This window comes from Bradyrhizobium sp. LTSP857 (genome assembly GCF_000938285.1).
Lineage (GTDB): Bacteria > Pseudomonadota > Alphaproteobacteria > Rhizobiales > Xanthobacteraceae > Bradyrhizobium.
Genome location: NZ_JYMS01000049.1, coordinates 899,119 through 993,329 on the forward strand (window position 1 = coordinate 899,119; position 94,211 = coordinate 993,329).

79 protein-coding genes are annotated in these 94,211 nt (G+C 64.2%); 32 read left to right on the top strand and 47 right to left on the bottom strand.

Annotation, left to right across the window (positions count from 1 at the left end; translation table 11 throughout):
• A partial coding sequence (locus UP06_RS42360) for a DUF1522 domain-containing protein (protein ID WP_045008684.1) occupies positions 1-759 on the bottom strand: 759 nt, incomplete at its 3' end.
• Positions 760-1,079: 320 nt separating this feature from the next.
• On the opposite strand from UP06_RS42360, the gene flbT reads away from it, so the two are divergent.
• Positions 1,080-1,505 (top strand): flagellar biosynthesis repressor FlbT, encoded by a 426-nt coding sequence (gene flbT, locus UP06_RS37735; protein WP_045008685.1) that lies wholly within the window; start codon positions 1,080-1,082, stop codon positions 1,503-1,505.
• A gap of 85 nt (positions 1,506-1,590) precedes the next feature.
• On the opposite strand, the gene UP06_RS37740 is transcribed toward flbT, so the two are convergent.
• From UP06_RS37740 to UP06_RS37780, 9 genes are all read right to left on the bottom strand, one after another.
• Positions 1,591-3,090, bottom strand: coding sequence for a pyridoxal phosphate-dependent decarboxylase family protein (locus UP06_RS37740; RefSeq protein ID WP_045008686.1), 1,500 nt, complete (start codon positions 3,088-3,090; stop codon positions 1,591-1,593).
• Positions 3,087-4,340, bottom strand: coding sequence for an ATP-grasp domain-containing protein (locus tag UP06_RS37745; RefSeq protein ID WP_045008687.1), 1,254 nt, complete (start codon positions 4,338-4,340; stop codon positions 3,087-3,089). The genes UP06_RS37740 and UP06_RS37745 overlap by 4 nt, the downstream gene beginning before the upstream one ends.
• 1 nt (position 4,341) lies before the next feature.
• Entirely contained in the window at positions 4,342-5,991 is a 1,650-nt protein-coding gene (locus UP06_RS37750) for a hypothetical protein (RefSeq protein WP_045008688.1), read from the bottom strand.
• Positions 5,981-6,763: a hypothetical protein gene (locus UP06_RS37755; RefSeq protein ID WP_045008689.1), complete on the bottom strand. Its 783-nt coding sequence runs from the start codon at positions 6,761-6,763 to the stop codon at positions 5,981-5,983. The genes UP06_RS37750 and UP06_RS37755 overlap by 11 nt, the downstream gene beginning before the upstream one ends.
• A gap of 71 nt (positions 6,764-6,834) precedes the next feature.
• Positions 6,835-8,727 (bottom strand): flagellar protein, encoded by a 1,893-nt coding sequence (locus tag UP06_RS37760; protein WP_045008690.1) that lies wholly within the window; start codon positions 8,725-8,727, stop codon positions 6,835-6,837.
• Positions 8,728-8,747: 20 nt separating this feature from the next.
• Positions 8,748-10,628 (bottom strand): flagellar hook-associated protein FlgK, encoded by a 1,881-nt coding sequence (gene flgK, locus UP06_RS37765; protein ID WP_045008691.1) that lies wholly within the window; start codon positions 10,626-10,628, stop codon positions 8,748-8,750.
• A 35-nt stretch (positions 10,629-10,663) separates the two neighbouring features.
• Positions 10,664-12,916: a flagellar hook-basal body complex protein gene (locus UP06_RS37770; RefSeq protein WP_045008692.1), complete on the bottom strand. Its 2,253-nt coding sequence runs from the start codon at positions 12,914-12,916 to the stop codon at positions 10,664-10,666.
• Between the two features lie 178 nt (positions 12,917-13,094).
• Positions 13,095-13,607: a peptide-methionine (R)-S-oxide reductase MsrB gene (gene msrB, locus UP06_RS37775; protein WP_045008869.1), complete on the bottom strand. Its 513-nt coding sequence runs from the start codon at positions 13,605-13,607 to the stop codon at positions 13,095-13,097.
• Between the two features lie 86 nt (positions 13,608-13,693).
• Positions 13,694-15,151 (bottom strand): NAD(P)/FAD-dependent oxidoreductase, encoded by a 1,458-nt coding sequence (locus UP06_RS37780; protein ID WP_045008693.1) that lies wholly within the window; start codon positions 15,149-15,151, stop codon positions 13,694-13,696.
• A 93-nt stretch (positions 15,152-15,244) separates the two neighbouring features.
• Between UP06_RS37780 and UP06_RS37785 the strand changes: the two genes are divergently transcribed.
• The 3 genes from UP06_RS37785 to UP06_RS37795 all read left to right on the top strand — a co-directional run bounded on the left by UP06_RS37785 (position 15,245) and on the right by UP06_RS37795 (position 16,885).
• Complete coding sequence (locus tag UP06_RS37785; RefSeq protein WP_045008694.1) at positions 15,245-15,781, top strand: SixA phosphatase family protein; 537 nt, start codon at positions 15,245-15,247, stop codon at positions 15,779-15,781.
• 71 nt (positions 15,782-15,852) lie between these two features.
• Positions 15,853-16,278, top strand: coding sequence for a universal stress protein (locus UP06_RS37790; RefSeq protein WP_045008695.1), 426 nt, complete (start codon positions 15,853-15,855; stop codon positions 16,276-16,278).
• 145 nt (positions 16,279-16,423) lie between these two features.
• The gene (locus tag UP06_RS37795; protein ID WP_045008696.1) at positions 16,424-16,885 is read left to right on the top strand and encodes a hypothetical protein; all 462 of its coding nucleotides are present in this window, start codon (positions 16,424-16,426) and stop codon (positions 16,883-16,885) included.
• Positions 16,886-16,907: 22 nt separating this feature from the next.
• Here the strand turns inward: UP06_RS37795 and UP06_RS37800 are convergent, their stop codons facing one another.
• The 8 genes from UP06_RS37800 to UP06_RS37840 form a co-directional block, all read right to left on the bottom strand.
• Positions 16,908-17,669 carry a bestrophin-like domain gene (locus UP06_RS37800; RefSeq protein WP_045008697.1) on the bottom strand — a complete coding sequence of 254 codons (762 nt, stop codon included), beginning with the start codon at positions 17,667-17,669 and terminating at the stop codon, positions 16,908-16,910.
• 85 nt (positions 17,670-17,754) lie between these two features.
• Positions 17,755-18,795, bottom strand: a complete 1,041-nt coding sequence (locus UP06_RS37805) for a SphA family protein (RefSeq protein WP_045008870.1) — start codon at positions 18,793-18,795, stop codon at positions 17,755-17,757.
• 29 nt (positions 18,796-18,824) lie between these two features.
• Positions 18,825-20,144, bottom strand: coding sequence for a TAXI family TRAP transporter solute-binding subunit (locus UP06_RS37810; protein WP_045008698.1), 1,320 nt, complete (start codon positions 20,142-20,144; stop codon positions 18,825-18,827).
• 101 nt (positions 20,145-20,245) lie between these two features.
• Complete coding sequence (locus UP06_RS37815; protein ID WP_045008699.1) at positions 20,246-21,250, bottom strand: HAD family hydrolase; 1,005 nt, start codon at positions 21,248-21,250, stop codon at positions 20,246-20,248.
• Between the two features lie 54 nt (positions 21,251-21,304).
• The gene (locus tag UP06_RS37820; RefSeq protein ID WP_502691640.1) at positions 21,305-23,020 is read right to left on the bottom strand and encodes an arylsulfatase; all 1,716 of its coding nucleotides are present in this window, start codon (positions 23,018-23,020) and stop codon (positions 21,305-21,307) included.
• Between the two features lie 51 nt (positions 23,021-23,071).
• Positions 23,072-24,046, bottom strand: coding sequence for a formylglycine-generating enzyme family protein (locus UP06_RS37825; RefSeq protein WP_045008700.1), 975 nt, complete (start codon positions 24,044-24,046; stop codon positions 23,072-23,074).
• A 340-nt stretch (positions 24,047-24,386) separates the two neighbouring features.
• Positions 24,387-24,734 (bottom strand): hypothetical protein, encoded by a 348-nt coding sequence (locus tag UP06_RS37830; protein WP_045008701.1) that lies wholly within the window; start codon positions 24,732-24,734, stop codon positions 24,387-24,389.
• 1,043 nt (positions 24,735-25,777) lie between these two features.
• Positions 25,778-26,014 carry a DUF1127 domain-containing protein gene (locus UP06_RS37840; RefSeq protein ID WP_045008702.1) on the bottom strand — a complete coding sequence of 79 codons (237 nt, stop codon included), beginning with the start codon at positions 26,012-26,014 and terminating at the stop codon, positions 25,778-25,780.
• A 185-nt stretch (positions 26,015-26,199) separates the two neighbouring features.
• On the opposite strand from UP06_RS37840, the gene UP06_RS37845 reads away from it, so the two are divergent.
• Positions 26,200-27,543, top strand: coding sequence for an aminotransferase-like domain-containing protein (locus UP06_RS37845; protein WP_045008703.1), 1,344 nt, complete (start codon positions 26,200-26,202; stop codon positions 27,541-27,543).
• A gap of 8 nt (positions 27,544-27,551) precedes the next feature.
• Here UP06_RS37845 and UP06_RS37850 read toward each other — a convergent pair whose 3' ends face one another.
• Both UP06_RS37850 and UP06_RS37855 read right to left on the bottom strand, forming a co-directional pair.
• Entirely contained in the window at positions 27,552-28,151 is a 600-nt protein-coding gene (locus tag UP06_RS37850; RefSeq protein WP_045008704.1) for a YdcF family protein, read from the bottom strand.
• A gap of 62 nt (positions 28,152-28,213) precedes the next feature.
• Positions 28,214-28,801: a hypothetical protein gene (locus UP06_RS37855; protein WP_045008873.1), complete on the bottom strand. Its 588-nt coding sequence runs from the start codon at positions 28,799-28,801 to the stop codon at positions 28,214-28,216.
• 65 nt (positions 28,802-28,866) lie between these two features.
• On the opposite strand from UP06_RS37855, the gene UP06_RS37860 reads away from it, so the two are divergent.
• Positions 28,867-29,301, top strand: coding sequence for a hypothetical protein (locus UP06_RS37860; protein ID WP_045008705.1), 435 nt, complete (start codon positions 28,867-28,869; stop codon positions 29,299-29,301).
• An 8-nt stretch (positions 29,302-29,309) separates the two neighbouring features.
• Here UP06_RS37860 and UP06_RS37865 read toward each other — a convergent pair whose 3' ends face one another.
• The 3 genes from UP06_RS37865 to UP06_RS37875 form a co-directional block, all read right to left on the bottom strand.
• Complete coding sequence (locus UP06_RS37865) at positions 29,310-31,709, bottom strand: bifunctional diguanylate cyclase/phosphodiesterase (protein ID WP_045008706.1); 2,400 nt, start codon at positions 31,707-31,709, stop codon at positions 29,310-29,312.
• Between the two features lie 125 nt (positions 31,710-31,834).
• Positions 31,835-33,241 (bottom strand): MFS transporter, encoded by a 1,407-nt coding sequence (locus UP06_RS37870; RefSeq protein ID WP_045008707.1) that lies wholly within the window; start codon positions 33,239-33,241, stop codon positions 31,835-31,837.
• Between the two features lie 143 nt (positions 33,242-33,384).
• Positions 33,385-33,891 carry a YciE/YciF ferroxidase family protein gene (locus UP06_RS37875; protein WP_045008874.1) on the bottom strand — a complete coding sequence of 169 codons (507 nt, stop codon included), beginning with the start codon at positions 33,889-33,891 and terminating at the stop codon, positions 33,385-33,387.
• A 445-nt stretch (positions 33,892-34,336) separates the two neighbouring features.
• Here UP06_RS37875 and UP06_RS37880 point away from each other — a divergent pair, with 445 nt between their 5' ends.
• From UP06_RS37880 to UP06_RS37935, 12 genes are all read left to right on the top strand, one after another.
• Positions 34,337-35,419 carry a lysylphosphatidylglycerol synthase transmembrane domain-containing protein gene (locus tag UP06_RS37880; protein WP_045008708.1) on the top strand — a complete coding sequence of 361 codons (1,083 nt, stop codon included), beginning with the start codon at positions 34,337-34,339 and terminating at the stop codon, positions 35,417-35,419.
• A 91-nt stretch (positions 35,420-35,510) separates the two neighbouring features.
• A complete protein-coding gene (locus UP06_RS37885; protein WP_045008875.1) occupies positions 35,511-37,463 on the top strand; it encodes an SGNH/GDSL hydrolase family protein in 1,953 nt (650 codons plus the stop codon).
• Between the two features lie 157 nt (positions 37,464-37,620).
• The gene (locus UP06_RS37890) at positions 37,621-39,168 is read left to right on the top strand and encodes a DUF1800 domain-containing protein (RefSeq protein ID WP_502691641.1); all 1,548 of its coding nucleotides are present in this window, start codon (positions 37,621-37,623) and stop codon (positions 39,166-39,168) included.
• 17 nt (positions 39,169-39,185) lie between these two features.
• Complete coding sequence (locus UP06_RS37895; protein WP_045008710.1) at positions 39,186-40,379, top strand: DUF1501 domain-containing protein; 1,194 nt, start codon at positions 39,186-39,188, stop codon at positions 40,377-40,379.
• Positions 40,380-40,526: 147 nt separating this feature from the next.
• Entirely contained in the window at positions 40,527-41,879 is a 1,353-nt protein-coding gene (locus tag UP06_RS37900) for an MFS transporter (RefSeq protein ID WP_045008711.1), read from the top strand.
• 126 nt (positions 41,880-42,005) lie between these two features.
• Positions 42,006-42,911, top strand: coding sequence for a LysR family transcriptional regulator (locus UP06_RS37905; RefSeq protein WP_045008712.1), 906 nt, complete (start codon positions 42,006-42,008; stop codon positions 42,909-42,911).
• A gap of 126 nt (positions 42,912-43,037) precedes the next feature.
• Positions 43,038-43,982, top strand: a complete 945-nt coding sequence (gene kdgD / locus UP06_RS37910) for a 5-dehydro-4-deoxyglucarate dehydratase (protein WP_045008713.1) — start codon at positions 43,038-43,040, stop codon at positions 43,980-43,982.
• 26 nt (positions 43,983-44,008) lie between these two features.
• Positions 44,009-45,352, top strand: a complete 1,344-nt coding sequence (gene gudD, locus UP06_RS37915) for a glucarate dehydratase (protein WP_045008714.1) — start codon at positions 44,009-44,011, stop codon at positions 45,350-45,352.
• An 80-nt stretch (positions 45,353-45,432) separates the two neighbouring features.
• Complete coding sequence (locus tag UP06_RS37920) at positions 45,433-46,881, top strand: aldehyde dehydrogenase family protein (protein WP_045008876.1); 1,449 nt, start codon at positions 45,433-45,435, stop codon at positions 46,879-46,881.
• Between the two features lie 131 nt (positions 46,882-47,012).
• Positions 47,013-48,554 (top strand): galactarate dehydratase, encoded by a 1,542-nt coding sequence (gene garD, locus UP06_RS37925; RefSeq protein WP_045008715.1) that lies wholly within the window; start codon positions 47,013-47,015, stop codon positions 48,552-48,554.
• A 39-nt stretch (positions 48,555-48,593) separates the two neighbouring features.
• On the top strand, positions 48,594-49,799 hold the full coding sequence (locus UP06_RS37930; protein WP_045008716.1) for a mandelate racemase/muconate lactonizing enzyme family protein: 1,206 nt from the start codon (positions 48,594-48,596) through the stop codon (positions 49,797-49,799).
• 237 nt (positions 49,800-50,036) lie between these two features.
• On the top strand, positions 50,037-52,280 hold the full coding sequence (locus tag UP06_RS37935; RefSeq protein ID WP_050032623.1) for a TonB-dependent siderophore receptor: 2,244 nt from the start codon (positions 50,037-50,039) through the stop codon (positions 52,278-52,280).
• 9 nt (positions 52,281-52,289) lie between these two features.
• Here the strand turns inward: UP06_RS37935 and UP06_RS37940 are convergent, their stop codons facing one another.
• The 3 genes from UP06_RS37940 to UP06_RS37950 form a co-directional block, all read right to left on the bottom strand.
• Positions 52,290-52,646, bottom strand: coding sequence for a hypothetical protein (locus UP06_RS37940; RefSeq protein ID WP_045008717.1), 357 nt, complete (start codon positions 52,644-52,646; stop codon positions 52,290-52,292).
• A 313-nt stretch (positions 52,647-52,959) separates the two neighbouring features.
• Positions 52,960-53,574 carry a DUF2147 domain-containing protein gene (locus UP06_RS37945; protein WP_045008718.1) on the bottom strand — a complete coding sequence of 205 codons (615 nt, stop codon included), beginning with the start codon at positions 53,572-53,574 and terminating at the stop codon, positions 52,960-52,962.
• Positions 53,575-53,682: 108 nt separating this feature from the next.
• Positions 53,683-54,711 carry an NAD(P)/FAD-dependent oxidoreductase gene (locus UP06_RS37950; RefSeq protein ID WP_045008719.1) on the bottom strand — a complete coding sequence of 343 codons (1,029 nt, stop codon included), beginning with the start codon at positions 54,709-54,711 and terminating at the stop codon, positions 53,683-53,685.
• Positions 54,712-54,893: 182 nt separating this feature from the next.
• Here UP06_RS37950 and UP06_RS37955 point away from each other — a divergent pair, with 182 nt between their 5' ends.
• On the top strand, positions 54,894-55,361 hold the full coding sequence (locus tag UP06_RS37955; RefSeq protein WP_045008720.1) for an acyl-CoA thioesterase: 468 nt from the start codon (positions 54,894-54,896) through the stop codon (positions 55,359-55,361).
• Positions 55,362-55,425: 64 nt separating this feature from the next.
• Here UP06_RS37955 and UP06_RS37960 read toward each other — a convergent pair whose 3' ends face one another.
• Both UP06_RS37960 and UP06_RS37965 read right to left on the bottom strand, forming a co-directional pair.
• Positions 55,426-55,746 carry a 2Fe-2S iron-sulfur cluster-binding protein gene (locus UP06_RS37960; RefSeq protein ID WP_045008721.1) on the bottom strand — a complete coding sequence of 107 codons (321 nt, stop codon included), beginning with the start codon at positions 55,744-55,746 and terminating at the stop codon, positions 55,426-55,428.
• 173 nt (positions 55,747-55,919) lie between these two features.
• Entirely contained in the window at positions 55,920-56,294 is a 375-nt protein-coding gene (locus UP06_RS37965) for an Hpt domain-containing protein (protein ID WP_156163467.1), read from the bottom strand.
• Between the two features lie 397 nt (positions 56,295-56,691).
• Here UP06_RS37965 and UP06_RS37970 point away from each other — a divergent pair, with 397 nt between their 5' ends.
• Complete coding sequence (locus UP06_RS37970; RefSeq protein ID WP_045008722.1) at positions 56,692-62,379, top strand: apolipoprotein A-IV repeat region-like domain-containing protein; 5,688 nt, start codon at positions 56,692-56,694, stop codon at positions 62,377-62,379.
• 504 nt (positions 62,380-62,883) lie between these two features.
• Here UP06_RS37970 and UP06_RS37975 read toward each other — a convergent pair.
• Genes UP06_RS37975 through UP06_RS37990 form a run of 4 tightly spaced genes read right to left on the bottom strand, consistent with a single transcriptional unit; the run spans position 62,884 to position 66,004 of the window.
• On the bottom strand, positions 62,884-63,111 hold the full coding sequence (locus UP06_RS37975; RefSeq protein WP_045008723.1) for a hypothetical protein: 228 nt from the start codon (positions 63,109-63,111) through the stop codon (positions 62,884-62,886).
• Between the two features lie 58 nt (positions 63,112-63,169).
• The gene (locus UP06_RS37980; protein ID WP_045008724.1) at positions 63,170-64,057 is read right to left on the bottom strand and encodes an MlaD family protein; all 888 of its coding nucleotides are present in this window, start codon (positions 64,055-64,057) and stop codon (positions 63,170-63,172) included.
• Between the two features lie 16 nt (positions 64,058-64,073).
• Positions 64,074-64,868 (bottom strand): ABC transporter ATP-binding protein, encoded by a 795-nt coding sequence (locus UP06_RS37985; protein ID WP_045008725.1) that lies wholly within the window; start codon positions 64,866-64,868, stop codon positions 64,074-64,076.
• Between the two features lie 2 nt (positions 64,869-64,870).
• A complete protein-coding gene (locus tag UP06_RS37990) occupies positions 64,871-66,004 on the bottom strand; it encodes an MlaE family ABC transporter permease (RefSeq protein WP_045008726.1) in 1,134 nt (377 codons plus the stop codon).
• 134 nt (positions 66,005-66,138) lie between these two features.
• Between UP06_RS37990 and dgcA the strand changes: the two genes are divergently transcribed.
• The gene (gene dgcA / locus UP06_RS37995) at positions 66,139-67,134 is read left to right on the top strand and encodes an N-acetyl-D-Glu racemase DgcA (RefSeq protein WP_045008727.1); all 996 of its coding nucleotides are present in this window, start codon (positions 66,139-66,141) and stop codon (positions 67,132-67,134) included.
• On the opposite strand, the gene UP06_RS38000 is transcribed toward dgcA, so the two are convergent.
• Positions 67,104-68,300 (bottom strand): MFS transporter, encoded by a 1,197-nt coding sequence (locus tag UP06_RS38000; protein WP_045008728.1) that lies wholly within the window; start codon positions 68,298-68,300, stop codon positions 67,104-67,106. The genes dgcA and UP06_RS38000 overlap by 31 nt on opposite strands.
• Before the next feature lie 75 nt (positions 68,301-68,375).
• On the opposite strand from UP06_RS38000, the gene UP06_RS38005 reads away from it, so the two are divergent.
• Both UP06_RS38005 and UP06_RS38010 read left to right on the top strand, forming a co-directional pair.
• On the top strand, positions 68,376-69,752 hold the full coding sequence (locus tag UP06_RS38005; protein WP_045008729.1) for a hypothetical protein: 1,377 nt from the start codon (positions 68,376-68,378) through the stop codon (positions 69,750-69,752).
• Between the two features lie 23 nt (positions 69,753-69,775).
• Positions 69,776-70,132 carry a hypothetical protein gene (locus UP06_RS38010; protein ID WP_045008730.1) on the top strand — a complete coding sequence of 119 codons (357 nt, stop codon included), beginning with the start codon at positions 69,776-69,778 and terminating at the stop codon, positions 70,130-70,132.
• Here UP06_RS38010 and UP06_RS38015 read toward each other — a convergent pair.
• Complete coding sequence (locus UP06_RS38015; RefSeq protein ID WP_045008731.1) at positions 70,125-70,568, bottom strand: RbsD/FucU family protein; 444 nt, start codon at positions 70,566-70,568, stop codon at positions 70,125-70,127. The genes UP06_RS38010 and UP06_RS38015 overlap by 8 nt on opposite strands.
• Before the next feature lie 188 nt (positions 70,569-70,756).
• Between UP06_RS38015 and UP06_RS38020 the strand changes: the two genes are divergently transcribed.
• Positions 70,757-72,499, top strand: a complete 1,743-nt coding sequence (locus tag UP06_RS38020; protein ID WP_045008732.1) for a caspase family protein — start codon at positions 70,757-70,759, stop codon at positions 72,497-72,499.
• Between the two features lie 67 nt (positions 72,500-72,566).
• Here the strand turns inward: UP06_RS38020 and UP06_RS38025 are convergent, their stop codons facing one another.
• The 4 genes from UP06_RS38025 to thiD all read right to left on the bottom strand — a co-directional run bounded on the left by UP06_RS38025 (position 72,567) and on the right by thiD (position 76,500).
• Positions 72,567-73,550, bottom strand: a complete 984-nt coding sequence (locus tag UP06_RS38025) for a threonine/serine dehydratase family protein (protein WP_045008733.1) — start codon at positions 73,548-73,550, stop codon at positions 72,567-72,569.
• 63 nt (positions 73,551-73,613) lie between these two features.
• Positions 73,614-74,657: a glycosyltransferase family 4 protein gene (locus UP06_RS38030; protein ID WP_045008734.1), complete on the bottom strand. Its 1,044-nt coding sequence runs from the start codon at positions 74,655-74,657 to the stop codon at positions 73,614-73,616.
• A complete protein-coding gene (locus UP06_RS38035) occupies positions 74,657-75,469 on the bottom strand; it encodes a UDP-2,3-diacylglucosamine diphosphatase (RefSeq protein WP_045008735.1) in 813 nt (270 codons plus the stop codon). The genes UP06_RS38030 and UP06_RS38035 overlap by 1 nt, the downstream gene beginning before the upstream one ends.
• A gap of 230 nt (positions 75,470-75,699) precedes the next feature.
• Entirely contained in the window at positions 75,700-76,500 is an 801-nt protein-coding gene (gene thiD, locus UP06_RS38040) for a bifunctional hydroxymethylpyrimidine kinase/phosphomethylpyrimidine kinase (RefSeq protein ID WP_045008736.1), read from the bottom strand.
• Positions 76,501-76,763: 263 nt separating this feature from the next.
• Between thiD and UP06_RS38045 the strand changes: the two genes are divergently transcribed.
• The 5 genes from UP06_RS38045 (at position 76,764) to UP06_RS38065 (ending at position 81,360) form a co-directional block, all read left to right on the top strand.
• Positions 76,764-78,743: a hybrid sensor histidine kinase/response regulator gene (locus tag UP06_RS38045; protein WP_245305648.1), complete on the top strand. Its 1,980-nt coding sequence runs from the start codon at positions 76,764-76,766 to the stop codon at positions 78,741-78,743.
• 132 nt (positions 78,744-78,875) lie between these two features.
• Complete coding sequence (locus UP06_RS38050; RefSeq protein ID WP_045008738.1) at positions 78,876-79,121, top strand: Lrp/AsnC ligand binding domain-containing protein; 246 nt, start codon at positions 78,876-78,878, stop codon at positions 79,119-79,121.
• A 109-nt stretch (positions 79,122-79,230) separates the two neighbouring features.
• The gene (locus tag UP06_RS38055; RefSeq protein WP_045008739.1) at positions 79,231-79,659 is read left to right on the top strand and encodes a PqqD family protein; all 429 of its coding nucleotides are present in this window, start codon (positions 79,231-79,233) and stop codon (positions 79,657-79,659) included.
• Complete coding sequence (locus UP06_RS38060; protein WP_045008740.1) at positions 79,660-80,667, top strand: hypothetical protein; 1,008 nt, start codon at positions 79,660-79,662, stop codon at positions 80,665-80,667.
• 12 nt (positions 80,668-80,679) lie between these two features.
• On the top strand, positions 80,680-81,360 hold the full coding sequence (locus UP06_RS38065; RefSeq protein WP_045008741.1) for a glycosyltransferase family 2 protein: 681 nt from the start codon (positions 80,680-80,682) through the stop codon (positions 81,358-81,360).
• Here UP06_RS38065 and UP06_RS38070 read toward each other — a convergent pair.
• Positions 81,335-82,924: a nucleotidyltransferase family protein gene (locus UP06_RS38070; RefSeq protein WP_045008742.1), complete on the bottom strand. Its 1,590-nt coding sequence runs from the start codon at positions 82,922-82,924 to the stop codon at positions 81,335-81,337. The two genes, UP06_RS38065 and UP06_RS38070, sit on opposite strands and share 26 nt — an antisense overlap.
• A gap of 171 nt (positions 82,925-83,095) precedes the next feature.
• On the bottom strand, positions 83,096-84,022 hold the full coding sequence (locus UP06_RS38075) for a c-type cytochrome (RefSeq protein WP_045008743.1): 927 nt from the start codon (positions 84,020-84,022) through the stop codon (positions 83,096-83,098).
• A 153-nt stretch (positions 84,023-84,175) separates the two neighbouring features.
• Between UP06_RS38075 and UP06_RS38080 the strand changes: the two genes are divergently transcribed.
• Positions 84,176-84,595, top strand: a complete 420-nt coding sequence (locus tag UP06_RS38080; RefSeq protein WP_045008744.1) for a CHRD domain-containing protein — start codon at positions 84,176-84,178, stop codon at positions 84,593-84,595.
• 170 nt (positions 84,596-84,765) lie between these two features.
• Here the strand turns inward: UP06_RS38080 and UP06_RS38085 are convergent, their stop codons facing one another.
• Positions 84,766-85,389 carry a class I SAM-dependent methyltransferase gene (locus tag UP06_RS38085; RefSeq protein ID WP_045008745.1) on the bottom strand — a complete coding sequence of 208 codons (624 nt, stop codon included), beginning with the start codon at positions 85,387-85,389 and terminating at the stop codon, positions 84,766-84,768.
• 90 nt (positions 85,390-85,479) lie between these two features.
• Between UP06_RS38085 and UP06_RS38090 the strand changes: the two genes are divergently transcribed.
• The gene (locus tag UP06_RS38090) at positions 85,480-85,869 is read left to right on the top strand and encodes a VF_A0006 family four-cysteine protein (protein WP_245305649.1); all 390 of its coding nucleotides are present in this window, start codon (positions 85,480-85,482) and stop codon (positions 85,867-85,869) included.
• A 7-nt stretch (positions 85,870-85,876) separates the two neighbouring features.
• On the opposite strand, the gene UP06_RS38095 is transcribed toward UP06_RS38090, so the two are convergent.
• The 3 genes from UP06_RS38095 to UP06_RS38105 form a co-directional block, all read right to left on the bottom strand.
• Positions 85,877-87,160 carry a cystathionine gamma-synthase family protein gene (locus UP06_RS38095; protein ID WP_045008746.1) on the bottom strand — a complete coding sequence of 428 codons (1,284 nt, stop codon included), beginning with the start codon at positions 87,158-87,160 and terminating at the stop codon, positions 85,877-85,879.
• Between the two features lie 193 nt (positions 87,161-87,353).
• Positions 87,354-87,803 carry a c-type cytochrome gene (locus UP06_RS38100; RefSeq protein ID WP_045008747.1) on the bottom strand — a complete coding sequence of 150 codons (450 nt, stop codon included), beginning with the start codon at positions 87,801-87,803 and terminating at the stop codon, positions 87,354-87,356.
• A gap of 95 nt (positions 87,804-87,898) precedes the next feature.
• Positions 87,899-90,208, bottom strand: coding sequence for a xanthine dehydrogenase family protein molybdopterin-binding subunit (locus UP06_RS38105; RefSeq protein WP_045008748.1), 2,310 nt, complete (start codon positions 90,206-90,208; stop codon positions 87,899-87,901).
• 264 nt (positions 90,209-90,472) lie between these two features.
• Between UP06_RS38105 and UP06_RS40480 the strand changes: the two genes are divergently transcribed.
• Positions 90,473-90,640: a DUF2934 domain-containing protein gene (locus UP06_RS40480; RefSeq protein WP_082078670.1), complete on the top strand. Its 168-nt coding sequence runs from the start codon at positions 90,473-90,475 to the stop codon at positions 90,638-90,640.
• Positions 90,641-90,749: 109 nt separating this feature from the next.
• Here UP06_RS40480 and UP06_RS38110 read toward each other — a convergent pair whose 3' ends face one another.
• From UP06_RS38110 to UP06_RS38120, 3 genes are all read right to left on the bottom strand, one after another.
• Complete coding sequence (locus UP06_RS38110) at positions 90,750-91,130, bottom strand: DUF1127 domain-containing protein (RefSeq protein ID WP_045008749.1); 381 nt, start codon at positions 91,128-91,130, stop codon at positions 90,750-90,752.
• 308 nt (positions 91,131-91,438) lie between these two features.
• A complete protein-coding gene (murJ, locus tag UP06_RS38115; RefSeq protein WP_045008750.1) occupies positions 91,439-92,965 on the bottom strand; it encodes a murein biosynthesis integral membrane protein MurJ in 1,527 nt (508 codons plus the stop codon).
• A 195-nt stretch (positions 92,966-93,160) separates the two neighbouring features.
• Entirely contained in the window at positions 93,161-94,159 is a 999-nt protein-coding gene (locus UP06_RS38120; RefSeq protein ID WP_044999899.1) for an IS5 family transposase, read from the bottom strand.
• Positions 94,160-94,211: the final 52 nt, after the last annotated feature.

The following is a 94,211-nucleotide window of genomic DNA, read 5'->3' on the forward strand; positions in this document are numbered from 1 at the left end:
CGTACCCGAGGTGCCGAGATAGACGGTGGTGTTGCCGCTGCCGTCGGTGACGAGGTTGCCGCTGACGCCCGAGCCGGACGCAACCGCAGTGCTCGCCGGGGCAGCGCCCGCGCGGAAGGTGATGGTCTTGCCGTTGACGGTGAGCGTGTCGCCGTCGGCGGGCTGGGCGTTGCCGATCAGGCCGGTCGCGCTGGTGCCCGAGGCGGCGATCAGGGTGAGCGTCCCGGACAGCGCTGCGGTGCCGTCACCGGCCGTTCCCGCCGTACCCGTCAGGACGCCGATGGTGGCGCCGAGCGTCGTGGTGCCGCTGGCTGCCGTGGTGCCGCCCGCCGCGCCGTCAAACAGCACGTTGCTGCTTGCAGTCGCGCTGGCAAAGGAGGTGGTGCCACGCAGGTCGGCCGCCGTCGCACCCGCGATCGTGGTGGAGACGTTGGACTTGGTGGAGTAGCCGACGGTGGTCTGGAGCGCCTGGTTGGCGATCGACTTCGCGGAGTCGATCAGCTTCTGCAGCGAGGTGATGCCGGTGTTGGCGGCCTGGAGCACCTGCACGCCGTTGGCGATACCATCGAGCAGATTGTTGATGTCGCTGGCGCGGTTGTCGAGCGACTGTGCCGTGAAGAAGTTGGTCGGGCTGTCCAGGGCCGAGTTGACGCTCTTGCCGGTCGACAGACGGTTCTGCGTGGTGGCGAGAAGATCAGCGGTGGACTGGAGGGAGAGGAGGTTCTGACGAACCGATGAGGAGAGAACGATACCGGACATGTTGTGTTACCTTTCTGGTAAACGACGCTTACTGTTACGCGTCTGCTTGGATCTTGATTGATCCAGCGACCGGCGGACCGTGGCGCCGAGAATCTAACGAAGCATGAAATGAAATCGGCGCTTTCTCTGAGTCGGCGCGCGATTCGGCCGATCTGCCGATCGGCGACGCTGCCGCGCCAAGCGATTTCGACATTGATATAATTGAGCTTTTCCGCGGCAATGGCCGGGATTCACAACTCATTAACTAATGTTGATGGAGTATTGCGCCTTGATCCGCCGCAACACACGCTCGGTTACGAAAGCGTTGATGGAGAACAGGCATGGCCCTCAAGGTCGAGCTCAGGCCGCACGAACGCATCATTGTCGGTAACTGCGTAATAACCAACACCGACCAGCGCGCCCGCCTTCTGATCGACGGCGAGAACGTCCCGATCCTGCGCGAGCGTGACATCCTCACGCCCGAGACCGCCGATACGCCGGCCAAGCTCGTCTATCTGGCGGTCCAGCTGATGTACATCTCGCCGGATCCGCAGACCCAGCACGGCACCTATTTCAACCTGGTGCGCGACATCGTCACTGCGGTGCCGAGCTCCTGGCCGATCATCGAGGGCATCAACAACAACATCCTGAACGGCGACCTCTACCGGGCGCTGAAGGATGCCCGCAAGCTGATCGCCTATGAAGAGAAGCTGCGGGACCAATACAACGCCGCGCATCCCGAGGGCGAGGTCAGCTCGGCCGCCTGAATCGCAAGGCCTGATCTCAAGACCCGCGCAAACGACAACGGCCCCGGATCATCTCCGGGGCCGTTGTCGTTTCAGCCGGCTATGGTCACTGCGCCGCGAGCGGCGGCGACTCGGTCTCGATCAGGCCTTCGCCAGTTCGCCGCGCACCGAACTCCAGCACCGCCGCCACCAGCGCGTCGACATCGGTCTGGTCGGTGCGATGATTGACGATCGCTGCGCGGATCGCGAACTTGCCGTCCAGCGTCGTGCTCGACGGCGCCGCGATTCCGGATTCCTGGACATCCGCGACAATCTCGCGATTGACCGCATCGTCGGCGCGGTACCGGAAGCAGACGATGTTGAGATTGACCGGCGCGAGCAATTCCAGCCGCGGCTCTGCGAGCACACGCGCTTCGAGATATTTTGCGAGCGCGCAGGTTCGCGTAATCACCGCGCCCAGCCGGTCGGTGCCGAACGTCTTCAGCGTGAACCAGGTCTTCAGCGCGCGGAAGCCGCGCGACAAATCGGGACCAAGATCGCAGGGCCATACGGCGCCGGCCGCAAGCCCCCTCGCCTCGCGGCTCAGATAGGCCGCCGGCTGCGCAAAGGCCTGCCGATGCAGTTCGCTGTCGCGCACCAGCAGGAATCCGGCATCATAGGGCACCTGTCCCCATTTGTGGAAATCGAGCGCGATCGAATCCGCAAGCTCGATGCCGGCGAGCAGCGGCGCGAGCTCGGGCGCCAGGATTGCCAGCGCACCGAAGGCGCCGTCGACGTGAAACCAGATTCCCTCCTCGCGGCACAGTGCCGCGATTGCCCTGAGATCGTCGATCGCGCCGATGTCGACGGTACCGGCAGAAGCCGTGACCAGGAACGGCTTGAAGCCGACCTCACGATCGATCGCGATCTGCGCACGCAGCGCGGCGACATCGATGCGATGATCGGCATCGGTATCGATCTTGCGCAGCGCGTCGGTGCCGAACCCCGCAATGTCCATCGCCCTGGAGATGCAGCCATGCGCCGCCTTCGACGCATAGGCCGTGAGCAGCGCGCCATCGTTGCCGATGCCGTGCTGTCGCGCCAGCGCGCCGAGCGCACTGGTGCGTGCGACCAGCACCGCCATCAGGTTGGCCATTGACGTGCCCGTGACGAAGATGCCGCTCGCTCCTTGCGGAAAGCCGAACAGGCCGCGCATCCACTCGACGATCTGGCGCTCGACCTCGATCGGCATGTGATCGCGTCCGCCGAGATTGGCATTGAGACCTGCCGCGAGCATCTCCGCGAGCATACCAACCGCGGTGCCGCCGCCATGCACCCAGCCCATGAAGCCAGGATGGACGTTACCGGTCGCGTAAGGCGCAACGTGCTCGGAGAATTCGCGATAGACCTCGGCCAGGTCGGTGGCCTCGCGCGGCACGTCGGTTCGGACCGCCGCGCGGACCTCATCGGGGATCGGCTGCCAGACTGGACGCGCGCGGACATTGGCGATGCCGTCGATCGCCTCATCCAGCATGCGATGGGCGAGTGCGCGAAACTCGCTCCAGTCCTGCGGATCGAGCGATCCATTCGTGACGGCCGCCTGCGTGTTGCGGATGATCTCGTTCATGCTGCGCTCCCCTCGCCCGCCTTTGCGTGGCGCGACAGCATCGCGGTGAAAGCGGCAAAGATCTTGCGCATCTGCGGCGGCTTGTACGGAAACACTATTGGCGAATCCATGTTGTGCACCACCGCGGTGTTGTCGGCCTCGAAGATCAGAAGCTCGCCGCTCTGGTTCTCGGCGCAATCGACGATGAAATAATCGAGACCGACGCGCCGGCTCATTTCGTCGATCGCATTCTTGTGGCGTGCTGCGAAGGCGTGATCGAAATCGAGCATGAAGACGGCTTCTTCAGCGCGCTTCTCCTCGCTGAACGCCATGTAGGCGTTGAGATACCAGATGTCCCAGCGATCGGCGATCGCCATGTGGCAGGCATAAGGTTTGCCATCGACCATGGTGATTCGAATTTTGCGATAGAGGCCGTCGGGGCTCGCATAATTGACGAAACGCGCAACGAAGAAGTCCTGTTCATCGCGCTCGGCGAGATAGGCCGCGAGCGCCGACGCATCATCGAGCTTCGCCAGCCCGACGCCGGCATGCGTGCCGCGCGGCCGCGTGATGATCGGAAAGTGCAGTTCGCTTGCGATGCCCTCGCAAGCGATCTGCCCCTTGGAGAGATCCGCGAGCTGCGCGCGCGTCGCATGGATGGTTGCGGGAATGTCGAGACCTGCAATGCCCATCAGCAACCGATACAACTTGTCGCGATCGAGGTTACCGATGCGATCAGGGCGATTGAGCAGTGGCCGCGGCCAGTGCGGCGCCGCCTTTTCGATGAGTGCGAGCGCCTGCCGGCATTCCTCGGAATCGGATGCAACAACGATGGCGACGTCGTGATCCGGCAGTTGCTCGGGCAGACCGACGCCGTCGACCACATAGAGCGTCAACAGCTCGATATCGGACTCCTCGAGCAGAAACTCGATTGGCGTGTTACCGCCCATGTCGATCGCGGCCGCAAGCGCGAGCACGCGCAAGCGCGGCTTCTCGGCCGCGCAAGGCGAGCGAAACAACCGATGAAAGGTGAGCACTTCCGCCTGGATGGCAAGTCCCGCCTGCTTGTCACCGAGAAGCTGGACAATCAGCGACAGATCAAGCCCCTCGCCCGCGTGCCCCGCGCCTTCGGAGATCTTGGTGATGAGCTGGTCGCGCAACGGGTGCAGATCCACGCCCTCGAAAGCCTGGCGCGTCAACTGCGCGAAGCCGATCCGCTCGGCATACGGGGCCTCAATGGTGGAGATCGGCGATCGAGCTGGATGTTGCATTTCAAATCCCGAGGACAGGCATATCCGGCGATACCGCGCCGGCGGCGCGGTCGAGCAGCAGTTCGATCTTCACCACGACATGGGCGATTTGATCGAGTACATGCTGAAGATTGCGTCGCGCTTGCGCCTCGTCCGCAGACCAGGCTTCCGTCACGAGCCGCGCGCCGACGCACAGCCGCAGCACGGCCTGCGGTGCATGATCTGGCCGCTCCAGCCGGACCGGTTGGCCGACAAGGCAACGTTGCGCTGCGATCTGCCGGGCGGCCGCGCTATCGTTGATGTCATCGTTCATGTCGCGCGCCAGCGCGCGATGGACGGCGCTGGTGTCGGCGATGGAGACGGGCTCGCCGTCGCGCAGCAGCGCGAACGGAAAGATCGTGGTGTGGGCGAATTCCTCGTCATCCACGCCGGCCTTGTCGCACGCGGTCGGAACGGCCCGAAGCGACGGCGACAACGCGATCATGTTGTTGATACCGGCCGCAAGCTCGGCCACAGCCTTGGCGCGGAACACTCCGGGCACCGCATAATAGCTGCCGATCTCCGCGAGCGCCGCCTCCCAGCGCAGCCATTGACCAAAATTCGGCCGGCGCTCAAAGCGCGAGCGCAGCGTCGTCCACGCCGTCGGCCAGTCGCTGCGGCCGGCATAGTCGAAGAAGCCGGGCGCGATCTCGCCAACATGGACGAGCGACCGCGACAGACCTTTCGGCACCAGCAGCGCGCCGCTGAAGGCAGGGCCGCCGAAAAACTTCGAGCCGGTGATCAGCACCATGTAGCCGCGGTCGAGATAGGACCGCAGCCGCCGGCGCCCAAGCCGCGCCTGGCAGGCATCGACGACGATTTGGACCTTGCCGGGCCTGCGCCGCGCGATCTCGTCGAGGCAGGCCGCGCTCGGCGCGCGCCAGCCGAGTTTTGACGAATCCATGATCTGGAGCAGCACGGGCGCCCCCTGTGCGATCGCGGTCTCGACAGCGCGCAGCACCGCAGCATCCGCATCCGGACGCATCGCAATGTCGGACGCGGGGTCGAGCAGCGGCACCGCGATGCTTTCGCCGGCGAGGCCCGCGACCGCACCGTCCTTGCGTACCACGAAGCCGCTCGCCGTCATCGCGCTGAAATGGCGGCCGCGCGCGGTCAGCGCAGTCCCGCTTCCGGTCTGGTCGGCACCGACCACGATCGTCACCGGCAACGCGCCGAGTGCGGCGCGCGCCAGGAACAGCGCGTGAAGCTGCGAATCGGTGCCGGACGGCGAGAACACGATGTCGACGCGCGGCGGCAGCTGGAGGTGGCCGCGCAATTCGTGGCGCATGTCCTCGCAGCGCCTGTCGAAGGCAATTTCGACCTCGTCGAACAGCGATTTGTGGACCAATTCCTCGCGCGCAAGCGCAGCGCGATCATAAGCGGCCTGCGAGATCGACGATGCGGTCGATGAGGCGAAATTCCAGACATCCGGCGCGGGCGACGGCGCGCAGCCATAGGCGTTGACCCGGTCTTTCGGATCGAGCGCGAGCCGCTGATCGCCGCCGGAGACAAGCAGTGTATCCAACGGTGTGAAGAGATCGCGCAGGCGGTAGCGCGAGCCGCCGTCGGACGCTCGCTCGGTATCTGACAGACGGGATGCGCCGGCGCTCATCCCGAAGGGCTCACGCCGCATCGGCCGCGGCCGCAGGGGCCGGCGCGAATTGCGAGGCGATGTCGCCGTGGAACACCGAAGGCCCGACGTGGTCGAGCGAGCTCTGGATATCGGCCCAGATCTCGCCGCCGATATCGGTCCAGCGCTTGCAGAAGGCGAAGTCTTCCGAGAGGTACGTGCCGGTCGCCGGATCGATCATGCACTCGAACAGCGCGAACCGGTTCTGGCTCGCCGCCAGCGTGTCGTGCGAATGCTCGCGGAAGAACTGCAAATTCGCATAGTTCGGATGGCGGCACATCGCCTCCAGCGCCTGACGACGGATCATCAGGAAGCCGGTGCCGGCGTAGCGCACGCGGGTGAAGCCGTTGACCACCACGATGCGGTCGGGGTCCTCGATCTCGAGCACGTAATCGAGCGAGGCCGCCGGCACATCGGCCCGGCCGGACTGGATCGCCCGCTTGGCCTTGTCCCAGTTGACCCGCTTGATCGGATAGCACCCGGCGACGACATCAGCTCCAGATTCGATCAGCCGGAACACCTGCTCCGGCTTGAAGCCGATATCGGCATCGATAAACAGGAAATGCGTCGCCTTGGGATCGTCCAGAAACAGTGTGACCAGGTTGGCCCTTGCGCGCGTGATCAGCGCGTCGCCGTCCCGCAAATGCACCTTGAGCTCGAGATTGGACATGCCGTGCACGGCGCGCTGGAGCGCGAAGATCGAACTTGCATAAATGGTCGACACCTGCCCGCCGAAGCACGGCGTGGCCACCACCAGTTGCATCCTGTCCGACATCGACGGCTCCGCCCCGCTCAAATCCTCACCAAGAGGTAAACAGGCATGGTTAACGGCGCCTTAATGCGCCCTTACAGGTACTTGACGAGCGAGAGCTGCGCGAGGTTCGCGGTAGTCTGGTAGGACGCCTGGAGCGCATTCTGGAGCGACAGGATTTCGCTCGCGACCTGGTCCGGCGAAGCCGATTCCGCCTGGTCGACGATGTTCTGAAGCTGCGCCTTGGCCTGGGTCTGGCGCGTGGTCGCGTCCTTCATCGTGTTCTGGGCCATCGCGATGTCGGTCTGGATGTCCTCGATTTTCTGCTGCCCGGCCTGCGGCGTCAGTGCCTGCGTCGTGCGCAGGCTCAGCGCCGCGACTTGCGCGCCGGAATATTGCCCGGTCGGCGAGGTCGAGAACGTGCCGTACACGGCAACCGCCTGCAACTGCTTGCGGATCGCGTCCTCGTCGGCCTGCGCGCCATATTGCACCGTGACGGAATCGTCGACCCGTGCCACCGCGGTCGAGCGCGGCGAGCCGGGCCCGTCATTGCCGGTGTACCATTTCACGGTATTGGCCGAGCCGTTCACCAGCGTCGTCGCCGAGCTCGCCGGCGTTGAGCCGACGCGCAGAGGCGGCTGGGTAGCGGTGATCGGTGACGAACTGAAGCCCAGCGCGCCCAGCGCGGCGGTCGCACCCGGGGTCGAGCCCGAGATGCTCAGGCTCGCCGCATCGTCGGTGTTGATGGTGATCGAACCGCCATGGATGGTCGACGGCTTCGCGGTCCCCGTGATGGAGTCGATCTTGCTCATCAAGGTCTGGATGCTGTCGGTAACGTTGAGCTGGTTGCCGGTCGCGCCGGAGGCGACGAAGCTGAGCGTGGTGCCGTTGACGGTGATGCTGTCGCCGGCAGCGAAGCCCGGCGCAATCGAGTTCGAGGGCGCCGTGCCGGACAACGCGGTCGTCCCGCTGATCGGTGCCGCTGGAGTGGCCTGGTTGGTCTTGGCGGTGCCGATCGCCGAGCTGTCCGTGTTGAAGAAATTGTCGCCGGCCGTCACGGCGGATGCCGCCACCAGCGAGGTGTTGGCGAGCTTCGTGATCGCGGTATTCAGCGCGTTGTTGAGGTTCGTCGCCGTGTTGGTTGGATTGACGGGGGTGCTTGCATCGATCGCAAAGCTCCCGACCGGCGTCGGCGTCGTGCTGGACGCTGTGAGGTCGATCTGCTCGGTCGAGCCGTCCGGCAGCGTGAACTGCACGCTGAGCTTGTCGCCGTTGTTCGGATTGACGCCGTTGAGATCGACCGAGAACGACACCGGCGAACCGCTCGGGCCGGTGACCGTCGCGCCCGTCAGCGTCGAGGACACCGCGGCGATCTTCAACCCGAACGGCGATCCCGCGACGTCCTCGGACACGTTCACCGAGCTCGGCGTCGGCTGGGTCTGCACCAGCCGCCCCATGCCGTTGGCGCCGAGGTCGGCGGCTTGCCGCTCGGCCATGACGGTCTTCAAGCCGGCCTGCGTCGTGGTGCCGTTGATGATGTCGCCGGCGTTGGCGACCGACTGCGTGTTGTAGGCGGTCCCCGAGAACAGATAGCGGTTACCCGACTGCGTGTTGAGGACGCCGACCATCGAGCCGAACTGGGCGGCGGCGGTGTTCTGCGCGACGGTCTGGCCGTTGACGTTGAGATCCTGCGAGCTCGTGGCGGAGCCCGTCTGCACCGTGTTGCGGATCGTCGTCATCGACTGCAGCGCAGTGTTGGCGAGGTTGATATTGACGTTGACGTTGGTCATCGTGTCGGTATAGGCGGCGATGTTCGAAAGCTGCGAGCGCGAGGCTATCGCGAAGCCTTCGTTGGTCCCCATCCCGGAATAGTTCTGCGACAGCTTGCCGGTCGAGAGCTGCGTCGACAGGTCGGTGAGCTGCTGATTGATGTTGCGGATCTGCGCGCCGAGGACCGACGAACCGTAGTTGATACTGCTGATCGACATGTTTCAGAGCCCTGTACTAATTACGTTTGAGCCTGGAGCAACGTGGTCATCATGCTCTGCACCACCGACATGACGTGCGCGTTGGCGGCATAGGCATTCTGGAGCTGGATCAAGTTCGACATCTCCGAGTCCAGATTGACGCTGGAGGTCGAGTTGAATTTGGCCTGAAGCGTCGAGACCACGACGCTCTGGCCCTGCTGTAGCGCGGTCGCCTGGGTCGAGGCGTTGCCCTGAACGCTCAGAAACTGCTGGAGGTAGTTCGAGACGCTGCCGGTGAACGGCTGGCTCGCCGAGCCGAGACCGGTCTGCGGCGAATAGGAGAACACCGTATTGGTGAGCTGCGAGTAGAGATAGTCCGAGCGCGTGGTGTCGCCGGTGGGCGTCACCGGTGAGGTGCTGTAGACCGACAGCCGGGTCGGGTCGGTGGTGAGCTGTGTGTTTACGGCGATGCGGCCGGCAAGGCCGGTCATCTGCGAGCCCGACGCCGTAATCGCGCCGGTGTAGAGCGCCTGGCCGCCGTCGGTGAACAACGGCAGCTGCGGACTGCCCGAAGTCAGCGACGAGATCGTCTTGGTGCTCGACGCCGAATTGACCTTGGCGAGGCCGGAATTGTCGTCGGTGACGCGCAGCGTCGTCGCGGTGGCCGGCGACGGCGCCGCGGAGAAGGTCAGATGCGAGCTCGGCAGCGCGGTGTTGAGGGCCGCGGCAATCGCGCCCATGCCACCGGAGAAATTGACGCCGATCTGCATCGGGTTGGCGTTGGTGGCGTTCTGGAGCGGCAGCGCCGCCGGATCGGTCACGTTCACCAGCGTGATCTGGCGCTGCGTGTTGGTAGAGTCGGTATAGGTAATGTTGACGGTGTTGCCCGGCTGCGCGCCGGCGAGATCGATGTCGAAGCCTGCGGGCGGACCGGAGACCGTGCTGCCGGCCGTGGTCTTGTCCGACAGTGCGCTCGACATCGTCGCGGCGAGCTGATCCACCTGGGTCTGCGCCTGCACCAGCGTCTGGTCGCGCAGCTTCAGATCGGCTGCGATCTGGCCGGAGGAGACCACGCTGTTGCCGGCGACGTCGATTGACGAGCCGTTCGGCAGCTTGATCGTGAGCGCACCGACGCCGGACTTGGCCGGATCGGTGTTGTAGAGCGAGGTCGCCGACAGCGCGCCGACTGAAGCGAAAGAGAATTGCGAAGCAAGCCCCGCGCCGACGAGCTGGATGCCGGTGGTGGTGTAGATGTTGGCCTGGTTCGATCCGTCGGTGGTGACGCGGACGTCGACATATTTCGATAGCGAGTTGATGGCCTGGTCGCGCTGGTCCATCAGCGTTGCCGCGGACGGATCAGTCGAAGCCAGGCCCTGGAGCTTGGTGTTGATGTCGGCGATCTGGTTCATCGCCGCGTTGGCCTGCTGCGCCGAGGTGCCAAGATCCTGCTCGACATTGGAGCGCAGCGACTGGATGCCCTTGGTGGTGACGTTGAGCTGCGTCGCCAGCGCCTGCGCCGCGCCGAGCGCCACCGTCTGCGCCGACGACGAGCCCGCGCTCGTGGACAATGCCTGCAACGAGCTGGTGAAATTGTTCAGCGCGGTTTCGAGCGTGCCGCTGCCGCCGGGATTGCCATAGACATTCTGAAGCTGATTGAGAATGTTGGCCGTCTGATCAGCATAGCCGCTGCCACCGGTCTCGATGCGCAGCTGGTTCTGCACATAGCTGTCGATGTCCCGGCTGACGCCGGTCGTCTTCGCTGTCGAGCCGAAGTCGCCGGTGGTGACCTCGATCTGGGTCGCCGTCTGGGCGACGTAACCCGGCGTCTGCGAATTCGCGACGTTCGACGAGACGATCGACAGCGCAGCCTGGTTGGCGCGCAGACCGCTCATCGCACTGGCAAGGGCTGAACTCAAACCCATGGTTACTTGCCGCCTTTGGTTACGTTACGCGTCGATCAGCGCAACACGTTCAAGAGGTCCTGCACCATCGAATTCGCCGTCGTGATCACCTTGGTGTTGGCCGAGTAGGCCTGCTGGGTCACGATCAGCTTGGTGAATTCGTCGGCGATGTCGGTGTTGGATCCCTCCAGCGACGAACCGCTGATGGTGCCGGAGGCGCCGGCGATGGCCGGACCCGACTGGTCGGTCACGGCATAGGCACCGCCGTCCATCGCCTTCAGGTAATTGGTGCCGTTGAAGTGCGACAGTGTCACCGAGGCGAGATCGAGATTCTGGCCGTTGGAGAAGGTGCCGACCACGAGACCGTTGTTGTTGACGGCGACCGAGCGGAGCTGACCGGCGGCGTAGCCGTTCTGCGTGATGGTGTTGATGGTCACCGCGCCGCTGGTGCTCGCATATTGCGTCAGCCCGCCGGAGGAGATGTTGAATGCCACCGAGCCAAGCGACTGGCCGCTGACAGTGACATTGTTGATGGTAATGCCCGAGCCGCTCGGCGAGGTGAGCGAACCGTCGCTAGCGAAGGTGAAGGCCTGCCCCGTGTTCATCCAGCCGACCGTCGTGCCGGTCGCATTCGGGTCGGTCTGGTAGAACAAGTTCCAGGTGTCGGAATGACCCGAGCCCAGCGAGGCGCTGTCGGTCTTGGCCCAACGCAGCTGGAGGTTCACCGGCGTGCCCGCCGCGTTGTAGGCGGTCACAGCGCCGCCGCTGATCGATTCCTTGGTGAAGGTGGAGATGTCGTTGCCGATCACGGTGCCGGTGCCGGCAGTGCCGCCACCGTCGCGATTCTTGGTGATGGTCGACGTGAAGCCGAGCGCGGCAAAGGCGGAGCTGTTGGAGCTGGCGACCGACAGGTCGGATACTGTGCCGGTGTTCAGCGTGATCACGCCGCCGCTGCTGACCGAGGATCCTGAGGCGCCGGAGAGAGCATCGATCTTGCCGAGCAAGGTCGTGATGTTATCGGTGATATTGATCTGGTTCGCACCCGAGGCGCTGGAGGCCATGAAGGTCAGCGTCTGACCGTCGACCGTGATAGTGTCGCCGGCGGCGAAGCCCGACGAGAGTGTTTGTGCGCCGCCTGGCGCCGCGCTGCCACTCAGCACCGTCGCGCCCGAAATCGCGGGCGTGGACAGCACGTTGCCGCCACGTGTCACGGTGCTGATGCCGAGCGCCGTTGCTGCCGTGCCGCTGCCGATCGAGACGTCGGTCGTAGCGCCGCTGGCGATCTGGATGTTGCCGCTGGCGGTCAGCGTTGCGGTGACCCCAGTGCCGCCAGCCGTTTGGATCGCGGTCAAGATGCTGGCAACCGTGGCGGTCGTACCAGATCCCAGACCGATCGTGGTGTTGCTGCCGCTCGGCGTAACGGTCGTGCTCGTGTCGAAGGTGATCGTGTGGCCGTTGATTGTCAGCGTTTGGCCGCTCAATCCAGCAAGGATGCTCGACGCGAGATGCACGCCTGCGGCGCCATCGAGGGACGTGGTTGTCGATGCCGCAGCCGAGGAGTTGTTCTGGAGCGCAGTCGTGCCAATTGCAGTCGTCGAAGAATAGGCGGTCCGGATGTTGCCGGTGGCGGCCGCGCCGGCGGCCACTGCATTGGTGTAGGGCGCGGGTGGCGTGCCCACCGGCAGCGGGTTCGCGGAATAATCCGACGGATTGAGTCCACCAGCGGCCAGCAGCGTGCCGCTCGTCGCGGTCGAGCTCGCCACTGTGTTCGGCTGGGTCGGCAGGTTCGCCGCGTACTGAATCGAGGTCGTCGCCTGCGCCGGGACGAAGTTGTTCTGGAATTGCAGCACCGTCGGCACGCTGCCGGTCGGATTGCCGGTCTTCGGGTCAACGGTCACGCCCATCAAATAGTAGCCGGCGCCGTTGACGAGATTGCCGTTGGCATTGACCTGGAAGTCGCCACGGCGGCTGTAATAGTTGACGCCGTCGAACACCGGCACATTGTCGATGACGCCGCTCGCCTTCTGCACCGAGAAGAAGCCGTCACCGGTGATCGCCATGTTGGTGGCGACGCTGGAGGCCGAGATCGTGCCTTGGGTGGTGATGGTCGCCTGCGCATGCGCCGTGACGCCGCCGGCGACTTGCTTGCTCGGCACCGAGGAGTCGGGAATGAGATCCTCGAAGCTGGTCCCGATGCCCTTGTAACCGGTGGTGGATGAGTTCGCGATGTTGCCGGAAATGTTCTGAAGCGCGTAGGACTGCGCTTGCAGGCCACCCACCGAGGTGTTCATTGCATCGAAGATACCCATAACTTTGTCTCCAGATCCGATCTCGGCGGCCGGCAGACCAATGGCCGCATTCGGAGGAGACGTCGCAAGGCCTATGCCAATGCGGGTATTCTCAGGAAATCAATGACTTAAATAGAGAGGCCCCGGTCGGATGACCGGGGCACAATTGCCGGGCCGGCAACAATTGCCGGGATCAAACTTACGTCGCCGAGGCCGACGCGGGGTGAAAGACCAGCCCGAAACCGTCGATGCAGTAGCGCAATCCGGTCGGCTTCGGACCGTCGTCGAAGACGTGGCCGAGATGGCCGCCGCAGCGCCGGCAATGCACCTCGGTGCGGAGCATGCCGTAGGTGCGGTCCTCGGTCTTGCCGACATTGCCCTCGATCGGCTGGTAGAAGCTCGGCCAACCCGTGCCACTCTCGAACTTGGTCTCGGAGGCGAACACCGGCAGGTCGCAGCCGGCGCAGGCGAAGGTGCCCTTGCGGTGCTCCTTGAGCAGCGGGCTGGTGCCCGGCCGCTCGGTACCCTCTTTACGCAGGATCTCATATTGCTGCGGCGTAAGCTGGGCGCGCCACTCGGCATCGGTCTTCTCGATCTCGAACTTCTCGGCGGCCTTCTCTCCAGCTTCGGCCGGAGTACCTCTCAGCCAGCGGAAGGCCGAAAGGCCAAACAGGCCGGCGACGGTCGTCAACAGGATGCGGCGATCAAACATGTCTTTCTCCGTGCGCAGGAAGTCCACGCCCTGAGATACGGGTTCTAACGGGAGACGTTACACTTCCAGGCGGGATTTTTCTCAACTTATTGCGAGACGCTGCCGTCGTGCACGGCCGGTTCCACGGTTTCGGCCGCAGGCTGCGGCGGTGGGGCCGGCCGCGGTCGAACCCCGGGCGGCGCACGGCGCGGACCGGTGCCGGCGGCCCGGTTGGCCTCCGCCAGCCGCGCCTCGCGTTCCCGGTCCTTGCCCCGCACCCGCTCGCGGTAGCGGGCGAGCGAGCCCGCGGCGGCGGAACTGGCCCTGCCCCAGACTCCGACCAGCTGGCCCGCGACCCGCCCGGTCGCGCCCCCCGCCCAAACCAGCTCGAACGGCGAGAACAGCCGCCAGCGCTCGTCGCCCCACAGGATGCTGCGTGCGATCAGCTGCCCGGCCATGGCGGAGGTGTTCATGCCCTGGCGGCCGAATCCGCTCGCCACCCAGAGGCCTTTGCGCAACTGCCCGATCTGCGGCATGCCGTGCACGGTCTGGCCGGTGACGCCACCGAACGTATCGGTGATCTCGACATTGCCAAGCTGGGGGAAGATCGTGCGGATCCTGCGCCTGACGGGACCGGCAAAGCGCTGCGGCCGTGCCGCCCAGGTTGTCTCCGGGCTTTCCCACATCAGGCGATCGCCATCGACGATCCGGAAATGGTCGACGCCGTCGGAATCCATCACCGATCCCTTGAAGGCGATGATCTCGTGCACGCGCTCACCGAGCGGCGCGGTGACACCGGCATAGCGCCAGACCGGCAGCAGCGTCTCCGACAGCCGCCGCAGGGGGGCGCCGAGATGGATGTTGCCGGCGAGCACGATATGGGTCGCGCGCAGCCGCGCCGAGGGCGTGACGATGCGCTTGCGGATGCCGGAATGGTCGATGCTGACGACCGGCGTATCCTCGAAGATGCGGGCGCCGGCCCGCCGCGCCAGCGCCGCGAGGCCATGCACATATTTGCGGCCGTCGAGCTGGAACGCCTTGGGATAGTAGACGCCGTGAAAGTAATGATCGGTCTTGAGCACCGCGCGGACGCGATCGGCCTGCCAGCCCTCGACTTCGGTGTCGAAATCCTCGGCGAGCATCTGCAATCGGCTGATCAACCGGTCGCCGGCGTCGACGTTGGACACTTCCAGCACGCCATTGCTCGGGCCGATGCCCGGCATGTTGTCGTCCGTGGCGTTGGCGCGGACGAACTCGGCGCCCTCCTTCGACAGCGTCCACAATTCACGCGCATCCTCGAAGCCGATGCGCTCGATCAGCTCGGTGAGCGGCAGCGCAAAGCCCGGCATCACGGTGCCGAGCTGGTTGCCGGAGGCGTTCCAGCCGATATGGCGGCCCTCGAGCACCGCGACGCTGGCCCCGAGCCGGGCGGCCTCGAGCGCAATGGAGAGCCCCGCGAGGCCTGCCCCGATGACGCAAATGTCGGCATCGAGGTCGAACGACAGCCGGGCGCGGTCGCGAAAGCCGGCTTCTTCCTGGGACACGCTTGTGAAAGTCTCGCTCATGTCGTTTTCTTAACGGACCAAGCGGGCGCTTGTCACCTTGTCCTCAACCGGCGCCTGTAGATTATCCTGGATGCGTAACGATTCGAGAATGCCATGCGCCGTTTGATGCTGCTCCGTCACGCCAAGACCGAGACTGACGCGCCGAGCGGCCGTGACCAGGATCGGCGGCTCGACGACCGCGGCCAGAAGGATGCCGCCGAGATCGGTGACTGGATCGCCGCCCATCCACCGGCCCCCGAAACCGTGCTGGTGTCGCACGCCGTCCGGGCCCGGCAGACCTGGGACACCGCCTGGGAGGCGATGAAGGGCCGCGTCGCAGCGCCGCAGGTCGATATCCTGCCGGAGCTCTACGGCGCCGACCCCGCACAGATTCTGGAAACCATTCGCACTGCAACCATCCCGGCCAATCCCCGGCAATTGCTGCTGGTTGGCCACAATCCCGGCATGCACGAGGCTGCCCTGATGCTGATGGGCAGCGGCGATCCGGCCGGCGCCAAGGCGCTCGCCGACAACCTGCCCACCGCGGGGCTTGCGATCTTCGACTTTGACGTCAAGGATTGGGGTGACGTGGCCTACCGCCGCGGCAAGCTGGTGCTGTTCATCAGCCCCAAGCTGCTTCGACTGGGATGAGACGCGCGGGCGCCGTCTCGATCGGTTGATCCGGCTTGATTGCAAGACGACTGGAAGATTTGGAGGCGCAGATGTTCAAGTCCATCCTCGTGCCCATCGACCTCGCCGACACCGATCTGGCAAAGCCGGCGATCGCGACCGCGGCAACGCTGTCGCAGACCTGGAGCGGCGTGGTGCGCCTGCTCAACGTGCTGCCGATGACGCCGGTGATGCTGGCTGAATATGTGCCGGCGGATTTCGACGAGCAGCAGCGCCAGACCTCGGAAGAAGCACTCGCCATCGTCGCGCGCGAATCCGGCATCGACGCGGGGCACATCTCCAGCGTGGTGCGCCAGGGCGGCATCTACCACGAGATCCTGGAGGAAGCCGTGCACATGAAGGCCGAATTAATCGTCATGACCTCGCACCGGCCGGCGATGCGCACCTATTTCCTCGGCTCCAACGCCGGGCACGTGGTGCGTTACGCGAAGTGCTCGGTGCTGGTGGTCAGGCACTAAAGTCTCACGACGAAATCCGTCGTAGCCCGGATGGAGCGCAGCGCAATCCGGGGCCGCTCTTTCCGCTTGGATGAAATCCCGGATTACGCTTCGCTCCATCCGGGCTACAAAACTGGTGGTCAGGCACTGAGCTCGGAGCAATGTCGTGAAGCAATGGTGGCGGAGATGGACCTACGAAGTCCCGCTCGCGATCGGCGATGCACTGTGGGAGGTGCTGGTCGTCCAACTGGCGGCGCTGCTGGGCAGGCTGACGGTGCGGCAGGTCGTTGCGTTCATCCCCGTCGTCATTCTCGTGTTGGCCTATTACCACAGGATCCCGATTCCGCCGGAGCTGATGCTGGTGGGCGATCTCCTCGCCTATATCGACATCTTCTCGGTGCTGTTCCTGCTCGGCGTGCTGAGCCGCGTCAGCACGATCCTGTTCGCCGTCAGACAGGCGAAGACGCGCATCGCCCTGCTCGTCGGCAGCGTCATCACGCACTTGCCGCGTCTGGATGTCCGGCATCGGCGCCAGGGTGGCGCTCCGACGAAGCCTCGACGCAGATCCGACCAGTCCGAGGACGATCGAGCTTTTGGCTGTGGGTGGCACCAGATCGCGTTGGCCTGATCCCCGTCCACAAGCTTGTAACTCAAGAAGCCAGTGGCGATAGAGCGGTTCGCAGCGCCTGGCTCGAGATCCCCATCAGCCCCCTGAAGGGGTTTTCCAGTTCCAGAACCAGAAAAATCGCGCAGGCAAACGACAACGCGCATACCAACAGCGACATCATCACGATCAGATTCGTTCGTGCAAACAGGGTGCAGCTGACGAAAATCGCGCAAAGCCAGAACACCAGAATGACCAGGAATGGCGTTGGAATCGCACCGCTTGTTTGCGCAAACAATTGCAGTCGAATCTGCGCGGCTTCCGTGAAGGCCTGGGTGGCCCGGGATTGCAGCGATCGCTGGAGGTCATTGTTCGGCGACAGCCGCCCCAGTTCGATTTCAAAAGCAGATGATTGCGCACTCGATTCGAACCGAACGGGCCCGCCGGCCACCCTCTCTTCCTCATGCCAGATGCGATCGGCTAGCGGCTGAATGCTCTGGCGCAGGAGGTTTCGCAGATGGGTTGCTTCCGGGCCATATCGCATGAGCAGATCGTCCAGAAGGATGATGGTCGCGGTCATTTGCCTGACCTGATTGGTCTTTTGATCGAACGAATTCTTCGCTGACGCGATCAGCAGACCCAGCACGAGCGCCGTCAAGGTCCCGATCAGACCCGTCGTCATCTTCACGACTTCTCTGGAGTCCGCAGTCTGATGATGCTCCGACAAGAGAGGTCGAACGACCATGCCGATCAGCGCGCCACCAAATATCACGGCGAACACAAGAAGCGAGATCGATAGATCGTTCATATTTGTGATCGCTCTGCCTCTTGGGCGGCTGAAACGGTGCTCTGCACTGGATAGGCGGCTTGGCTGACCGCCCTTGCTGGGCCGATTACTTGTGCACCAGCGTCGGTCGCAGCGGCGGGGCCGCCGCGGCGGGAGACAGTGAGAAAGTAAGCCATGCATTCCAGCCTTCCGGCCGGTTCTCTGCTCCAAATTCCTTGTAGCCCTTGAGATTCAGGTACCCCTGCATGTCGCCGACCGGAAAGATGAAGCCGATTTGCGGTCCTGCCGCGAACACGCGCGACTTGAATTCACCGAGGATTGCGGCCTGGCCGCTATCCGCAGTCAGTTGCTGATAGACGTAACCGACCAGGCCGATAAGGACCTGTTTGGAGACAAATTGCGATGCGCCCCAGTCCAGGTGCCAATCGACGCCACTCTGGTAGTTGGTCACCGGATTAGTGAAATTGTAGGTCAGCCCCGTGACCGCCGAGAATTCATGTCCGGTTGCCGGATTAAAGTAGGTGTAACCGACACCCCCGTCGATCGCTCCATGCCCCAGCCCCAAATTGGCCAGTCTCATCGAACTGTAATTGCCGACCGGAATATCCCCAGTGACATAGGTCATGAAGTTGTTCACCCCAAAATTCCACTTCAATGACATCTGCGGATAGAGGTCGCCAAAGCCAGTGACGGAGTCGCCGATGCTGTCGGTTCGCAGCAAGCTGAAGGGCGGCAGCGAAGCGGACAGCGTTCCATTGACGGTGGCGCTCGTGCGCCCGACGATGGCTGCCATCTGGACCGCCAACTGGCCGCCGAGGACCGGGGTTGCGAACGTGTAGCTCGGGACGAGCAAAGCGAGGTCTGCATCGGCTTTCAGGGTCGCATTCAGGTTAACGTTCAGGTTCGGATTGAGGGTCCCGATCTGAAGTTCGCGGGAACGCGCGACATCGGCACCGGCACTGACGGACGTATGATAATAGACCGTCGCGAACGCCCATCCCGGCTGCCCCGGCGCGGCCGCGAGACTCCCGAATATGCCCGGGAGCCAAAAACTGGTGCCGCTTTCATCGGCCCGCGAAACCGTCGCGGCGATAGAAAGAAGGCCGGCGCATAAAAGGGCGGTGGCTGCAGAAGTTCGGAGCGTCAAATATTTCAAGACCCATCTCCTGTTGCCGCTTAAGCTGCCGAAGCGACTGCAGGTTTCTTCGCCAGCATCGTTCGTCGATCGTGGATCAGGCTCTCGAGCCGGTGGGCGGCGACATTCAACGTCGCGTCGTCCACCGCGCTCTCGTCTCCGCGCGCTGCTTTGGCGCGTTGCGCGCTGAGGATACCGTCGATCTCTTCCTCGACGTCGGAGAGTTCGGCCTCGGTGCCAGCCTTTCGGATACGGCGCCCCAGCGCATAGAGGGAATCCAGCGGACCCTCGCTTTTCGGGCTCCCAAGTCCCAGGAATTTCCAGGCCGCGGCGAAGACGGTCGCAGCGCCTCCCAGGATCATCGGCGTCAAGTAAATCCAGTTGCCATATTCATCCATGAAACTCTGTGTGGTGCTGTTGTAGACGGCTGCCGCTCCGGGATGCAGCGGAAGATAGGCATCCTGGTCGGTGCTGGGCGCGGTGATCTGCGCGAAAATCGGGTCCTCGGCCAGAAGGTCCCTGCGGACGCTCATGATCGTCTGTGTGAGCGTGGCGACCAGATCGGAACCAAGCTTCTTGTTTGCAACCAGGTAGAGCGAAGTCCTCAAGGTGGTGAGGTCATCCTCCGGGACCGGCGGTGCCCCTCGCAAGGTGCCCTTTGGGACGTCGAAACTCTCGTAAGCACGCTCGGTCTCCGCGATTGCCGCGGCGGAATCGATCGCGATGAGGATCGGCAGCGCTTTTGGCCCTTGCTGGGAGAAGCCTCGCACCAGCGACAAATATTTCTGGGCCAAAGGGATCACGACGAGCACCGCGGCGACCTCTTTGGATTCGATGGCTCGCCGCGCATCCGTCAAAGCGATATCCTTGAACGTCTTCTGCCGATCCAGTCCGTATTCCTTGCTCAGCACATCGGCGATTTTGGCATTGGCGTCTCCGCCGATCACTCCGATGCGCCGGCCTTTCAATTTGTCGATGCTATCGATGGTCGACCCCGGCGGCACGACGACGAGCACGACCATGTGGCTCACGACCACCACGGCTTTCGCCTGTGACAGATCGCCGACATCGCCGCGAACTACGGCAAGGTCTACTTTGCCTGCCGAAAACGCATTTGCCGCCTCGAGCGCCGTGCCGCTGTCGACAACCTTCAGCCGGACCGGCGCGTTGGTCGTGACGAGTCGGCTTGCCATGGCGGACATCATCTTGGCGGCTTCGCCGTCAATCGAACCGACCGCTACGCTCAAGGTCACCGGACGCGTGTAGTACCGATAAGCGAACAGGCCCGCGCCTGCCGCAAGACCAGACATACCGACGAGCAGGACAAAACGAAGCCACACCGGCAAATTCAGCGAAGTCATGCCTGTCGTCCCCAACACGTCGATCGATTACCGCTGCTGCGCGGCTGACTTTTTTCGTCGTATCCCTTCCCGGCCGGACGGTTTTCAGGCCATTCGGCGCTTCATTTTCCTTCGAACGCGAATACGCGCTTCCAGTCATTCTTCATGTCGACAACGGTCCAGCCCTCCGCCCGAGCGACGTCGAGCGCCTTGTCGAGCCTGCCGACGGAGGAGTTGCGGTCATACGCCCATTCCCGTTCGGCATCGGTGTGGTGCACGATCAAAGCAAAGCGAACGCCGGCTCCTTGTCTCGCCCATTCGAGCATCTGCAGGTCGCCATCTGAGTTGCCGAATGCCGCAATCGGATGACGTCCGATATGCATCTGAATGTCGACGGGCTTGCCAGCCTTGTCGTCGTTGAAATCGAGCTCGGGCAGCTTCATCAGCAGGGGCTTGCCGTCTCGCAACTCGAATCTCAGCTTGCCGCTGCTGCCGATGACCTGCTCGGGCGGAATGCCATAGACCCGTTCGGAGAAGACGCGCATGAAATCGATGCCGCCGCCGGACACGATGAAGGTCTTGAAGCCGTTGGCGCGCAAATAGGCGAGCAATTCGAGCATCGGCTGATACACCATCTCGGTATAGAGCTTGCCGGTCTTCGGGTGCCTGGCGGTCGCGACCCAGTCGCCGACGATTTTCTCGAATTCGTCCGTCGTCATGCCGGAATGCGTGGCCGTGACGATCTGGAAAATCGCGGCTTCGCCGCCGGCAAGCGCGCCCTTGAGGTCACCTTTGAGCAGCGAGGCAAACGGCTCCTTGTCCTTCCACTCCGGATGGAGTGGCGCGAGCGCCTTCACCCGGTCGAGGGCAAAGACGAGCTGAAAATAGAGCGGCTGCTCCGCCCACAACGTGCCGTCATTGTCGAAGGTCGCAATGCGCTCGGCCGGCGGCACGAAGTCCGACGACCCCTGCTTGGTCACACGTTCGACAAAGGCCTCGATGGCTTTCTTCGGAGCCGTGTCGTTCCACGACGGCAGCGGCTCCTGGGCAAAGCCAGGAGCCGTCGACGATATCGCGATCGCTGCCACCGCAGCGATGCGGACCCAATTTAACCAGAGCATCTTCATGGGCGAGACCTCGATGGGCCGGTCGGCGGTCGTTCAGTTGCGCCTTTAGTTGGCCTACTTGGCGATCGCATTCCTCGCCGCCGCAATCTTCTCCTTTACGGCATCCAGATTGAAACTCGCGCCCTTTTGCATCGGCGGAAATTCGATGGCGGTCATGGCCAGTTTCTCGACCTCCTGCTGGACGAACACGAAGCGCCAGAATTCATATTTGAACCAGTCGAAGTATTGTTGCGCGCCGTACTTGGTTCCGTTATCCGGCCAGCCGGTGCGTTCGAAAGGATCCAGGCGAAGGTTGATCAGGAAAGGCACGTCGACCTTGCTTTTTTCGCCTAGCCATCCGCTGGGCTGGTCGATGAAACGATACTTGTAGTCATCGATGCGGACGGCACCTAGCTCGCTTTCGCCGAAGTACCAGATTTCGTGCCGGTTCGACGCCCCCTTGCCGGTGATCATGTCCATCTGATTATAGCCGTCGAGATAGCATTTGTAGGTGCGGTCACCGATAACCTTGCCCTTCTTCAGTTCGTCGGCAATGTTCGGGTTGCCGGCGGCGGCCAGCAAGGTCGGAAACCAGTCCAGCCCGGAGATGATACCGTTCTCGATCTTGCCGGCCGGCACCTTGCCGGGCCAGCGGATCATCGCCGGCGCGCGGAAGCCGCCCTCCATGATCGTGCCCTTGCTCTGCGCGAACGGCGTCTGTCCACCATCCGGCCAGGTGAAGACCTCGGTGCCGTTGTCGGTGGTGAAGATGACGATGGTGTTGTCATCCACGCCCATGTCCTTGAGCTTTTGCATCACGATGCCGACATCGTCGTCGAGCTGCGCCATGCCGGCTTCATGAATCGTCCAGCCGTTCTTGGAGTTGCGTAAAGCCTCGTACTTTGGCGACAGATGCGTGACGATGTGCATGCGAGTCGGATTGAGCCACAGGAAGAACGGCTTGTTGTCGGCCTTGGCCTTGTCGATGAACTTGAGGGAAAGGTCACGGATCTCGTCGTCCACGGTCTCCATCCGCTTCGGATAGAGCGTGCCGGCGTCTTCGATCTTCTGCTTGCCGACCTTGCCCCAGCGCGGATCCACCGTGGGATCGTCGACATCGGTCGCATAGGAATGAACCATGTTGCGAGGACCCACCTCGTTGAGCAGTTCCTGCGGATAGGCAGGATGCGCCGGGTCTTCCATCGCGTCGAGGTGATAGAGATAGCCGAAGAACTCGTCGAAACCATGCACTGTCGGCAGAAACTCGTTCTTATCGCCAAGGTGGTTCTTGCCGAATTGGCCGGTGGCGTAGCCCATGCCTTTCAACGCGGCGGCAATGGTCACGGCTTCCGCAGGCAGGCCCGTGGGGGCGCCTGCCTGGCCGACCGTGGTCATGCCGGTGCGGATCGGCAGCTCGCCGGTGATGAAGTTGGCGCGGCCGGCAGTGCAACTCGCCTCGGCGTAATAGTCGGTGAACAGCATGCCCTCTGCGGCGATCTTGTCGAGGTTTGGCGTCCGGCCGGCCATCATGCCACGGTGGTAGGCGCCGATATTCCAGATGCCGATATCGTCCCCCATGATGACGACGATATTTGGTTTCTGCCCGGCGGCGGTTGGCGTAGCTGCTGGTTGTTGGGCTTCTGCAGAGCTTGTCAGCCCAACTGCGGAGAGCGCAGAGGCTGCAACAAGCGAACTGCCGCTCAACAACAGATCGCGGCGTTTCAATCCTTGACCCGTTGGCTTGCTGGTCTCGGGGGCGGGTCGACGCTTGTCGTGGTCATTGTCGCTCATAGAATAATCCTCCTGTGGGATCTTCAAAAGCCGACGTGCACAATCGGGAACTCAGGGTCCGTCACCTTCTCTGATGACGCACCTGAAGCCCACATGGCTCATCGACGTGTCGACCGGCTGTGCGTGGCGCGCCGCCGGCCGGTAGCGGCGGCAGTAGTTTGGCGCGCATAAATGGGAGCCGCCCTTGACGACCTTGCGAGGAATCGTGAGTTGGCGCTGACAGGGGTCGTAGCTCTCGCCTTCGATCCCGCCGCGCGGATTCTCCGGAATGCAGCACGCTTTCGCCGCGTCGCCGATATGCGCGGCCGAATACCAATCGACAGTCCATTCCCAGACATTGCCGATCATGTCCGAGAGGCCGAAGCCGTTCGGCGGAAACGCGTCGACCGGCGAAGTGCGCGCGTAACCGTCGCTTGCGAGGTTCTCGTGAGGGAATTCGCCATGCCAGATGTTGGCCATGTGCCGGCCGCCGGGCATCAACTCTTCGCCCCAGGCAAATTCAGTTTGGCCGAGTCCTCCCGCGGCCGCGTATTCCCACTCGGCCTCGGTCGGCAATTCCTTGCCGGCCCACGCAGCGTATGCAGCAGCGTCTCGATAGACGACGTGCACGACGGGATGATTGTCGAGACCGCGGATCGAGCTGCCCTTGCCATAGGGGCGACGCCAATTGGCGCCGAACTTGAAACTCCACCAGTTGGCGAAATTGCGGAGATCGACGGGATGGTCCGGTGGACTGAAGACGAGCGATCCCGCTTTCAGCATGTGGGCCAATGCGCCCGGATAATCGTTCGGATCGGGAGCGATCTCGGCAAAGGTGACGTATCCCGTCGCTTCAATGAATGCGCGAAACTGCCGGTTCGTCACGGGGGTTCGGTCGATCCAAAAGCTATCGACTGTAACGCGATGAGCGGGCTTCTCCTCGGGGTAGTGCTTGTCAGATCCCATGCGGAACGTACCGCCGGGAATGAGCCGCATGTCGGCTTGCCGCTCAGCAATTGCCCGAGTGCCCACTTCAGAGAGACTCATGATACGCGCGATCCCCTTAAGGCACACGGCTGCTCTCTTCCTGACGGCGAGGCCAAGAAGTTACTGCTGATTATCCCATGCCGCGCTTTTCAATGCGCGCCGGACGCCAATTGAATGTTGAAGAATGCTAGAGCGATTTGAATCGTCGTCCGATAGACATCAAAGGTCTGGACGATTGTCTGCTACCGGACATTGCGCCTGACACGCTGCGGAAGCAAGCATGATTATCCTCGCAATCGCGGATGCCTCGGCCAGTGAAAATTCCGAGTGTTGATCTAAATCAAATCGGGCGGTCGAGGTTCGGATTAGCGGCGGATCCAGTCTTGCGTCGCGATAACGATCAGTTCTTGGGAAGCTTTCGCGCAAACTGTTGATCCTGAAGACAGGTCAACAATTCGACGTAACTGGGCGGCATCGCATTGTCGTCAGCCTTCTCACCAACGGCAACTGACATACACATAGTGCGGTCAGACGCCAAAAAAACCGACCATTGCGTTTGAAGCTGATCTTTTGCCCGTTGCTCGTCGTCCACACAGCGCTTGATTGTCGCGCTCATGCCGGCATTGGGATCGAAAGCCGCCGCGCTATCTACTTTGCAGCCCCGTTGAATGTTGAAAGTCGGCACGGTGTCGGCGACGGTGAAGATCAGCGGTAACGTCAGCACTACTGTCGAGATGTGCGGCAGCATTTTGGTCCTCCTCGCACGGGCGTGTTAGAGACCTGAATTTCCGCAGTCGGGCGCGTTGTAGGCCTGCGCGACGCAACTCTACGCTTGCGCGCCCGCGAAACAATCAAATTCGCAAGTTCAGTCTTGAAGGCAGGGTTCACGACGTGCGACGGGCAAAACAGGGCGCGCGGCGAGCAAGACCACTGTCAAGCCTCGTCAATAAAAATATTCTACTTTACCGAAATTCGGAAACGGCGTATGTGTCGCCTACTCCGGCCCAAGGAAGAGGGGCGTATCGCGATCGTCACGAACGCGGGCCGGACAGCGGTGGACGCAGGCCACATCGGCGCGAACAGCATCGCAGGGCGGGCAACCGTGAGCGAAGGCATCGCGCACACGACCGGTGTGATCGGCGTACGGCAAAATCGTGTGGTCCTGGCGCCCGGGGTCTGTGCGCCAAGTGTTGCGGTGATGTGGGCTGCCCGACCGGGCGCGTGCATCGATCATCCGCAAGGCGACGGGGGCAATAGTGCATCGCTCCCCGGGGAGAGCGCGACATAAGCCGTAAAACCACTGCGCAGGGAAGGCCGGGATGTCCTGGCTTCACCTGTATGCCGCTGTGCAGATTTCGCAACGCAACTTCGCACAGTGGACCGCGGGTGCCAGCCGGCGCCCGGTCTTCCCTGCGCCCTCTTTCATTTGAGGGCAGTGCAAGGGGCAAAGCTCGGGCAAAACAAGCCGCGAGGGGGCGAAGGCGTGTCTGTTGCTCAGAGATCGAATAAGGATGTCGGCGCGTGCACCAATCTATCACCGTCACCCTGAGGTGCGAGCTCTGCGGTGCACATGCGCCGCGGGGCGAAGGGCGACACCCGGCTGGATCTCGGCCGTCCATCCTTCGAGGCTCGCTGCGCAGTGCAGATGCACTACACAGCTCGCACCTCAGGATGACGGAACGGACACCGCCGCGGCGGAAAGACTTTGGATTGCTTCACTGCGCTCGCAATAACGATGCTGAGGCATTGTACGTCACCACGCCCGGACCTGCCGGGCGTGGTGACAGAGTCTTACAGATAACGCGTCAGCTCGGCTTTGAACTGCCCGTAGACGGCGTCTTCGATCTGGCTGCGCGTGATCCCGATGTCGCGCAAAGCGCGGTCGTCGAGCTCGTTCAGCGTCTTGACCGCAGAGCGGTGCTCGAGGCGGTCGAACAGCGCATGGGCGAAATTGGCGAGCGCGCGGAAAAATCCGCCCGATGAGGAGGGGCTTAAACTCCGCCCCGAAGTTTGCGAGATCGTGGTCATTTTTCTTCTCCGGCCTTCTGTCCACGCGGCGAAGGGGATGCCGTTGGCGCAGACGCTGGAAGCATCTGCACCTCATATGCCATCGGATTGCTCTCGCTCTCCTCGGCTCAATCGCGGACCTTGATGGAACTTAAATGCTCCAGTACACTACTCGGAGCAAGTAAAACATTGCTCTCGGTGCAATAATGTCCAAGTTCGAGTACGTGAAGCTTGCCGATGCCATTGCCTCGGATATCTCTAACGGCACGTTAAGGCCCGGCGACCGGCTGCCGCCGCAGCGCAATTTTGCCTATGACCGTGGCATTGCGGTCTCGACCGCCAGCCGGGTTTATACGGAGCTTTTGCGCCGCGGCCTCGTGGTCGGCGAGGTCGGCCGCGGCACCTTCATCTCCGGCGACATCAGGCGCGAGGTCGAGGCGCTGAGCGAGCCGCGCGACGCGCGCATCGACTTCGAGGTCAATTATCCGTTATTGCCTCAGCAATGGGCAATGATCGCCAAGAGCCTCGCGGGGCTCGAACGCGTCGACGCGCTCGAATCCGCGTTGCGGGTCTCGACCAGCACCGGCACCAAGAGCGCGCGCAATGCCGCCGCCGCCTATCTCGCGCGCAAGGATTTTACGCCGCAGGCCGAGCAGATCGTGTTCACCGCCAACGGCAAGCAATCGCTCGCCGCCGCGCTCGCGGCGCTCGTCCCCACCGGCGGCCGCTGCGGCGTCGAGGCGCTGACCTATCCCTACGTCAAGAGCATCGCCGCGCGGTTAGGTGTGACGCTCGTCCCGATTGCGATGGATGAATTCGGCGTGCGGCCCGATGCGATCCAGAAGGCGCACCGCGAAGCGCATCTGTCGGCGCTCTATCTCCAGCCCATCATCCAGAACCCGCTCGGCGTCACCATGAACGCGACGCGGCGCGCCGACATCATGCGCGTCGCCGAAAAGCTCGACCTCACCATCATCGAGGACGCCGTCTACGGCTTCCTCGCCGACGACACGCCGCTGGCCGCGCTCGGGCCGGACCGCTGCATCGTGCTCGACAGCCTGTCCAAGAAGGTCGCGCCGGGACTTGCACTCGGCATCCTCGTCGCGCCGCCGCATCTGCGCGAGAACGTGATGAGCGCGGTGCGGACCGGCGGCTGGATCGCCTCCGGCCACGCGCTCGCATCCGGGCAGCGGCTGATGGCCGATGGCACCGTCGCCGAGCTGACCCGGCTGAAACGCATCGACGCCGCGCGCCGGCAGCAGACCGCAGCAAGGCTCTTGGCCGGATACCAGATCTCGGCCGACCCGCGCTCCTATCATCTCTGGCTGACATTGCCGCAGCATTGGCGCTCGCAGACCTTCGTCGCCGCGGCCGCCCGGCGCAGCATCGCGTTGACGCCGTCCTCGACCTTCGCGATTGCGCATGGTCATGCGCCGAATGCAGTGCGGCTCGCGCTCGCCCCACCCTCGCCCGAGCAGCTCGATTCCGGCCTGCGCACGCTGGTGTCGCTGCTCGGCACCAAGGAAGAGGATTTTGACTCGACGGAGTAGCTCGCTGCTCAAGCCTCCGGCCATTCCGCGATAAAGCCCCTCGCCTTGTACGGCGCGATCTTGTCCCATTCGTGCAGGACGCGGCGACGAAATTCAGCGTCGGTGTGCCAGCGTTCGCGCGGTGTCGCGAAGTTGTCGACGGTGAGCAGCATCTTGTCGACCTCCGGCCAGTGCCGGTGCAGCGTCATCGGATAGCGCCGCGCGGTCCAGGTATTGCCGAGGCAGATCACGCTGCGGACATTTTGCAGCCCGAGCGCGGCATCGATGATGGGCAGCGAGAGGATCACGTTCTCGCCGGTGTTCATCGCGCGATGCTCCTCGAGGATCCGGTCCGCAGGAATGCCCGCGGCGACCATCGCGGCCTTAATGATGGTGCACTCGGATTGCTCCGAGCCCGGCGTCACGCCGCCACTGACAATCGGCCAGCGGAAATAACCCTCGCGCCACAGCCCTGCGGCGGTGTCGACGCGCAGCGCGACGTCCTCGCGGGTGCCGAACATGAACAACAGATCGGCCGGCAGGAGTGGCGTATCGATGAAATGCGTGCGGTTGATCCTGGCGATCTCATCCGCTGTAGGCAGGCGAGTGCTGCGATCCGTGACTGACATGGCAGCACGATGCGACACCGGCGCAGGGGCGCGAAGTCACGTTTGATTGCGGCCGATTGCACCTAAGGCAACAAGGACCTCGGCACACGATCGAAACTATAGCTCTGCGGCTGGTTGCGCCGCACGAAGCCGCCGACTTGCCAGACGAACAGCGCGGCAAAACCAACGATGAACAGCGCGCCGGCGAATTCACCGATCATCAGCGCGCGGACCAACAGCCCCGTCATTGCGACCGCCAGCACCGCCAGGAATGCGAGCACGGCCGCATAGGTTTTGCGACCGAGGCCGGCGGTCAACTCGGCGCGGCTGCCGGCCTTCGCCATCCGCGCGTGCAGCTCGACAAGAAAATCGCGAAATCCGCTGTCCTGCGGCGCCATCAGCGCCGCGGTCTGCCAACTCGTCGACAGGATCGCGATACGGCCGCCGCCCACACGGCTGACATCGGCGCGAAAACGGTGCTGCTGCATCGAGACGGGGCGGAACGACAGCCGGATCGCGCTGATCTCGTCGTAGCGCCAGACGCCCGAACGGCCAGCGACGTGCCAGGATAGGCCCTCGTCGGTCAGCTCGAAGCGATGCGCCGAGCCGATCAGCGACGCCCTGTAGGCATAGCTCGTGGCTGAAGCTGCCTCAGCTCTCGAAACCCGCATCTCGATCATCAATCCCGTCTGCGATCCGCTTGCGCGATCGCCCTCGCCCATCCTACAAGCGAGGCATGGCTGAGACGACCTTTTTTCCGCGCCGCCTGATTCTCGGCGCCGCCGTGATCTCGGGCGTGCTGCTCGCGCTCGCGGTGCACATGCTGGGCGCGCGCTACGGGCTCGACCTCGGCGGCCTGTGGCGATCCGACACGCATGAATTGATGCCGACGGGCGCGGCGATCGCCTGGTGGCTGATTGCAACCGTCGGCTTCTCCGGCGGCTACTTCACGGCGACATTGATGCAGAGCGCCGTCTCCGGCCAGATCCCGCAACGGATGCGGCAATTCCTGATCGCGGTCGGTGTGCTCCTGCTCGCAGGTGCGGGGCAAGCCGCCTCGGCCCCGAGCCCGATCCCGACCATCTCCGGCGTGCTCGCCGGTCTCGCGGCGCTGTGTCTTGGTGCCGTGATGGCGTTCTGCGGCGCGCATTTCGCGCTGCGCCGCGGCTAGACCTTTCCTTAGGCCGACGCAAGCAGCCGCGGTCGTGCCAACATCAACGCGACATCGGATGCCGGCCGCGGCATGCTGAACAGATAGCCCTGCGCCTGGGTACAGCCTTCGCGCCTGAGCAGCTCGAGCTGCGCGTCGTTCTCGACGCCCTCCGCGGTGGTCACGATGCCAAGGCTGCGGCCGAGGCCCGTCACCGCACGGATGATCGCCATGGAATCCTGGCGGGTCGCAAGCTCGGATACGAACGAGCGGTCGATCTTGATCTTGTCGAACGGGAAGCTGCGCAGATAGCTCAGCGACGAATAGCCGGTGCCGAAATCGTCGAGCGAGATCCGCACGCCCATGCCGCGCAGCTCATGCAGGGTGGTCAGCGTCGCCTCGCTGTTCTGAAGCAGCACGGATTCGGTGATTTCGAGCTCGAGGCGGCGCGCCGCGAGGCCCGATGCCTCCAGCGCCTCGGTCACGATTGCGATCAGGTTCGGGCTCTTGAACTGGACCGGCGACAGGTTAACGGCAACATCGACATCGCCCGGCCAGGTGGCCGCGTCCGCGCAGGCGCTGCGCAGCACGAATTCGCCGAGCTGAACGATGAGGCCGGTCTCCTCGGCCAGCGGAATGAAGTTGATGGGCGAGATCAGGCCGCGGTGCGGATGGTTCCAGCGCAACAGCGCCTCGAAGGCGACGACGCGATCGCTCGCGACGTCGCGGATCGGCTGATAGTACACCTGGAACTCGTCGCGTTGCAGCGCCGCCCGCAGGTCCATCTCCAGCAAACGTCGCGCCTGTGCGCGCGCATCCATCCCGGTCTCGAAGAAGCGATAGGTGCCGCGGCCGTCAGCCTTGGCGCGGTACAGCGCGAGGTCGGCGTTCTTCAGCAATTCGTCCGGATTGGTGCCGTCCTGCGGCGACAGCGAGATGCCGATCGAGACGCCGATCACGATCTGATGGTCGTCGATCTCGTAAGGCGCGGAAATCACCTCGACGAGGCGACCGGCGAGAGCCCTCGCCGCAGCCTCCTCCGACCGTCCGATCTGGACCACGGCGAACTCGTCGCCACCGAGCCGCGCCACGGTGTCGTGCTCGCCGACGGTGGCCTTCAGCCTGCGGCCGACTTCCTTCAGCAGCGCATCGCCAATGGGATGGCCGAGGGAGTCGTTGATGTCCTTGAAGTGATCGAGATCGAGGCAGAGCACTGCGAGCTGGTCGTTCGAACCGGCCCGGCGCAGTCCCTGTTCAAGCTGCTCGTGGAACAGCACGCGGTTCGGCAGATTGGTCAGCGCGTCATGGCGCGCCATGTGCGATATCTTGGCCTGCGCCTCCAGCCACTCGGTGATGTCCTCGAAGGTCGCGACCCAGCCGCCACCCTGCATCGGCTGATTGACGACTCGGATGGAGCGGTCGAACCGGGTCACGACCTGGCTAGTCGTGCGGCCCTCGCGCGCGTCGACGACAAGGCGCGCGAAGAATTCGCCCGCATCGCCCTGCCACTGGCCCTTGGCCTGCTCCTCACGCAGCACGTCGATAAGCAGGCGGCCGGTGAGCGGAATGTCGGTGCGGCCGAGCATCGCGGCGTAGCGCTCGTTGAACAGCTGGATCTTGCCTTCCGCATCGAACATGCACAGCCCTTGCGACATGTTCTGGAGCGCGGTGTCGAGCACGACCTGCTGGCGGCCCAATGCTCCCTTGGCGCGGCGATCGAGCAGCGCCGAGACCAGCGCGATCGCGATGATCGCGACCGCGGCGCTGGCGGTGAGGAAGGACATCGAGGCCGGCGGGATCGACATCCCGCTGATCGCGATCGTCGGATCCGGCGTCAGCAGCACCGCGCCCATCGCAGTGAAATGATGTGCGACGATGGCGAGCGTCAGCAGGCCGGTCGCACGCAGTGCATGTGAACGGTCGTCGCGTCGCGACGCGACGAACAGGGCGAGCGCCGCAAAGACGATACCGAACAGGACCGAGGCGACAACCGTGCCTTCGACCCAGCTCACGCGCGCGGGAATCTCCAGTGCCGCCATGCCGGTGTAATGCATCGCCGCGACGCCGCCGCCGACAATGGCACCGCCGAGGACGACCCACGCTGTCCGCGAGGACGATACCGCGATGCTCAGTCCCACGAAGGTGACGGAGATCGCGAAGATCAACGACAGGATCGTCACCGGAATGTTGTAGGCACCACCGTTGCCCGGCCCGTAGGCCAGCATCGCGATGAAGTGCGTCGCCCAGATGCCGCAGCCGCTGACGACGGCATCCAGGGAGATCCAGACCAGCCGCCCCGGTCCTTGCGTCGCACGCGCCCGATGAAACAGGCTGATCGCCGCCGCGCTGGCAAGCAGGCACACCGCGCCACCAAGCGCGACCAGGCGCCAGTCATGCTGGTCCGTGAGACAGTAAAGAACTTGATACATTGCCAGTTCCTATTCCACCCGCACTAGAACCGGCAGAGGTGGACAGTCGGTAACCGGCTATGTGTCGGTTCTGGGAATGGTGAACAGAGAATGTGTGCGGTTGCTCACATTGCTCATCGTCTCGTTCATTTCTGCGCCCGCGCACCAAGCCCGATCGCGGCAGCCGCAAGGAGCAGGACGGCGGCCGAAATAACCAGCGCGAGATGCAGGCCCTGCACGAGCGCGCCTTCGCCTGCGATGAGCGAGCCGAACAGCGCGACGCCGAGCACGCTGCCGGTTTGCCGCGTGGCGTTCAGGACGCCGGCGGCGATGCCGGAGCGCGCCTTCTCGACACTGCCAAGCAAGGTCGAAGTCAGCGGCGGCACCAACAGACCGAGCCCGCCGCTGATCGCGATCATCTGCGCGCAGATCGCCCAATAACTCGTCCCGGCTTCGATCCAGAGCAGGCCGAGGCAGCCGAGCGCCGACACGCAGGCGCCGACAACGATGGTCGGGCACGGGCCGATGCGCTCGGCCAGACGCGGCGCCAGCAAATTGACCGGCAGTACCGCGCCCATCATCGGCACAAAGGCGAGCCCGGTCCACCAAGCCGACAGGCCATTGATCCTCTGGAAGTACAGGCTAAGTACGAAGATCAGGCCGTAGATGGCGGTGTTGACGAGGAGGCCGAAGATCGTGGTCAGGGTAAACAGTCGGTGACCGAACAAGGATAAGGGCAGCATCGGCTGCGCCGTGCGGCTCTCGCGCCAGACGAACAGCATGGCCAGGACGGCGGCCGCAGCGAAAGCCGAAAGCACGAGCGGATGCCGCCAGCCGAGCGCACCGCCCTCGATGATCGCGCCAGCGAGCGCGCCAAGCGCGCCGATCGCCGCGAGTTGACCGGGCAAATCGATCTCGCGCGAGGGCGTGCGCGTGGTCTCAACGGCATAGCGCCAGCTCAGCCAAAGGCCGGCGAGGCCGATCGGCAGATTGACCAGGAAGATCGCGCGCCACCCGACCAGCGTGATCAGGGCGCCACCGACGAAGGGACCTGCTGTGAGCGCCAGGCTCGCGCCGGCGGCCCAGATCGCGACGGCGCGACCACGCTGCCGGTCGTCCGTATAGGCATGGCTCAGCAACGCCAGCGAATTCGGCACCAGGATCGCGGCGGCCAATCCCTGCACCAGCCGCGCGCCGATCAGCACAACGGCGTTGGGCGACAACGCACAGGCGAGCGAGGCCGCGGTGAAGAGGGCAAATCCCGCCATGAAGACGCGCTTGGCGCCGATGCGATCGCCGAGCGCGCCCGCCGTCAGGATGAAGGCGGCAAACGCAATGGTGTAGGCGCTGACCACCCATTGCAGCTCGGCAACCCCGCCGCCGAGTGTCTTGCCCATCGCATCGAGCGCGGTGTTGACGACGGTGACGTCGAGCTGCACCACGCCGTAGCCGAGGCTCATCGCGGCCAGTGTCAGAGAGGTTGCAAGGCGCGACGCGGCAGGTTGGGCGTCGTTCGCGTCGAAGGCTTCATATTCGATGGTATTGGCGCGCATGCTGCCACCTCGATTGCAGCCCCATGCGATATATAGACTCCCCGCCTGCCATCATGCTTCGACAAAGACGGAAGTATGGATGTCGTCGGACAGCGAAAACGCCGCGCGTCGACCGCGCGGCGTTTCGTTAGTAGACGCTTGTGCTAGCTCGCAGCGCGCAGGTTGATCTTGCTCTCGGCCAGCGAAGTCAGCTTCTTGTCGGTCGCCTTTTCCTCCTCGAGCGTCTTGGCGAGCACGGCAGCGCAGTCGGTGCGGCCGAGCTGCTTGGCCCAGGCGATCAGGCTGCCGTAGCGCACGATCTCGTAATGCTCAGCCGCCTGCGCCGCATTGATCAGGGCTGCGTCAAGCACCGCCTTGTCGGCGACCTCGCCGGCGGTCTCGTCGGCCTCCTCGATGATGCCGTCGATTGCCGGGCAGTCGACCGCCTTCACCTGAGTTCCGTGCATCTTGAACACTTCCTCGAGCCGCTTCACGTGCTGCTTGGTCTCCTCGAGGTGCGTCAAAAAGCCCTGCTTCAGCTGCGGATCGGTCGCCTTATCTGCCATTTTCGGCAGCGCCTTGGTGAGCTGCTGCTCGGCGTAATAGATGTCCTGCAGCTGGTGCACGAACAAATCGTCCATGGTCTTGATGTCTTTTGTGAACAGTCCCATCGTTCCAATCCTCGGAGGTTTCGGGAACACGACGTCATCGGCTTGCATGAGAAGCCGCATGTTTCGATGTGTTCGATTGCTGATGGGTCGCTAACCTGCGCGCGACACTGTCGTTCCAAAAGAGACCTGCGTTCCAAAAAGATCCGCAGCGTTTGCGCTGGAACAATGCTTGCCGCGTCAGGATTTGAAACCATGTCAACATATGGACGCGCGATCCCAGCCGGGCCCTCGACTCATATGCTTAACGCGTCTGCCATGTGAACCACGTATGACAGAGGCGGCCGCTCCAACGCAGAACCTATCTTTGTCAAGGGCTGCACAAGTTGCTGTTTTTGCATTAAATGAGCTAGATCATGCCTAGCGATCGGCGCCCACTCTTGGCGACGGTCGTGCCCGACCGGCCAGTGGCCCGATCGGGTCGGTCTTGCCCCCGCCGGGAGGATGAATGCACGGACTACTGCCCGCGCTGAAACGCGGCTTGAAGAGATGGATCGGCTGGCGACGGCTCGGAATTGCCGCGAGCGTGGTGATCATCGCCTTCGCGGTGACCACGCTGGTGCGGACCCTCAAGGGCATCGATACCGGCGTCATCCTGACCGCGTTGACCGAGATCCCCCGCGGCAACATCGGGCTGGCCGCGATCTGCGTGTTCTTCGCGTTCTGTACGCTGACCTTCTACGACTTTTTTGCACTGCGAACGATCGGCAAGAAGCACGTTCCCTACCGCATCGCAGCGCTGTCCAGCTTCACGTCCTATTCGATCGGCCACAACATCGGCGCTACCGTGTTCACCGGCGGCGCAATCCGCTTCCGGATCTATTCGGATTACGGGCTGAACGCCATCGACGTCGCAAAGATCTGCTTCCTGTCTGGCCTGACCTTCTGGCTCGGTAACATCTTCGTGCTGTCGATCGGCATGGTCATCCATCCGGATGCCGCCTCCTACATGGATCAGCTCCCGTCGTCGATCAACCGGCTGATCGCGTTCGGCGGCCTCGCCTCGATCGCCGCCTATCTGGTCTGGCTCTGCATGGGCGAGAAGCGCCGCGAGCTCGGCCAGAAGGGCTGGAAAGTGGTGTTGCCGTCGGCGCCGCTGACCTTGGTGCAGATCCTCATCGGCGTGGTCGATCTCGGCTTCTGCGCGCTGGCCATGTACCTTCTGGTGCCGGCCAATCCGCAGATCGACTTTCTGTCGCTCGCCGTGGTGTTCATCCTGGCGACGCTCCTGGGCTTCGCCAGCCATGCCCCCGGCTCGCTTGGCGTGTTCGACGCCGCCATGCTGGTGGCGCTGCCCGAATTCGGCCGGGAGCAGTTGCTTGCGACGCTCTTGGTGTTCCGCATCCTCTATTTCGTGATCCCCTTCGGTCTCGCCATCTCCATCATGGGCGCGCGCGAGCTCTGGATGAACGTGGTCGAGCCTTGGCAGGAGCGGCGGCGGCTGGCGGAGGCCTGCGCGCAGGCCAATCTGCCCAAGCAGGTGACCGCGATGGAGCACGAGCGGTCGCTGCGACAGGCCAGTAAACGATAAGGCGGCCCGCGAACCCGTCAGACAAAGGTTGCGGGCTGAGGAGCAATGCTCTCTTATTTCCGCCTCAACTTTGCCGTTGAAGACGCGGACCATGATCGCTGTATCTCTTCGTACCCTCTCCGCTTGCATCCTGCTGTTTGCCGGGATCTTGACCATTTCGCCGCTCCAACGCGTCGCCGCACAGGACGCCGGCGCCATGCAGATCAATTGGGAGGTGCGCAATCGCTTCCGGCTGTTCCGCGAGGAGCGCGATTTCCTGCTGCATGTCGAGAATGCGCGTAACCGCAGCATCCTTGCCGCCGAGCAGTCGCTGGAGCTCCAGAGTGAAGGCCGCGGCTGGGCGCGCAACATGGTCAACCGGCTCTGCATCGACCTCCAGGGCCGGGTCAACCAGCCCTGCACCCGCGACAACGTCAAAGAGAACTACATCACCCCGATCGACCACCCCGTCACCGTACGCCTGACCGGCGCGGTGCCGGTCGGCGCCACCTGCGCCTGGTCGTTCGACGACGGCGACGGGCCGCAAACCTCGACCTTCGACTGCGCCGAGCCGATCAATCTGCGCGTCCGCTACGGCAAGCAGACGGTCGCGAGCGTCGACGTTTCCTCCGGCTCCGATGCGACCCAGCGCGTCCAGACCGAGATCCAGGTGCGCGACATCTTCATCGCCGGCCTTGGCGACAGCATCGCTTCCGGCGAAGGCAATCCGGATCGGCCGCTGGCACTCTCCGACGAGGGTTTTTGCTTCCGCTCCTATCTCGGTACCGCCGGCGGGCAGTACTACCGGCCGAGCCGCGCCGGCTTCAAGGGCGGACGCGCCTGCGAGGCGCCGGATACGCTCGCGAACTGGCAGCACTACGGCGCGCTCTGGTTCAACTCGCCCTGCCACCGCTCGCTCTACAGCTACCAGGCCCGCACTGCGCTCGCGCTCGCCGTGCGCTACAGCCACATCGCGGTGACCTATCTGCCGCTCGCCTGCACCGGCGCCAGCATCAGCGACGGGCTGCTCGGCTCGCAGCGCGCTCGCGAATGCCCGCCCAGCAAGAACGGCACCTGCCAGACCAGCGTGAATGCGCAGGTGGCCGAGCTGCGCGAAGCGCTCACCGAGGCGAAGAAGCGCCAGCCCGACCGCACGCTTGACCTCGTGCTGCTCTCGGTCGGCGCCAACGACATCTATTTCTCCGGCCTCGTTGCCGACGTCATCGTCGACACCGCGACCGAGCGTGCGCTGTTCCGCCGCTCCGGCGTGATGGCGAGCGTGGATGATTCCCGCGACGCGCTGGCGCGGGAGCTGCCCCGCAATTTCGTCAAGCTGCGCGAGGCGCTGAAGCCGCTGGTCGGCGGCGACCTCTCGCACGTGGTCTACGTCTCCTACGCCAATCCGTCGCTCGCGGATGGCGGCGTGCCCTGCCGCGGCGGTCGCGGCGGCTTCGACATTCATCCGGCTTTCAACGCCGACCCGCAGCGGCTCGCCCGCGTCTCGACCTTCGTCGACACCGAGTTTTTGCCGCAACTGAAGGGTCTCGCCACCTGCACGCGTGGCGCGCTGTGCCGCGATCCCGAAGCCGACCGCATGACATTTGTGGATTCGCATCAGGCCGCATTCGCCGATCACGGCTTCTGCGCCCATGCCGGTAACGATCCCGAATTCGACCGCACCTGCTTTGCCGAGAACGGCCAGAGTTTTAATCCGGATATCGTCGCCGCAGCGAGCCAGCCGTTGCTGTGCGGCCGCGGCGCCTCGGAATACCGTGCCTATTTGCCGCGCGCACGCTGGATCCGCGACGCCAATGACAGCTATTTCGCCGCGATGACCTATCCGCAAGGATTGCCGGCGGCGAGCCAGCCGACCGACATCCACGATGCGACCTGGGGCGTGCTCTCCGCCGTCTATGGCGGCGCCGTGCATCCCTCCGCCGAAGGTCACGCCGCGATGGCCGACGCCACGCTGCCCGCCGCAAGCTCCGTCCTCGGCCTCGACGCAGTGCCGCCGGGCGTCACGCGCGGCCTATTGGCGCCGCTCTTGCCGGGTGTGCAGCAATAGCGGGCCGTATTGCATCCGGCGCTGGAACCTGAACACGCCGCTCGCTGGAATTTGATGGCGCTGCCGTCATTTGTTTCAATTCCATTCAGTGCATATTCAGCCGATCCGGCCCACGATGGCGCCCGCGTCGTGGGTTACCAATCAATCCGGAACGATCGTGGATAGCAGAAGCGCATATCGTCGGTTGCGATGCTTCAATCTTGCGGTGCTCGTCGCCGCGACCACAGGCCTGACCGCAAACGCCTCCCGTGCCGACGATCTCAGCCCGCACGATCTCGCTTTGCTCGATCGGCTGACTTGGGGCGTCAGCGCCTCAAGTGCCACGCATCTGCACAGCATCGGTGCCGAACGCTGGCTCCAGGAGCAATTGCACCCGGCCGGCAATCCGGCGCTGCCCGACGTGGCAAAGGCGCAGATCGAAGCGATGCCAGACGTCCACAGTTTCCCGTTCGATATTGCGGTCGCCTTCGAGCAACAGTCCAAGAGCGCCAATCAGGTCACCGATCCCGAGCAGAAAAAGGCCGCGCAGCAGGTCTTTCAACAGGCGATGAATGATCGCGCCAGGCAGGCTGCGGCGCGCACCATCCTGCGCGCGCTCTACGCTCCCGATCAGTTGCGCGAGCGCATGGTCTGGTTCTGGTTCAATCATTTCAACGTCCACCAGTACAAATCGAATCTGCGCGTGCTGGTCGGCGACTACATCGATCACGCCATCCGCCCCTCCTCGCTCGGCAAATTCCGCGACCTGCTCGCGGCGACCGTTCGTCATCCCGCGATGCTGCGCTATCTCGACAATGCCGACAATGCGGCGGGTCATCTCAACGAGAACTACGCCCGCGAGATCATGGAGCTGCACACCATGGGCGTCGGCTCCGGCTACACCCAGGCCGACGTCGAGTCGCTGGCAAAGATCCTCACCGGGGTCGGCATCGACACCAGGCCGGAAGACCCGAAGCTGAAGCCGGAATTGCAGTCCCAGCTCGTGCGCGAGGGCGCCTTTGAATTCAATCCGTCACGACACGACTACAGTGACAAGATTTTCCTCGGCCACACCATCAAGGGACGTGGGCTTGCCGAAGTCGACGAGGCCATCGACATCCTGGTCCACCATCCCGCGACCGCAAGCCATCTCTCACGCAAGATCGCGACCTATTTCGTGGCGGACAATCCGCCGGAGGCGCTGGTGCAGCGGATGGCGCAGACGTTCAAATCGACCGATGGGGATATCGCCTCCGTCCTGGCCACGATGATCCATTCGGGCGAATTCGAAGCCGCGCTGAAGCCGGGCACCCGCTTCAAGGATCCCGCGCAATATGTGCTGTCGGCGGTTCGCCTCGCCTATGACGACAGGGTGATCCTGAATACGGCCCCGATCCAGGGCTGGTTCAATCGCCTCGGCGAAGGCCTGTTCAATCACGAGACGCCGGACGGCTACGCGCTGACATCGGCGTCGTGGAACGGCCCCGGACAGATGATGGTTCGCTTCGAGATCGCGCGGCAGATCGGATCGGGGTCGTCCGGCCTGTTCAAACCCGAGGGGCCGAACCCGGTCGAGCAGCCTGCGTTTCCACTGCTCCAGAATGCGCTCTACTTCAACGGCCTTCGCCACACGCTCGGTCCGGCGACGCTGGCATCGCTCGACAAGGCCATTTCACCGCAGGACTGGAACACGCTGTTCCTGTCGTCACCGGAATTCATGCACTGACGGCAACGGAGATCGCCATGAACCGTCGCGAGCTGATCAAGACTTTTGCCACACTCGCTCCGCTCACGGTCGCCGGTCGCGTCTGGGCCGCGCCTGCGACCGACGCCCGCATGCTGGTGGTGTTCTTGCGCGGTGCCTATGACGCGGCGAATGTCGTCGTCCCAGTCTCGAGCGAGTTCTACCATGCGTCGCGGCCGACGCTCGCGATCTCCAAGCCCGATGTCGGCAATCCAAACGCGGCCCTCGCGCTCGACGCCGATTGGGGACTGCATCCCGCCTTGCGTGACAGCATCTATCCGCTCTGGGCCAAGCGCGAGATCGCGTTCATCCCGTTCGCCGGCACCAGCGACGACCTGACCCGGAGCCATTTCGAGACCCAGGACACGATCGAGCTCGGCCAGTCGGCCTCCGGCTCGCGCGACTATCGCTCCGGCTTCATGAGCCGGCTCGCCACCGAGCTGACCCGCGTCAAGCCGATCGCGTTCACCGACCAGCTGCCGCTGATCTTCCGCGGCAAATCGCAAGTGCCGAACACCAGCATCAACAATGTCGCAAAGCCCGGCGTCGACGACCGCCAGGCCGAATTGATCAAGCAGATGTACGCCCAGTCCAACCTTGCATCGTCGGTGTCGGAGGGATTTCGGGTGCGCGACGACGTCTACCGCTCGGTCTCCGAGGAGATGAATGCCGCCAACCGCGGTGCGGTGTCGCCGCGCGGATTCGAATTGTCGGCGCGGCGGATCGGCCGGCTGATGCGCGAGCAGTTCAACCTCGGCTTCGTCGACGTCGGCGGCTGGGATACGCATGTCAACCAGGGTTCAGCCAACGGCTATCTCGCCGACCGGCTCGGTGAGCTCGGTCGCGCCCTTGTCGGCTTCTCCGAGGAAGTCGGGCCGGCCGCATGGCGCGATACGGTCGTGGTGGTGATCTCCGAATTCGGCCGCACCTTCCGCGAGAACGGCGACCGCGGCACCGATCACGGCCATGGCAGCGTCTATTGGGTGCTCGGCGGCGGCATCAATGGCGGCCGCATTCTCGGCGAGCAGGTCAAGGTCGAGCAGCCGCATCTGTTCCAGAACCGCGACTATCCCGTGCTGACCGATTACCGCGCGCTGTTCGCTGATCTGTTCGGCCACGTTTTCGGATTGGGGAACGAGAGCCTCCAGCGCGTTTTCACCGGCGTTCACCCGACCAATCTGACGCTGGTCTAGCCGGCCTCCCGTCTGCGTCGCCCGCTACCCGGCGTTCCATCAATTCAAAAACGGTATCAATCGATACCCCCTTCAACTTGGACACTTTCCTGCGCACGCCTCTAGGAGTCATCGCGAGGAAACATTTCAAGTTCAAGGAGGCGCCTGATGAGCGCAGTTGTGTCCGCAACGGACGTGAAGAGGTCTCGCGTCAGGCTGTTCATCGTGACCATGCTGTTCCTGGTCACGACGGTCAATTACGCCGACCGCGCCACGCTCTCGATCGCGGGCCCCGCGCTCTCCAAGGAACTCCATCTCGATCCCGTCGCCATGGGCTACATCTTCTCGGCCTTCGGCTGGTCCTATGTGATCGCGCAGGTACCGGGCGGCTGGCTGCTCGACCGCTACGGCTCGCGTCTCGTTTATGCCTTCTCCATCATCGTCTGGTCGCTGTTCACGACGATGCAGGGCTGGGTCGGCTTCTTCAGCGCGGGCACCGCGATCACCGTGCTGTTCGGCCTGCGCTTCCTGGTCGGCATTGCGGAAGCGCCCTCCTTCCCGGCCAATGCCCGCATCGTTGCGGCCTGGTTTCCCGGCAATGAGCGCGGCACCGCATCGGCCTTCTTCAATTCCGGGCAGTATTTCTCGACCGTGATCTTCGCGCCGCTGATGGGCTGGATCGCCCATGATTACGGCTGGCGCTACGTGTTCTTCGTGATGGGCGCACTCGGCATCATCATGGGGCTGGTCTGGATCAAGACCATCTACGGCCCGAAGGAACATCCCGGCGTCAACGAGGCCGAATTCGACTACATTAGGGATGGCGGCGCACTGGTCGACCTCGACGCGCCCAAGGATGATCTGGCGCACGAGCGCGCTCCGGACTCCGGTCCGAGATGGGATCATATCCGCCAACTGCTTTCCAACCGCATGATGATCGGCGTCTATCTCGGCCAGTACTGCATCAACACGCTGACTTATTTCTTCCTGACCTGGTTCCCGGTCTACCTGGTCAAAGAGCGCGGCCTGTCGATCCTGCAAGCCGGCTTCGTCGCGACGTTGCCCGCATTGTGCGGCTTCATCGGCGGCGTGCTCGGCGGTGTCATTTCCGACGCCATCCTGCGCAAGACGGGCTCGCTGACCATGGCGCGCAAGATCCCGATCGTCGGCGGCATGCTGCTGTCGATGTCGATCATCGCCTGCAACTATGTCGACGGCCAGGCGCTGGTGGTCGGCTTCATGGCGCTCGCCTTCTTCGGCAAGGGCATCGGCGCGCTCGGCTGGGCGGTCGTCTCCGATACCTCGCCCAAGGAAGCCGGCGGTGTCTCCGGCGGCCTGTTCAACACCTTCGGCAACATCTCCTCGATCACCACCCCGATCGTGATCGGGTACATCCTGGCGGCGACCGGATCCTTCAACGGTGCCCTGGTGTTTGTCGGCGCCAACGCGCTGGTGGCCGCATTCGCCTATCTCGTGATCGTCGGCAAGATCGAGCGCGTGGTGCTCAAACGTTCCTCCTGAGCGCTCCGAGTGATCGGAGTGGGACAGGCAACTCAACGGCGGCTTCAACAGCCGCCGTCTTTGTTTTGGGGATGATCGATGCTAGAAGTGCCGGGGAAACGCCTTATCCATCTAAGGCATGTATCGATGTTCGACCTCAACCAGCTCCGCTGTTTCGTCACGGTGGCCGAAGAACTGCACTTCGGCCGTGCCGCGACGCGGCTGAACATGACCCAGCCGCCACTGTCGCGGCAGATCCAGGTGCTCGAGCACATCATCGATGCGCCGCTTCTGGAGCGCACCAGCCGCTCAGTGCGCCTGACGCCGGCCGGACGCAGCTTCCTGCCGGAGGCGCGGCGCATCCTGAAGCTCGCCGAGAGCGCCTCGCAGGTCGCCCGCCGCATTGCGCTCGGCAAGACTGGCTCGGTCAAGATCGGCTTCACGGCTGCCGCGGCCTATGGCTTCCTCCCGGAGCTCGTCGCCGCCTGCCGCGCCAAACTGCCCGAGGTCGATTTCTCGCTGAAGGAGATGGTGTCGGGCGACCAGTTCGAGGCGCTGACCTCGGGCCAGATCGACGCCGGCCTGTTGCGGCCGCCGATCGCGCGGCCGGAGCTTGCCAGCCGCCGCGTCGTCGCCGAGCCCCTGCTCGCCGCGATCCCGAAAAAGCATCCGCTGGCGAATGCCGAAAGCATCACCATCAAGGATTTCGACGGCCAGCCATTCGTGATGTATTCGCCCTATGAGAGCCGCTACTTCCACGATTTGCTGGTGGCGCTGTTCACCCGCGCCGACATCTTGCCGCGCTACGTGCAGCATTTGAGCCAGATCCACTCGATCCTCGCCATGGTGCGCGCCGGCCTTGGCCTTGCCATCGTGCCGGCCGCAGCCGCGGGGCTGAAAATCTCCGACGTCCGGCTGCGCCCGCTGAAGCTGCGCAACCGCGTGCCGGTCGAATTGTTCATGGTCTGGCGCCGTGACGACGAGAATCCGCTGCTGTCCGCCCTGGTCAAAATCGCCAGCGAATTGTCCTCGGCGGAGGTGCTGGAGGATTGATGCTGATTCCGCATCAGTCGATATAGGCTTTGGCTTGGACGCGCATCGAACGGTTGCCTAAACAGCAGCGCATGGACGCGCGCCCGAGTTGCGTCCCCGACAACACGAGAGAAGGGAGCAGCGCCCATGAGCAAGATGACCCCGCAGGAAATGGCCCAGAAGATCGGTTCCGGCCTCCTGTCCTTCCCCGTCACGCCGTTCAAGGCTGACTATTCCTTCGACGAGGCGACCTACCGCGCCAATATGGATTGGCTGTGCGGCTATGACGTCGCCGGCCTGTTCGCCGCCGGCGGCACCGGCGAGTTCTTCTCGCTGACCCCGACCGAAGTTCCGCATGTCGTCAAGATCGCCGTCGACGAGACCAAGGGCCGCGTGCCCGTGCTCGCCGGCACCGGCTACGGCACCGCGATCGCGCGCGAGATCGCGATCGGCGCGGAAAAGGCCGGCGCCGACGGCCTGCTGCTGCTGCCGCCCTATCTGACCCATTCCGAACAGGACGGCCTCGCCGCCCACATCGAGGCGGTCTGCGCCTCCGTGAAGATCGGCGTCATCGTCTACAACCGCGACAACGCCATCCTCCAGCCCGATACGCTGGCCCGCCTTGCCGAGCGCTGCCCGAACCTCGTCGGCTACAAGGACGGCATCGGCGATATCGAGCTGATGACCCGCGTCTACACCAAGCTCGGCGATCGCCTGACCTATATCGGCGGCCTGCCGACCGCCGAGACCTTCGCGCTGCCCTATCTCGACATGGGCGTGACGACCTACTCCTCGGCCGTGTTCAACTTCGTTCCGGAGTTTGCCACCAATTTCTATGCCGCCGTGCGCAAGCGCGATCACGCGACGATCCATGCCGGGCTGAAAAACTTCATCCTGCCGCTGATCGAGATCCGCAACCGCAAGAAGGGTTACGCAGTCTCGATCATCAAGGCCGGCATGAAGGTGATCGGCCGCGACTCCGGTCCGGTCCGCCCGCCGCTGACCGATCTCACCGAGCAGGAGATCGCGGAAGTGGCCGCGTTGGTGCAAAAGCTGCCTGCCATCCGATCGTCACAACAGGCTGCAGAATAACAGACAACAACAGGGAGGAGCGTGCGATGGCCCAGACCGAGATCTCTGGCGCACCAATCGTCACATCGATGCAGGTGATCCCGGTCGCCGGCCGTGACAGCATGCTCCTCAATTTGAGCGGCGCGCACGCGCCGTTCTTCACCCGCAACATCGTCATCCTCACCGACAATGCCGGTCACACCGGCGTCGGCGAGGTGCCGGGCGGACAGAAGATCTGGCAGACGCTCCAGGACGCCCGCGATCTCGTGATCGGCAAGACCGTCGGCGCGATGAACAACATCCTCGCCGACATCCGCACCGCCTTCGCCGACCGCGATGCCGGCGGCCGCGGCAAGCAGACCTTTGACCTCCGCGTCATGATCCACGCCGTCACGGCCGTGGAGTCCCCGCTGCTCGATTTGCTCGGCCAGCATCTCGACCTGCCCGTCGCGGCCTTGCTCGGCGAAGGCCAGCAGCGCAAGAGCGTCGAGACGCTCGGCTACCTCTTCTTCGTCGGCGACCGCCGTAAGTCCAAGCTCAGCTACGTCAACGGCGAGACCGGCAAGCCCGAATGGTTCAACCTCCGTCACCAGGAGGCGATGACGCCGGAGACGGTGGTGCGGCTCGCGGAGGCCACCCACGATCATTATGGCTTCGCCGATTTCAAGCTGAAGGGCGGCGTGCTCCGCGGCGAGCAGGAGATCGAGGCCGTCACCGCGATCGCAAAACGCTTTCCCGACGCACGCGTCACGCTGGACCCCAACGGCGCATGGTCGTTGGACGAGGCGATCGGGCTCTGCAAGAACATGCATGGCATCCTCGCCTATGCCGAGGACCCCTGCGGCGCCGAGGCCGGCTTCTCCGGCCGTGAGATCATGGCCGAGTTCCGCCGCGCCACGGGGCTGCCGACCGCAACCAACATGATCGCCACCGACTGGCGCCAGCTTTCGCACGCACTGCGCCTCGGCGCGGTGGACATTCCGCTGGCCGATCCCCACTTCTGGACCATGCAAGGCTCGGTGCGCGTCGCCCAGACCTGCCGTGACAACGGCCTGACCTGGGGCTCGCACTCCAACAACCATTTCGACATCTCGCTCGCCATGTTCACCCATGTCGGCGCCGCCGCCCCCGGCAAGGTCACCGCGATCGACACCCACTGGATCTGGCAGGACGGCCAGGCGCTGACCAAGGAGCCGCTCCAGATCAAGGGCGGCAAGATCGCTGTGCCGGACAAGCCCGGCCTCGGCATCGAAATCGACCGCGCGGCCATTGAAGCCGCGCATGAACTCTACAAGCAGCATGGACTCGGCGCCCGCGATGACGCTACAGCCATGCAGGACCTGATCCCCGGCTGGACCTTTGACGACAAGCGTCCCTGCCTCGTTCGGTAAGAAACTCAGGCATGATCCCGGAAAAGTGGGCACCGGTTTTCCGATAAGGATCATGCCCCTTAAATGACTTGGAGGACAACATGACTGCGATCCTGAAAAACTTCATCGGCGGCGAATGGGTCGACGGCTCCGGCGTCACCAAGAACATCAACCCCTCCAATACCAATGATCTGGTCGGCGAATACGCCAGGGCCGACAAGGCGCAGACCGAGAAGGCGATCGCAGCCGCCAAGGCCGCCTTCCCCGCCTGGGCGCACTCGACGCCGCAACAGCGCTATGACGCGCTGAACAAGATTTCGCTCGAAATCATCGCGCGCAAGGAGGAGCTCGGCCGCCTGCTCGCCCGCGAGGAAGGCAAGACGCTGCCGGAAGGCATCGGCGAGGTCGCCCGCGCCGGCCAGATCTTTGCGTTCTTCGCCGGCGAGGCGCTGCGCCTGATCGGTGAAAAGGGCGCTTCCGTGCGTCCCGGCCTCGACGTCGAGCTCACCCGCGAGCCGGTCGGCATCATCGGCATGATCACGCCCTGGAATTTCCCGATCGCGATTCCGGCCTGGAAGATCGCGCCCGCGCTCTGCTACGGCAACACGGTCGTGTTCAAGCCGGCCGAACTGGTGCCGGGCTCCGCGCATGCGCTGTCCGAGATCATCACCCGCTCCGGCATCCCGGCCGGCGTGTTCAACCTTGTGATCGGCTCCGGCTCCGTGGTCGGCCAGACCCTGCTCGAGCATCCGGATGTCGCAGCGATCTCCTTCACCGGCTCGGTGCAGACCGGTCGCAAGATTGCGCAGGCCTGCGTGCTGTCGAACCCGATGAAGAAATTCCAGCTCGAGATGGGCGGCAAGAATCCGCTGGTCGTGCTCGACGACGCCGACCTCAAGACCGCCGTCGAGGTCGCCGTCAACGGCGCCTATTTCTCGACCGGCCAGCGCTGCACGGCCTCTTCCCGCCTGATTGTTACCGAAGGCATCCATGATCGCTTCGTTGCGGCCGTGGCTGAGCGCCTGAAGGGCCTCATGGTGGACGACGCGCTCAAGGCCGGCGTCCATATCGGCCCGGTCGTCGACCAGAGCCAGCTCGACCAGGATTTGCGTTATATCAAGGTCGGCCAGGACGAAGGCGCCAAGCTCGCCTGGGGTGGCGAGCTGCTCAAGCGCGAGACGCCCGGCCACTATCTCCAGCCGGCGCTGTTCACGGAGGCCAACAACAACATGCGCATCGCGCGTGAGGAGATTTTTGGACCGGTCGCCGCAGTCATCCGCGCCAAGAATTACGACGAGGCGCTGGCGATCTCCAACGATACCGAGTTCGGTCTCGCCTCCGGCATCTGCACCTCCAGCCTGAAATACGCCTCGCACTACAAGCGCAACAGCGAGTCCGGCATGGTGATGGTCAATCTGCCGACCGCCGGCGTCGACTATCACGTGCCGTTCGGCGGCCGGAAGGGCTCGAGCTACGGCGCCCGCGAGCAGGGCTCCTATGCGCGCGAGTTCTACACGACGGTGAAAACTGCCTATACCTATCCCGGCTGATAGGTGATGATCGTAGTTGTAGGGTGGGCAAAGCGAAGCGTGCCCACCGCTTGCGATCGATGTTGAAGCATGGTGGGCACGGCGCGTTGCGCCTTTGCCCACCCTACGACTTCGGCTTCTGAGGAAAGCGCATGGACCAGGACGTCGCAGCGAAAGAGCAGCCCCGCTACATCAAGCTCAACGCGCGCGACAATGTCGCGATCGTGGTCAATGATTTCGGGCTTCCCGCCGGCTCCCGCTTCGCCTGCGGGCTGACGCTGCGCGCCTTTGTGCCGCAGGGGCACAAGACGGCGCTGGTCGACATCGCACAGGACGCGCCGATCATCCGCTATGGCGAGGTGATCGGCTACGCGCTCTCGCCGATATCAGCCGGCGAATGGGTCGATGAGGCGCGCATCCGCATGCCGGAGGCACCTGACCTCGACAAGCTGGAGATCTCCACCGCCGTCCCCGCCCCGCTTCCGCCACTCGAAGGCTTTACCTTCGAAGGCTTCCGCAACACCGACGGTTCGGTCGGCACCAAGAACATCCTCGGCATTTCCTCCTCCGTGCAATGCGTCAAGGGCACGATGGAATATGCGGTCAAGCGCATCCGTACTGAGCTCTTGCCGAAATATCCGAACGTCGACGACGTCGTGCCGCTGACCCATGCCTATGGCTGCGGCGTCGCGATCAACGCGCCCGATGCGGTGGTGCCGATCCGCACGCTGCAAAACCTCGCGCTCAACCCGAATTTCGGCGGCGAGATTCTGGTCATCAGCCTCGGCTGCGAAAAGCTCGCGCCTGAGCGGCTGGTGCCGGAAGGAATCAGCAATGCCATCGTGCGCATGCAGGACGAGGCGTTTGACGGCTTTGGCGCTATTGTCGACGCGATCACGACCCAGGCCGAGGCGCGCCTAAAGATCCTCAACAAGCGCACCCGCGAGACCTGCCCGGCCGCCGATCTCGTGATCGGCCTGCAATGTGGCGGCAGCGATGCATTCTCCGGCGTCACCGCCAACCCCGCCCTCGGTTTCGCCGCGGATCTGCTGGTACGCGCCGGCGCCACCGTGATGTTCTCGGAAGTGACGGAGGTGCGCGACGCCATCCAGTTGCTGACCCGCCGCGCCATCAACGAGGACGTCGGCCGCGCGCTGGTGCGCGAGATGGCCTGGTACGATTCTTATCTGGCCCGCGGCGGCGCCGACCGCAGCGCCAACACCACGCCCGGCAACAAGAAGGGCGGCCTCGCCAACATCGTCGAGAAATCACTCGGTTCGATCGTCAAGTCCGGATCGAGCGCCATCACCGGCGTGCTCTCGCCCGGTGAGAAGGCGACGCAGAAGGGCATGCTGTTCGCGGCGACCCCTGCGTCCGACTTCATCTGCGGCACGCTCCAGCTCGCCTCCGGAATGACCTTGCAGGTGTTCACCACTGGCCGCGGTACGCCTTACGGGCTCGCGGCCGCGCCCGTCATCAAGGTCGCAACCCGCACTGAGCTCGCGCGGCGCTGGAAGGATCTGATCGATTTCGATGCGGGCGGCATTGCCACCGGCGAGAAGACCATCGAGGAAACCGGCTGGGACCTGTTCCGCCTGATCCTTGACGTCGCGAGCGGCCGCACCAAACCGTGGTCGGACCGCTGGGGCATCCACAACGATCTCACGCTGTTCAATCCGGCGCCGGTGACCTGAAGCGCCGGCAACGGCGCCCGCAAGACCAAGAGGACCTCAATGTCCCGCATCACGACCCTGCGCACGATCCGCATCGACGAGCGGCCGAACCTGATCTGGGTCGAGATCGAGACGGATGAAGGGCTGACGGGCCTCGGCGAGAGCTTTCGCGGCGTGCAGGCCGTCGAGGCCGCCGTGCACGAGCTCGCAGCACCGCTGGTGCTCGGCCAGGACTCCCGTCGCATCGAGGCGGTCTCACGCCAGTTGCTGACGCCCTATCTCGGCTTTCACAGTGTCAGCGCCGAGGTGCGCGCGGCCAGTGCCATCGACATCGCGCTATGGGACCTCAAGGGCCAGCGCCACGGCATTCCCGTGCACGAGGCGCTCGGCGGCGCGAGCCGACTGGAGATCCGCGCCTACAACACCTGCGCCGGCTACGCCTACAACACCAAGAGCGCCAGACGCCGCGAGATCGGCACTGATGATGCCGCGCTCGGCCCCTATGACGACCAGATCGCCTTCATGCGCGACGCCGGCGCGCTCGCCGAGAGTCTCGTCAGCGAAGGCTATGGCGCCATGAAGATCTGGCCATTCGATCCCTTTGCCGCCAACGGCGGCCACGCGATCTCGCTCACCGATTTGAAGACCGGGCTGCAGCCGTTCCGAAAAATCCGCGACGCCGTCGGCGATCGCATCGAGATCATGTGCGAGCTGCACAGCCTGTGGGGCGCGCACACTGCCGAACGCATCTGCCGCGCGCTTGAGGACTATGGCGTGTTCTGGGTCGAGGATCCCCTCAACAAGATGGACGACGTTCGGGGCCTCGCCGACTTGAGGCGGCGCGTCAAGACGCCGATCTGCGGCAGCGAGACGCTGGCGGGTGCAGCAAGCTTCCGCAATCTGCTCGCGGCCGACGCCGTCGACGTGGTGATGCTCGACATCGCCTGGTGCGGCGGCTTGAGCGAGGCGCGCAAGATCGCAGCGCTCGCGGAAGCCTACAACAAGCCGCTCGCCCCGCACGACTGCACCGGCCCGGTGGCGCTGATGGCGGGTCTGCATCTGGCGCTGCATGCGCCGACCGCGATCTTCCAGGAGGTCGTGCGCGCGACGCTATCGACCTGGTATCGCGACCTCGTCACGGCGCTGCCCATCGTGAACAACGGCATCGTGTCTGCACCGACCGCGCCCGGTCTCGGACTTGCACTCAATCCGGATCTGCGCCACCGCGCGGATGCGGTGGTGCGAGAGTCCAGGCTCGGCGCATAAGGCGCGATCAGCGTCGCGTTGCGATAGCGCGAACGCGATGAGCGAGCAGCGCTGATCAACGCGCACTGCTCCCATTTTCACAATCACCCATCCGCGCGCCGACATCAATCGGCGCGCACTCCGTTTATATGAATACTAATTCCAAATCTGATGATTGAGGGACTATTGCGTCCCTCCTGCACTTCAAGCCCCAAGCTGCGCTTGTTAGTCGTCCCCGCGTAAATGATGGGGTCGCGAATGACAACGTATCTGAGGACGACGGCGGGATTGATCGGCGGCGCACTGCCGCTGTTGGCGGGCTTGATGGACGCAGCGCCAGCCGAGGCGCAATCATCGTCGCGGGAGCTGCCCGCAGTGGTCGTCGAGCAATCGCGGCCCGCGGCGCGCACGCGTCCGGTGCGCTCCAGGCAGGCCGCTCAAGCAGCAAACCGCCGTCGTCAGGCCCAGCACGCACCATCGGGCGCCGATGCGCCGGCAGCCGGTACCAGCGCCGAAACCGCGACGAGCCACGTCTACGGCTATGTCGCAACCCGCAGCGGCACCGGCACGAAGACCGACACGCCGCTGCGCGAGACGCCGCAATCGATCAGCGTGGTCACCGCCGACCGCGTCACCGACCAGGGCGCGACCAACGTGCAGGAATCGCTGCGCTACGTGCCCGGCGTGTTCGCCGACGCCTACGGCGCAGACTCGCGCGGCGATTATCCGCGCATCCGCGGCCAGGACCCCAACATCTATCTCGACGGCACCCGCGTGGTGAACACCTTCAACTTCAACGAATGGCGGCCGGAGCCCTATACGCTCGAGCGCATCGAAGTGCTGCGCGGCCCCTCCTCGGTGCTCTACGGCGACACCTCGACCGCGGGCCTGTTGAACCTGATCTCGAAGCGCCCGCAGGCCGAGTCCGCCAACGAGATCGGCGTGCAATATGGCAGCTTCAACCGCAAGCAAGTGCAGCTCGACTCCACGGGAAAGCTGACCAAGGACGGCGAGTGGCTCTATCGCTTCGTCGGCGTATTCCGCGACAGCAACACGCAGACCGACTACGTCAAGGACGACCGCATCCTGCTCGCGCCGTCGCTGACCTGGCGGCCGACCAACAACACGAGCTGGACCGTGCTCGGCACCTATCAGAAGGACACCACCGGTTCGACCACCGCCTTCCTGCCGCATGAAGGCACGCTCTATCCCGGCCCCAACGGCTTCATTCCGGTCAGCCGCTTCACCAGCGAACCCGGCTGGGACCGCTACCAGACCGAGACCGGCGCAGTCTCCAGCCTGTTCGAGCACCGCTTCAGCGATGCGCTGACCGTCAGGCAGAACATGCGCTATGCGCATGTCGAGGGCATCTATCACGGCCTGTATCCGGATGTTTACTCCAATCCGGACAATCCGTTCCTCGACGCCGAGCGGCGCACGGTGGCGCGCTACATCTGGGCCCGCGACAGCGTGAAGGACAATTTCACCTCGGACAACAATGCCGAGCTGAAATTCGCAACCGGCGCGCTCCTGCACAAGACGTTGTTCGGCGTCGACTATCGCGGCTACAAGGAGCGCGCTTCGTCCGGCAGCGGCTACGATGCGACGCCGTTCGATCTCTACGCACCGGTCTACACCGGCGTCACGCCACCAACCATGTCGGCGGAGCCGGATCTGCGGCAGAGCCAGCTCGGCCTCTATGCGCAGGACCAGTTGCGGCTCGGCCCCTGGCTTGCCGTGCTCGGCCTGCGCCACGACTACGTCACCAGTGACACGCAGGGCTCTCCGGTCGAGCATTACCAGGCGACCACAGGCCGCGCCGCGCTGATGTACGAGTTGCCGTTCGGCGTCACGCCCTACGTGACCTATGCGCAGTCGTTCAATCCGGTCTTCGGCAGCGGTGTCTGCGCCACGGTCTGCGCACCGCAGCGCGGCGAGATGGTCGAGCTCGGATTCAAGTACAATCCGACACCGGGCAATGCGATCAACGGTGCGATCTTCGACACCACCGAGCGCAATCGGCTCGCCAGCGATCCCGACAATCCGCTGCTCTCGATCCAGACCGGCAAGGTGCGCATCCGCGGTGCCGAGCTCGAGGTGCTGACGCGCGTCACGCCGGAGCTCGACCTGATCGGTGCCTACACCTATCTCGATGCGCGCGTGGAGAGCGGCGACAATGCCGGCAAGCATGTCGAGACCGTGCCGGGCCAACAGGCCTCGCTATGGGCGAAGTATCGCCTCACTTTGCTCGGCCTGCCCGGCGTCACGCTCGGCGGCGGCGTACGCTATATCGGCACGTCCTGGGACGGCACCGACACCATCCGCACGCCCGACTACACCCTGTTCGACGCGATGGTTCGTTACGAGACCGGCCCGTGGCGGCTCCAGGTCAATGCCAGCAATCTGTTCGACAAGCGTCACGTCACCACGTGCCTGGCACGCGGCGACTGCTTCCTCGGCATCGGTCGCACCGTGCTCGGCAGTGTGACGTACAGATTCTAGGAGCGACCTCTACGTCATGCTACCCGGCATGAAGCAGCGCACGCGCGGGTGGCCGTCGATATAGTGCTTCCACACCATGGTGCGGCCGATCTTGTTCGGCTCGTTGATGACGGCGCCGTCGGGCACGACGATCCACTCCTCGTCGAGATGCACGCGGTAGTGTCCCTGATCGGACTCCCAGTCGACATCGGCGACGACATAGCCGTCGGCGTCCGAGCAGCACTGCCCATATTCGCTGCGCAGGCTCTCGAACCAGGGTTTCAATGGCGAGTTGGCGTAGCGCCCGTCGTCGCGCGCCAGCGCTGATGTCGCCAGCAGCGTCATCAGCCCCAGCAGCGTCGCTGTGCATGGTCTTGCAAGTCTCATATCGTCTTCCCGCGGGTCGCAATGGGCGCCGCGAGGGACAACAGACGCTGCCACCCGCCGCCCGCGCGATGCACGGCAGGCGTGGAGAACAGCGAGTCGCTCCCCAGCAGCTTTTGACGATAGCTATGCAAATCCAGCGCCAGCGCGCATTCCGGGGAACTACTGGCGCAGGCAGGTCGCGCACACGTCTTTCGACGGATGTGGCTGCAAACCAGTGTCACGTTTCCGGTCGCGAAAAGCCGCGCTGGATTTCCTGCTTTCTCGGGGAATGACCGCGGTGCGTCAGACCTAGGGCGGCGAAGGCGAAGCGCCCCTACTTCTTCGCCGCCGGCGCCATCATCGCGCCGCCCTTTTTGGCCGCGGGTGCGGGCGGCAGCTTGGTCGCGGCAGCCTGCGCGGGCAGATATTTGGCGATGATGGCGGGATCGACCTCGGCGATGCTGGCGTCCGGCAGACGCTGCCAGGTCTCATCCTTGCCGAACAGGGAGATGCCGAGGAAGCCGCGCATAGTCAGGACTTGCCCGTCCGGGCTCACCGTCATCTTGGCTTTCCAGATATTACCGTCGCGCGGATTGACCACATTGCCGCCTTCATACTTCAACCCCTCACGCTTCATGTCGCGGATGAAGGAGAGCCCGAGCACCGGCTGGTTCTTGCGATCGTCCGCGCATTTCGTGCAGGCCTCGTTCGGATCGTCGCCGTCGCGCGGAAAGGTTTTTGCGATGACACCCTCGAAGATGCCGTTGTGGTCGATGAAGAGGAACCATCCCACCGGCTTGCCGTCTTCGACCTTCTGCCAGAGACCTGCGGCGGTTGGCTGGGCCGTGCCCGCAGCCGGGACTTGCGCCGCAGCCGGGCTCACCGCATTGAGCAACAGCGCGAGCGCGAGGAACGCGAGCAGCCGAAAACCGGGAAAGAGATTCCGCATTATGATCACCTTGCTAAGCCACGACCGGAATGGCCGCAGACTACGGCGATTTCGCGAACGATTCCAGCGCCAGAAACATGGGGCGCGGCCTTCCCGCTCCCGCCGCGGTCAGTTGACACCGAGCTTTTTTTGCAGGCTGGAGGACGAAGTCGTGTACTGGAACACGAGCCGCTTCTCGGGATAGACGTAGCGGTGGGCTTTTTGCGACATCAGCGCGCCCTCGTGGAAGCCGCACAGGATCAGCTTGATCTTGCCGGGATAGGTGTTGATGTCGCCGATCGCGAAGATGCCGGGCACGTTGGTCTCGAACGCGGACGTCTCGACCGGCACCAGATTATTCTCGAGCGCAATGCCCCAATTCGCGACCGGACCGAGCTTCATGGTCAGTCCGAAGAACGGCAGCATGGTGTCGCAGGCGACCTCGGTGATGACGTTGTCGTTGCCCTTGACGGTCGCGCCGGTGAGCTTGCCCTCAGTGCCGGAGAGCGCCGTGACCTGGCCGAGCCGGAGATCCATCTTGCCGGCCGCCACGAGCGCGCGCATCTGCTCGACGCTGTGGGGGGCCGCGCGAAAATCGTCACGCCGATGCAAGAGCGTGATGCGCTTGGCGAGCGGATGCAGATTGAGCGTCCAGTCGAGCGCGGAATCACCGCCGCCGACGACCAGCACGTGCTTGTCGCGGAAATTTTCCATCTTGCGCACGGCGTAGTGCACCGAACTGCCTTCATAGGCCTCGATGCCCGGCACCGGCGGGCGCTTGGGCTGGAACGAGCCGCCGCCGGCCGCGATCACCACGACCTTGCACTCGAACACCTTGCCGGCGTCGGTGGTGCAGCGAAACAGGGGATCGCCGATCTTCTCGAGCGTCTCCACCATCTCGCCGAGATGGAAGGTCGGATGGAACGGCTTGATCTGCTCCATCAGCGCCTCGGTGAGGCCCTGGCCTGAGACCTGCGGAATGCCGGGAATGTCGTAGATCGGTTTTTCCGGATAGAGCTCGGCGCACTGGCCACCGACCTTGTCGAGGATGTCGATGAAATGCGTCTTCATGTCGAGAAGGCCAAGCTCGAAGGCGGCGAACAGACCGCAGGGGCCGGCGCCAATAATCAGCACATCGGTTTTGATCACGTCGCTCATGTCGTCTCTTTATCGGTCGTTATCGGTTGGACGGCGCCCGGCGGGCAGAGGTGACCCTGCCTGTCTAGCCAACGGGAATGGATCAGGGAAGGCATAAAAGCGGGAGCGCCCCGCAGCCGCGCCCACTTGCCGGGTCAAAATAACTGGGCTGTAACGAGGATGGATATGACGGAGATCAACCGGTGAACGCACCAAGCCGCCTCGATACGACGCCGCGCCTGGAGGACTTTCCCTTTCGCCTCAGCGACAATGTCCGCTTCGGCGATCTCGACCCCAACCAGCACGTCAACAACGCGGTCTACGCCACCTATTTCGAGACCGGCCGCGTTACGCTGATGAAGAGCCCGGAGTACGGGCTGACGCCGCCGGGGCTCGCCTGGATCATGGTGCGGCTCGACATGCATTTCCGCGCCGAGCTGCGCTGGCCGGGCACGATCGAGCTCGGCCTCGGTGTCGTGAAACTGGGGCGGACTTCGGTGACCTTCGAGCAGGTGGTGTTTTCGGAAGGCAAGTGCATCGCGTCGGCGACGTCCGTCGGCGTCATGCTCGACGAGGTGACGCGGCGGCCTGCGCCGCTCACCGCAGAGGTGATCGAGAAATTGAGACCCTGGCACAAGCGCGGCATCGCGGTCGCGCCGCCAGCCGCATAATGCATGATCCGGAAAAGTGTGTAGCGATTTTCCGGAAAGATCATGCACTCTTAAAGAGGCGTGCTTAGGCTTGGCGTTCCGGCGTCGCCACCACGAGCCCGTCGAGCTCGTCGCTCACCTTGATCTGGCAGGACAGGCGCGAGTTCGGACGCACGTCGAAGCCGAAGTCGAGCATGTCCTCTTCCATCGGCGTCGGGCTGCCGACCTTCTCGCGCCAGGCTTCGTCGACATAGACATGGCAGGTCGCGCAGGCGCAGGCGCCGCCGCATTCGGCTTCGATGCCGGGAATGCTGTTGCGAATGGCGGCTTCCATCACGGTGGCGCCGTTCTCGACGTCCACCGTACGGGTTTCGCCCTTGTGATCGACAAAGTGAATTTTGGCCATGTGTGCTCGTGCTGCCGCGATCTTGGGGAAAAAGGAGGGTCCGAGCTGTCCTATAACGGGTCGATCAGGCCGGCGCCATAGGGTTTTGATGCGAAGTGGATACCGGTTCGCGGGAAGAAAACGCGTCAAAACAAAAGACTAGTGCGCAGGCCGCCCGCACCGGTGGGGGCAGCCTAATGCTTCAGGATCGCGGCAATTGCAGCACGGACCTCGGCGACCGCCTCTTTCAGCGCGGCGAAGGCATGGGGCCGGTCGTGGCCGGTCCGGATCGCGGTCTCCAGGCTGGCGGCGGCGTCTGCCACCGCAAAGGCGCCGATCCCGCGCGCCGAGCCCTTCAGCTTGTGCGCGAGTGCACCGGTCTCGGTCGGCAGCGCCGCCATCGTCGCGAGCAGACGCACCGCCTGCTCGGCGAACATCGCGAGCACTTCCTGTTCCAGCTCGGCATCGCCGAGCGTCATGCGCGAGAGGTGGTCGAAATCGAGCGGGCTGTCGATGGGCGCAAGCGGGGGCGAAGGCATCCAGTCCATCCGTTGCAGTTCAGGCGTCATGGCGCGGGCCCCGGCATCGCGGATGTTCCGCCGGTCCGGCGGTGAGCTTTCGTCTCACCCAAGCATGGAAATGGTTAACGAATTGTTCCGGCCATTTTGCGTAATTCTGCCGGTTTATTGACGAAAAGTTGCCGCAATCGGCCAAGTTCGGTGGAGAATTTCATTGAGGGCTAAGGCGTTACGGCGCGTTCCTGTTAACGATGATTAAGATTGTATTAATCGCAGCCATTTCATTCGCGACGCTCTGCCAATAGGATGTTGCAGAAATTGGCGGACAAGCCGTCCGGGTGGGGACGGCTCGGAGACCCGCGCAAGCGGCATGATCCGGACTGTGGGCTTGCGTAGCGCGCGGGGCTCGCGGGGGGACGCGTACAAGTAACGAGGGCTCGGACTGAACATGGCAAACACTCCGAAAAAGGTCAAAGACCCCACAGAAGTTGCGCTTTCTGCGATCCAGGAAGCCCTGAACATCAGCGACACGGCCGCGGATACCAGCCGCAGCGCCTCGGCGCGGAACGAAACAGCGCCGCCAATGCCCCCCGTGTTCGACGAGCCGGTGTTCGAGCCGCGCCCCGCCGCCAACGAACGCAACGTGTTCGATCAGATCGAGGAACCGCGCTCGTCGCGCCGCGCCGCCAATGACGACCGCGAAACCATCGGCCAGCTCCTCCAGTCGTTGCAGACGGGCCGCCCTGCCCGCAGCATCTACACGGGCGCAACAATCTTCACCGTGATCTGGCTGGCCGCCTGCGCCGCGCTGACGGTCGGCTTCCTGCCCTCGATTCGGGCCGCTATGGGCGAGAGCGGCGGCGTGCTGGCGATCGCCGGCCTCGCCACGATGTTCTTCGCGCCGATCATGCTGTTCTACTTCCTGGCGAGCCTCGTCTGGCGCGGCCAGCAAATGAGCTCGGTCGCGCAGGCGATGGCCCAGGTCGCGATCCGCTTCTCCGAGCCGGAAGGCTCGGCCTCCGATTCCATGGTCACCGTTGGTCAGGCGATTCGCCGCGAGGTCGCGGCGATGGGCGACGGCATCGAGCGCGCGATTGCGCGCGCCGGCGAGCTCGAGACGCTGGTCGCCAACGAGGTTGCGGCGCTCGAACGCGCCTATTCCGACAACGAAGTGCGCATCCGCGCCCTGCTCCAGGACATCGCGCATCAGCGCGACAATCTGGTCGGCCAGGCCGAGCAGGTCCGCAGCGCCATTTCCGGCGTGCAGATCGATTTGCGCCACGACATCGCGCTGATCTCGGATGCGATCGCCTCGCGCGTCGACGAGGTCGCCAAGTCCATCACCGGCGCGCTGGAAGAGCGCGGCGCCCACATCACGGGCGCACTGAGCAATGCCGGCGACAACATGATCCTGGCGCTCGGCGAGCGCGGAGGCGACCTGCTCGACCGCCTCGAGGAGGCCAGCGCCGAGACCACACGCGCGGTGCTCGATGCCAGCGAGCGGCTGACCACCAGTCTCAACTTCAAGACCGGCCACGTCCACGACGAGTTCGTCGACCTGGCCGACCGCGTCCACGAGATGCTGAACGAGCGTATCGACCGCATCACCGGCGAGTTCGAGCAGCGCTCCGCCGCGATCGTCGACGGCATCTCCGAGCGTACCGAGCAGGTGCACGATAGCCTGAAGAATTCGTCCGACTCGCTGCTGCTCGAGCTCGAGCTGCGCTCCAACGACCTCTCCGCCAAGATCGACGACGCCGGCAACCGGCTCGCCGGCCACATCATGACCTCCGGCGACAAAGCGAGCGAGGCGCTCGACGCCACCGTCAACACGCTGGTCGCCAAGGTCGTCAGCCAGACCGAGACCGCGCACGACTCGCTCTCGCTCCAGATGAGCGCGTTCGACGAGCTGGTGAAGAACCAGGGTTCTGAGCTGGTCGAGAAGTTCGCCCGCGATTCCGGCACGCTGGGTGCGCTGATCACGCGCCACATCTCCGAGTTCGACCGCACCGTGAAGACCTTCGGCGGTGAGATCGTCGAGCGCATGGGCCAGCGCACGCACGACATCCACGAGACGCTGAAGACCTATGTCGACAATTTCGACACCCGCTTCACCTCCAACGGCGGCGCGATCACGGCTGTGCTCGACCAACGCCTGGTCCAGTTCGAGACCACGATCGGCGAACGTGTCACCAACCTCGACTCCTCGCTGAACGGCAAGATCTCCAGCCTCGACGGTACGATCGAAGGCCACATCAAGACCTTCGACGAGCAGCTCGGCGGCCGCGTCACCGCGCTCGAACAGTCGTTCGATACCCGCGCGAAGTCCGTCACCGAGACCATCGACGGGCGCCTCAACACGCTCGCCACGTCGCTGACCGACGGTGCCACGCAGGCGATCCAGTCGATCGATACACGGTTGACGCACCTCACGACGACGCTCACTGGCGGCGCGTCCGAGGCGCTCGAGTCCATTGACTCTCGCCTCACCCACCTCACGTCGACGCTCACTGACGGCGCCTCGCAGACGATCCAGACGATCGACACGCGGCTGACCCACCTCACGACGACGCTAACGGGCGGCGCATCGCAGGCACTTGAGTCCATCGACTCCCGCCTTACCTACCTGAACACCGCGCTGACCAACGGCGCCTCGCAGGCCGTGCAGTCGATCGACACGCGCCTCACCCTCCTGACGGCGACGCTCACGGACGGTACCGCGCAGGCGATCGAGGCTGTCGACCGCCGCATCACCGGCGTCACCGAAGTCATCGACGGCCGCAGCATGCATTTGACCGACACGGTCACGGCGCGCTTCCAGGATATCCACCACGCCATCGAGACCAAGGTCGGTTCCGTCGCCAGCGACATCGATGTGCGCGTGGCCCAGTTCGAGGACCTGCTCGGCTCGCGGGTCGAGGCCGTCGCCGGCCGCATCGAGAGCAGCGGACGCCAGGCCAGCGAGGATATGATGTCCCGCGCCGAGATGATCTCGACCGCGATCCGCTCGCATGTCGAGGACGCCGAGCGCTCGCTCACCAACCTCGTCGTCAACACCAGCGAGACGATCCAGACCGGTGCGCGCACCGCCCAGCAGTCGCTGATGACGGTCTCCTCCGACGTCAACGCCCAGCTCAAGATGACCTCCGCAGAGGTCGAGCGCGCGCTGACCGCGGTCGGCACCGGTGCTGCGAACTCGATCCTGACCAGCGCCCGCGAGGCGCAGTCGACCCTGGTCTCGGCCTCGGGCGATGCGTCCAACCAGATCAAGGGGCTCGCGGCCGACGTCGAACGCACGCTGTCGGCGGCAGGCTCGGCCACCGCGGCATCGATCCTGGCCGGCGCCCGCGAGGTGCAGACCACGCTCGTCACCGCCTCCTCGGACGCCGCCAACCACGTCAAGACGCTCACCGCCGACGTACAGCGCTCGCTGTCGCTCGCCGGCTCCACCACGGCCGAGGCGATCACCGCCGGCGCCCGCGATGCGCAGGGTACGCTGATCGCGGCCTCGAGCGAGACCGCCAACCAGATCAAGGCGCTTTCGTCCGACGTGCAGCGCTCGCTCTCGATGGCGGGCACCGCGACGGCCGAGACCATCACGACCGGCGCTCGCGAGGCCCAGAACACCCTGGTCACGGCATCCTCGGATGCGGCGAGCCAGGTCAAGTCGCTCGCGGCGGAAGTTCACCGCTCGCTCTCGCAGGTCGGCCAGTCGACCGCCGAGACGATCACGACCAGCGCCCGCGACGCCCAGAGCACCCTGCTTGCGGTCTCTGCCGAACAGACCGGCCAGGTCCGTTCGCTGGCGGCCGAGATGCAGCGCGCGCTGGCGACCGCCGGCGGCGCCACCATCGAGGCGCTCACCAGCGGCGTGCGCGAAGCCCAGGGCACGCTGATCTCCGCCTCGACGGACGCTGCGAGCCAGATCAAGTCGCTGACCACGGACATCGAGCGCACGCTGACCTCGGTCGGCGCCGACACCGCCTCGACGATCCTCAACAGCGCGCGTGAGGCGCAGACGTCGCTGACCTCGACGTCGGCCGACGCCGCAAGCCAGATCCGCACGATCTCGACCGAGATCGAGCGCACGCTCAGCACCGCCACGACCAACGCGACCAACGACATCCAGACCAGCGCACTCAACGCCCAGAATGCGCTGATCAATGCCTCCAACGAGGCGAGCTCGCGGGTCAAGTCGAGCTCGGCCGACGTCGAGCGCTCGGTGCTCTCCGCCTCGAGCAGCTTCGGGCAGGCCATGACCGGCAAGACCGACGAGATCGTCACCTATGTGCAGCAGCAGGCCGACCGTCTCGCGAACATGATCGACGCCAAGCGCGGCTCGCTCGTGGACGCGATCGGCTCGAAGACCAGCCAGCTCACGCTCGACATCGACCGCGTCACCTCCGACGCGCTGAAGTCGATCGAAACGCGCGGCCATGCGTTCTCGCAAACCATGATGGGCAACGGCTCCGAAGTGGCCCGCACCATCAACTCGGCGAGCGAAATGGCGACCGGTGCGGTCAACAAGTCGCTCAAGGACCTCGAGCAGTCCTCGCGCGCGGCGATCGATCAGTCGCGCCAGGTCTCGATTGCGGCCGTCACCGAGATGCAGGAGACCAGCAAGATCCTGCGCACCGACACGGTGGCCCTATTCGAGCGACTGCGCGAAGGCAACATCCTCCTCCAGGAGGTGCTGACCGGTGCGCACGACAACCTCAACTCGCTGGAGCGGGCGCTGGTGACGCGCGTCGCCGACTTCGTCTCGGCGATGAACGACGTCACCTCGCGCAACGGGGCTGCGACGCAGAACCTGGAAGACCAGCTCAACGTCTTCAATACGAAGACCACGCGGGCGCTGTTGGATCTCGGCGAACTGTCGACCCAGTTCGACGCGCACGGCAAGGCGCTTGTCGATGCCGCCCAGGTCGTGGAGCAGAGCAACAAGAACACCACCGCTTCGCTGGCCGAACGCAAGCAGGCGCTGGAATCGCTCGTCACCACCATCGACCTGCGCACGACCGATCTCGACCAGCGCCTGTCGCGCTTCACCGGCCTGCTCGATGAATCGCTGGCCGCCGCCGAAGAGCGTGCCCGCGACATCGCCCGCGTCGTCGCAGAGACCGCCGGCGCAGGCTCGGCCGCGATCACCCGCCAGTTCGAGGCGGTGCGGTCGGCGTCCGAAGAGGAGCATCGCCAGACCATCGACTCCATGCACGACATCTACCGCCAGACCACCGATGAGGCGGATGCGATGTTCAAGCAGTCGGCCGAGAAGTTCGGCAACCTGGTCTCCAGCATGAAGCAGATGGCGTTCGAGATGCACAACGAGCTCGAAGCCACCCGCAACGAGCTGCGCCGCGGCGTGCTCGAGATGCCGCAGGAGGCCGCCGAGAGCACTGCGCAGATGCGCAAGGTGATCGTCGACCAGATCGAGGCGCTCGCCGAGCTCAACCGCATCGTGGCCCAGCATGGCCGCGGCCTCGACGTCACCACGACGGGCCGCGCCACCGTGCAGCGCCAGGAAGAGCCTGCGCTGGCAGCCGTCGGCGGCCGCGGGACCGAAACGCGCATGCGCGACACCGGCAGCGCCTCCACGCTGCCGCCGCCGGACCTCGGCATGCCGGCTTCGCGCCGCACCGAAGCGCCGCCGGTCGCGCCGGCCGGCAACGACCAGGGCCGCGACGGCTGGCTGTCCGACCTGTTGAACCGCACGGACGCCAACCAGGGTGCTCCGACCGGACGTGAGGCCCCGCGTGGCCGCGCTGCACCCGCTCCGCAGCCGCAGGCCCCTCAGGGTGCCAATCCGCTGGAGTCGCTGTCGCTCGACATCGGCCGGCTGATGGACCGCAACCTTGCGTCCGAGATGTGGGATCGCTACCAGCGCGGCGAGAACAAGGCCTTCACCAAGCGCCTCTACACGCCCGCCGGCCAGAAGGCTTTTGACGAAGTCGCCCGCAAATATCGCTCCGACCGCAACTTCAAGGGCACGGTCGATCGCTACGTCGCCGAGTTCGAACGCCTGCTCGACGAAGTCGCCCGCGACGGCCGCGGCCCGCAGGAGCTGCGCAACCACCTGACCTCGGAGACGGGTTTGGTCTACACCCTGCTCGCGCATGCGGCGGGACGGCTGGGGTAAGCGGCTCGTAGCGACAACGAATAGCGAATGAGAAAACGGAGGCCTCACGGCCTCCGTTTTTTGTTTGGGGCTGCTCATTGCGCGGAACGATCGTAGCCCGCATGGAGCGCAGCGGAATGCGGGGACGGTCCCGGATTGCGCTTCGCTCCATCCGGGCTACGAGGCCGGCGCGCAATCCCGCCGCTCCGTCATTGCGAGGAGCCCTTGCGACGAAGCAATCCAGGCTGCCTCCTCGGAGACAGTCTGGATTGCTTCGCTTCGCTCGAAATGACGGAGGAGAGAGGCGCTACTGCCGCTTACGCTCGGGCGCCGGTACCGGCGGCGAAGCGGCGGCGGACTCAATGCAAAGGGAGGCGTCATTGCCTCCGTTTCTGTTTTAGCGAATGAGTATCTACGTGAAGGCGCCCGGACCACTCCAATCGAATATCAGTGGTCGCAGTTCTTCAAGGACAGCTTCAAGCGTCGACAGGGTCGCTCGACGCTCTTCTCGCTGTCCCCATTTGGTCAGGCTAGAGGGATCAAGCGCAGCACTTCGCCTTGTGCATTCGGGAGTTCAAGCCACATTTGAGCCCGCGCATCGCCAAGTCGGTCGAACACCCAGACCGAGCGCACATGGTATTCGCGGTCGAGCTTAGCCACCTTTATGGCGTGCTTGCTCGCCCACGGCGCTAGGACCGAGTCGATAACGTCGTATGGATCGCTTTGAAACACGAACGGATCGCCACCGGACATTGTTTGGTCCTTATGTCACTCCGGCTTCCGCGATCGGTAAACGGTCCACATCGAGCCGTTACTGTCGCTTGCGCTCGTTCGCGGGCGCGGGCTTGGGCGCCTCGGCCGGCGGCGGCGGCGGAGCGGCCGCTGGCGCGTTGTTGCTAGCGCCGAACAATACGCGCGTGGGGTTCCGGTCGAAATTGTTCACGGCGCGGCTGATGTCACCCAGCGTGCGGCGGCCGTCGGTCATCAGCGCACCGGAGCGCTTGTCGAAATCGTCGGCGAGTTCGCGGATCGATTTCACCGCCTGGAACAGCTCGCCGCCGTCCTTGCCGCCGGCGAGCGTGTTGAGGCCGAGCATGAGGTTGTCGGCCTTGAGCATCACGCCGTCGACCTTGGCCATCACGCCATCGATCTTCTCGGCGTTGCGCGCCAGCGAATTGGTGAAGGTCTCGAGGTTCTTCAGCGAGTTCTTCACCGACTCCTGATTGTCGGCGACGATCTTGTTGATGTTCTGGAGCGTGCCGCGGATCGCCTCGGTGACGTCCTGGAGCTTGTTGGGATCGGCCGTCAGCGTCGGGATGCCGTCCTCGTCGAGCGGCGGCGGCGGAGCCGCCTCCTCGCCGCCCTTGAGCGAGATCGCGGCGACGCCGGTCAGGCCCTGGAATTCGAGGCCGACCATAGTGTCTTTGCGGAGCGGCGTGTTGTTCTCGATCATGGCGAGTGCGACAACCCGCCGCGGGTTGTCCAGCTTCACCGAGACCACCTCACCCACCCGAATACCGTTGAAATTGACGCTGCCGCCATTGCGCAGGCCCGCCGCCGGACCCTCGAACACGACGCGGAAAGGGCTGCGCTGCTTGACGGAGTGCAGCGACTGGAACCACAGCACGAAGCCGATCGCCGCGGCGATCACCGCCAGCGTGAACGACCCGATCAAGACGTAATTTGCCCGCGTTTCCATCAGCTACTCCGGCACCTCAGCCCATCACCGCGCGAGCGCGCTTGCCATGGAAATATTGCCTCAGCCAGGGATGCTGCGAGGCCTGCATGTCGGCGATCGACCCTGCCGCAATGATCTTACCGTTCCCTAAAACGGCGATGCGGTCGCAAGCTGTGTAAAGGCTGTCGAGGTCGTGCGTTACCATGAAAACGGTCAGGCCCAAAGTTCGCTGGAGGGTCCTGACCAGTTCGTCGAAATCGCCGGCACCGATCGGATCGAGGCCGGAGGTCGGTTCATCAAGGAAGACGAGGTCCGGATCGAGCGACAGCGCACGTGCGAGCGCGACGCGCTTGATCATGCCGCCGGACAGCTCCGAGGGAAAGCGCTCGGCCACTTCGGGCTTGAGGCCGACCATGGTGAGCTTGGCGATGGTGATCTCATCCATCAGCCGCTGCGAGACGCGTAAGTATTCGCGCATTGGAAACTGGATGTTCTGCCGCACCGTCAGCGAGGAGAACAGTGCGCCCTGCTGGAACAGCACGCCCCAGCGCCGCTCGACGTTGCGACGCTGCGCCGTATTGGAGGCATCGAGATCGACGCCGAACACCTTGATGCTTCCGGCAACCTTCGGCACGAGTCCGATGATGGTGCGGGTCAGAACCGACTTGCCCGCGCCGGAGGGACCAACGAAACCAAGAATCTCACCGCGCTTGACGTCGAGATTGAGGCCATCGAGCACGCGCGTCGCGCCGAACTGCACGGTGATGTCGCGGACGCGGATGATGGGATTTTGGATCGCGTTTTGGATCTCGTTTTGGATTTCTTGCGCCATCGTCACATCCCGATCGAGGCGAAGAAGATGGCGAACACACCGTCCATCACGATGACGAAGAAGATGCCCTTCACCACCGAGGCGGTGGTGTGCTGTCCGAGCGATTCCGCACTGCCCTGCACCGCGAGCCCTTCGACGCAGGCGACAATGCCGATCACCGCGGCCATCACCGGTGCCTTGACGATGCCGACGATGAAATGGTCGATCGAGATGGCGTCGCGCAGACGCAAGAGAAACGCTTCAGGATCGACGCCGCCATAGAGCCAGGCGACGAGGCCACCGCCATAAAGCGCGGCCATGGCGCCGAGGAAGGCCAGGATCGGCAGCGCCAGCACCAAGGCCAGCATGCGCGGCAGCACCAGCACCTCGATCGGGTCAAAGCCCATGGTGCGGAGCGCATCGATCTCCTCGCGCATCTTCATCGAGCCGAGCTCGGCGGTGTAAGCGCTGCCCGAGCGGCCCGCGACCATGATCGCGACCAAGAGGACACCGATCTCGCGCAGCACCAGCACGCCGAGCATGTCGACGACGAAGATGTCGGCGCCGAACCTGCGGAAATGGAAGATGCCTTGTTGCGCGATGATGCAGCCGATCAGGAAGGTGATCAGCACCACGATCGGCACCGCGCGCCAGCAGACCTGCTCGAGATGATGCACGGTCGAGGTCAGGCGGAACGAGCGCGGGTGGATCAGGGTGCGCGCGGCCGCCGCGAGCACCGCGCCGAGCATGTCGATGAGGCCCGCGACCGTGCCGGCGACACCGGCAACAGTGCGGCCGATCTGCTCCAGCATGCCGGTGATGGTAATCGTGGTGGTGTCAACCACGGGGGTCGCGCTGACCCGCCGCACCTCGTCGACGAGGCTCGAATAATTGGCGGAAAGACCGGCGATCTGCGCCTCGACGGCGCCTTTGGTGAGGCTGCGGCGCAGCCGCTCGATCAGCCAGGCCCCGAACGTGTCGAGCTTGGCGACCTCGGAAACGTCGATGAAGACGTTCTGCGGGCCGCCGGCAAGCTTTTCCGCGTCGGCGACCATCCGCTCCAGGACCGGCGCGAAGCTCGCGGTCCAGGTTCCGGTGGCGCAGAGGGCCAGCGCATTGCCTTTCGCAATCCGTTCCAGCTTCGGATCGCCGCTCAAGGTGTCCGCTCCCGTGCCGGGGCGGAGGAAATCAGATAGTTGCGCACGCGCCCTTACCCAGAGAAGGTATCCCCAACTGGTTAATGTTAGTTGCTAGAGGTAACTAGCAGGTTCAGATTTCGCCAGAGTTCAAAATGACTTCCAGCAAAGTTCCGGCCTTGGCCGCGCGAATTGAGCGCTTTCCTATCGCCGGCAGTTTTACGATCAGCCGGGGCGCCAAGACCGAAGCCGTGACGGTGGTGGCCGAAGTGAGCCAAAACGGCCTGACCGGCCGCGGCGAATGCGTGCCCTATCCCCGCTATGGCGAGACCCCCAAGGCGACCCTTGCCGCCATCCAGGCCATGCAGGACGCCGTGGCAAACGGCCTCACCCGACAGGCCCTGCAAGCCGTCATGCCGCCAGGTGCTGCCCGCAACGCGCTGGATTGCGCCCTGATCGACCTGGAGGCCAAGGCGGCGGGCTTGCGGGCCTGGAACCTGTTGGACCGCCCGGTGCCGGGCGAGCGCACCACGGCCTACACCATCTCGCTGGGCACGCCCGAGGCCATGGCGGCGGCGACCGCCAGGGCGTCGCACCGGCCACTGCTCAAGATCAAGCTCGGCGGCGACGGCGACGGGCTGCGGATCGCGGCGGTGCGCAAGGCCGCCCCCGAATCCGAGCTGATCGTCGATGCCAACGAGGCCTGGACCGAAGCCAATCTGGAGCACAATCTCGCCGCCTGCGAGGCCGCCGGGGTCACCCTGGTCGAGCAGCCGCTGCCGGCCGGCAAGGACGATGCGCTGGCGCGGATCAAACGGCCGCTCGCGGTCTGCGCCGACGAGAGCGTGCACGACCGCAATTCGCTTGCGCCGTTGCGCGAGCGCTACGACGCCGTGAACATCAAGCTCGACAAGACCGGCGGCCTGACCGAGGCGCTGGCCATGGCCGATGCCGCGCAGGCGCTCGGCTTCGAGATCATGATCGGCTGCATGGTCGCAACCTCGCTGTCGATGGCGCCGGCGATGCTGGTGACGCCGCAGGCGCGCTTCGTCGATCTCGACGGCCCTCTGCTACTGGCGCGCGATCGCGATCACGGGCTGCGCTACGACGACAGCCTGGTCTATCCGCCGGACTCGTCGCTCTGGGGCTGAGTCTTCAGCCGGTGCCGCGCCGACCAGATCAGCAGCGCGCCGGCACCGGCCATCGCAGCCATGACGTAGTACACGCCCTCGCCGATGTGCGCGTAGATCACGCCTGACACGATCGAGGTCGTCGCGCCCAACAGCCCGCTGCACGCCGCATAGTAGCCTTGTCCGCGCGCGATTTGATGCGAGGGCACGCGCTGCACCAGCAGGGTCATGGTGCCGACGATGGTCACGCCGAAGGTGAGGCCGTGTCCCAACTGCACGACCGCGAGCAGCGCGAGTGGTGGATCGTGCGCCGTGATCAGCCAGCGCAGGACGGCGCTCGCACCACCGATCGCCACGAGCGACGACGGATGCAGCGAGAAGCGCGGCGACAGTGCGAAGACGATGATCTCGGCGATCACACCCAGCGTCCAGAGTCCGGCGATCGTGAGCCCACCAAGACCACGGGCCTGCCAACTGATCGCCGAAAACGAGTAGTAGGCGGCATGGCTGCCCTGGATCAGGGCGGCCGAAACGATCACCAACCAGAAGCCGGCATCGCGCAACAGCGCCTTGCCGGCGTGCCTATCCGCAATCTTTCGCCTGACATCGTCGAGCGGCTGGAGCAACAGGCCGGCGACGGCAGCAACAACAGCCCATGCGACGATGACCCAGATCAGCTCACGCGTCGCGATGCTGTCGACGAGATAGCCACAGGCGAGCGAGCCGGCGGCGAAGGCTGCCGATCCCCACAGCCGGACCGGCCCGTAGTCGAAGCCGTAGCGAACGACGCCGCGCAACGCATACGCATCCGTCAGCGGCACGACCGGCGTCCACATGATGCAGGTAGCCGCATAGATCAGGAGCAGCGCCAGCGACTGGTGCATCACACCGACCAACGCAAATCCCACTGCCGTCGCAAACACCGAAACCATCATCCCGGCGCGAATCGCATGGCGCTTTTCGGCAAAGGCGGTGGCGTAAGGCAGCGTGGTGAAGCGCGTGATCCCCGGCACTGCGTTGATGATGCCGATCCAGGCCGCATCGACGCCGATCGCCTTCAGCCAGACCGGAAAGAACGGCAGATGGGTGCCCGACACCGCGAACACCGCCGAATAGAACAGCGCCAGACGCACGGCGAATCGCTGCTTCTCGGAAGCTGCAGTGGGGATTTGTGATTCGGGTGCCATCAAACCAATTGCGATTCGGTCGATATCGTGGTGATCGTTACAGTAACGCGCAGTGATTTGCGCGACGAGATTGACATGGCCTCTGAAGCATTCGCCCTCTCGCCTATGTCTGCCCGCGCGGCCGAGCCGAACGAGCAGGATTACGACGCGATCCGCGAAGCCTTCATGGAGACCGCGCGCGGCCGCTGGTTCCTCGGCGAATTTGCCAAGCGCAACCGCAACGCCGACACCAGCATGGTGCTCGATGCGGTCGCGAAAATCGAGGAAACCCTTGCGGCGCAGCACCAACCCGTCGTCGAGGACCGCCTGCCCGAAGCGCTGGTCGAGATCCGCCGCGCGATCCGGGAGGCCGAGACGATCGCGATCGCAGCCTTCGACCCCGCAGCGATCGAGGCGAGCCTCGCAGCGATCCCGCGCGGGGTGCGTATCATCAAGGAGATCTCCTGGCGCTGGCGCGAGATCGGCGCCGACGGGCGAATCTGTGACCTCATTGATTCGCAGCTCGCCTCCATCGAGGCGGCCTGCGCCCAGGTTTCAATCATCGACCCGCGCGCCGACCTCAAGGTCGCCTTCGATCTCTTGAGAGACCGGGTCGAGCAGACTGACCCGGACACCTCGGCGGTGCAGCCTTCGCCGGCTCCGGTGCAGGAACCACCGCCCCCGGTCGCAGAAGTGCCGCCTGTCGAAGCGGCTGTGGCGACCGCGAGCGAACCACCTGTGGCTTTTACGGAGGAGCCGCAGGACGCGGCCATTGGTCCTGAGCTCGAAACAGTCGTGGAAACGACCGGCGCTGCTGACGCGATGTCCGTCGCGGAGGACGCACTTGACGTCGCCGTCGAGCCGGAGATCGCCGAGAGCCAAGTCGAGGTCGAAGTCACGGTTGAAGAGAGCTTCGCTGCCGTTGAGGAAAGCCTCGCCGAGCCTGCCGCTGTCGCGGAGATCACGGACGAGTTTTCGCTCGATGCCGCCGCGGAAGCCGAGGACGACGCCGTGCTCGCGCGGATCGCGATGGAGATGGCGGCGCCCGATCCGGACTTCGACGAGATTGTCGAGCCGATGGAGATGGCCGCGGACATCCCTGAGCCGATCGTCGCAGAAGTCGCCCCGCCGGTTGCCGCCGAGGTTCCGGAGCCGATCGCAGCAGAGCCGGCCGTCGCACCCCACGTGGAGGAGCCAGTCACTGAAGCGCCGATCGCGATGGAATCGCTCGCGCGCCTCACCGACGCCATCGCAGAAGCCGCCGCCGAGGTGATGCAGCAACCGGCTCCCGCCATGGCGGCCACGGCAACATTCGGCGCGGCACTGCCGATGCCCTCGCCCCTGTCCGAGGCTTCGCTCGGCGCAACCATCCTCGCCAGCGGCATGCTGCAAAAGCCCCGCGCGCCCGCCAACGACGCGCTGGCGCCGATCCGCCGCATGACCCAGGCCGAGAAGATCGCGTTCTTCTCGTAAGGGGAGCAGTGTCACCCTCTCCTATGTCACCAACCGAAGACACTCTCACCTTGTGGCGCCCCGTCGGGCCAAAAGAGCTTGAGCTGATCCGGCAGACGGACATGCGCGCATTCCCGCCGCGCCTGCCGGATCAGCCGATCTTCTATCCGGTGCTCACCGAGGACTACGCCATCAAGATCGCGCGCGACTGGAACGTTCCGGCGAGCGGCGCAGGCTTCGTCACGCGCTTCGAGGTCAAGCGCAGCTTCATGGCGAAATATGACGTGCAGGAGGCTGGGGGCCGCTCGCATCTGGAGTACTGGATTCCGGCCGAGGACCTTGATGCCTTCAATGCCGCGATCGTCGGATTGATCGAGGTCGTCCGCAGCTTCCCTAGCTGATCACGCCCTTGCGGATCAGGAAGCAGCCATAGCCCCGGCTGTCGCCGACTTGCACGACACCGAAGCTCGCGGCCGCCGCACGATAAAAATCCGGCCGCGAGAGCTTGCCCGGAGCAACGGAGCGGCCGACAGCGCGGTCGATCTCCGCCAACACTGCGCGCTGCACGTCCGGCACGCGGTCGGGATCGTCGACGGGCATCATCACGCGCACCGGATCTGGATCGAAATCGTCGAGCGGATAGAGCGTCATGATGGCGCGCACCGCAGTCTCCATGCTCATGCCGGGCAACTGGATCAAGCGCTGCGACGACGTCGTCCGGGCGATATGGGTCGCCGGATGATTGGCGTCGACGACCACAAGGTCGTCGCCATGGCCCATGGAGGCGAGCAGCCAGAGCAGGTCCGGCGTGAGGATCGGATCGATCGATTTCAGCATGTGACGGCATATCCTCCGAAGGCTTGTCTTTGGCCGGCGAAGCCGGCCGCTCACCATAGCAGGTTCCAAGCGTGATTCAGATCACGCAACCTGCCCTTGGTGATCGCGATCACGGACCCATGGCTCGAACGCGGCCAAGCTTCCTCGCAACCAATCTCGCATCGAGATGAGTGCCAAAGGAGCACGCCATGTTCCGCATAAAGCCTTTCCTGATGACTGCGGGCCTGCTGGGGAGCCTCTTTAGCTTTGCCTGCGGCCCTGTTTCCGCACAAGTCGCCCCTGTCGAGCCCGCAGCCCCGACCGCGCTGCAAGGCCCGGAGCAGCGGGTGGCGCTGGTGATCGGCAATTCGAACTACCAGAACGCGCCGCAACTCGCGAACCCCGACAATGACGCGCAGTCGATGGCGCAGTTCCTGAACTCGGCCGGCTTCGAGGTGATCTCGGCGACCGATTTGACCCAGAACGACATGCTTCGCGTCGTGCAGGATTTTTCAGCCAAGGTGTCCGCGCGTGGTCCGAACACGGTGGCGATGATCTATTACGCCGGTCACGGCGTGCAGCTCGCCGGCGAGAACTATCTCGTTCCCGTCGACGCGCAGGTCTCGAACCAGACCGAGCTCGTCAACGATTCGGTGCGTCTGGTCGACGTGATGTCGACGCTGGAGACGATCCCGAGCCGGATGCGCATCGTCATCCTCGATGCCTGCCGCAATAATCCGTTCCCGAACGTGAATGACGCCAGCCGCGGCCTCGCCATCGTCGATGCACCGAACGGCTCGATCGTCGGCTATTCGACCGCGCCGGGTGCTGAAGCGCTCGACGGTGCCGGCGGCCACAGCCCCTACACGCAGGCCTTCCTCAACATCGCGCACGAACCCAACGTGCCGATCGAGCAGTTGTTCAAGCGCGTGCGCCTCCAGGTCAACCAGACCACCAGCGGCGCGCAGATCCCGTGGGAAAGCTCGTCGCTGACGTCTGACTTCACCTTCTTCGGCGATGCCGCTGTCGCCGCCAACCGCGCGCCGGTGAATGCGCCGGTGGTGCAGATGGCCTCCAACCTACCGAGCCGCTCGACCCGCCAGGCCTATGACTATGTGCTGTCGGAAGGCCGGCCGGAGTACTATCAGGAGTTCATCGAGATGTATCCGCGCGACCCGCTGTGCGATCACATCCGCTGGCTGCTGTCGAACCTGCTGCTCTCGCAGGCCTGGCACCAGGCGGTGCTGGCGAACTCGCCGATCGGCTACCAGGCCTTCTACAAAAACTACGGCAACAGCCCCTATGCGCAGATGGCGTTGAAGCTCGAGACGCAGCCGAAGCAGATCCCGCTGATGCAGGCGACGAAGTTCCTGGCTCCGCAGACCATTGCCCCGACCCTGAAGATCGGCAATCTCGGCCAGCCCAAATACATGCCGCTGATGCAGCAGGGCAATGGCGGGTCGCAGATGAACGCCAACCTGCCGATCGTGCAGAAGCCGGTCGACGGCAACGGCATCGGCAAGATCGTCACCCTGCCCGCGCCGACCAACACCACGACGAACAACGGCGGCATCGGCAAGATCGTGACGCTGCCGGCGACCAATACCACGCCGAATGCCGGCAATGCCAACAGCAACCCGGGCAAGATCGTGAGCATGCCCGTGACTATCGGCAAGGGCGGCTCGAACGTCGACGTCAAGACGACCGACGTGAAGACGACGAATGTTCAGACCCAGAATCAGCCGATCCGCGTCAACAACGGCAACACCGGCGTCGTGAAGCTCAACAACAATCCGGTGAACAAGATTCAGGTGCGGAACAACCGCCCGCAGTTCAACTCGTTCGGAAATGGTGGCGGCAACAACTTCCGCCAGTCGATGAACCAGGCGCCCATGATGGGCGGCGGCGGCATGGGCGGTGGCGGCGGTCATCGCGGCGGCTTCATGCACTGATCGCAACGAACCGCACACGACAAAGGGGCAGAGCGGCAACGCTCTGCCCCTTCTTCATGTCAGAAAATCAGGCCACCAGTTCGGCGAACAGATCGGCATCGACATTGCCGCCGGAGAGCACGATGACCACGTTCTTGCCGGCGACGTCGAGACGTCCCGCCAGCAGCGCAGCAAGGCCCACCGCGCCGCCGGGCTCGACCACGAGCTTGAGCTCGCGATAGGCAAAGGCGACGGCCGCGCCGACTTCCTTGTCGGACGCCGTCACGCCGCGCGCCAACAGCTTGCTGTTGATGGCAAAGGTCATCTCGCCGGGGATGAGGGCCATCAACGCATCGCAGATGGTGCGGCCCGCGGGCGCATGCGGCTCGCGGTGGCCTGCGGTCAGCGACAGACCGTGATCGTCGAACGCTTCGGGCTCGGCCACCACGATTTGCGCCAGCGGATAGCGCGCCTTCACCGCAGTCGCAACGCCGGCGATCAGGCCGCCGCCGGAGGCCGGGGCCACCACGATGTCGGGGGCGAGGCCGAGCGCCGCCATGTCCTCGGCGATCTCGCGGCCGGCGGTGCCCTGCCCTGCGATCACAAAGGGATCGTCATAGGGCCTGACCAGCGTCGCGCCGCGCTTCTCGGCGATGCCGCGCGAGATCGCCTCGCGATCGTCGTTGTAGCGATCGTACAGCACGACCTCGGCGCCGTAGGATTTGGTGCGCTCGCGCTTGGACAGCGGCGCATCCGCCGGCATCACGATGGTCGCCTGCATGTCCAGGATCTTTGCCGCGGCCGCCACGCCCTGGGCGTGATTGCCGGAGGAGAACGCAACCACACCGCCGGCGCGCTTGTCCTGCGGAATCGAGGCAACCTTGTTGAAGGCGCCGCGGAACTTGAAGGAGCCGGTGCGCTGGAGCATCTCTGGCTTCAGGAACACCTTTGTGCCGACACGCTCGTTCAGCACGGGAAAGGACAGCAGCGGGGTACGGATAGCGAAAGGCGCGATCACACGTGCCGCAGCATCGATATCGGCGGGGCCGATCGGAAGAGGTTGTTCGGTCATATCGGATGTTATCGCGACGGATGCGGCGCGGGCAAGACACCTCCGCGAGAGGATTTTACCCAGTCAGGCGACGAAGCGCGGCTGTTCCATGCCGGATCGGCCCGGCAGCACCGCACCGACCTCCAAAATGCTGTCGACGAAAGCCCTCGCCGAGGCCTCCCAGGTGTAATTGGAGGCAAATTCAACGCAGGCCGGCCGCGAAACGTCGAGCGCGGCGAAGCAGGCGTTACGAAGGTCATGATCCAGCGCGCCGACCGGCGCATCACCGATGACGTCGCGTGGGCCCTTCACCGGGAAAGCCGCGACCGGCAGGCCGCTTGCGAGTGCCTCGAGCAGGACCAGGCCGAAGGTGTCGGTCTTGCTGGGAAACACGAAGACGTCGGCCGCCGCATAGATGTCCGCCAGCGCCTCGCCGTGCTTTTCGCCCAGGAAGATCGCATCCGGATAGGCCTCCTCCAGCGCGATGCGCGCCGGGCCGTCACCGACGATCACCTTGGTGCCGGGCAGGTCGAGGTCGAGGAAGGCCTCGAGATTCTTCTCCACCGAGACCCGGCCGACCGAGAGGAACACCGGCGCCGGAAGGCAGAGATCGATGGCACGGGGGTGGAACAAATGGGTGTCGACGCCGCGCGGCCACAGCACGACGTTGGCAAAGCCACGCTCGGTCAGTTCGCGGGCGAGCGCCGGGGTTGCCGCCATCACGGCCCGGCTGGTGCTGTGGAAACGGCGCAGCGCCCGCCAGATCAGGGATTCTGGAACCGGCACCCTGGCGCGGACATATTCGGGAAAGCGGGTGTGGAAGCTGGTCGTGAACGGCAGCTTGCGCTGGCGGCAATAGCGGCGGACCATCAGGCCGATCGGCCCCTCCGTCGCAACATGGATGCTGTCGGGCTGGGCCTCTTCGATCAGCTTCGCGATCCGGGCCGGGCGCGGCATCGCCAGCCGCACGTCGCGATAGCTCGGCATCGCAAAGGTGCGAAACGATTGCGGCGTCAGAAACGTGAACTCGACACCGAACCCCTTGGCTGCGTCAGCGAGCTTGGTCAGCGTCCGAACCACACCGTTGACTTGCGGGTGCCAGGCGTCGGTCGCGACCAGGATGCGCATCAAGCCGCCCTTGCTGCCACCTGCGGGACTTCCGCCGGCTTCCGTGCCTGATCGGCCCAGGTGATGATCTCGAAATGACCGTCGTCGTGCTCGACCAGCGCGGTGCAGCTCTCGACCCAGTCGCCGCAATTCATGTAGCGGATGCCGTTCTCGTCACGGATCACGGCGTAGTGGATGTGGCCGCAGATCACGCCATCGGCGTCGTGACGGCGCGCCTCAGCGGCAAGCGCCTGCTCGAACGCGCCGATATAGTTGACGGCGTTCTTGACCTTCTGCTTGGCCCATTGCGACAGCGACCAATAGGGCACTTTGAACATGCGCCGGAAGAAATTGACGAAGCGGTTCATCTGGATCGCAAAGTCGTAGGCCTTGTCGCCGAGATGGGCGAGCCAGCGCGCGTTCTGCACGACGAGATCGAAGATGTCGCCGTGGATGACCAGATAACGCTTTCCGTCCGCGCCGGTGTGCACGGTGTTTTCGACGACGTCGATGCCACCGAAATGCGTACCGTAATAGTTGCGCAGGAACTCGTCGTGATTGCCGGGGATGTAGATGACCTTGGCGCCCTTGCGCGCCTTGCGCAGGAGCTTCTGGACTAAATCGTTATGAGATTGCGGCCAGTGCCAGCTCGATTTCAGTGCCCAGCCATCGACGATGTCTCCGACGAGATAAATGGTATCGGCATCGTGGTAGCGCAGGAAGTCCAGCAGAAGGTCGGCTTGCGAACCGCGGGCTCCGAGATGCACGTCGGAGATGAACAAGGTGCGAAAGCGCCTTTCAGGGCTCTCGTCACTCATATCGTAACTTCCCATGCGACAGCCTGTAACAATGTCCCGTGACAGGGGGATGACCAATTGAACCTTTGAGGCACCCTCAGATACGAATCAAACCTCGCCTCGCCCTCCCCGCGAATATCAGTCGCATGCGACAATCAGGCGACATGACGCGGCAATGCGTGCCCGCAAAAACCCGGACCCGATGGCCTTATTGGTTATGGCCTTATTGGTTAACGGCGGGGTCGACGCAGAGCGCGAAGCCGGCGTTAGTAAAACTTGTGGAAATGATGGATCGGCCCATGGCCGTGGCCGACGCTGAAGCGGTCGGCGGCCGCAATCGCCGCGCTGATCCAGGCCTTGGCGTTGCGCACCGCCTGCTCAAGGGTGTCACCCTTGGCGAGACCTGCCGCGACCGCCGAGGAGAGCGAGCAACCGGTGCCGTGCGTATTTTTGGTGGCGACCCGCGGCGCGGCGAGCGCGATCGTTGCTTCGGCGCTGACGAGATAGTCGATGCTCTCGGCGCCCTCGCCGTGGCCGCCCTTGATCAGCACCGCGCGACAGCCGAGCGCGAGCAGGCGACGCCCCTGGCTCTCGATATCGGCCTCGCTTCGCGCGGCCGGCTCGTCGAGCAGAGCGGCGGCCTCCGGCAGGTTCGGCGTGATCACCGAAGCGAGCGGCATCAGTTTTTTGCGCAGGGCCTCGACGGCTTCTGATGCCAGCAGCCGGTCGCCGGATGTTGCAACCATCACGGGATCGAGCACCACATGCCGCGGCGCCCAGCGCGACAGCGCGGTGGCGATCGCATCGATGCTCGCGGCCTGCGCCACCATGCCGATCTTCACCGCATCGACATCGAGATCGGAGAACACCGCATCGATCTGCGCGGTGACGAACTCGGCGGGCACGGCGTGAATGCCGGTAACGCCGTTTGTATTCTGCGCCGTCAACGCCGTGATGGCGGAGGCGCCGTAGACACCGAGCGCGGCAAAGGTCTTCAGGTCGGCCTGGATGCCGGCGCCGCCGCTCGAATCGGAGCCGGCGATGGTGAGCGCCACGGGCGTCGTCATCGCGGGATACACTTGGCTGAGGGGGACACCACCATAGCCTGTCCTAGCGCGACCATGGAACGCCAGCAAGCGGCTCGGCCGGCGAATCAATCGGTTGCGATCCGGCGCTGTCGACCCCCAATCGTGCACAGGGTGCAAAATTTAGCCTGATATCGCCTTGGCCCTTGGCGTCCATACCGAGGAGTGAGACGTTAGCGGTGGAACGTACAGCGACACCAATGTTGCGGGCCGACACCGGTCCGCAACTTTCTCGGGGTGGAATTATGTGGGCCTACTTCGAACGCATCCTCGACTCCTCGATGTTTTCACCGCACGGCATCTGCCTGTTGTGGGAGCCCGAGCTGATCTGGCTGCACGTCGTCTCGGACGCCTGCATTGCGGCTGCCTATTTCTCGATCCCGTTTGCGCTTACGATCCTCGTCACCAAGCGGCGCGACCTCCAGTTCGGCTGGGTCTATTGGGCATTCGCGGTCTTCATCATGGCGTGCGGCCTGACGCACGTGCTGTCGATCTACACGCTCTGGGTCCCGGTCTACGGCATCGAGGGCATCGTCAAGGCGGTGACGGCGGTGGCGTCGGTCTTCACCGCCGGCGCGCTCTGGCCGCTATTGCCGAAGATTTTGACGATCCCCTCCCCGTTCGAGCTTCAGAAGGTCCAGGCCGCACTCGAAGAGGAGGAAATCAAGAGCCGTGACGCGACGCTTCTGCTCCGGCAGGTCGGCGACGCGCAGCGCGCGATGCGCGAGAGCGTGACGCGCCTCACCGCCGTGGTCGAGACCGCGGTCGACGGCGTCATCCTGTTCGACGCGCAAGCCCGCATTCTGCTGTTCAACCCCGCCTGCGAACGGCTGTTCGGCTATCGCGCCGACGAGGTCATGAATCTCGACATCGCCATGCTGATGTCCGCCGACAAGAGGCCCTCATCCACCGGTCATGCGCGGCGTTTCGCAACCGGGGAAGCCGCCGGCCTGCGCAAGGACGGATCGACCTTCCCGATGGATCTGTCGGTGGGCCAGGCGTGGCAGGACGGCGATCTGATCTACGTCGGCATCGTCCACGATTTAACTGCGCGCAAGCTGACCGAGCAGCAGCTCCAGCAGGCGCAGAAGATGGAGACGGTCGGCCAGCTCTCCGGTGGCATCGCCCATGACTTCAACAACCTCCTGACCGTCATCATCGGCAACGCCGAGCATCTGAGCGAGCAGCTCAAGGCACGGCCCGATCTGCGGCAGTTTGCCGACGACATTTGCGAGTCCGGCGAACGCGGCGCGGAATTGACGCAGCGACTGCTCGCGTTCAGCCGCCGCCAATTGCTCCAGCCGCAGACGATCGACTGCCGCCAGCTGCTCGAGTCCATGCTCAAGCTGTTCAAGCGCACCTTGCGGGAAAATATCGAGATCAAAACGGCGTTCGGGCCCGGCACGATCCAGACCTTCGCGGACCGCGCCCAGCTCGAATCCGCCGTGCTGAACCTTGCGCTCAACGCCCAGGACGCCATGCCGGCAGGCGGGCACCTGACGCTGAGCACGGAGCTGGCTGCGATCGACGATGACTATCGTGCTCTGCACCCGGAAGTGATGTCCGGCAGCTACGCCTTGATCTCCGTCACCGATGACGGCGAAGGCATGACGCCTGATGTGATCGAGCACGCTTTCGAGCCGTTCTTCACCACCAAGGAAGTCGGCAAGGGCTCGGGCCTCGGGCTGAGCATGGTCTATGGCTTCGCCAAGCAATCCGACGGCCATGTCTCGATCTATAGCGAGCAGGGCCTTGGGACGACGGTCCGGATCTATTTGCCGCGCGCCGGCGCCGGAGAATCCCCGGCTGACATGCCGGAGAACGGGGAGGCTGCACCCCGCGGGCACGAAACCATCCTGATCGCGGAAGACGATCCTTTCGTGCGCTCCTCGGTCATCCAACGGGTGGAAGCTCTCGGATATCGCGTCGTCGCCGCCGTCAACGGCAAGGAGGCCTTGCAGCGGCTGCGCACCGATCCCTACATCGACATGCTGTTCACCGACATCATCATGCCGGGCGGCATCAGCGGATGGGAGCTCGCCGATCAGGCCCGGCGGATTCGTCCCGGTCTCCCGGTGCTGTTCACCTCCGGCTACGCGCTGGAGACCCTGGTCGAGCAGGGCCGTGCTCAGGCGCAGGCGGTCGTCCTGACCAAGCCCTACCGCAAGGCTGAGCTCGCGCAGCGGCTCAGGGACGCATTTGCTGCAGTGGTGGTGACGTCGTAGGGCAAGACTTCGTAGGGCAAGACTGGTATCTGCGCGCCAGGGCGGCCTATTCCTGCGGCCGGCAAGTTCGCTTGCTAAATCCGGCCGGTTTTGGCCTATTAGCCCCAAAGATATGCCTTCGGAGTGACTGCAATGGTTCCCTTTTTCGTCCAGATCAAATGCAAGCTCGGCCAGTCCTACACGGTCGCCAACGCGCTCGCCGAAGCCGAGATCGCCTCCGAGATCTACTCCACGGCCGGCCATTACGACCTGCTGGTGAAATTCTACGTCGACAACGACACCGACATCGGCCATTTCATCAACGAGAAGGTGCAGGTGCTGCCGGGCATCCAGGACACGCTCACCATCATCACCTTCAAGGCGTTCGGCGCGAGCTGACTGCCCGGAATTGACGCAAGGCGCGCGGTTCTCGCAGCCGGGCGCCTATGCTAGCGTGCGGCCCCTTGGAATTGCAGTTTTTGGAATTGAAGTGAGCACTGAGCAAATCATGGCCCTCACCACGTCGGTGCCGCTCCTGATCAGCCAGCAATTCGATAGTGAAGTGGTGTTGGCCAACTATCAGAATGGCGTCTACTACAACCTCGACGGCAGTGCCGCGCAGGTCTGGCTCGGCCTCAAGGCCGGCCGAACGGTTGAGGAGATCGCTGGTGCCTTCGCTGCCACCACCGGTGGCGATTCCGGCTCCATCACGAGCCAGGTACAGGCCTTTGTCGACAGCATGCTGGCGGAAGGCCTCATCGCCAACGGCGCGGCTGATGCGCGCAGTGAGACATGGTCGCCGGTGGGCCCGTTTGCCGCGCTGGAATTCCAGCGCTTCGACAATCTGCGGGAGCTGTTGCTGATGGATCCCGTGCACGATGCCGGCGAGGAAGGCTGGCCACTGCGCGAGACCCAAGAGACCTACAAAGAGAACTAGATGAAAGCTAGCGGTCTCATCCGGCAGGAGATCGCGAAGGTCTTCGCCAAAGCGGACTTCGACAAGACAATGTCAGAGCCGATCGAGGCGCAGGCGCGCTGCGGGCCGTTCGGTTTGCGTCTCGGGTTTGCCTCGCAGGATTTGGCCCGCATGTTTCTGCCGGCCTACATCCAGCGCCCGCCTGATACCATCGATCTCGACCTGCGCTTCATCACCGCTGCCGACCATGATCTCTCCGCACTCGTGCCTGAAGCCTCCGAAAAACCGCGGCTCCTGATCGAGGACGGAATCTATTCGGTGTGGCAGCCGGCCGTCATTCCCGTGCTGTACGCGGTCGACCTGATCGCGCGGCGTGGCATCGCGTGGCTGCCGAAGGGCGAAGCGCCGCCCTGGATCCGCAGCCGCCCGGCGATCTCGCTGATCCACGCCATGATGCATGAGACGCCCTGGTGCGCCGTCCATGCCGCCGCCGTCGGAAGCACAGCAGGCTTCACGCTGCTCGCGGGCGAAGGCCACAGCGGCAAGACCACCGCGGCGCTCGCCTGTGCGAAAGCCGGCTGGCGTTACGCGGGCGACGATTTCGTTGCGGTCAACAGCGAGACCGGACAGATCGAGCCGCTGTTCTGCTCGGCGCGGCTGCGCCCTGCCCTCGTCGATACGTTCAAAAGCTTCATCGGCGAAACCACGCCGGTTTCGGACTTCAACGGCGAGCCGCGTCATGAGCTCAGCCTCGCCGATCTCGGCGAGCGCATTGGCGGAGGCCAACTGCGCGCGCTCTTCATCCCGCGCCGGCGCGGCGCGGCATTGCCCGAATTCACACCGGCGCGACAATCGGATGCGTTCCGCGCGCTGCTGCCGACCACGGCCTACGAGCTGCCGGGATGGCCCAACGAGATCGCCGACAAGGTTGCGCGGATCGGAGGCCTCACACCGGTGTTTTTCGTCGACACGGGCACCAACCCGATGGACATTCCCTCCGCCTTCGCCCTTCAACTGGAACGACTCTGAGGCTGCACCACGATGCTGGTCTCCGTGATCATCGCCGCCTACAATTCCGAGGCCTACGTTGCCGAGGCGATCGAGAGCGTGCTCGGCCAGACCGTCCCGGCCGGCGAGGTCATCGTCATCGACGATGGATCAACCGACGGCACAAGCGGCATTCTCGCGCGGTTCGGCGACTGCATCATCGCGCTCAATCAGACGAACAGCGGCCAGGCCGTCGCCGTCAACAAGGGCCTCGCGATGGCGCGTGGCGAGTTGATCGGCTTCTGCGATGCGGATGATCTCTGGACGGCGCGAAAACTGGAGCTGCAACTGGCGCTGCTCGAACGGAACAGTGACGTCGATGCCGTGTTCGGCAAGGTCCAGCAATTCGTCAGTCCCGACGTGCCGGAGGACCAGCGCGAGCGCCTCAAGCCGGCCGTCGAGATCATGCCGGGCGAATTGAAGCAGTGCATGCTGATCCGGCGCGACGCGCTCGACCGGGCCGGCCCGTTCGACGAGAGCCTGCCCGCAACCTTCTTCATCGCATGGCTCGGCCGCGCCAAGCAGGGCGGCCTGAACAGCGCACATGTCGACGACATCGTCGTCCGGCGCCGGCTTCATCTCGGCAATGGTGGCCGCACCAACACAGAGGCGCAAAACCGCGAGACGCTGCTGGCGTTGCGCAAGGCCATCAAGGCCCAGCGCCCGCCGGAGTGAAAACCAAAACGCCGTCGACCGAGACCGACTTCACGAACAGGCCAAGCAGGCGGTGATCGATCGAATGGCCAATGTCCATCGGGCGCCGCGCATCGAGCATCCGCAGCGCGACGACAATCTTGCGCGGGCCGGTGCCGACGATCTTCGCGTTCAGCGTGATCTTGAACGGCATCGGATCGTTGCGCCCCGCCGTCAACTGCAACACGACACCGGCGCCGGCATAGGCCGCGAACGGAAAGCTGTCCGTCCCCGGCGGCAGGAATGGCACCACCGCTAGCTCCACAGCGGCCAAGCCAATCTTCTGCTCGTCGACCGGCACCTCGATGATCGCGAACTGACGATCCGTCCACCGCCCCTCGTCCTCCGGAATCGAAAATCCCTGCCCGAACCAGACGCCCTTACCCCGCAGCGGATATGCCGCGCTCGCCGTCTGCTGCCAGATCCGCTTCAGGATCGCATCCCTGAACAAGGGAAAATGCACGACGCTGGCATCGAACGCCGCCATGGCCGCCCCGGGCAATTTCAGCCAATCCCCCGACCGGAACGGCGCCTTGAACTGCCCGCGCAGCGACGCGAAGAAGGCGACCCAAAACTGCTGCCATGGCGTGCGCTGCGCCTGCGGCACAGCGCGGATGGAGATCTCGATCGACTTCCCCGGCGGGCCGTAATCCCACAGCTGCTCCACCAGACCATCCGGCACCATCGCCGGCATCTCGCGCGCAACGACATCGAGCAATTGTGCTGCAAACAGGCTGCCATTGTAGCGCGTCACGATCGAACGGAAGCGATCCCAATCGACCTTCGCGCCGGCGATCTGCAGGACATGGACGACCTCGAGCGCCCGGGACACCATCTCGTTCTGATCGGCAGGTTCCGGCCGCATCGCCGCAATCGCCAGATGTTCGGCAAGGCCGGGGATCAGCACCTCATGCGTCAGCAGCGTCGCGGTCTCGGCTGAACTGAACAGCCCCTCGGTAAAACGCTCATCGTCGAGCCAGAACAGCGCGCGCCAGTGCAGATCGATGGCCCGGCTGAGGCCGGCCTGCGACATCGCAACCGCATGGATGTCGCGGTCGAAATCGGACTCCGAGAACAGCTCGACGTTCATGCCGTGGCTGCGGAAGGAGGCCTGCCGCAGCACGTCGATGGCGCGCGGCGCGTCCGCGCGGCGGACCAGGAGATCGTAATCCCCGGTCATGCGCTTCGCCATGTAGCTCTCGTCGCGCGCGAACAGCGCGCCGCCCTTGATCAGCAGGGCGGCGATGCCGGCTTTCTTGAGCGCGGCGGAGGCCGCGACGATATCGCGGACCCGCGTCGCGTTAGACAGCCAGACATGCTTGACGACACCGCGCATCCGCTTGGTGTCGGCGTCGGTGATCCCCGCCATGTCGGCGGTGGCCACGAGCAGCGGCATGGTGCGGTAGACGACTTCGTCGGCCGCATCGAGCGGCTCGGAGGCGCGCCAGGCCTGATAGGCGTCGATCGCGGTCTGGCCCTGCCCAAGAGCGGCCCTGAACAACGTCAGATGACGCGGGCCCAACGCGGTCGGTAGCTTTGGTGCCATCTCAACCGAACGGTTGAGCCGCGAGGCGTGCTTCGTGCGGCACGGCAAAATCACGCACCGAAACGATCAGCCACAGCACGAAAATTCCACGCCCCATCATGACGCATTCCAATTCCGAGATCGGCAACGATGGAGGTGCAATCACGGGGTGTCAATTGCAAAGGGCAGGCTTTAGCCGCCGCCCTCCTTGCGCTTGGGCGGCGTCGGCCCGTCGACCGGCGGCAGCGATTTGAGGTAGGCAGCCATCGCGGCACGATCCTCAGGCGTCAGCTGCGCCAGGTTCTTTATCACCGGCCGCATTGAGCCTGACGCACTGTCGCCCTCGGGCATGTCGCCGGTTTCGAGGAAGTCGGCGATCTCCTTCTCGCTCCAGCTACCGATGCCCTTCTGCGTGATGTTCGGCACCCAGCCCTCGCCTTCGGGATTGGGGCCACCGGCGAAGCGCTGCGAGGTGATGACGCCGCCGAGAAAATTGCGCGGGCTGTGGCACTCGGCGCAATGGCCAAAGCCGTTCACGAGATAGGCGCCGCGATTCCATTGCGCCGACCGCGTTGCATCCGGCATGAACGGCCTGACGTCCATGAACAACAATTTCCAGATGCCGACATTGCGGCGGATATTGAACGGAAACGGCAAATCGTGGTCGCGCACCCTGCCCGATACGGGCGGCAGCGTCTTCAGATAGGCAAAGAGATCGCGGACGTCATCGGCCTTCGCAATATGGTAGGAGGTGTAGGGGAATGCCGGGAAATAATGCGTGCCTTCGGGCGAAATGCCACGCATCACGGCGTTGACGAAATCGGCCTCGCGCCAGCGGCCGATGCCGTCGGTCGGATCGGGCGAAATGTTCGGCGCGTAGAATGTCCCGAACGGCGAGCCGAGCGGCAGGCCGCCGCCGAGCCGCAGGCGATCAGGCTGATTGCGGACCGCGTGGCAGGAGGAGCATCCACCGGCGTTGAACAGCTCTTTTCCATTGGCGAGATCGGGCCCGCGCGTTGGCGCCGGCAAGGCCAGCGCGGTCGGCGCGGTCAGCCACCAATAGACGGCGAAGGCTGCGACGGCGGCGATCAGGATGACAGAAATTGTTCGTCGCAACATTGAGGATCCCATCGAGCTCGGGCGAATTTACGGATCATCCCGCACCCGCTCCAGCCACGAATAATTTAGATGGTTTGATCGAAATGCGGGAATAAAGTCCGAACCGCACTGTTTGCAGATTGACAGCAATCAGATGTCAACCGGGAGAGACCCATGAACAAAGCCCTTTTTGCCACGCTGGCCCTCGGAGCCGCCGTCGCATTCGCAAGCCCCGCCAGCGCGGAGAAACTGAAGGCGACACTGGACGGCAAGTCCGAAGTCCCCGCCACCACCAGCAGCGGCACCGGCACGGCCGATCTCGACTATGACGCCGCCAGCAAGAAGCTCTCCTGGAAGCTGAGCTATTCCGGCCTCTCGGGCCCCGCCACCGCCGCCCATTTCCACGGCCCCGCCGAGACCGGCAAGAACGCCGGCGTCGCGGTCCCGATTCCCGGCGCCGCCAACAGCCCGGTCGAGGGCTCGGCCACGCTGACCGACGCGCAGGCCTCCGACCTTCTCGCCGGCAAGCTCTATGTCAACGTTCACACCGCGGCCAATCCGGGCGGCGAGATCCGCGGTCAGGTGACGAAGTAAGCTTTATAGCAACTTCGTTGCGTAAAGGCCGGACGCTGGAGGGAGCGTCCGGCTTTTTCGATTCCGGATAGTACGAATGTAAGCCCGTAGCCGGGATGGAGCGAAGCGAAATCCGGGATGGACCTGTCGGCTCGCACACGCTTCCCGGATTTCGCTTCGCTCCATCCGGGCTACGCCGAACGCTTCCGTACAGCGACCTGGTGGCTTTTGAGGATCACCTGGGCATCGTCGTGCCAGGCGAGGAAGGTGTCGACGGCGGGCGCGACGCGCATCGAATCGGGATTGTCCGGCATCCAGGTGTAGTCGTCCATCAGCATCACGCCGCCATCGCGCAGCAGGCGCCAGGCGCCGAGGCAATCGATCATCACGTCGTCGCGCTGATGGCTGCCGTCGACATAAATGAAATCGAAGACCGCGTTCTCTTCGCGCAGCATGCCGAGCGCCTTGATCGACGTGCCAACGATCTTGCGCAGCCGCGGGCCATAGGCGGCAAGGTTGCGGTCGAACCGCTCGGCATCGTCCTCGCGGAAGAGATCGACGCAGGTGAGGTGCGCGCCGGCGAAGAACTCGAACCAGAACACCGCAGATCGCCCCTCCTTGGAGCCGATCTCGAGCACGCGGCTGGTCGTCTCGCGCATGTCGTTGAACAGCGTGCTCCAGGCGACCGTACGCGCGGCGACATAGTCGCGCCGAAAGTCCTTGCCTGCAAAGATGTGCGCGTAGGGGTCCTGGGCCCGCGCCAGCTCGATCACCCGCGCGCGAAGCTGCGCCACTCGGACGGAGGGATCGCTCATGAGAGCCCGGACCTTGGCTGCGCGACAGCATCGACCATTGTGCCATCGATCTGGCGCTTTATGATCGGCTCCAGAGCAGAGGTGCGCAACATGACCACTCCCAACGAGAATTACCCCGCCTTCTTTGCTATGTTATCGCACCAGGGCGCATCCCGGAAGCCTGCTCGCGCGCTGTGGCGCGTTCTGACGGGCGTTGTCGTTGCCGGAGCGCTTGTTTCGTTCTCCGGATCGGTCGTCGCGCAAACCGACATGGAGAGGCAGGCTCAATGCGAGCTGTCGGCCATCCGCGACACGAGATCGCCCCTTGCCGTCCAGTACATCCGTTCGGCCTGCAACTGGCTCGTGGTCAATGGCGACTCCCTGTTGAACGCATCGAGCAAGGGTTATTATATCTGCCTCGTGCGGCAGCTGTCAGGCGCCCAGTCCAACGAGGCTGCCGCCGCCATCATGTCGGCATGTCGCACATCCAATCCGCTTTGAATAGCGCTCAAGCCGCGTTCAAGGCCTGCGTGAGGTCCGCGATCAGGTCCGAGGGGTGTTCGATGCCGATCGACAGCCGGATCGTGGAATCCAGAACGCCGATTTTTTCGCGGATGGCGGCCGGGACGCCGGAATGGGTCATCGTTGCCGGCAGGCTCGCCAGCGACTCCGTTCCGCCAAGGCTCACCGCCAGCTTGAATATCTGGAGCGCGTTGAGGAATTTCACCGCCGCCGCCTTGCCGCCGACGATGTCGAACGAGAACGTCGAGCCCGCACCCAAGCACTGCCGCGCGAACACGCGGCCGGCCACTGAGGCCTCTTCGTGATGACCGAGATAGTGGACTTTGGCCACCTTGGCATGATCGCGCAGATAGTCCGCCACAAGGCGCGCGTTGCTGTCGGCCTTCTCCATGCGCAGGCTCAAGGTCTCGAGCGAGCGGTTGATCATCCAGCAGGAATGCGGATCGAGCTGGGTGCCGATGGCACCGCGCAGCGCCTTGATGCCCTTCATGATCGCCTTTGTGCCAAGGGCCGCGCCCGCGATCAGGTCGGAATGGCCGCCGACATATTTGGTCAGCGAGTACAGCGAAATATCCGCGCCATGCTCGATCGGCCGCTGAAACACCGGGCCGAGCAGCGTATTGTCGCAGGCGATGATCGGTGTATGGCCCTGGGTCTTTCCGATGGTCTCGGCAACGCGGCGCATCATCGCGATGTCGACCAGGCCGTTGGTCGGGTTGGCCGGGGTTTCGACCAGAATCATCGCAACCCGGCCCTTGCGCATGGCCTCCTCCGCGGCCTGGCTGACCGCCGCTTCATCGATGCCATCGGCAAACCCGACCGCACCGACCGCAAGACGCGAAAGCGTGTTCGTCAACAGGGTTTCCGTCCCGCCATAGAGCGGCTGGGAGTGCAGGATGACGTCGCCAGGGCGAATGAAGGCCAGGATCGTGGTCGCGATGGCCGCCATGCCGGATGAGAACAGGACACAGCTCTCGGTCCGCTCATAGATGGCGAGCCTGTCCTCGACGATTTCGCTGTTGGGATGGTTGAACCGCGAATAGACGAGACCCGCGCCCATGCCTTCCGGCGGCTCGCGCCGGCCGGAGACGAAATCGAAAAAGTCCTGCCCGTCATCAGCCGTCTTGAACACGAAGGTCGAGGTCAGAAACACCGGCGGCTTGATGGCGCCTTCGGACAATTGCGGATCATAGCCATAGGTCAGCATCAGCGTTTCCGGATGCAGCATATGGTTGCCGATATGGGTCTTCGACGGGAACGGTTTGACCATGGCCTGTCTCGCTGTTGACTTGGATCCTCGCCGCGCGTTGGAACTCCTGATGTCGTGAGGCATCAACGCCGCAGCGGCGCGACCACAGATAACCACTCTGACGGCAATCCGTCAGGTCATGCGAGGAGAATTTGCAATTGCGCGGGTCGTCATGAGTCCCGTAGCCCGCATGAGCGCAGAAAAGGTCGGGACGCTATTTCAACTTCACCCGATACGTCTCGTGGCAGTCGGTGCAGCGATCATTCATCGCGGTGTAGGCAGCCTTCAGGCTCGCCAGATCGGTGACCTTGCCCTTGACCTCGGCAATCGCCTTCTGCACCGGCGGAATCTTGGAGTCGAAATCGGCCTTGTTCTGCCAGACCTTGGGCGAAGAACCGTAAGTCGAGTTCACCACGTCCTGCTTGGGATTGACCTCGAACGTCTTGGCGATTTTGGCGACATCGGTTTCGAGACTGGCGATGGCATCGTCGACGGCCTTCTGGTCATAGGGAATGTCGCCCTTCGTCATCTTGAGGATGACCCCGTACATGCTCTTGGCCTGCGAGCGCATCAGATTGTCCTGCTGGACGGCAACCTCCTGCTGCGCCATCACGGCGCCCGCACCCAAAATGAGGGTGCCCACGACAATCAAAATTCGTTTCATCGGCTTGTTTCTCCGGATCGCAAGACAGTTTGAGGGAAGGCCATTCATGGTTAGAACCCGGCGGCGGGCGATTATTCCCGCCGCGGGAACGAGGCTTACAGGCTGTGGCGCCGGTGGTGCTCGTTGATCGCGATCCAAACACGTTCTGGTGTCGCCGGCATGTCGATGTGGTCGATCTTGTATTCGCGCCAGAGCCCGTCGACGATCGCATTGACGACGGCCGGACAGGAGCCGATCGCACCGGCCTCGCCCGCGCCCTTCACGCCCAGCGGATTGGTCGTGCAGGGGATGTTGTTGGTCTCGAACACGAAGGACGGGCCGTCGGCCGCGCGCGGCAGCGCGTAGTCCATATAAGTTGCGGTGATGAGCTGGCCGTCACCGGCGCCATAGACCACCTGCTCCATCAACGCCTGGCCGATGCCCTGCATGGCGCCGCCATGCACCTGACCGGCCAAAAGCAGCGGATTGAGGGTCTTGCCGAAATCGTCGACGATCACGTAGTTGACGATCTTGATGATGCCGGTGGCCGGATCGATCTCGACCTCCGCGACATGGGTGCCGTTGGGATAGGTGCCGTCGGCGCTGGCAAAGGTCGCGCTGGCGTTCAGCTTCGACGGATCGGCATTCGGCCGCTTGGCGAGATCGGCAAACGAGATCGAACGATCGGTGCCGGCGATGCGCACGATGCCATCGGTGATCTCGAGGTCGCCGGCGCTCGCTTCCAGCGCCTGTGCCGCGATCTCTTTCAGCTTCTGGCCGAGTTCGCGCGTGGCGCGCTCGACGCTGACGCCGCCCGAGGGAATCGAGGCCGAGCCGCCGGTGCCGAGGCCGGTCGCGATCATCGCAGTATCGCCCTGGTGGACGTGCACGCGCTCCGGCGCCAGCCCGAACTGCTCGGCGACGATCTGTGCATAGGCGGTCTGGTGGCCCTGCCCGCTCGACTGCGTGCCGATCAGGACGGTGACGTCGCCATTGGGATCCATCCGCACATTGGCGGTCTCCTCACCCATGGTGCCGCAGACCTCGACATAGCTCGCAAGACCAATGCCGCGGATCAGGCCGTTCTTCTTGGCCGCCTTGGCGCGCTTGGAAAACTCCTTCCAGTCGCCGATCTCCATTGCGCGCTTGAGATGCGCGGCGAAGTCGCCGGAATCATAGACCTTGCCCGTCGCGGTCTTGTAGGGCAGCGCCTTCGGCTGAATGAAATTCTTGCGGCGGATGGCGTCCGGCGTCATGTCGAGTTTTCGCGCGCAGGCGTCCACGAGGCGCTCGATGACGTAGGCGGCCTCGGGCCGGCCCGCACCGCGATAGGCATCGACCGGCACGCTGTTGGTGAAGACGGTGCGCACCCGGCAGTGGAAGGCCTGGATGTCGTAGAGGCCCGGCAACATGCCGGCGCCGCCATGCGGAATGTAGGGCCCGAACGTCGACAGATACGCGCCCATGTCGCCCATCAGATCGCAATCCATCGCGAGGAATTTGCCGTCTTCAGTCAGCGCCATCTTCGCGGTGGTGACATTGTCGCGGCCCTGCGCGTCGCCCATGAAGTGCTCGGTGCGGTCGGCGGCCCACTTCACCGTTTTCTTCAGTTGCTTTGCCGCGACCGCCACCAAAGCGTATTCGCGATATGGAAACAGTTTTGTGCCGAAACCTCCGCCGACGTCGGGGCAAATCACCCGCATCTTGTCGGTCGGGATCTTGAGAACGTTCTGGCAAAGAATGTCGCGCAGCCGGTGGCTGCCCTGGCTGCCGATCGTCAGGGTCAGATGATCATTTTTGGCGTCGTATTCGCAGACCGCCGCGCGCGTCTCCATGAAGCTTGCGACCACGCGCGGATTGACGATGGCGATCTCGGCGACCGCATGCGCCTTGGCGAACGCAGCTTCGGTCGCAGCCTTGTCACCGATCGAAACATCGAACAGCACATTGCCGGGCTTGTCCGGCCAGACCTGCGGCGCGCCCTTCTTCACGGCATTGACGAGGCCGGTCACGGCCGGCAGCGGCGACCATTTGACCTCGATCGCCTCGATTGCGTCGCGGGCCTGGTCGATGGTCTCGGCGACGACGAAGGCGATGCAATCGCCGACATGGCGTACCTCGTCCTTGGCGAGGATCGGGTATGGCGGGCCGGTGAAGGGATCGGTCTCGAGATTGAACAGGCACGGCAGATTGCCGAGATCGGCGACGTCGTCGGCGGTCAGGATCAGCGCGACGCCGGGAAGCCCGCGGGCGCGGCTGGCATCGATGGTGAATTTGGCGTGCGCATGCGGCGAGCGCAGCATCAGGCAGCGGAGCGCAGCATGCGGCGCATAATCGTCGGTATAGCGGCCCTTGCCGCGGATGAGCGCGTCATCCTCCTTGCGCAGCACACTCTGGCCGACGCCGAACTTGATGGGGGCTGCCATTTGATCTCCACGTCCGCATGGTTGTTTTGCCGGCATACTGCCGTGGAAAAAGTGGCAAGGCAAACGGGTTTGTTGGTACGGGAGATCAACCCCGGACGTAGCTACGTCTGCCGAGACCGCCGCGACTCCTGGGTTAGGAACAAATCCTCGTTGTAAAGGCTTGTATTTGCGGAGACGGAATCCAGAGCGGGACAGTCGCCAACGTGGCCATACGGAGTAACGCCCGTGTGGTCGCGTTTACGCCCTTAATCAGCGAGTGGACCCATGCCCAACCCGACCGAAGAGCAGATCCGAAATCGCGCGCATCAATTGTGGGACGTCGCCGGGCGGCCGGAAGGGCGCGAGGACGAATTCTGGCACGAAGCCGAACGCGAATTGAAGGACGGCGGCACAAACAATCCCGACGAGAAGTCCGAGACGTTTCTCGAGTAGCAGGCACGGCCCGCGACAACACGCCTGAGAACAAGCAGCAACAACTGACCGCCGCTTGTTCGCAGATCGCATGTCATCCATCTCTGCCCGCTTGATCCGTTACGTCACATCAGGCCCATGGATACCCCGCGCCATTTCTAAGCCTGTCGATCGCTCGCCAAGACGTGAGGTGGTCGATCTCGCCGCGCGTCAGGCCAATATCCATCAGCTCCCTGTCACTCAGGTCCTGCAGCCGTGGGCCCTGGCGCCGCTCCCGAAACGCACGCCAATATTGCTTGAGCAAGCCAAGGACGCTCCGCGTCGAGGCGGCCGTTGGTCCGGCAGCGTTCTTGTCCGACAAAGCATTGTCCAGCGCTGCGGCAGACGCCTTGAGGCGTGCTGCCAAAGCCTGATCGACCGCGCTCTTCGCCGATACGATGGAGAGGTTGAGGCTGCGCCTTGCGGCATCGCGCTCAATCCCGGATGAGATGTTCGTCTGTTGCGGTGGCATCGCACGCTCCTGCTGTTGTGCCGGCAGGGAACGTGGCCAAACAAAAAGCCCCGTCCGATGCCGGCGGGGCCTGGTGGAAAGATGTCGTCGTCGAATTCCTAGCGCACGACTCCTTCCACGGCCCAGCCAAAGCGGGTCATGTGCATGAAGTTGACGTTGCGCGACGATTTAATCATGCGCCTCCAGTACCACGGCAATCGCGCCAAATCAAGGGATGCGCGAAGGTCGATTGCACCCCAGAGGCGAGCACCTCGTTCCGGCGCATTCGTGCCCCGTAAAACGGGCACGACGAATCTATTGAAGTTTGCCTAGCCGCGCACCAGCGAGACCAGCCAGCGGCGCCCGAACAGGATGAGGATCGCGAGCGCGTAGACGATCGTGCCCCCGACGGCGAGCAGGACCAGCGTCAATTCATCGTGGAAGTGCATCGCGCCCAGCGCAGAACCGCTGAAGCGCGCGGTCAGCCAGAAGGCGGCGGCCAGGATGAGTCCGGTCAGCAGGAATTTGCCGAGCGACAGCAGCCAGGCGCGGTCGATCACGAGAAAGCCGCGCCGTACGGCAAAGAACAGCACAAGCAGCAGATTGGTCCAGACGCCGACGGCGGTCGCGAGCGCCAGGCCGATCTGGGCCAGCGATCCCATCAAGGCAAGCTTCAGGGCGACGTTGACGGCGATGCCGGTCAGTGAGGCGCGAACCGGCGTTGCCGTATCCTTGCGCGCGTAGAAGGTCGCGACCGCGCTGCGGATCAAGACGAAAGGAATGAGGCCGATCGCATAGGCCGCGAGCGTGGCGCCGGCTGCAGCCGCATCGGCCTTGGAAAAGGCGCCGCGCGCGAACAGCGCGCGCATGATCTCTTCGGGCACGGTGAGGAAGGCAGCCACAAACGGCACCGAGAACAGCAGCGTGAAATCGAACGCGCGGCGCTGCGCCTTCATCGCACCGCCATGGTCATTGGCGGTGATCCGGCGCGACATCTCCGGCAGCAGCACCGTGCCGATGGCGATGCCGATCACGCCGATCGGGAGCTGGTTGAGGCGGTCGGCATAATACAGCGCCGACAGCGCGCCGGCGGGGAGGAAGGTCGCGATGATGGTGTCGGCGAACAGCGCGACTTGCGTGCCCATCGAGCCCAATGTCGCCGGGCCAAGCGCCCTAAAGAAGGCGCGGACGTCTTCGTCGAGCTTGAGCGGTGCAAAGCGCGGCAGACCGCCATGGCGGGCAAGATCGCCGGCGAGCAGGAAATATTGCAGGAAGCCCGAAATCAGGACGCCCCACGCCGCGGCGTGGCCCGCGCTGGGAAACCATGCGGCCAGCGCCAGCGTCATCATCATCGCGACGTTGAGGAAGATCGACGCGGCCGCAGCGCTGGCAAAGCGCTGCATCACGTTGAGCATACCGCCATAGAGCGTCACCAGCGTGATCAGCAGGAGATAGGGAAAGGTGATCCGGGTCAGCTCGATCGCGAGGTGCCGCTGCTCGGCATCCTCGCTAAAGCCCGGCGCCAGAAGACTCATGGCCTGCGGCATGAACAGCCAGGCGACGATCAGCAGCACCACTTGCGAGGCCAGCAGCAGCGTGAAGATGCGGTCGGCGAACAGCCGTGCCGCCGCCTCCCCGCGCTCGCCATGGACATGGGCATAGGCCGGCACCCAGGCGGCGTTGAAGGCGCCCTCGGCAAAGATCGCACGAAAATGATTGGGCAGGCGCAGCGCCACGAAAAAGGCGTCGGCCACGGGGCCAGCGCCCAGGATCGCCGCGAGCATGATGTCGCGGGCAAATCCCGTCAGCCGCGAGAGCAGCGTGTAACCGCCAACCGTGAAGATACGTCCGAGCATGCGTCCTGTTTTAGAGGCTTATCGGACAGAGGTCGATTGCATCTTGCGCTGCGCATTGCTGTGCCCTCTCCCCTTGTGAGGGCTTTGCACAGAGGGGCGAGCGGGCGCTTGAGGTGCGTCGCGGGCTTTTTTGATGTCAGCCCGCTACAGTGAGCGGCATTTTGCTCATTTCATCCCCTGTTGTCCTCTGTTTTTTCATGCGGAGACGGACTCCTGGCGTTGTGCGGCCAATGCGCCGGCCGCACGCCGTAGGTTGTAGGCGCAGCAGGCCAGCACGATGTGCACCTGATTGCGCTCGAAGTTGAAGAAGCGCATCCGCCGGAGACCATAATGCTCCTTGAACACGGCGTACGGACGCTCGACGGCGGCGCGCACCTTGGCGATTAGTTTGTTGCGCAGCTTCTGCCGCGGCGGCAGTTCGGGATGATGCTTGTTGGGCCGATGCATCAGGCGGTCCTTGATGCCAGCTTCTTTAAGACGCGCGTGCCGGGCATGCGTGTAGTAGGCCTGATCGCCATAGACCGCGGCCTCATCGCCGCAGAACAGACGATCCGCTGGCTCGGTATCGGTGATTGAGGCGTCCGTCACATGGACGCGACGAATGAGGGTGTGACCTGCATCCACGCCCGTGTGGATTTTATAGCCGAACACGCTCTTTTTGCCTTTCCGGCCCCAGCGAGCATCGCGATCCGCAGATGGTTTGGGTGGCGTATCCTCGCCATCCTTGCGTGCCTTGCGGGGCGGAGTGGCTCGTGCCGCGATTAACGAGGCGTCGACCAGCGTTCCCTGCTTGAGGATCAGCTTCTTGGCCTCCAACTGCCGATTGATCTCAGTGAAGATCTTCTCGATCAGACCGTCCTTGGCGAGTTCCTGCCGAAACCGCCACAATGTCGTGTGATCCGGGGTCTGATCGTGCAGGCTCAGACCAACAAAGCGGCGGAACGACAACCGGTCTGCAATGGCCGCTTCCAGCGCGGGATCAGACAGATTGTGCCAGATCCCGGCGAGCAAGCAGCGAAGCAAGACTTCCGCCGGATAGCTGCTGTTGCCGGCACCATCGCCGCCCCGCTTGCCAAGCAGCGAGCGCAGCGGCGCCCAATCCACAACAGCCTCCACCTCATCCAGGATGCTGCTTCGCGGTGCCCGAACCAGGCCATCCGCCAAGCTCATCTGACCGACATTGCGCTCAACCATGGCTCCCCTCGCTAGAATCAGCCATGATTCAAAGAATCACGTGCAGCCGATT

What these genes read in the sequence shown, in the direction of transcription:
- UP06_RS37830 (WP_045008701.1), bottom strand. Translation starts at nt 24,734, where the DNA reads ATGCTGCCGCACATCTCGACAGTAGTGCTGACGTTACCGCTGATCTTC.
- UP06_RS37880 (WP_045008708.1), top strand. Translation starts at nt 34,337, where the DNA reads ATGCACGGACTACTGCCCGCGCTGAAACGCGGCTTGAAGAGATGGATC.
- dgcA (WP_045008727.1), top strand. Translation starts at nt 66,139, where the DNA reads ATGACTTCCAGCAAAGTTCCGGCCTTGGCCGCGCGAATTGAGCGCTTT.
- UP06_RS37760 (WP_045008690.1), bottom strand. Translation starts at nt 8,727, where the DNA reads ATGTCGATCAGCAGTATCAACTACGGTTCGTCGGTCCTCGGCGCGCAG.
- UP06_RS38065 (WP_045008741.1), top strand. Translation starts at nt 80,680, where the DNA reads ATGCTGGTCTCCGTGATCATCGCCGCCTACAATTCCGAGGCCTACGTT.
- UP06_RS37940 (WP_045008717.1), bottom strand. Translation starts at nt 52,646, where the DNA reads ATGAGACTTGCAAGACCATGCACAGCGACGCTGCTGGGGCTGATGACG.
- UP06_RS37790 (WP_045008695.1), top strand. Translation starts at nt 15,853, where the DNA reads ATGTTCAAGTCCATCCTCGTGCCCATCGACCTCGCCGACACCGATCTG.
- garD (WP_045008715.1), top strand. Translation starts at nt 47,013, where the DNA reads ATGGACCAGGACGTCGCAGCGAAAGAGCAGCCCCGCTACATCAAGCTC.
- UP06_RS37825 (WP_045008700.1), bottom strand. Translation starts at nt 24,046, where the DNA reads ATGAGTCTCTCTGAAGTGGGCACTCGGGCAATTGCTGAGCGGCAAGCC.
- UP06_RS37745 (WP_045008687.1), bottom strand. Translation starts at nt 4,340, where the DNA reads ATGCAACATCCAGCTCGATCGCCGATCTCCACCATTGAGGCCCCGTAT.
- UP06_RS38050 (WP_045008738.1), top strand. Translation starts at nt 78,876, where the DNA reads ATGGTTCCCTTTTTCGTCCAGATCAAATGCAAGCTCGGCCAGTCCTAC.
- UP06_RS40480 (WP_082078670.1), top strand. Translation starts at nt 90,473, where the DNA reads ATGCCCAACCCGACCGAAGAGCAGATCCGAAATCGCGCGCATCAATTG.
- UP06_RS37905 (WP_045008712.1), top strand. Translation starts at nt 42,006, where the DNA reads ATGTTCGACCTCAACCAGCTCCGCTGTTTCGTCACGGTGGCCGAAGAA.
- UP06_RS38120 (WP_044999899.1), bottom strand. Translation starts at nt 94,159, where the DNA reads ATGGTTGAGCGCAATGTCGGTCAGATGAGCTTGGCGGATGGCCTGGTT.
- UP06_RS38095 (WP_045008746.1), bottom strand. Translation starts at nt 87,160, where the DNA reads ATGGTCAAACCGTTCCCGTCGAAGACCCATATCGGCAACCATATGCTG.
- UP06_RS38075 (WP_045008743.1), bottom strand. Translation starts at nt 84,022, where the DNA reads ATGTTGCGACGAACAATTTCTGTCATCCTGATCGCCGCCGTCGCAGCC.
- UP06_RS37875 (WP_045008874.1), bottom strand. Translation starts at nt 33,891, where the DNA reads ATGGGACTGTTCACAAAAGACATCAAGACCATGGACGATTTGTTCGTG.
- UP06_RS37920 (WP_045008876.1), top strand. Translation starts at nt 45,433, where the DNA reads ATGACTGCGATCCTGAAAAACTTCATCGGCGGCGAATGGGTCGACGGC.
- UP06_RS37845 (WP_045008703.1), top strand. Translation starts at nt 26,200, where the DNA reads ATGTCCAAGTTCGAGTACGTGAAGCTTGCCGATGCCATTGCCTCGGAT.
- UP06_RS37810 (WP_045008698.1), bottom strand. Translation starts at nt 20,144, where the DNA reads ATGACTTCGCTGAATTTGCCGGTGTGGCTTCGTTTTGTCCTGCTCGTC.
- UP06_RS37780 (WP_045008693.1), bottom strand. Translation starts at nt 15,151, where the DNA reads ATGAGCGAGACTTTCACAAGCGTGTCCCAGGAAGAAGCCGGCTTTCGC.
- UP06_RS37930 (WP_045008716.1), top strand. Translation starts at nt 48,594, where the DNA reads ATGTCCCGCATCACGACCCTGCGCACGATCCGCATCGACGAGCGGCCG.
- UP06_RS37770 (WP_045008692.1), bottom strand. Translation starts at nt 12,916, where the DNA reads ATGGGTATCTTCGATGCAATGAACACCTCGGTGGGTGGCCTGCAAGCG.
- UP06_RS38015 (WP_045008731.1), bottom strand. Translation starts at nt 70,568, where the DNA reads ATGCTGAAATCGATCGATCCGATCCTCACGCCGGACCTGCTCTGGCTG.
- UP06_RS38110 (WP_045008749.1), bottom strand. Translation starts at nt 91,130, where the DNA reads ATGCCACCGCAACAGACGAACATCTCATCCGGGATTGAGCGCGATGCC.
- UP06_RS38010 (WP_045008730.1), top strand. Translation starts at nt 69,776, where the DNA reads ATGTCACCAACCGAAGACACTCTCACCTTGTGGCGCCCCGTCGGGCCA.
- UP06_RS37935 (WP_050032623.1), top strand. Translation starts at nt 50,037, where the DNA reads ATGACAACGTATCTGAGGACGACGGCGGGATTGATCGGCGGCGCACTG.
- UP06_RS37985 (WP_045008725.1), bottom strand. Translation starts at nt 64,868, where the DNA reads ATGGCGCAAGAAATCCAAAACGAGATCCAAAACGCGATCCAAAATCCC.
- kdgD (WP_045008713.1), top strand. Translation starts at nt 43,038, where the DNA reads ATGAGCAAGATGACCCCGCAGGAAATGGCCCAGAAGATCGGTTCCGGC.
- UP06_RS37815 (WP_045008699.1), bottom strand. Translation starts at nt 21,250, where the DNA reads ATGAAGATGCTCTGGTTAAATTGGGTCCGCATCGCTGCGGTGGCAGCG.
- flgK (WP_045008691.1), bottom strand. Translation starts at nt 10,628, where the DNA reads ATGGGTTTGAGTTCAGCCCTTGCCAGTGCGATGAGCGGTCTGCGCGCC.
- UP06_RS38020 (WP_045008732.1), top strand. Translation starts at nt 70,757, where the DNA reads ATGTTCCGCATAAAGCCTTTCCTGATGACTGCGGGCCTGCTGGGGAGC.
- UP06_RS37950 (WP_045008719.1), bottom strand. Translation starts at nt 54,711, where the DNA reads ATGAGCGACGTGATCAAAACCGATGTGCTGATTATTGGCGCCGGCCCC.
- UP06_RS37900 (WP_045008711.1), top strand. Translation starts at nt 40,527, where the DNA reads ATGAGCGCAGTTGTGTCCGCAACGGACGTGAAGAGGTCTCGCGTCAGG.
- UP06_RS38060 (WP_045008740.1), top strand. Translation starts at nt 79,660, where the DNA reads ATGAAAGCTAGCGGTCTCATCCGGCAGGAGATCGCGAAGGTCTTCGCC.
- UP06_RS38100 (WP_045008747.1), bottom strand. Translation starts at nt 87,803, where the DNA reads ATGAAACGAATTTTGATTGTCGTGGGCACCCTCATTTTGGGTGCGGGC.
- UP06_RS38045 (WP_245305648.1), top strand. Translation starts at nt 76,764, where the DNA reads ATGTGGGCCTACTTCGAACGCATCCTCGACTCCTCGATGTTTTCACCG.
- UP06_RS37960 (WP_045008721.1), bottom strand. Translation starts at nt 55,746, where the DNA reads ATGGCCAAAATTCACTTTGTCGATCACAAGGGCGAAACCCGTACGGTG.
- UP06_RS37870 (WP_045008707.1), bottom strand. Translation starts at nt 33,241, where the DNA reads ATGCGCGCCAATACCATCGAATATGAAGCCTTCGACGCGAACGACGCC.
- UP06_RS37840 (WP_045008702.1), bottom strand. Translation starts at nt 26,014, where the DNA reads ATGACCACGATCTCGCAAACTTCGGGGCGGAGTTTAAGCCCCTCCTCA.
- msrB (WP_045008869.1), bottom strand. Translation starts at nt 13,607, where the DNA reads ATGTTTGATCGCCGCATCCTGTTGACGACCGTCGCCGGCCTGTTTGGC.
- UP06_RS37855 (WP_045008873.1), bottom strand. Translation starts at nt 28,801, where the DNA reads ATGCGGGTTTCGAGAGCTGAGGCAGCTTCAGCCACGAGCTATGCCTAC.
- UP06_RS38030 (WP_045008734.1), bottom strand. Translation starts at nt 74,657, where the DNA reads ATGCGCATCCTGGTCGCGACCGACGCCTGGCACCCGCAAGTCAACGGT.
- UP06_RS38080 (WP_045008744.1), top strand. Translation starts at nt 84,176, where the DNA reads ATGAACAAAGCCCTTTTTGCCACGCTGGCCCTCGGAGCCGCCGTCGCA.
- UP06_RS37895 (WP_045008710.1), top strand. Translation starts at nt 39,186, where the DNA reads ATGAACCGTCGCGAGCTGATCAAGACTTTTGCCACACTCGCTCCGCTC.
- UP06_RS37975 (WP_045008723.1), bottom strand. Translation starts at nt 63,111, where the DNA reads ATGTCCGGTGGCGATCCGTTCGTGTTTCAAAGCGATCCATACGACGTT.
- UP06_RS37860 (WP_045008705.1), top strand. Translation starts at nt 28,867, where the DNA reads ATGGCTGAGACGACCTTTTTTCCGCGCCGCCTGATTCTCGGCGCCGCC.
- UP06_RS37750 (WP_045008688.1), bottom strand. Translation starts at nt 5,991, where the DNA reads ATGCGGCGTGAGCCCTTCGGGATGAGCGCCGGCGCATCCCGTCTGTCA.
- UP06_RS38035 (WP_045008735.1), bottom strand. Translation starts at nt 75,469, where the DNA reads ATGGGAAGTTACGATATGAGTGACGAGAGCCCTGAAAGGCGCTTTCGC.
- UP06_RS37755 (WP_045008689.1), bottom strand. Translation starts at nt 6,763, where the DNA reads ATGTCGGACAGGATGCAACTGGTGGTGGCCACGCCGTGCTTCGGCGGG.
- UP06_RS37970 (WP_045008722.1), top strand. Translation starts at nt 56,692, where the DNA reads ATGGCAAACACTCCGAAAAAGGTCAAAGACCCCACAGAAGTTGCGCTT.
- UP06_RS37945 (WP_045008718.1), bottom strand. Translation starts at nt 53,574, where the DNA reads ATGCGGAATCTCTTTCCCGGTTTTCGGCTGCTCGCGTTCCTCGCGCTC.
- UP06_RS37885 (WP_045008875.1), top strand. Translation starts at nt 35,511, where the DNA reads ATGATCGCTGTATCTCTTCGTACCCTCTCCGCTTGCATCCTGCTGTTT.
- UP06_RS37740 (WP_045008686.1), bottom strand. Translation starts at nt 3,090, where the DNA reads ATGAACGAGATCATCCGCAACACGCAGGCGGCCGTCACGAATGGATCG.
- UP06_RS37965 (WP_156163467.1), bottom strand. Translation starts at nt 56,294, where the DNA reads ATGACGCCTGAACTGCAACGGATGGACTGGATGCCTTCGCCCCCGCTT.
- thiD (WP_045008736.1), bottom strand. Translation starts at nt 76,500, where the DNA reads ATGACGACGCCCGTGGCGCTCACCATCGCCGGCTCCGATTCGAGCGGC.
- UP06_RS38005 (WP_045008729.1), top strand. Translation starts at nt 68,376, where the DNA reads ATGGCCTCTGAAGCATTCGCCCTCTCGCCTATGTCTGCCCGCGCGGCC.
- UP06_RS38105 (WP_045008748.1), bottom strand. Translation starts at nt 90,208, where the DNA reads ATGGCAGCCCCCATCAAGTTCGGCGTCGGCCAGAGTGTGCTGCGCAAG.
- UP06_RS37785 (WP_045008694.1), top strand. Translation starts at nt 15,245, where the DNA reads ATGCGCCGTTTGATGCTGCTCCGTCACGCCAAGACCGAGACTGACGCG.
- gudD (WP_045008714.1), top strand. Translation starts at nt 44,009, where the DNA reads ATGGCCCAGACCGAGATCTCTGGCGCACCAATCGTCACATCGATGCAG.
- UP06_RS38025 (WP_045008733.1), bottom strand. Translation starts at nt 73,550, where the DNA reads ATGACCGAACAACCTCTTCCGATCGGCCCCGCCGATATCGATGCTGCG.
- UP06_RS37800 (WP_045008697.1), bottom strand. Translation starts at nt 17,669, where the DNA reads ATGAACGATCTATCGATCTCGCTTCTTGTGTTCGCCGTGATATTTGGT.
- UP06_RS37865 (WP_045008706.1), bottom strand. Translation starts at nt 31,709, where the DNA reads ATGTATCAAGTTCTTTACTGTCTCACGGACCAGCATGACTGGCGCCTG.
- flbT (WP_045008685.1), top strand. Translation starts at nt 1,080, where the DNA reads ATGGCCCTCAAGGTCGAGCTCAGGCCGCACGAACGCATCATTGTCGGT.
- UP06_RS38090 (WP_245305649.1), top strand. Translation starts at nt 85,480, where the DNA reads ATGACCACTCCCAACGAGAATTACCCCGCCTTCTTTGCTATGTTATCG.
- UP06_RS37820 (WP_502691640.1), bottom strand. Translation starts at nt 23,020, where the DNA reads ATGAGCGACAATGACCACGACAAGCGTCGACCCGCCCCCGAGACCAGC.
- UP06_RS38055 (WP_045008739.1), top strand. Translation starts at nt 79,231, where the DNA reads ATGGCCCTCACCACGTCGGTGCCGCTCCTGATCAGCCAGCAATTCGAT.
- UP06_RS38070 (WP_045008742.1), bottom strand. Translation starts at nt 82,924, where the DNA reads ATGGCACCAAAGCTACCGACCGCGTTGGGCCCGCGTCATCTGACGTTG.
- UP06_RS38000 (WP_045008728.1), bottom strand. Translation starts at nt 68,300, where the DNA reads ATGGCACCCGAATCACAAATCCCCACTGCAGCTTCCGAGAAGCAGCGA.
- UP06_RS37980 (WP_045008724.1), bottom strand. Translation starts at nt 64,057, where the DNA reads ATGGAAACGCGGGCAAATTACGTCTTGATCGGGTCGTTCACGCTGGCG.
- UP06_RS37850 (WP_045008704.1), bottom strand. Translation starts at nt 28,151, where the DNA reads ATGTCAGTCACGGATCGCAGCACTCGCCTGCCTACAGCGGATGAGATC.
- UP06_RS38085 (WP_045008745.1), bottom strand. Translation starts at nt 85,389, where the DNA reads ATGAGCGATCCCTCCGTCCGAGTGGCGCAGCTTCGCGCGCGGGTGATC.
- murJ (WP_045008750.1), bottom strand. Translation starts at nt 92,965, where the DNA reads ATGCTCGGACGTATCTTCACGGTTGGCGGTTACACGCTGCTCTCGCGG.